The 111,076-nt window shown below is 72.3% G+C and carries 106 protein-coding genes, 5 tRNA genes, 1 pseudogene and 1 riboswitch (2 of these 113 only partly in view); of the genes and pseudogenes, 51 read left to right on the forward strand and 61 right to left on the reverse strand.

Features of this window, described 5'->3' with window-relative positions:
• The 3 genes from EKH77_RS11115 to speB form a co-directional block, all read right to left on the reverse strand.
• A protein-coding gene (locus EKH77_RS11115) for an ABC transporter ATP-binding protein (protein ID WP_126914244.1) crosses the window boundary here: on the reverse strand, positions 1-2,420 show its 5' portion. 1,333 nt of this gene lie to the left of the window's left edge; 2,420 of the gene's 3,753 nt are visible here — the first part of the coding sequence; it begins with the start codon at positions 2,418-2,420; the stop codon falls past the left edge of the window.
• A 165-nt stretch (positions 2,421-2,585) separates the two neighbouring features.
• Positions 2,586-4,694 (reverse strand): potassium-transporting ATPase subunit KdpB, encoded by a 2,109-nt coding sequence (gene kdpB / locus EKH77_RS11120; RefSeq protein ID WP_126914245.1) that lies wholly within the window; start codon positions 4,692-4,694, stop codon positions 2,586-2,588.
• Positions 4,695-4,909: 215 nt separating this feature from the next.
• The gene (gene speB / locus EKH77_RS11125) at positions 4,910-5,881 is read right to left on the reverse strand and encodes an agmatinase (RefSeq protein ID WP_126914246.1); all 972 of its coding nucleotides are present in this window, start codon (positions 5,879-5,881) and stop codon (positions 4,910-4,912) included.
• A 185-nt stretch (positions 5,882-6,066) separates the two neighbouring features.
• Here speB and EKH77_RS11130 point away from each other — a divergent pair, with 185 nt between their 5' ends.
• Positions 6,067-6,855 carry a phosphatase gene (locus EKH77_RS11130; RefSeq protein ID WP_126914247.1) on the forward strand — a complete coding sequence of 263 codons (789 nt, stop codon included), beginning with the start codon at positions 6,067-6,069 and terminating at the stop codon, positions 6,853-6,855.
• On the opposite strand, the gene EKH77_RS11135 is transcribed toward EKH77_RS11130, so the two are convergent.
• On the reverse strand, positions 6,852-7,487 hold the full coding sequence (locus tag EKH77_RS11135) for a TetR/AcrR family transcriptional regulator (RefSeq protein WP_126914248.1): 636 nt from the start codon (positions 7,485-7,487) through the stop codon (positions 6,852-6,854). The genes EKH77_RS11130 and EKH77_RS11135 overlap by 4 nt on opposite strands.
• Before the next feature lie 130 nt (positions 7,488-7,617).
• On the opposite strand from EKH77_RS11135, the gene EKH77_RS11140 reads away from it, so the two are divergent.
• Entirely contained in the window at positions 7,618-8,325 is a 708-nt protein-coding gene (locus EKH77_RS11140) for a hypothetical protein (RefSeq protein ID WP_240667309.1), read from the forward strand.
• A gap of 60 nt (positions 8,326-8,385) precedes the next feature.
• Positions 8,386-9,819, forward strand: a complete 1,434-nt coding sequence (locus tag EKH77_RS11145; protein ID WP_126914250.1) for a serine hydrolase domain-containing protein — start codon at positions 8,386-8,388, stop codon at positions 9,817-9,819.
• Positions 9,820-9,863: 44 nt separating this feature from the next.
• Here EKH77_RS11145 and EKH77_RS11150 read toward each other — a convergent pair whose 3' ends face one another.
• From EKH77_RS11150 to EKH77_RS11165, 4 genes are all read right to left on the reverse strand, one after another.
• Positions 9,864-10,106: a hypothetical protein gene (locus EKH77_RS11150; protein ID WP_126914251.1), complete on the reverse strand. Its 243-nt coding sequence runs from the start codon at positions 10,104-10,106 to the stop codon at positions 9,864-9,866.
• Between the two features lie 61 nt (positions 10,107-10,167).
• Positions 10,168-11,073, reverse strand: a complete 906-nt coding sequence (gene tesB, locus EKH77_RS11155; RefSeq protein ID WP_126914252.1) for an acyl-CoA thioesterase II — start codon at positions 11,071-11,073, stop codon at positions 10,168-10,170.
• 44 nt (positions 11,074-11,117) lie between these two features.
• Positions 11,118-12,275 carry an acyl-CoA dehydrogenase family protein gene (locus EKH77_RS11160; RefSeq protein ID WP_126914253.1) on the reverse strand — a complete coding sequence of 386 codons (1,158 nt, stop codon included), beginning with the start codon at positions 12,273-12,275 and terminating at the stop codon, positions 11,118-11,120.
• A gap of 126 nt (positions 12,276-12,401) precedes the next feature.
• On the reverse strand, positions 12,402-13,022 hold the full coding sequence (locus EKH77_RS11165) for an SACE_7040 family transcriptional regulator (protein WP_430980987.1): 621 nt from the start codon (positions 13,020-13,022) through the stop codon (positions 12,402-12,404).
• Between the two features lie 89 nt (positions 13,023-13,111).
• Between EKH77_RS11165 and EKH77_RS11170 the strand changes: the two genes are divergently transcribed.
• The 7 genes from EKH77_RS11170 to glmS all read left to right on the forward strand — a co-directional run bounded on the left by EKH77_RS11170 (position 13,112) and on the right by glmS (position 22,230).
• Positions 13,112-14,743 carry a carboxyl transferase domain-containing protein gene (locus EKH77_RS11170; RefSeq protein ID WP_126914254.1) on the forward strand — a complete coding sequence of 544 codons (1,632 nt, stop codon included), beginning with the start codon at positions 13,112-13,114 and terminating at the stop codon, positions 14,741-14,743.
• Between the two features lie 8 nt (positions 14,744-14,751).
• Complete coding sequence (locus EKH77_RS11175; protein WP_126914255.1) at positions 14,752-16,842, forward strand: acetyl/propionyl/methylcrotonyl-CoA carboxylase subunit alpha; 2,091 nt, start codon at positions 14,752-14,754, stop codon at positions 16,840-16,842.
• Positions 16,839-17,777: a hydroxymethylglutaryl-CoA lyase gene (locus EKH77_RS11180; RefSeq protein ID WP_126914256.1), complete on the forward strand. Its 939-nt coding sequence runs from the start codon at positions 16,839-16,841 to the stop codon at positions 17,775-17,777. The genes EKH77_RS11175 and EKH77_RS11180 overlap by 4 nt, the downstream gene beginning before the upstream one ends.
• A 9-nt stretch (positions 17,778-17,786) precedes the next feature.
• The gene (locus tag EKH77_RS11185) at positions 17,787-18,950 is read left to right on the forward strand and encodes an acyl-CoA dehydrogenase family protein (protein WP_126918007.1); all 1,164 of its coding nucleotides are present in this window, start codon (positions 17,787-17,789) and stop codon (positions 18,948-18,950) included.
• Positions 18,951-19,036: 86 nt separating this feature from the next.
• The gene (locus EKH77_RS11190; RefSeq protein WP_126914257.1) at positions 19,037-19,975 is read left to right on the forward strand and encodes a DUF4429 domain-containing protein; all 939 of its coding nucleotides are present in this window, start codon (positions 19,037-19,039) and stop codon (positions 19,973-19,975) included.
• Between the two features lie 86 nt (positions 19,976-20,061).
• Positions 20,062-20,337, forward strand: coding sequence for a hypothetical protein (locus EKH77_RS11195; RefSeq protein WP_126914258.1), 276 nt, complete (start codon positions 20,062-20,064; stop codon positions 20,335-20,337).
• 72 nt (positions 20,338-20,409) lie between these two features.
• Positions 20,410-22,230, forward strand: coding sequence for a glutamine--fructose-6-phosphate transaminase (isomerizing) (gene glmS / locus EKH77_RS11200; RefSeq protein ID WP_126914259.1), 1,821 nt, complete (start codon positions 20,410-20,412; stop codon positions 22,228-22,230).
• 405 nt (positions 22,231-22,635) lie between these two features.
• Here glmS and EKH77_RS11205 read toward each other — a convergent pair whose 3' ends face one another.
• Positions 22,636-23,157 (reverse strand): universal stress protein, encoded by a 522-nt coding sequence (locus EKH77_RS11205; protein WP_126918008.1) that lies wholly within the window; start codon positions 23,155-23,157, stop codon positions 22,636-22,638.
• A 336-nt stretch (positions 23,158-23,493) separates the two neighbouring features.
• Between EKH77_RS11205 and EKH77_RS11210 the strand changes: the two genes are divergently transcribed.
• The 9 genes from EKH77_RS11210 to EKH77_RS11250 all read left to right on the forward strand — a co-directional run bounded on the left by EKH77_RS11210 (position 23,494) and on the right by EKH77_RS11250 (position 31,260).
• The gene (locus tag EKH77_RS11210; RefSeq protein WP_126914260.1) at positions 23,494-23,826 is read left to right on the forward strand and encodes a hypothetical protein; all 333 of its coding nucleotides are present in this window, start codon (positions 23,494-23,496) and stop codon (positions 23,824-23,826) included.
• Between the two features lie 367 nt (positions 23,827-24,193).
• Complete coding sequence (locus EKH77_RS11215; RefSeq protein WP_126914261.1) at positions 24,194-25,531, forward strand: helix-turn-helix domain-containing protein; 1,338 nt, start codon at positions 24,194-24,196, stop codon at positions 25,529-25,531.
• A 5-nt stretch (positions 25,532-25,536) separates the two neighbouring features.
• Entirely contained in the window at positions 25,537-26,142 is a 606-nt protein-coding gene (gene orn / locus EKH77_RS11220) for an oligoribonuclease (protein ID WP_126914262.1), read from the forward strand.
• 107 nt (positions 26,143-26,249) lie between these two features.
• Positions 26,250-26,322: transfer RNA gene (locus EKH77_RS11225), tRNA-His, on the forward strand.
• A 148-nt stretch (positions 26,323-26,470) separates the two neighbouring features.
• Entirely contained in the window at positions 26,471-26,677 is a 207-nt protein-coding gene (locus EKH77_RS11230; RefSeq protein ID WP_126914263.1) for a cold-shock protein, read from the forward strand.
• Between the two features lie 71 nt (positions 26,678-26,748).
• On the forward strand, positions 26,749-27,999 hold the full coding sequence (locus tag EKH77_RS11235; protein ID WP_126918009.1) for an ABC transporter substrate-binding protein: 1,251 nt from the start codon (positions 26,749-26,751) through the stop codon (positions 27,997-27,999).
• Complete coding sequence (locus EKH77_RS11240) at positions 27,996-28,973, forward strand: carbohydrate ABC transporter permease (RefSeq protein WP_126914264.1); 978 nt, start codon at positions 27,996-27,998, stop codon at positions 28,971-28,973. Before EKH77_RS11235 ends, EKH77_RS11240 begins: the two co-directional genes overlap by 4 nt.
• A gap of 9 nt (positions 28,974-28,982) precedes the next feature.
• Positions 28,983-29,831, forward strand: a complete 849-nt coding sequence (locus EKH77_RS11245; RefSeq protein WP_126914265.1) for a carbohydrate ABC transporter permease — start codon at positions 28,983-28,985, stop codon at positions 29,829-29,831.
• Between the two features lie 40 nt (positions 29,832-29,871).
• Positions 29,872-31,260: a GH1 family beta-glucosidase gene (locus tag EKH77_RS11250; protein WP_126914266.1), complete on the forward strand. Its 1,389-nt coding sequence runs from the start codon at positions 29,872-29,874 to the stop codon at positions 31,258-31,260.
• A 21-nt stretch (positions 31,261-31,281) separates the two neighbouring features.
• On the opposite strand, the gene EKH77_RS11255 is transcribed toward EKH77_RS11250, so the two are convergent.
• Both EKH77_RS11255 and EKH77_RS11260 read right to left on the reverse strand, forming a co-directional pair.
• Positions 31,282-32,151, reverse strand: coding sequence for a spermidine synthase (locus EKH77_RS11255; RefSeq protein WP_126914267.1), 870 nt, complete (start codon positions 32,149-32,151; stop codon positions 31,282-31,284).
• Positions 32,152-32,287: 136 nt separating this feature from the next.
• Complete coding sequence (locus EKH77_RS11260) at positions 32,288-32,746, reverse strand: hypothetical protein (RefSeq protein ID WP_397613125.1); 459 nt, start codon at positions 32,744-32,746, stop codon at positions 32,288-32,290.
• Between the two features lie 283 nt (positions 32,747-33,029).
• Between EKH77_RS11260 and EKH77_RS11265 the strand changes: the two genes are divergently transcribed.
• Positions 33,030-34,406: a tetratricopeptide repeat protein gene (locus EKH77_RS11265; protein WP_126914269.1), complete on the forward strand. Its 1,377-nt coding sequence runs from the start codon at positions 33,030-33,032 to the stop codon at positions 34,404-34,406.
• 28 nt (positions 34,407-34,434) lie between these two features.
• Here the strand turns inward: EKH77_RS11265 and EKH77_RS11270 are convergent, their stop codons facing one another.
• On the reverse strand, positions 34,435-35,028 hold the full coding sequence (locus EKH77_RS11270) for a histidine phosphatase family protein (RefSeq protein ID WP_126914270.1): 594 nt from the start codon (positions 35,026-35,028) through the stop codon (positions 34,435-34,437).
• Positions 35,029-35,304: 276 nt separating this feature from the next.
• Between EKH77_RS11270 and EKH77_RS11275 the strand changes: the two genes are divergently transcribed.
• From EKH77_RS11275 to EKH77_RS11305, 7 genes are all read left to right on the forward strand, one after another.
• Positions 35,305-36,279 carry a phosphatase PAP2 family protein gene (locus EKH77_RS11275; RefSeq protein ID WP_240667310.1) on the forward strand — a complete coding sequence of 325 codons (975 nt, stop codon included), beginning with the start codon at positions 35,305-35,307 and terminating at the stop codon, positions 36,277-36,279.
• The gene (locus EKH77_RS11280) at positions 36,200-37,408 is read left to right on the forward strand and encodes a hypothetical protein (protein ID WP_240667311.1); all 1,209 of its coding nucleotides are present in this window, start codon (positions 36,200-36,202) and stop codon (positions 37,406-37,408) included. The genes EKH77_RS11275 and EKH77_RS11280 overlap by 80 nt, the downstream gene beginning before the upstream one ends.
• A gap of 136 nt (positions 37,409-37,544) precedes the next feature.
• Entirely contained in the window at positions 37,545-39,149 is a 1,605-nt protein-coding gene (locus EKH77_RS11285; RefSeq protein WP_126914272.1) for a hypothetical protein, read from the forward strand.
• The gene (locus tag EKH77_RS11290) at positions 39,146-40,498 is read left to right on the forward strand and encodes an AAA domain-containing protein (protein ID WP_126914273.1); all 1,353 of its coding nucleotides are present in this window, start codon (positions 39,146-39,148) and stop codon (positions 40,496-40,498) included. The genes EKH77_RS11285 and EKH77_RS11290 overlap by 4 nt, the downstream gene beginning before the upstream one ends.
• 174 nt (positions 40,499-40,672) lie before the next feature.
• Entirely contained in the window at positions 40,673-41,041 is a 369-nt protein-coding gene (locus EKH77_RS11295; protein WP_126914274.1) for a hypothetical protein, read from the forward strand.
• A gap of 145 nt (positions 41,042-41,186) precedes the next feature.
• Positions 41,187-41,822 (forward strand): bifunctional DNA primase/polymerase, encoded by a 636-nt coding sequence (locus EKH77_RS11300; protein ID WP_126914275.1) that lies wholly within the window; start codon positions 41,187-41,189, stop codon positions 41,820-41,822.
• A 56-nt stretch (positions 41,823-41,878) separates the two neighbouring features.
• A tRNA-Lys gene (locus EKH77_RS11305) sits at positions 41,879-41,952 on the forward strand.
• 60 nt (positions 41,953-42,012) lie between these two features.
• On the opposite strand, the gene EKH77_RS11310 is transcribed toward EKH77_RS11305, so the two are convergent.
• Positions 42,013-43,242: a M6 family metalloprotease domain-containing protein gene (locus tag EKH77_RS11310; RefSeq protein ID WP_126918011.1), complete on the reverse strand. Its 1,230-nt coding sequence runs from the start codon at positions 43,240-43,242 to the stop codon at positions 42,013-42,015.
• A 418-nt stretch (positions 43,243-43,660) separates the two neighbouring features.
• On the opposite strand from EKH77_RS11310, the gene EKH77_RS11315 reads away from it, so the two are divergent.
• Positions 43,661-45,550 carry a putative bifunctional diguanylate cyclase/phosphodiesterase gene (locus EKH77_RS11315; protein ID WP_126914276.1) on the forward strand — a complete coding sequence of 630 codons (1,890 nt, stop codon included), beginning with the start codon at positions 43,661-43,663 and terminating at the stop codon, positions 45,548-45,550.
• Between the two features lie 196 nt (positions 45,551-45,746).
• Here EKH77_RS11315 and EKH77_RS11320 read toward each other — a convergent pair whose 3' ends face one another.
• Complete coding sequence (locus EKH77_RS11320; protein ID WP_126914277.1) at positions 45,747-46,853, reverse strand: LLM class flavin-dependent oxidoreductase; 1,107 nt, start codon at positions 46,851-46,853, stop codon at positions 45,747-45,749.
• 257 nt (positions 46,854-47,110) lie between these two features.
• Between EKH77_RS11320 and EKH77_RS11325 the strand changes: the two genes are divergently transcribed.
• From EKH77_RS11325 to EKH77_RS11350, 6 genes are all read left to right on the forward strand, one after another.
• Complete coding sequence (locus EKH77_RS11325) at positions 47,111-47,869, forward strand: IclR family transcriptional regulator (protein ID WP_126914278.1); 759 nt, start codon at positions 47,111-47,113, stop codon at positions 47,867-47,869.
• Positions 47,870-47,959: 90 nt separating this feature from the next.
• Positions 47,960-48,033, forward strand: a tRNA-Lys gene (locus tag EKH77_RS11330).
• Positions 48,034-48,170: 137 nt separating this feature from the next.
• Complete coding sequence (locus tag EKH77_RS11335; protein WP_206279841.1) at positions 48,171-48,617, forward strand: hypothetical protein; 447 nt, start codon at positions 48,171-48,173, stop codon at positions 48,615-48,617.
• A 122-nt stretch (positions 48,618-48,739) separates the two neighbouring features.
• On the forward strand, positions 48,740-49,141 hold the full coding sequence (locus EKH77_RS11340; RefSeq protein WP_126914279.1) for a hypothetical protein: 402 nt from the start codon (positions 48,740-48,742) through the stop codon (positions 49,139-49,141).
• 76 nt (positions 49,142-49,217) lie between these two features.
• Positions 49,218-49,982: a DsbA family protein gene (locus EKH77_RS11345; RefSeq protein ID WP_126914280.1), complete on the forward strand. Its 765-nt coding sequence runs from the start codon at positions 49,218-49,220 to the stop codon at positions 49,980-49,982.
• On the forward strand, positions 49,979-50,839 hold the full coding sequence (locus tag EKH77_RS11350) for a cytochrome c biogenesis CcdA family protein (RefSeq protein ID WP_126914281.1): 861 nt from the start codon (positions 49,979-49,981) through the stop codon (positions 50,837-50,839). The genes EKH77_RS11345 and EKH77_RS11350 overlap by 4 nt, the downstream gene beginning before the upstream one ends.
• A gap of 64 nt (positions 50,840-50,903) precedes the next feature.
• Here the strand turns inward: EKH77_RS11350 and EKH77_RS11355 are convergent, their stop codons facing one another.
• Together EKH77_RS11355 and EKH77_RS11360 are read right to left on the reverse strand one after the other, a co-directional pair.
• Positions 50,904-51,494 (reverse strand): lytic polysaccharide monooxygenase auxiliary activity family 9 protein, encoded by a 591-nt coding sequence (locus tag EKH77_RS11355; RefSeq protein WP_126914282.1) that lies wholly within the window; start codon positions 51,492-51,494, stop codon positions 50,904-50,906.
• A gap of 116 nt (positions 51,495-51,610) precedes the next feature.
• Entirely contained in the window at positions 51,611-52,429 is an 819-nt protein-coding gene (locus EKH77_RS11360) for a C40 family peptidase (RefSeq protein WP_126914283.1), read from the reverse strand.
• Positions 52,430-52,602: 173 nt separating this feature from the next.
• On the opposite strand from EKH77_RS11360, the gene EKH77_RS11365 reads away from it, so the two are divergent.
• The 3 genes from EKH77_RS11365 to EKH77_RS11375 all read left to right on the forward strand — a co-directional run bounded on the left by EKH77_RS11365 (position 52,603) and on the right by EKH77_RS11375 (position 56,859).
• Positions 52,603-52,676, forward strand: a tRNA-Lys gene (locus EKH77_RS11365).
• Between the two features lie 344 nt (positions 52,677-53,020).
• Entirely contained in the window at positions 53,021-54,868 is a 1,848-nt protein-coding gene (locus EKH77_RS11370) for a glycosyltransferase family 2 protein (RefSeq protein WP_126914284.1), read from the forward strand.
• A complete protein-coding gene (locus EKH77_RS11375) occupies positions 54,865-56,859 on the forward strand; it encodes a kelch motif-containing protein (protein ID WP_126914285.1) in 1,995 nt (664 codons plus the stop codon). Before EKH77_RS11370 ends, EKH77_RS11375 begins: the two co-directional genes overlap by 4 nt.
• Before the next feature lie 4 nt (positions 56,860-56,863).
• Here EKH77_RS11375 and EKH77_RS11380 read toward each other — a convergent pair whose 3' ends face one another.
• The 13 genes from EKH77_RS11380 to EKH77_RS11440 all read right to left on the reverse strand — a co-directional run bounded on the left by EKH77_RS11380 (position 56,864) and on the right by EKH77_RS11440 (position 69,334).
• Complete coding sequence (locus tag EKH77_RS11380; protein ID WP_126914286.1) at positions 56,864-57,919, reverse strand: glycoside hydrolase family 6 protein; 1,056 nt, start codon at positions 57,917-57,919, stop codon at positions 56,864-56,866.
• A 175-nt stretch (positions 57,920-58,094) separates the two neighbouring features.
• The gene (locus EKH77_RS11385; RefSeq protein WP_126914287.1) at positions 58,095-58,784 is read right to left on the reverse strand and encodes a class F sortase; all 690 of its coding nucleotides are present in this window, start codon (positions 58,782-58,784) and stop codon (positions 58,095-58,097) included.
• A 25-nt stretch (positions 58,785-58,809) separates the two neighbouring features.
• Complete coding sequence (locus EKH77_RS11390) at positions 58,810-59,445, reverse strand: hypothetical protein (protein WP_126914288.1); 636 nt, start codon at positions 59,443-59,445, stop codon at positions 58,810-58,812.
• 142 nt (positions 59,446-59,587) lie between these two features.
• Positions 59,588-60,367: an HAD-IIA family hydrolase gene (locus tag EKH77_RS11395; protein ID WP_126914289.1), complete on the reverse strand. Its 780-nt coding sequence runs from the start codon at positions 60,365-60,367 to the stop codon at positions 59,588-59,590.
• Positions 60,368-60,489: 122 nt separating this feature from the next.
• The gene (locus EKH77_RS11400; protein ID WP_126914290.1) at positions 60,490-61,539 is read right to left on the reverse strand and encodes a 2-aminoethylphosphonate ABC transporter substrate-binding protein; all 1,050 of its coding nucleotides are present in this window, start codon (positions 61,537-61,539) and stop codon (positions 60,490-60,492) included.
• A 28-nt stretch (positions 61,540-61,567) separates the two neighbouring features.
• Complete coding sequence (locus EKH77_RS11405) at positions 61,568-62,374, reverse strand: ABC transporter permease (protein ID WP_126914291.1); 807 nt, start codon at positions 62,372-62,374, stop codon at positions 61,568-61,570.
• On the reverse strand, positions 62,361-63,200 hold the full coding sequence (locus EKH77_RS11410) for a 2-aminoethylphosphonate ABC transporter permease subunit (protein WP_126914292.1): 840 nt from the start codon (positions 63,198-63,200) through the stop codon (positions 62,361-62,363). Before EKH77_RS11410 ends, EKH77_RS11405 begins: the two co-directional genes overlap by 14 nt.
• 207 nt (positions 63,201-63,407) lie before the next feature.
• On the reverse strand, positions 63,408-64,460 hold the full coding sequence (locus tag EKH77_RS11415) for an ABC transporter ATP-binding protein (RefSeq protein ID WP_126914293.1): 1,053 nt from the start codon (positions 64,458-64,460) through the stop codon (positions 63,408-63,410).
• Entirely contained in the window at positions 64,457-65,182 is a 726-nt protein-coding gene (locus EKH77_RS11420; protein WP_126914294.1) for a phosphonatase-like hydrolase, read from the reverse strand. Before EKH77_RS11420 ends, EKH77_RS11415 begins: the two co-directional genes overlap by 4 nt.
• Before the next feature lie 14 nt (positions 65,183-65,196).
• A complete protein-coding gene (locus tag EKH77_RS11425; protein ID WP_126914295.1) occupies positions 65,197-66,318 on the reverse strand; it encodes a TIGR03364 family FAD-dependent oxidoreductase in 1,122 nt (373 codons plus the stop codon).
• A 111-nt stretch (positions 66,319-66,429) separates the two neighbouring features.
• A complete protein-coding gene (locus EKH77_RS11430; RefSeq protein WP_126918013.1) occupies positions 66,430-67,185 on the reverse strand; it encodes a GntR family transcriptional regulator in 756 nt (251 codons plus the stop codon).
• 85 nt (positions 67,186-67,270) lie between these two features.
• A complete protein-coding gene (locus tag EKH77_RS11435) occupies positions 67,271-68,086 on the reverse strand; it encodes a hypothetical protein (RefSeq protein ID WP_126914296.1) in 816 nt (271 codons plus the stop codon).
• A 141-nt stretch (positions 68,087-68,227) separates the two neighbouring features.
• Positions 68,228-69,334 carry an ROK family transcriptional regulator gene (locus EKH77_RS11440; protein WP_126914297.1) on the reverse strand — a complete coding sequence of 369 codons (1,107 nt, stop codon included), beginning with the start codon at positions 69,332-69,334 and terminating at the stop codon, positions 68,228-68,230.
• Between the two features lie 48 nt (positions 69,335-69,382).
• Between EKH77_RS11440 and EKH77_RS11445 the strand changes: the two genes are divergently transcribed.
• A complete protein-coding gene (locus EKH77_RS11445; protein ID WP_126914298.1) occupies positions 69,383-70,483 on the forward strand; it encodes a Gfo/Idh/MocA family oxidoreductase in 1,101 nt (366 codons plus the stop codon).
• A gap of 68 nt (positions 70,484-70,551) precedes the next feature.
• On the opposite strand, the gene EKH77_RS11450 is transcribed toward EKH77_RS11445, so the two are convergent.
• Entirely contained in the window at positions 70,552-71,478 is a 927-nt protein-coding gene (locus EKH77_RS11450; RefSeq protein WP_126914299.1) for a phosphotransferase, read from the reverse strand.
• A gap of 98 nt (positions 71,479-71,576) precedes the next feature.
• Between EKH77_RS11450 and EKH77_RS11455 the strand changes: the two genes are divergently transcribed.
• Together EKH77_RS11455 and bla are read left to right on the forward strand one after the other, a co-directional pair.
• Positions 71,577-72,218 carry a pyridoxamine 5'-phosphate oxidase family protein gene (locus EKH77_RS11455; RefSeq protein WP_126914300.1) on the forward strand — a complete coding sequence of 214 codons (642 nt, stop codon included), beginning with the start codon at positions 71,577-71,579 and terminating at the stop codon, positions 72,216-72,218.
• A 118-nt stretch (positions 72,219-72,336) separates the two neighbouring features.
• Positions 72,337-73,257, forward strand: coding sequence for a class A beta-lactamase (gene bla / locus EKH77_RS11460; RefSeq protein ID WP_430980988.1), 921 nt, complete (start codon positions 72,337-72,339; stop codon positions 73,255-73,257).
• A 10-nt stretch (positions 73,258-73,267) separates the two neighbouring features.
• Here bla and EKH77_RS11465 read toward each other — a convergent pair whose 3' ends face one another.
• Positions 73,268-74,224, reverse strand: coding sequence for a GlxA family transcriptional regulator (locus EKH77_RS11465; RefSeq protein ID WP_126914301.1), 957 nt, complete (start codon positions 74,222-74,224; stop codon positions 73,268-73,270).
• 87 nt (positions 74,225-74,311) lie between these two features.
• Between EKH77_RS11465 and EKH77_RS11470 the strand changes: the two genes are divergently transcribed.
• Complete coding sequence (locus EKH77_RS11470; protein WP_206280013.1) at positions 74,312-75,244, forward strand: NADP-dependent oxidoreductase; 933 nt, start codon at positions 74,312-74,314, stop codon at positions 75,242-75,244.
• Positions 75,245-75,255: 11 nt separating this feature from the next.
• Here EKH77_RS11470 and EKH77_RS11475 read toward each other — a convergent pair whose 3' ends face one another.
• From EKH77_RS11475 to EKH77_RS11510, 8 genes are all read right to left on the reverse strand, one after another.
• Entirely contained in the window at positions 75,256-75,789 is a 534-nt protein-coding gene (locus EKH77_RS11475; RefSeq protein WP_126914303.1) for a class I SAM-dependent methyltransferase, read from the reverse strand.
• Positions 75,790-75,860: 71 nt separating this feature from the next.
• Positions 75,861-77,243, reverse strand: coding sequence for a choice-of-anchor A family protein (locus EKH77_RS11480; RefSeq protein WP_164737784.1), 1,383 nt, complete (start codon positions 77,241-77,243; stop codon positions 75,861-75,863).
• A gap of 97 nt (positions 77,244-77,340) precedes the next feature.
• The gene (locus EKH77_RS11485) at positions 77,341-78,213 is read right to left on the reverse strand and encodes a fumarylacetoacetate hydrolase family protein (protein WP_126914305.1); all 873 of its coding nucleotides are present in this window, start codon (positions 78,211-78,213) and stop codon (positions 77,341-77,343) included.
• Positions 78,214-78,296: 83 nt separating this feature from the next.
• Positions 78,297-79,076 carry a YidC/Oxa1 family membrane protein insertase gene (locus tag EKH77_RS11490; RefSeq protein WP_126914306.1) on the reverse strand — a complete coding sequence of 260 codons (780 nt, stop codon included), beginning with the start codon at positions 79,074-79,076 and terminating at the stop codon, positions 78,297-78,299.
• A 118-nt stretch (positions 79,077-79,194) separates the two neighbouring features.
• Positions 79,195-79,506 carry a DUF6412 domain-containing protein gene (locus tag EKH77_RS11495; RefSeq protein WP_411950881.1) on the reverse strand — a complete coding sequence of 104 codons (312 nt, stop codon included), beginning with the start codon at positions 79,504-79,506 and terminating at the stop codon, positions 79,195-79,197.
• A gap of 71 nt (positions 79,507-79,577) precedes the next feature.
• Positions 79,578-81,125 carry a sodium:solute symporter family protein gene (locus EKH77_RS11500; RefSeq protein WP_126914307.1) on the reverse strand — a complete coding sequence of 516 codons (1,548 nt, stop codon included), beginning with the start codon at positions 81,123-81,125 and terminating at the stop codon, positions 79,578-79,580.
• The gene (locus EKH77_RS11505; protein ID WP_126914308.1) at positions 81,122-81,322 is read right to left on the reverse strand and encodes a DUF3311 domain-containing protein; all 201 of its coding nucleotides are present in this window, start codon (positions 81,320-81,322) and stop codon (positions 81,122-81,124) included. Before EKH77_RS11505 ends, EKH77_RS11500 begins: the two co-directional genes overlap by 4 nt.
• Positions 81,323-81,403: 81 nt before the next feature.
• The gene (locus EKH77_RS11510; RefSeq protein ID WP_126914309.1) at positions 81,404-82,753 is read right to left on the reverse strand and encodes a DUF445 domain-containing protein; all 1,350 of its coding nucleotides are present in this window, start codon (positions 82,751-82,753) and stop codon (positions 81,404-81,406) included.
• Between the two features lie 138 nt (positions 82,754-82,891).
• On the opposite strand from EKH77_RS11510, the gene EKH77_RS11515 reads away from it, so the two are divergent.
• Positions 82,892-84,214 (forward strand): SGNH/GDSL hydrolase family protein, encoded by a 1,323-nt coding sequence (locus EKH77_RS11515; protein WP_206279842.1) that lies wholly within the window; start codon positions 82,892-82,894, stop codon positions 84,212-84,214.
• 15 nt (positions 84,215-84,229) lie between these two features.
• Here EKH77_RS11515 and EKH77_RS11520 read toward each other — a convergent pair whose 3' ends face one another.
• The 4 genes from EKH77_RS11520 to EKH77_RS11535 all read right to left on the reverse strand — a co-directional run bounded on the left by EKH77_RS11520 (position 84,230) and on the right by EKH77_RS11535 (position 87,591).
• On the reverse strand, positions 84,230-84,913 hold the full coding sequence (locus tag EKH77_RS11520; protein ID WP_126914310.1) for a DUF1707 SHOCT-like domain-containing protein: 684 nt from the start codon (positions 84,911-84,913) through the stop codon (positions 84,230-84,232).
• Between the two features lie 68 nt (positions 84,914-84,981).
• Positions 84,982-85,947: an ABC transporter ATP-binding protein gene (locus tag EKH77_RS11525; RefSeq protein WP_126914311.1), complete on the reverse strand. Its 966-nt coding sequence runs from the start codon at positions 85,945-85,947 to the stop codon at positions 84,982-84,984.
• Between the two features lie 8 nt (positions 85,948-85,955).
• Positions 85,956-86,720 (reverse strand): ABC transporter permease, encoded by a 765-nt coding sequence (locus tag EKH77_RS11530; RefSeq protein WP_126918017.1) that lies wholly within the window; start codon positions 86,718-86,720, stop codon positions 85,956-85,958.
• Between the two features lie 70 nt (positions 86,721-86,790).
• On the reverse strand, positions 86,791-87,591 hold the full coding sequence (locus EKH77_RS11535) for an ABC transporter permease (protein ID WP_126918018.1): 801 nt from the start codon (positions 87,589-87,591) through the stop codon (positions 86,791-86,793).
• A 324-nt stretch (positions 87,592-87,915) separates the two neighbouring features.
• Here EKH77_RS11535 and EKH77_RS11540 point away from each other — a divergent pair.
• Positions 87,916-90,236 (forward strand): annotated as a pseudogene (locus tag EKH77_RS11540) (transglycosylase domain-containing protein).
• A 20-nt stretch (positions 90,237-90,256) separates the two neighbouring features.
• Here the strand turns inward: EKH77_RS11540 and EKH77_RS11545 are convergent.
• The 3 genes from EKH77_RS11545 to EKH77_RS11555 all read right to left on the reverse strand — a co-directional run bounded on the left by EKH77_RS11545 (position 90,257) and on the right by EKH77_RS11555 (position 91,421).
• Positions 90,257-90,577: a DMT family transporter gene (locus EKH77_RS11545; RefSeq protein ID WP_126914312.1), complete on the reverse strand. Its 321-nt coding sequence runs from the start codon at positions 90,575-90,577 to the stop codon at positions 90,257-90,259.
• 32 nt (positions 90,578-90,609) lie between these two features.
• Positions 90,610-90,675: riboswitch (guanidine-III (ykkC-III) riboswitch) on the reverse strand.
• The gene (locus EKH77_RS11550; RefSeq protein WP_048831771.1) at positions 90,673-90,975 is read right to left on the reverse strand and encodes a GroES family chaperonin; all 303 of its coding nucleotides are present in this window, start codon (positions 90,973-90,975) and stop codon (positions 90,673-90,675) included. It overlaps the preceding riboswitch by 3 nt.
• 128 nt (positions 90,976-91,103) lie before the next feature.
• Complete coding sequence (locus EKH77_RS11555; RefSeq protein WP_126914313.1) at positions 91,104-91,421, reverse strand: DUF3618 domain-containing protein; 318 nt, start codon at positions 91,419-91,421, stop codon at positions 91,104-91,106.
• A 149-nt stretch (positions 91,422-91,570) separates the two neighbouring features.
• Here EKH77_RS11555 and bcp point away from each other — a divergent pair, with 149 nt between their 5' ends.
• Complete coding sequence (bcp, locus tag EKH77_RS11560) at positions 91,571-92,038, forward strand: thioredoxin-dependent thiol peroxidase (RefSeq protein ID WP_126914314.1); 468 nt, start codon at positions 91,571-91,573, stop codon at positions 92,036-92,038.
• Here bcp and EKH77_RS34320 read toward each other — a convergent pair.
• Positions 92,019-93,311: a sensor histidine kinase gene (locus tag EKH77_RS34320; protein WP_126918019.1), complete on the reverse strand. Its 1,293-nt coding sequence runs from the start codon at positions 93,309-93,311 to the stop codon at positions 92,019-92,021. The two genes, bcp and EKH77_RS34320, sit on opposite strands and share 20 nt — an antisense overlap.
• Positions 93,311-93,835, reverse strand: coding sequence for a hypothetical protein (locus EKH77_RS11570; RefSeq protein ID WP_126914315.1), 525 nt, complete (start codon positions 93,833-93,835; stop codon positions 93,311-93,313). The genes EKH77_RS34320 and EKH77_RS11570 overlap by 1 nt, the downstream gene beginning before the upstream one ends.
• A 300-nt stretch (positions 93,836-94,135) precedes the next feature.
• Between EKH77_RS11570 and EKH77_RS11575 the strand changes: the two genes are divergently transcribed.
• The 3 genes from EKH77_RS11575 to EKH77_RS11585 all read left to right on the forward strand — a co-directional run bounded on the left by EKH77_RS11575 (position 94,136) and on the right by EKH77_RS11585 (position 95,719).
• Positions 94,136-94,765, forward strand: coding sequence for an HNH endonuclease (locus tag EKH77_RS11575; RefSeq protein ID WP_126914316.1), 630 nt, complete (start codon positions 94,136-94,138; stop codon positions 94,763-94,765).
• Positions 94,766-95,025: 260 nt separating this feature from the next.
• On the forward strand, positions 95,026-95,682 hold the full coding sequence (locus EKH77_RS11580) for an HNH endonuclease (RefSeq protein WP_240667727.1): 657 nt from the start codon (positions 95,026-95,028) through the stop codon (positions 95,680-95,682).
• Positions 95,644-95,719, forward strand: a tRNA-Leu gene (locus EKH77_RS11585). The genes EKH77_RS11580 and EKH77_RS11585 overlap by 39 nt, the downstream gene beginning before the upstream one ends.
• A 52-nt stretch (positions 95,720-95,771) precedes the next feature.
• Here the strand turns inward: EKH77_RS11585 and rdgB are convergent.
• The 3 genes from rdgB to EKH77_RS11600 all read right to left on the reverse strand — a co-directional run bounded on the left by rdgB (position 95,772) and on the right by EKH77_RS11600 (position 97,483).
• Positions 95,772-96,374, reverse strand: a complete 603-nt coding sequence (gene rdgB / locus EKH77_RS11590) for an RdgB/HAM1 family non-canonical purine NTP pyrophosphatase (RefSeq protein WP_126914317.1) — start codon at positions 96,372-96,374, stop codon at positions 95,772-95,774.
• A gap of 51 nt (positions 96,375-96,425) precedes the next feature.
• The gene (gene rph / locus EKH77_RS11595) at positions 96,426-97,157 is read right to left on the reverse strand and encodes a ribonuclease PH (RefSeq protein WP_126914318.1); all 732 of its coding nucleotides are present in this window, start codon (positions 97,155-97,157) and stop codon (positions 96,426-96,428) included.
• Between the two features lie 92 nt (positions 97,158-97,249).
• On the reverse strand, positions 97,250-97,483 hold the full coding sequence (locus tag EKH77_RS11600) for a glucose PTS transporter subunit EIIB (protein ID WP_126914319.1): 234 nt from the start codon (positions 97,481-97,483) through the stop codon (positions 97,250-97,252).
• A gap of 192 nt (positions 97,484-97,675) precedes the next feature.
• Here EKH77_RS11600 and EKH77_RS11605 point away from each other — a divergent pair, with 192 nt between their 5' ends.
• Together EKH77_RS11605 and EKH77_RS11610 are read left to right on the forward strand one after the other, a co-directional pair.
• Complete coding sequence (locus tag EKH77_RS11605) at positions 97,676-98,986, forward strand: PTS transporter subunit EIIC (RefSeq protein ID WP_126914320.1); 1,311 nt, start codon at positions 97,676-97,678, stop codon at positions 98,984-98,986.
• Positions 98,987-99,312: 326 nt separating this feature from the next.
• Positions 99,313-100,509 carry a PTS transporter subunit EIIC gene (locus EKH77_RS11610; protein ID WP_206280015.1) on the forward strand — a complete coding sequence of 399 codons (1,197 nt, stop codon included), beginning with the start codon at positions 99,313-99,315 and terminating at the stop codon, positions 100,507-100,509.
• Positions 100,510-100,586: 77 nt separating this feature from the next.
• Here EKH77_RS11610 and EKH77_RS11615 read toward each other — a convergent pair whose 3' ends face one another.
• The 8 genes from EKH77_RS11615 to clpS form a co-directional block, all read right to left on the reverse strand.
• Complete coding sequence (locus EKH77_RS11615) at positions 100,587-101,339, reverse strand: MBL fold metallo-hydrolase (RefSeq protein WP_126914322.1); 753 nt, start codon at positions 101,337-101,339, stop codon at positions 100,587-100,589.
• Between the two features lie 401 nt (positions 101,340-101,740).
• Positions 101,741-101,860 (reverse strand): transposase, encoded by a 120-nt coding sequence (locus EKH77_RS34745; protein ID WP_126914323.1) that lies wholly within the window; start codon positions 101,858-101,860, stop codon positions 101,741-101,743.
• Positions 101,861-101,981: 121 nt separating this feature from the next.
• Positions 101,982-102,932, reverse strand: a complete 951-nt coding sequence (locus tag EKH77_RS11625; RefSeq protein WP_126914324.1) for a PLP-dependent cysteine synthase family protein — start codon at positions 102,930-102,932, stop codon at positions 101,982-101,984.
• Between the two features lie 17 nt (positions 102,933-102,949).
• The gene (locus tag EKH77_RS11630; protein ID WP_126914325.1) at positions 102,950-103,231 is read right to left on the reverse strand and encodes a MoaD/ThiS family protein; all 282 of its coding nucleotides are present in this window, start codon (positions 103,229-103,231) and stop codon (positions 102,950-102,952) included.
• A gap of 137 nt (positions 103,232-103,368) precedes the next feature.
• The gene (locus EKH77_RS11635; protein ID WP_126914326.1) at positions 103,369-103,791 is read right to left on the reverse strand and encodes a Mov34/MPN/PAD-1 family protein; all 423 of its coding nucleotides are present in this window, start codon (positions 103,789-103,791) and stop codon (positions 103,369-103,371) included.
• Between the two features lie 91 nt (positions 103,792-103,882).
• Entirely contained in the window at positions 103,883-105,331 is a 1,449-nt protein-coding gene (locus EKH77_RS11640; protein ID WP_126914327.1) for an amino acid permease, read from the reverse strand.
• Positions 105,332-105,652: 321 nt separating this feature from the next.
• Entirely contained in the window at positions 105,653-106,246 is a 594-nt protein-coding gene (locus EKH77_RS11645) for a DUF2017 domain-containing protein (protein WP_126914328.1), read from the reverse strand.
• The gene (gene clpS, locus EKH77_RS11650) at positions 106,246-106,557 is read right to left on the reverse strand and encodes an ATP-dependent Clp protease adapter ClpS (RefSeq protein ID WP_126914329.1); all 312 of its coding nucleotides are present in this window, start codon (positions 106,555-106,557) and stop codon (positions 106,246-106,248) included. The genes EKH77_RS11645 and clpS overlap by 1 nt, the downstream gene beginning before the upstream one ends.
• Before the next feature lie 132 nt (positions 106,558-106,689).
• Between clpS and EKH77_RS11655 the strand changes: the two genes are divergently transcribed.
• Complete coding sequence (locus tag EKH77_RS11655; RefSeq protein ID WP_126914330.1) at positions 106,690-108,018, forward strand: nicotinate phosphoribosyltransferase; 1,329 nt, start codon at positions 106,690-106,692, stop codon at positions 108,016-108,018.
• Positions 108,019-108,126: 108 nt separating this feature from the next.
• The gene (locus EKH77_RS11660) at positions 108,127-108,720 is read left to right on the forward strand and encodes an isochorismatase family protein (RefSeq protein WP_126914331.1); all 594 of its coding nucleotides are present in this window, start codon (positions 108,127-108,129) and stop codon (positions 108,718-108,720) included.
• 64 nt (positions 108,721-108,784) lie between these two features.
• Here the strand turns inward: EKH77_RS11660 and EKH77_RS11665 are convergent, their stop codons facing one another.
• Both EKH77_RS11665 and EKH77_RS11670 read right to left on the reverse strand, forming a co-directional pair.
• On the reverse strand, positions 108,785-109,120 hold the full coding sequence (locus EKH77_RS11665; RefSeq protein WP_126914332.1) for a hypothetical protein: 336 nt from the start codon (positions 109,118-109,120) through the stop codon (positions 108,785-108,787).
• A 116-nt stretch (positions 109,121-109,236) separates the two neighbouring features.
• Positions 109,237-111,076, reverse strand: partial view of an immune inhibitor A domain-containing protein gene (locus EKH77_RS11670; protein ID WP_240667313.1) — the 3' portion only. It continues 581 nt past the right edge of the window; only the last 1,840 of its 2,421 coding nucleotides appear in the window; its start codon lies off the right edge, out of view — the gene reads right to left on this strand; its stop codon occupies positions 109,237-109,239.

Here is a 111,076-nt window from a genome sequence, read left to right on the forward strand (position 1 = left end):
ACCAGACCGGTCTGGAGGAACGACGACAGGGCGTCGACGTCCGTCGTCATCCGCGTCATGATCTTGCCGGTGAGCTCGCGCTCGTAGTAGTCGAGCCCGAGCCGCTGGAGCTGGGCGAAGATCTTCACGCGCAGGGCGTAGAGGACGCGCTCGCCCGTGCGTCCCGTCATCCGGGTCTCGCCGACCTGCGCCGCCCACTGTCCGAGGACGACGAGCAGGGCGAGCCCCGAGGCCGCCCAGACGGCGCCGAGCGCCAGGCGCTGGACGCCCTGGTCGATGCCGTGCCGGATCAGGACGGGCAGCAGCAGGCCCGCGAGCGCGTCGACGGCCACCAGCAGCAGGCTCACCGCCAGCGGCCCGCCGAAGCCGCGCAGCAGCTGCCGCAGGCCGTACGACTCCTCGACCCGGGCGGCGTGCTCCTCGTCGACGTCCGGGGTGTCGTCGGCCGGGGGCAGCGCCGCCACCCTGGCGAGCAGCTCCGGCGTCGCGGGCATCCCGGCGAGCGCGCCGTGCTCCCGCGCGGGGTCGTCGGCGGCCTTGCGGACCCACAGGTGCGGGGTGACGCCGTCGACGGCACGACGCTGTCCGTCGACGGCCGTGACGGGCTCGACGAGCCCGGTGGCGAGCGCCTCGCCGCCGAAGGCGGGCACGGCGCCCGCCGGGTCGTGCGGGACGCCCGCGAGCTCGTCGGGGTCCGTCAGCAGCTCGCGGTAGCGCGCGCAGCGCGCCTGCAGCTCCTCGGCCGTGCCCACGTCGACGAGGCGGCCGCCGTCCAGGACCGCGATGCGGTCGGCCAGCGCGAGGGTCGAGGCCCGGTGGGCGATCAGCAGGGTCGTACGGCCCGCCATGACGCCGCGCAGGGCCTCGTGGATCTCGTGCTCCACCCGGGCGTCGACCGCCGAGGTCGCGTCGTCCAGGAGCAGCAGCCGGGGGTCGGTGAGGATGGCCCGGGCCAGCGCGACGCGCTGGCGCTGGCCGCCGGAGAGGGTGAGGCCCTGCTCGCCGACCTTGGTGGCGTATCCGTCGGGCAGCGCGGAGATGAAGCCGTCCGCCTGGGCGGCCCGGGCGGCGGTCCGGATCTGCTCGTCCGTGGCGTCGGGCACGCCGTAGGCGATGTTGTCGCGGATGCTGTCGGAGAACAGGAAGCTGTCCTCCGGCACGAGCCCGATGGCGGCGCGCAGCGAGGACAGCGTCAGCTCGCGGACGTCCTGCCCGCCGACGCGCACGGCGCCGCCGGTGACGTCGTAGAAGCGCGGCAGGAGCAGCGCGAGGGTGGACTTGCCACTGCCGGAGGCGCCGACGACGGCGACGGTCTCGCCGGGCTCGACGCGCAGGGTGACGCCGTCGAGGACCGGGCGGCGGGGGTCGTAGCCGAAGGTGACGTCGTCGAACTCGACGGTGGCGGGGGCGTCCGCGGGCAGCTCGCGGGCGTCGGGGCGCTCCTGGACCGCCGGCTCGGTGTCGATGAGCTCCAGGACGCGCTCCACGCCGGCGCGGGCCTGCTGGCCGACCGTGAGGACCATGGTGAGCATCCGCACCGGGCCCACCAGCTGGGCGAGGTAGGTGGAGAAGGCGACGAAGGTGCCGAGGGTGACCTGGCCGCGGGTGGCCATCCAGCCGCCGAGGGCGAGCATGGCGACCTGGCCGAGGGCGGGCACGGCCTGCAGGGCCGGGGAGTAGCGGGAGTTCAGCCGGACGGCGCGCATCCGCCCGGCGAAGAGCCGGTGGCCGACCTCGCGGAGCTTGCCGGCCTCCTGGGCCTCCTGGCCGAAGCCCTTGACGACGCGGACGCCCGTGACGGCGCCGTCCACGACGCCGGCGACGGCGGCGGCCTGGCCCTGGGCGTACCAGGTGGCGGGGAAGACCTTGGCGCGGCTGCGCCGGGCGATGTACCAGAGGGCGGGGGCGACGGCGAGCGCGACGACGGTCAGCAGCGGGGAGAGGGCGACCATCACGATGAGCGAGATGACGAAGAGGAGGATGTTGCCGATCATCATCGGCAGCATGAACAGCAGGCTCTGGACGAGCTGGAGGTCGCTGGTGGCCCGGCCGACGACCTGCCCGGTGGAGAGCTCGTCCTGCCGTTTGCCGTCGAGGCGGGCGATCGCCGCGTGCATCTCGGTCCGCAGGTCGTGCTGGACGTCGAGGGCGAGGCGTCCGCCGTAGTAGCGGCGGACGTAGGTGAGGCCGTAGACCACCACCGCGGCGACGACCAGCAGGGTCGCCCAGGGGGCGAGGGGGCGCTGATGGCTGCCTATGACGTCGTCGATGATGAGCTTGGGTATGAGGGGGACGAGCGCCATGACGGCCATCCCGGCGAGGGAGGAACCGAGCGCCAGCAGCACCGCTCCGCGGTAGCGCCAGCAGTACCCCGTGAGCCGCCTGGCCCAGCCCTGTCCGGTCGTGTCCGTCGCGGCCACCCGAGACCTCCGCTGTCTCCCGCTCCCTGTTCTGACGGAAGGCCCCAACGCTCTGGGCTGCGGATTTCATCCCGCCGCAATGAAACGGGGACGTTTTCGGGCGCCCGGAGGGGGCGCGCGGCGTCGTTTACCGCGCGCCCTTCGCCCGGGTACGGCGTATGCCCGTCACATGCCGGGGACGAACTGGAGCAGCAGATCGATGAGCTTGATGCCGAGGAACGGGGCGACGAGCCCGCCCAGGCCGTAGACGCCGAGATTGCGGCGGAGGAGCGCGTGGGCGGACGAGGGGGCGTAGCGGACTCCGCGCAGGGCGAGCGGGATGAGGGCGACGATGACGAGCGCGTTGAAGATGATCGCGGAGGCGATGGCGGAGGTCGGGCTGTGGAGGCCCATGACGTTGAGTTTCTCCAGGCCCTGGTAGCCGGCCACGCCGCCGAACATGGCGGGGACGATCGCGAAGTACTTGGCGACGTCGTTGCAGATGGAGAAGGTGGTGAGCGCGCCTCGGGTGATCAGGAGCTGTTTGCCGACCTCGACGATCTCGATGAGCTTGGTGGGGTCGGAGTCCAGGTCGACCATGTTCCCGGCCTCCTTGGCGGCGGAGGTGCCGCTGTTCATGGCCACGCCGACGTCGGCCTGGGCCAGGGCGGGGGCGTCGTTGGTGCCGTCGCCGGTCATGGCGACGAGGTTGCCGCCCGCCTGCTCGGCCCGGATGCGGGCCAGCTTGTCCTCGGGTGTGGCCTCGGCGATGAAGTCGTCGACGCCGGCCTCGGCGGCGATGGCCTTGGCGGTGCGCGGGTTGTCGCCGGTCACCATGACGGTCTTGATGCCCATGGCGCGGAGTTCGGCGAATCTCCGGCCGATTCCGGGTTTGACGACGTCCTTCAAATGAACGGCGCCCAGCACCCGGATGCCGTCCGGGTCCTCGACCGCGACCAGCAGGGGGGTGCCGCCTTCCGCCGCGATGGAGTCGGCGATCCAGTGGGCCTCCTCGGGCACGTGCCCGCCGCGCCGGGCGACCCAGTCGGCGACCGCGCGCCCGGCGCCCTTGCGGATGCGGCAGAAGTCCCCGTCGAAGGAGAAGTCCACCCCGCTCATCCGCGTCTGCGCGGAGAAGGGCACGAACCGGCCGTGGGTGAAGTCGGCGCTGTGGTGGCGGATCCCGTGCCGTTCGGCGAGTTCGACGATGGAGCGGCCTTCGGGGGTCTCGTCGGCGAGCGAGGAGAGCTGGGCGGCGTCGGCGAGGAGGTCGTGGGCGATGCCCTTGACGGGGACGAAGGCGGTGGCCCGCCGGTTGCCGTGGGTGATGGTGCCGGTCTTGTCCAGCAGCAGGGTGCTGACGTCGCCCGCCGCCTCGACGGCCCGGCCCGACAGCGCGATGACGTTGCGCTGGACGAGGCGGTCCATGCCGGCGATGCCGATGGCGGAGAGCAGCGCGCCGATGGTCGTGGGGATCAGGGTGACGAGCAGGGCGACGAGCACGGTGATGCTCTGCGGGGCGCCCGACCAGCTCGCCATGGGCTGGAGCGAGACCACCGCCAGGATGAAGATCACGGTGAGCGAGGCGAGCAGGATGTTGAGCGCCAGCTCGTTGGGGGTCTTCTGCCGGCTGGTGCCCTCGACCAGGGCGATCATGCGGTCGAGGAAGGTGTTGCCGGCGCGGGAGGTGATCCGTACGACGATCCGGTCGGAGAGCACCGTGGTGCCGCCGGTGACGCCGGCCCGGTCGCCGCCCGCCGCGCGGATCACCGGCGCGGACTCGCCGGTGATCGCCGACTCGTCCACGGCCGCGACGCCGTCGACGACCTCGCCGTCACCCGGCACGAGCTCGCCGGCCTCGACGACCACGAAGTCGTAGGGCCGCAGTTCGGCGGCCGGAACCCGCTCCTCCTCCCAGTCCCGGCGGTCCATGCTCACCTTCCAGGTGCGCAGCCGCCGGGCCGTGGTGGTGCTCCGGGTGCGCCGCAGCGACTCGGCCTGGGCCTTGCCCCGGCCCTCGGCGACGGCCTCGGCGAGGTTGGCGAAGACGACGGTGAGCCAGAGCCAGACGCTGATCAGCCAGGTGAAGACGGACGGGTCGAGGACGGCGGAGAGCGTGGTGAGGACGGAACCGGTCTCGACGACGAACAGCACGGGGTGCCGGACCATCACCCGGGGGTGGAGCTTGCGGACGGCGTCCGGGAGACAGGCGACGAGCTGCTTGGGGTCGACGAGACCGCCGGCGACGCGGCGGTGGCGGTTCCGGGCGATTCGTCCGGGGGCGCGGTACAGCATCAGCGGAGTGGCCTTCGACGGGTCGGCGAGGTGGAACGATCACCTCACCCAACCGTCCGGGCACACACCGTGGCCGTTCCCTTACGCGCCTTTGTCACGCCCCGGCCCGGGACTTACGCGGTTTTGACGCCCCTGCCCCACCCTTTCACCGTTTCTTGTCCTCGAACGCCGGACGGGCTGACAAAAAGTCAGCCCGTCCGGCGTTCGAGAACGGATCAGCCGCGGGCGGCGGCGATCTGCCGCGACATGATCGTCGTCAGCTCGTACGCCGCGTGCGACGCCGCGACCGAGGTGATCTCGGCGTGGTCGTAGGCCGGGGCGACCTCCACGAGGTCGGCGGAGACCAGGTTGCAGGAGGACAGCCCGCGGATGATCTCCAGCAGCTCGCGGGAGGTCAGGCCGCCCGCCTCCGGCGTGCCGGTGCCGGGCGCGTGGGCCGGGTCCAGGACGTCGATGTCGATGGAGATGTACAGCGGGCGGTCGCCGACGCGCTGGCGCAGCTGGTCGGCGATCTCGTCGACGCCGCGGCGCATGACGTCCGCCGAGGTGACGATGCCGAAGCCCATCTTCTCGTCGTCGGTCAGGTCCTTCTTGCCGTACAGCGGGCCGCGCGTGCCGACGTGGGAGAGCGCGGAGGTGTCGAGGATGCCCTCCTCGACGGCCCGGCGGAACGGCGTGCCGTGGGTGTACTCGGCGCCGAAGTAGGTGTCCCAGGTGTCCAGGTGGGCGTCGAAGTGCAGCAGGGCGACGGGGCCGTGCTTCTTGGCCACGGAGCGCAGCAGCGGCAGTGCGATGGTGTGGTCGCCGCCGAGGGTCATCATGCGGGCGCCGGTGCCCAGGAGGTCGTCGGCCGCGGCCTCGATGGTCTCGACGGCCTCATCGATGTTGAACGGGTTCGCGGCGATGTCACCGGCGTCCGCGACCTGCGCGAGGGCGAAGGGCGAGGCGTCCTGGGCCGGGTTGTACGGGCGCAGCAGGCGCGAGGCCTCGCGGATGGCGTTGCCGCCGAAGCGGGCGCCCGGCCGGTAGGAGACGCCGGTGTCGAAGGGCACGCCGACGACGGCGACGTCGGTGGTGCCGACCTCGTCGAGGCGGGGCAGCCGGGCGAAGGTGGCGGGGCCGGCGTAGCGCGGGATGCGGGAGGAGTCGACGGGTCCGCGCGGTTCACGGGGGGCGGGGGTGCTCATGCGGGGGGCCTCTCGGATCACGGACGGGGCGCCGACGGGTCACGTTCGCGTCAACGTCGGAGCGGACGGTCTGGACGTACCCGAGGGTAGGCAGGGAGGCGGATTCCGCACATGTACGGAACTGAAGGTCCGGCCTCTGCATATGGACACGGCGTCCATCGCGCATCCCGGGGGAGAATGAGCCCATGCCGATACCACCCAGCCCCGCCGAACTGATCGATCACCTCGTCCGTACGCGTATCGCGGGGAATGTCGCCACCCCCCGCGAGAACAACCTCGATCACTACCGCAGGCTCGCCCAGGGCGACCGGCACTACTGGTTCGGGCTGGAGTTCGGCGACCGCTGGACGGACGAGCAGGACGTGCTGGCGGTCATGGCGGAGCGCTGCGGCGTCAGCGACGACCTCGAGCACCGGGTGGGCCAGGACACGATCGACCCCCGGCTGACCGTGGCCGCGCTGGAGCGGATGGCCGCGTTCCTGCGGAAGGCGGCGGAGGGGCGGCAGCGGGTGCTGTTCGCCACCGGCCACCCGGGCGGGCTGCTGGACGTCCACCGCACGACGGCGGCCGCGCTGCGGGCGGCGGGCTGCGAGATCGTCTCCATCCCGAGCGGGCTGCGCGCGGACGAGGGCTCGGTGTACCAGGTCGCCGACGTGGCCGTCTTCGAGCGCGGGGCGACGCTCTGGCACACCCACTCCCCCGCGCCCATGGCCGCGATCCTGGACGGGCTGCGGCAGGCGGGCCGCCCGCTGCCGGACCTGGTCGTCGCCGACCACGGCTGGGCGGGCTGCGCGGCGGGGCAGGGCATCGACGCGGTGGGCTTCGCGGACTGCAACGACCCGGCGCTGTTCCTCGCCGAGGCGGAGGGCACGCTCCAGGTGGCGGTGCCGCTGGACGACCACGTCGCCGACCCGCGCTTCTACGAGCCGATGACGGCGTATCTGCTGGGTGCGGCGGGGCTGGGGCAGGGCTAGGCGCCGGCCGGCTCGATCAGCGTCGCGATCCCGGCGCAGAGCATCCGTACGCTCCGGAGGAACTTCTCCTCCTGGTCGTAGGCGGCCGCGGCGACCAGTGTCAGGGGGAAACGCTCGGGAAGGCCGGCGACGTCCTCCTCGGTGACGGGGAGGGCGGGCGGCTCGCTCTGTTCCTGGAGCACGTAGCCGGTGACATGGCTGAGCAGGGTGTCGGCGGCGACGATGAGGTGTTCGTCGGGCACACCGGCGTCGCTCAGGGTGCGCAGCAGCCGCTCCATCAGCGACAGCGCTCCGCCGCTGAGCATCTTCGGGCTGTCGGCGAACATGATCGCGCCGCCCGCGTGCCGCCGGATGCTCCGCCGCAGCGTCACGGCCTGGGCCTCGATCCCGGCCTGCCAGCCCGCCCCCTCGGGCAGCGCGGCCAGCGCGGCGCTGCCCGCGTCGTAGGCCTGCCGGGCGACCCGGTCGGCCATCAGCTGGAGCAGCGCGCTCTTGCTGGGCACGTGGTAGTAGAGGCTCCCGGCGTGGGCGCCGAGGCGCTCCGCCACCTGTCGCATGGACAACCCGTGATAGCCGGACTCGGCGAAGACGGCCATGCCCGCGTCGATGATCCGGTCTGCGGTCAGCTTCATGGGGATCACCCTAGCCGCAATTTTCAAACAGTGTTTGAAACTGGCCGTCTCCCCGGCTAATGTCGTGTCCAGCACAAGCATTCGGCACGTTCGAGGGGGGCTGGTGGCGATGGGCGCGATGCTGTTCAACGTGACCACTGCGGCACTGATGGTTCTGATGCTCAACGGAGGCCTGGCCCTCGTCGGGCAGGACACCGTGGGCCGGCGCCGGATCCCCTGGGCCGCGGTCGGCCTGACCGCGATCGCGCTCGCCGGAGTCGTGACACAGCTCTGCTGGTCGGGGGCGATGGACGCCTTCGACAGCGACCCGAGCAAGTCGGGCTGGTGGCGCGTGGTCACCTCCGTCTTCATGCAGAACGGCGGGTTCCTCGGCGGGGCGTGGAACATCGCCACCCTCGCCGTCATCGCCGCCCTCGCGGAGTGGTTCTGGGGCGGGCCCCTGATGGTGGGCCTGTTCGCCGCGGGCATCCTGCTGCCGGAGCACATCGACGCGCTCTTCGGCCAGACCGGCGGCAGCACCGATCCCCGGAACTTCGCGGGGAGTTCGGGAGCGACGTACTTCCTCGCCGCGACCCTGGCCGCCGCCCTCCTGCTGCGCGGCCGTGAGCGCAAGGACGTGCTCCTCGCGATCGCCGCGCCCGTGCTCGGCCTGGGCATGTGGCTCGCCCAGTCCAACGGGCACGGCATGGTGACGGTGTACGGCTTCGTCCTCGGCCTCCTGGTCCGCACCCTGGGCGGCCGTCTGATCCACCCCGACCGCGACCTCCGGCGGCCCCCGCGGACGACCATGGCCGCGCTGGCCGGGTTCGCCGGCAGGCGGCCGCGGCAGGCCGACTAGTCACGGACGACCATTCACGTGCCCTGTCACATCACTTGACCACCACTGGGGGAAAGCCGCATGTCCGAGAACGCGCACCTTGAAGTGCCGAAGCCCTTCGACACCGCCCGCTGGCAGGCCCGGCTCGACGAGCTCCTGGCCGCCCACCACGTCCCCGGCGCCGCCCTGGCCGTACTCGCCGACGGCGAGATCCACGAGCTGGCGAGCGGCATCCTCCACACCGGGACCGGCGTCGAGACGACCACGGACTCGGTCTTCCAGATCGGCTCGGTCAGCAAGGGCTACACCGCCGCGCTCGCGGTGCTGCTCGCCGACACCGGAAAGCTCGACCTGGACGCGCCCGTCGTGGACGTCCTGCCGGACTTCGCCGTCGCCGACGCGGAGGCGTCCCGTACGGTCACACCGCGCCAGCTGCTCAACCACACCAGCGGCATCGAGGGCGACCACGTCAACGACACGGGCCGCGGCGACGACTGCCTGGCCCGCTATGTCGAAAGCGCGCGGAACGTCGGCATGACCAACCCGCCGGGCGCCACCATGTCGTACTCCAGCACCGGCTACAACGTCCTCGGCCGGATCGTCGAGGTCGTCACCGGCAAGACCTGGGACGAGGCGCTCAAGGAGCTGCTTCTCGACCCGCTCGGGCTCGACCACACCATGACCCTTCCCGAGGAAGTGCTGCGCTTCCGCGCGGCGATGGGGCACATGGGCGAGCCCGGCGAGGTCCCGGTCCCCACCCCGCTGTGGAACATGCTGCCCCGCTCCGCCGGTCCCTACGGCGGGATCAGCGCCACCGCCGCCGACGTGGTGCGGTTCGCCCGGCTGTTCGTCGACGGCGGCACGGCACCGGACGGGACGCGGGTGCTCTCGTCCGCCGCCGTGGAGGCCATGCTGAACCGCGAGGTCGCGATGCCCGACGAGTGGTTCCTCGGCGCCCACTGGGGCCTGGGCTGGGGGCTGTTCGAGTGGGACGGCGCGCGCGGCTTCGGCCATGACGGCAGCACGTTCGGGCAGCTCGCCTATCTGCGCGCCATCCCCGAGAAGGGCCTCGCCGTGGCCCTCCTGACCAACGGCGGCAGCGCCGCGCCCAAGGTCTACGAGACGCTCTGCCGCGAACTGACCGCCGAACTCGCCGGGATCTCCATGCCGGCGTTCGGGCCGCCCGAGGAGCCTCCGGCGGTGGACACGGTCCCGTTCACCGGCACGTACAAGCGCGAGGGTTTCCTCATGACCATCGCGGACCGCCCCTCCGGCGAAGGCGCCCCCGGTGAAGGCGTCCTCCGGCTGACGTACGAGGGCGCCGACGGCTTGGCGGGCACCTTCGACCCCCTCGTCTGGAATCTGACGCCGGTCTCGGACACCCCGGCGCGGACGGTCTTCGCCGGCCGCCGCAACGAGAAGGACGGCTGGATCCCGGTGGTCTTCTACGCGCTGGCCGACGGCAGCCGCTACGTCCACTTCGGCGTACGCGCCACGGCGAGGTCCACGGCCTGACGGCCGAAGCCCACGGCCTGACGGCGGGCGCGGACCGGCGCGGACTAGGTCCGGGGCCGGGGCCCGCCGTTCCAGCCGCGGACGACCAGCCAGGAGCCGCCGTAGAGCACGGCGGCCTCCGCGGCCCGCAGGGCGAGCCCCGCCATCAGCCGGTACGCGCCGGTGCGGTCGACGATGTGGGTGTGCCAGACGAACAGCAGCACCGCGCCGACACCGATGACGAGGACGCCCACGGCCATCAGGAGCGCCCGTACGACCTTGGGCATGGGTGTGTTCGTGCGCGGCATGAGGTCCCCCGGTGGATCGCTCGCGGATCGGTCTCACGAGGGTAAAGGGCGGGTCATCCGCCTATCGACCGCGCGGGACGCGTATCAGCCCCTCCTGAATCACCGATACCGCCAGCCGCCCGTCCGCGGTGAAGATCCGCCCCCTCGCCAGGCCCCGGCCGCCCTGGGAGGTGGGGCTCTCCTGGTCGTAGAGCAGCCACTCGTCGGCGCGGAAGGGGCGGTGGAACCACATGGCGTGGTCGAGGCTCGCGCCGACGACGTCGCCGATGGCCCAGCCGCCGCGCCCGTGGGCGAGCAGCACCGAGTCCAGGAGCGTCATGTCGGAGACGTACGTGGCCAGGCAGATGTGCAGCAGCGGGTCGTCCGCCAGTTTGCCGTTCGTCCGGAACCAAACCTGCGACTTGGGCTCACGCGGCTCGCCCACGCGGGCGAACGTCGGCTCCTCCGCGTAGCGCAGATCGACCGCCCCGCGCGCCTCCAGGATGCGCTCGACGACGTCCTGGCCGCCCAGGTGACGGGCGTAGTGCGGCAGCATCTCGGCGGCCGTGGGGAGGGTCAGCGGGTCCGGTGCCGACGGCATCGGCTCCTGGTGCTCCAGGCCCTCCTCGTGCGTCTGGAAGGACGCGGAGAGGTGGAAGATCGGCTGCCCGTGCTGGACGGCGACGACGCGGCGGGTGGTGAAGGAGTAGCCGTCGCGGATGCGGTCGACCGTGTAGACGATGGGCACCGCCGGGTCGCCGGGGCGCAGGAAGTAGGAGTGCAGGGAGTGCGCGTGCCGGTCGGCCGGGACGGTGCGTCCGGCGGCGACCAGCGCCTGCGCGGCGACCTGGCCGCCGAAGACGCGCGGCACGAGGACTGGCTGGGAGGTGGTGCCGCGGAAGATGTCCTCCTCGATCCGCTCGAGGTCGAGCAGGCCGAGGAGTTCGTCGAGGGGGGTGGGGGGCTCGGTGGTGAGGGGTTCGTTCATGTGCCGGTGGTCCTTAACGGGTGTCCGTGCTGTCGCGGCGGGCCCTACAGGCCCATCGACTTGGCGATGATCGAGCGCATGACCTCGCTCGTGCCGCCGTAGATGCGGGTGACGCGGGTGTCCGCGTACAGGCGGGCGATGGGGTACTCCATCATGTAGCCGTAACCGCCGTGGAGCTGCAGGCACTTGTCGACGACGACGGCCGCCCGCTCGGTGGTGAAGAGCTTGGCCGAGGCGGCGTCGGCGGCGGTCAGCTCGCCCGCGTCGTGCGCCTCCAGGGCCCGGTCCACGACCGCCTGCATCGCGTCCACCTCGGAGCGGCAGTCGGCCAGGACGAACTTGGTGTTCTGGAACGAGGCCACCGACCGCCCGAAGACCGTGCGGTCGCGGACGTACTCCGTGGCGAACCCGACGGCGGCGGCCGCCTGGGCGTACGCGCCGACGGCGATGCCGAGCCGCTCCTGCGGGAGGTTGTGGGTGAGGTAGCCGAAGGCCGCGCCCTCCTCGCCGAGGAGGTCCGTGACGGGCACCTTGACGTCGGTGAAGGAGAGTTCGGCGGTGTCGGAGACCTTCAGGCCGAGCTTCTCCAGCGTGCGGCCGACGGCGTAGCCCTCCGAGGAGGTGTCCACGACGAGGAGGGAGATGCCGCCGCGCCGGTCCTCGGCGGTGGCCGGGGCCGTACGGGCGCAGACGAGCACCCGGTCGGCCTGGACGCCACCGGTGATGAAGGTCTTGGCGCCGTTGAGGACGTAGTGGGTGCCGTCCTCGGAGAGCCGGGCGGTGGTCCGCATCCCCGCCAGGTCGGAGCCGGTACCGGGTTCGGTCATGGCGATGGCGGTCATCAGCTCGCCGGAGACGAAGCCGGGCAGCCAGCGCCGCTTCTGCTCCTCGGTGCCGTACGTGAGGAGGTAGGGCAGGCAGAGGGCGGTGTGGGCGCCGGCGGCGCCGAAGCTGACGCCCGCACGCGCGCACTCCTCGGTGACGACGGCCTGGAACTTGAACGAGCGCTGGCCCGCGCCGCCGTACTCCTCGGGGACCTCGATGCCGAAGACGCCGAGCTCGCCGAGCCTCTTGTAGAACGCGCGGGGGACGGCTCCCGCGGCGCGCCACTCGTCGTAATGCGGCACCACCTCGGCGGCGATGACGTCGCGGATCGTCCGCCGGAACGCCTCGTGGTCCTCGGTGAAGACAGTGCGTCGCACAGCGGCCTCCCCGCTCGGGCTGTGGCAGCGCTCGCCGTGGCGGCGCTCGCTGTATAAGCGTTGCTGTATAAGCGCTTGCTCAGCGGAAGCTACCGGCCGGTCACCAAGGCTGTCCAGATGTGCTCGTCAGCCCGCCAGGGAGCCGAGCGCGCCGAGCGCCAGGCGGCGCAGCAGCGCGGCCATGGCCGTGCGGGCGGGGAGTGCGCCGGGGCGGCCGAGGTGGGGGGTGGAGTTGAGCAGGCCGAAGACAGCGTGGACGGCGGCCCGGACCTCGACCTCCAGGGTGCCGGGGTGGAGCCGGCGGACGACGTCGACCCACAGCTCCACGTACTGGCGCTGGAGCGAGCGCACCAGCTTGCGGTCGCTGTCGCGGAGCTGGCCGAGCTCCCGGTCGTGGAGGATGATCAGCGCCCGGTCGTCCAGGGCGAAGTCGATGTGGCCGTCGATGAGCGAGTCCAGCACCTCGGCGGGGGCCGCGCCCGCCTCGGCGGCCTCGGCGACGCGCCGCCGGCCGCCCGTGAGGAGCCGCCCGCTGATGCCCACCAGCAGCTCGGCGAGCATCGCGTCCTTGCCGGCGAAGTGGCGGTAGAGCCCGGGGCCGCTGATGCCGACCGCCGCCCCTATCTCGTCCACGCCGACGCCGTGGAAGCCGCGCTCGGCGAAGAGCCGGGCGGCCTCCCGCAGGATCTGCTCGCGGCGGGAGAGGGGGGCCGGGGCCTGCCGGTGGGTGCTCACAGCGTCTTTCACGAAGGTAATTCTAGACAGCGGGCGTTAATGGTCGTTAACCTGAAGGCACTGTGTTAACGCTCATTAACCGAGCAAGGGAGCTCGAGTCCATGCAGCAGGCACCGGTGCTGGGGAGCGCCGCCGATCCGGCGTCCGACGCCTGGCGGGCCAACGAGGCCGCCCATCGCGAGCTGACGGCGGAGTTGCGCGGCAGGCTCGCCACCGCGCGGCTGGGCGGCGGCGAGAAGGCCCGCGCGCGGCACACCGCGCGCGGGAAGCTGCTGCCGCGCGACCGCGTCGACGCCCTGCTCGACCCCGGCTCGCCCTTCCTCGAGATCGCCCCGCTGGCCGCCGAGGGGATGTACGGCGGGGCCGCCCCGGCCGCGGGCGTGATCGCGGGCATCGGCCGGGTCTCCGGCCGCGAGACGGTGATCGTCGCCAATGACGCCACGGTCAAGGGCGGCACGTACTACCCGATGACCGTCAAGAAGCATCTGCGCGCCCAGGAGATCGCCCTGGAGAACAGGCTCCCGTGCCTGTATCTGGTCGACTCCGGCGGCGCCTTCCTGCCCATGCAGGACGAGGTCTTCCCCGACCGCGAGCACTTCGGCCGGATCTTCTACAACCAGGCGCGGATGTCCGGCGCCGGCATCCCGCAGATCGCGGCGGTCCTCGGCTCCTGCACGGCCGGCGGCGCCTACGTCCCGGCGATGAGCGACGAGGCCGTGATCGTGCGCGGCCAGGGCACGATCTTCCTGGGCGGCCCGCCGCTGGTGAAGGCCGCGACGGGCGAGGTCGTCACCGCCGAGGAGCTGGGCGGCGGCGAGGTCCACTCGAAGGTCTCGGGCGTCACCGACCACCTCGCCGAGAACGACGAGCACGCCCTGCGCATCGTCCGCACGATCGTCTCGACGCTCCCCGAGCGCGGCGCGCCGCCGTGGCCGGTGGAGCCCGTCGAGGAGCCCAAGGCCGACCCGGCGGGCCTCTACGGCGCGGTCCCTGTGGACTCCCGCACCCCGTACGACGTCCGCGAGGTCATCGCCCGGATCGTCGACGGCTCGCGCTTCGCCGAGTTCAAGGCGGAGTTCGGGCAGACGCTGGTGACGGGCTTCGCCCGGATCCACGGCCACCCGGTGGGCATCGTCGCCAACAACGGCATCCTCTTCTCCGAATCCGCCCAGAAGGGCGCCCACTTCATCGAGCTGTGCGACCAGCGCGGCATTCCGCTGCTCTTCCTCCAGAACATCTCCGGCTTCATGGTGGGCCGGCAGTACGAGGCGGGCGGCATCGCCAAGCACGGCGCCAAGATGGTCACGGCCGTCGCCTGCACCCGCGTCCCGAAGCTCACGGTCGTCATAGGCGGCTCGTACGGCGCGGGCAACTACTCCATGTGCGGCCGGGCGTACTCCCCCCGCTTCCTGTGGATGTGGCCCAACGCGAAGATCTCGGTGATGGGCGGCGAGCAGGCGGCGTCCGTGCTCGCCACGGTCAAGCGCGACCAGCTGGAGGCGCGCGGCGAGGAGTGGAGCGCGGAGGACGAGGAGTCCTTCCGGGCGCCGGTCCGCGAGCAGTACGACACCCAGGGCAACGCCTACTACGCGACCGCCCGGCTGTGGGACGACGGAGTCATCGACCCCCTGGAGACCCGGCAGGTGCTGGGCCTGGCCCTGACCGCCTGTGCCAACGCCCCGCTTCCCGCCAGGGACGGCGCGGCGCCCGGCTACGGCGTCTTCCGGATGTGAGGCGGAGCATGTTCGAGACAGTCCTTGTCGCCAACCGGGGCGAGATCGCCGTACGCGTCATCCGTACGCTGCGCGCGCTCGGCATCCGGTCCGTCGCCGTCTTCAGCGACGCCGACGCCGACGCCCGGCACGTCCGCGAGGCCGACACCGCCGTGCGCATCGGCCCGGCGGCCGCCACGGAGAGCTATCTGTCCGTGGAGCGCCTGCTGGACGCCGCCGCCCGCACCGGCGCGCAGGCCGTCCACCCCGGCTACGGCTTCCTCGCGGAGAACGCCGCCTTCGCCCGCGCCTGCGCGGACGCGGGGCTCGTCTTCATCGGCCCGCCCGCCGGGGCGATCGAGCTGATGGGCGACAAGATCCGGGCGAAGGAGACGGTCCGGGCGGCGGGCGTGCCCGTCGTGCCGGGCTCGACGGGCAGCGGCCTGACGGACGCCGAACTGGCCGACGCGGCCCACGAGATCGGGATGCCGGTCCTGCTGAAGCCGTCCGCGGGCGGCGGCGGCAAGGGCATGCGGCTGGTGCGCGACGCGGCTCTGCTCGGCGAGGAGATCGCCGCCGCGCGGCGCGAGGCACGCGGGTCCTTCGGCGACGACACCCTGCTCGTGGAGCGCTGGATCGACCGCCCCCGGCACATCGAGATCCAGGTGCTGGCCGACGGCCACGGCGGCGTCGTCCACCTGGGCGAGCGCGAGTGCTCCCTCCAGCGCCGCCACCAGAAGATCATCGAGGAGGCCCCCAGCGTCCTGCTGGACGAGGCCACGCGCGCCGCGATGGGCGAGGCCGCCGCGCAGGCCGCGCGCTCCTGCGGCTACACGGGCGCCGGGACGGTCGAGTTCATCGTCCCGGGCGGTGACCCGTCCTCGTACTACTTCATGGAGATGAACACCCGCCTCCAGGTCGAGCACCCGGTCACGGAGCTGATCACCGGGCTGGACCTGGTGGAGTGGCAGATCCGGGTCGCGGCCGGCGAGCGGCTGGGCTTCGTCCAGGAGGACGTGACGCTCACTGGGCACGCGGTGGAGGCGCGCGTCTGCGCCGAGACCGCCCGGGTGAGCGGCGACCGCGTCGACTTCCTGCCCTCGGCGGGCACGGTCCTGGCCCTGAGCGAGCCGTCGGGCGAGGGGATCCGGGTGGACTCCGGGCTCGTGGCGGGCGTGGAGGTCGGCACGTCGTACGACCCGATGCTCGCGAAGATCGTCGCCCACGGCCCGGACCGGGCCACGGCCCTCCGCCGCCTGCGGGCCGCCCTCGCGGAGACGGTCGTCCTGGGCGTGGACACGAACGTGGGCTTCCTGCGGCGGCTGCTGGCGCACCCTTCCGTCGTCTCGGGCGACCTCGACACGGGGCTCGTCGACCGGGACGCGGCGACGCTCGTCCCGGCGGAGGTGCCGGAGGAGGTGTACGTGGCGGGCGGGTTGCTGGCGCAGGCGGAGTTGATCCCCGATCCCGCCCCTTCCCGAAACGGGGGGCAGGCCCCCCGGCCCCCGGCCGGGTGGGTGGACCCCTTCTCGGTCCCGAGCGCCTGGCGCCTCGGCGGCGAAGCCGCCTGGACGGCCCACCACTTCCGCGCCCCGGGCCACGCCCCGGTGACGGTCCGCGTGCGCGACACCGCAGCGGGCACGGAATTCCTGCTGAGCGACGAGGCCGCGACTCCCCGCAGCGCGAGGCTGCTGCCCTCCCGGAGGCCCGGGGAACAGGCCACCGTCGAGCTCGACGGCACCACCCGCGCCCTCGCCCTCGCCCACACCGCCGACGGCGGAACGTGGCTCGCCCACCAGGGCGACACCTGGCACCTCGTGCCGTACGACCCCGTCCTCGCCGCACTCACCGGCGGCGCCGCCGGGGACCACGCCGGCACGCTCACCGCCCCCATGCCCGGCACGGTCACCGTCGTCAAGGCGGCCGTGGGGGACGAGGTCGAGGCCGGTCAGAGCCTCCTCGTCGTCGAGGCGATGAAGATGGAACACGTCATCGCCGCCCCCCACGCCGGCACCGTCACCGAGCTCGACGTGACGCCCGGCAGCACCGTGGCGATGGACCAGGTCCTGGCCGTCGTCACCCCGGTCGTCACCCCGGCCGCGCCCGTGGAGGAGTCATGATCGACGGACTGCCCATGGCCTTCCCCGACCCCGCCCTCCCCACCCGGGTGCGGATCCACGAGGTCGGCGCCCGCGACGGACTGCAGAACGAGAAGACGATCGTCCCGACCGAGGTCAAGGCGGAGTTCATCCGCCGGCTGGCCGCCGCCGGCCTGGACACCGTCGAGGCGACGAGCTTCGTCCACCCCAAGTGGGTGCCCCAGCTCGCCGACGCCGAGGAGCTGCTGCCGCTGCTCGACGGCGTCCCCGCCCGGCTCCCCGTGCTGGTGCCCAACCGGCGCGGGCTCGACCGCGCCCTCGCCCTCGGCGCCCGGGAGATCGCCGTCTTCGGCAGCGCCACCGAGTCCTTCGCCCGGGCCAATCTCAACCGCTCCGTCGACGAGTCGCTGGAGATGTTCGCCCCCGTCGTGGCGACGGCCCGGGAGGCGGGACTGCGGGTGCGCGGCTATCTCTCCATGTGCTTCGGCGACCCCTGGGAGGGGGCCGTCCCCCTGGAGCGGACGGTCCGCGTCAGCCGCCGCCTCCTCGACCTGGGCTGTGACGAGCTGAGCCTCGGCGACACCATCGGCGTCGCCACGCCCGGCCATGTCACGGCGCTGCTCACCGCTCTCCACGAGGCGGGCGTGCCGGTCGACCGGCTCGCCGTGCACTTCCACGACACCTACGGGCAGGCGCTCGCCAACACCCTCGCCGCCCTCCGCTGCGGCGTGACCACGGTCGACGCCTCCGCCGGCGGGCTCGGCGGCTGCCCGTACGCCAAGAGCGCCACCGGAAATCTCGCCACCGAAGACCTCGTGTGGATGCTCGACGGCCTCGGCATCGCCACCGGGGTCGATCTCGGCCGTCTCACCGCCACCAGCGTCTGGATGGCCGGCCACCTGGGCCGACCCAGCCCGTCCCGCACCGTCCGTGCCCTCTCCCACCAGGAGCCCTGAGCCATGTCGCTGGACCACCGCCTCTCCCCCGAGCACGAGGAACTCCGCCGCACCGTCGAGGAGTTCGCCCACGAGGTCGTCGCCCCGAAGATCGGCGACTTCTACGAGCGCCATGAGTTCCCGTACGAGATCGTGCGGGAGATGGGCCGCATGGGCCTGTTCGGGCTGCCGTTCCCCGAGGAGTACGGCGGCATGGGCGGGGACTATCTGGCCCTCGGGCTGGTCCTGGAGGAGCTCGCCCGGGTGGACTCCTCCGTGGCGATCACCCTGGAGGCCGGGGTCTCGCTGGGCGCGATGCCCATCTTCCGCTTCGGCACCGAGGAGCAGAAGCGCGAGTGGCTGCCGAAGCTCTGCTCCGGCGAGATGCTGGGCGCCTTCGGCCTGACGGAGCCCGACGGCGGCTCCGACGCCGGGGCCACCCGCACTACGGCCCGTCTCGACGAGACGACCGACGAATGGGTGATCAACGGCACCAAGTGCTTCATCACCAACTCCGGCACCGACATCACCGGCCTGGTCACCGTCACCGCCGTCACCGGCCACGCCGAGAACGGCAAGCCGCTGATCTCCTCGATCATCGTGCCGTCCGGCACCCCCGGCTTCACCGTCGCCGCCCCCTACTCCAAGGTCGGCTGGAACGCCTCGGACACCCGGGAGCTGTCCTTCTCCGACGTCCGGGTGCCCGCCGCCAACCTGCTGGGCGAACAGGGCCGCGGCTACGCCCAGTTCCTGCGGATACTGGACGAGGGCCGGATCGCGATCTCCGCGCTGGCCACCGGGCTAGCCCAGGGCTGCGTCGACGAGTCCGTCGTATACGCCCGCACCCGGGAGGCCTTCGGCCGGCCGATCGGCGCCAACCAGGCCATCCAGTTCAAGATCGCCGACATGGAGATGCGGGCCCACACGGCCCGGATCGCCTGGCGCGACGCCGCGTCCCGGCTGGTCCACGGCGAGCCGTTCAAGAAGGAGGCGGCGCTGGCCAAGCTCTACTCCTCCGAGATCGCGGTCACCAACGCCCGCGAGGCCACCCAGATCCACGGCGGCTACGGCTTCATGAACGAGTACCCCGTGGCCCGGATGTGGCGGGACTCCAAGATCCTGGAGATCGGCGAGGGCACCAGCGAGGTGCAGCGGATGCTCATCGCCCGCGAGCTGGGCCTGCCCAGCGCCTGACGCCCGCCCCCGGCGCCCGGCGCCCGCCCCTGTCACGCCCCCGCTCCCCGCCCCGCGCCCCCGGCCCACCTGCGAGAATTCCGTCCATGGCAGAGATCCTCCAGAAGGACGGGACATGGACCTTCGACGGCGACACGATACGCATCGTGCCGGGCCGGGAGCGGGGAGTGCATCCGCTGCGCCAGACCCTGGGTGAGCTCGCCGTTCCGCTGGGCGCGGTGGCGGGCGTCGCCTTCGAGCCGGCCCGCAAGGGCGGGCGGCTCCGGCTGCGGCTGCGCGACGGGTCCGACCCGCTGACCCAGGCCGCCCGCGGCCGGCTTCCGGAGGCGGCGGATCCGTACCAGCTCGCGGTCGAGCAGGACCGTACGGGCGTCGCGGAGTACTTCGTGGACGAGGTGCGCCACGCCCTGCTGCTGGAGCAGCTGCCGGACGGCCCCACGGACCGCTATCTGCTGCCGGGGCCGGCCGTGCCGCTGTCGGTGAGCGCCGGGGACGGCACCGCCTCCTTCGACGGCGAGCGGGTCCGCCTGGAGTGGAACTGGACCACCGCCGAGGGAAAGAAGTCCGCGGGGACGCGCGTCCTGCCCGTCACCGACATCGCCACGGTGGAGTGGCAGCCCTCCGCCGGCCTGGAGAACGGCTACCTCCGCTTCACCGTCCCCCAGGCGCCCACGAACGCGCCGCCCAAGCACGACCCGCACGCCATCGAGCTCTTCGGCTTCAAGAAGGACCCGCTGATGGCGCTGGTGGCCGCCGCCGTGACCGCCCGGCTGCCGCATCCCTCCGCCGCCGGAGCCGCGCGGTCCGCCGTCGCGTCGCCGGGCGCACCGGCCCTCGGCTTCTCGAAGGCCCTGGAGGGCGCGCCCCCGGCAGCGCCCGCCGCCCCGGAGCGGGGCGAGCCCGCCCCCGACGATCACGACGTCCTGCTGCGCCGGCTGCGCGAGCTGGGTGAGCTGCGTCACGCGGGAATCCTCACGGACGAGGAGTTCGCCGCAGCGAAACAGGCCGTCCTGCGTCGTTTCTGACCTTTTTCCCGCTCCACACCCCACCCTCCTGCCCGAAATCGGGCAGGATTCTTGCGAAACGCTCGCCTTGCCCTCACTATCGACGGGTGCTCGAACGCCGCATGTCCCATGACGACCTGGTCGACCACCTGGTGCGCAGCACGCCGCTACAGCGCGGCGAGGCCGCCCGGGTGGTGCTGGACGTGCTGGCGTACTTCGACGAGACGGCCGAGGTATTCGTGCGCCGCCGCCACCGCGAGCTCCAGTCCGGCGGACTGAACAACGCGGAGATCTTCGAGCGCATCGCGGCGGAGCTGCCGCACCGCGCGGTGGCGCCACCCGAGCTCTCACTGCGGCAGCTGCGCCGCATCGTCTACGGCTGAGCCGCCGGGACGCCACCGAGTGCCGCCGTAGAACCGGGCACCACGAACGCTTTACCCCTGGGAGGGTCACCTATGTGTGGAATCGTCGGATACATCGGCAAGCGTGATGTCGCGCCGCTGCTGCTCGAGGGTCTCCAGCGCCTGGAGTACCGGGGCTACGACTCCGCCGGCATCGCCCTGCACGCCGGCGGCAAGACCGGCGGCCTGAAGTCCGCCAAGGCCAAGGGCCGCGTCCGCGAGCTCGAGTCCCGGCTGCCCAAGCGCTTCAACGGCACCACCGGCATCGCCCACACCCGCTGGGCCACCCACGGCGCGCCGAACGACGTCAACGCCCACCCCCACCTCGACGCCGAGGAGAAGGTGGCCGTCGTCCACAACGGCATCATCGACAACGCCGCCGAGCTGCGCACCCGCCTGACCGCCGACGGCTTCACCTTCGTGTCCGACACCGACACCGAGGTCCTCGCCCACCTCATCGCCCGTTCCGAGGCCGGCACGCTGGAGGAGAAGGTCCGCGAGGCCGTCAAGCACATCGAGGGCACGTACGGCATCGCCGTCCTCCACGCCGACTTCCCGGACCGCATCGTCGTCGCCCGCAACGGCTCCCCCGTGGTCCTGGGCATAGGCGAGAAGGAGATGTTCGTCTCCTCCGACGTCGCCGCGCTGGTCGCCCACACCCGCCAGGTCGTCACCCTCGACGACGGCGAGATGGCCACCCTCAAGGCGGACGACTACCGCACGTACACCACCGAGGGCTCCCGCACCTCCGCCCAGCCGACCACCGTCGAGTGGGAGGCCGAGTCGTACGACATGGGCGGCCACGACACGTACATGCACAAGGAGATCCACGAGCAGGCCGACGCCGTGGACCGCGCGCTGCGCGGCCGCATCGACGACCGCTTCTCCACCGTGCACCTCGGCGGCCTCAACCTGGACGCCCGTGACGCCCGCGCCGTGCGCCGGGTGAAGATCCTCGGCTGTGGCACCTCGTACCACGCCGGCCAGATCGGCGCCCAGATGATCGAGGAGCTGGCCCGCATCCCCGCGGACGCCGAGCCGGCCTCCGAGTTCCGCTACCGCAACCCGGTCGTCGACCCCGACACCCTCTACATCGCGGTGTCCCAGTCCGGTGAGACCTACGACGTGCTCGCCGCCGTCCAGGAGCTCAAGCGCAAGGGCGCCCGCGTCCTGGGCCTGGTCAACGTGGTCGGCTCGGCGATCGCCCGCGAGACCGACGGTGGCATCTACGTCCACGCCGGCCCCGAGGTCTGCGTCGTCTCCACCAAGTGCTTCACCAACATGGTGGTCTCCTTCGGCCTCCTCGCCCTCCACCTGGGCCGCACCCGCGACCTGTCCGTCGCCGACGGCAAGCGGATCATCGAGGGCCTGCGCAAGCTGCCCGGCCAGATCGAGGAGATCCTCGCCAACGAGGCGCAGATCGAGGAGCTGGCCAAGGAGTACGCCGAGGCCAAGTCGATGATGTTCATCGGCCGTGTCCGCGGCTACCCGGTGGCCCGCGAGGCCTCGCTGAAGCTCAAGGAGGTCTCGTACATCCACGCCGAGGCCTACCCGGCCTCCGAGCTGAAGCACGGCCCGCTGGCCCTGATCGAGCCCGCCATGCCGACCGTCGCGATCGTGCCGGACGACGAGCTGCTGGAGAAGAACCGCGCCGCGCTCGAGGAGATCAAGGCCCGCAGCGGCCGCATCCTCGCCGTCGCCCACCGGGAGCAGGAGAAGGCCGACCACACGATCGTCGTGCCGAAGAACGAGGACGAGCTGGACGCCATCCTCATGGGCATCCCGCTCCAGCTCTTCGCGTACTACACGGCGAAGGCCATGGGCCGCGACATCGACAAGCCGCGCAACCTGGCGAAGTCCGTCACCGTCGAGTAGTCCGGCCCCGGGCCCGCCCGGCCGCTTCGGCCGCGGGCCCCACGAGACCTCTCGGACCTGTCCGCACCTGTCCGCGACAGGTACGAGAGAACGGCCCTCCCCACGCGTGCCACCACGCGCGCGGGGAGGGCCGCCTCCTTTCGCGCCGGCGTCGCCCTCACACCGGCGGTGATGCCACCGGCCCCGGGAACCGTCACCTCCCGTCCGGCGGCACGCCCTGGGACGTACTGCCGGAGTTGTACCCATGCGGGATGCCGTCGGCACCTCTACGCGCGAGTAGATTCCGGGGGAAGTCAAGGGATCGGCGGGACTGTTTCCCTACGGCTTCCCTACGGCGCGAGGTGATTGACGTTCCGCCAGGTTCCGTCGCCCACGTGGGCGCTCAAGGAGCACCCACGGGATCACCTACGGGATGACGACGACCGGCCGCTGCGCCCGGCGCGCCAGCCGGCCCGCCACGGAACCGAAGATCCGGCCGACCAGACCGTGAGTGGAGCCCACCACGATGGCGTCGGCGGCATACTCGCGCCCGACTTCTTCGAGTTCGTGACAGATGTCCCCGCCGCGCTCCACCAGGATCCAGGGGACCTCGGAGAGATGGTCGGCGCAGGCCAGCTCCAGGCCCAGGACCTCGGTGCGGTGATCGGGGACGTCCACGAAGACCGGCGGCTCGCAGCCCGCCCAGACGGTCGTCGGCAGCCGGTTGGCCACATGGACGATGATCAGTCCCGAGCCCGAGCGCCGGGCCATACCGATTGCATACGCAAGCGCTCGCTCGCTCGACATGGAACCGTCGAAGCCCACCACGACGCCGTGCCGGAACGCCGGATCGCAGGAATGACGTGTTTCTTCCGCCGCTTCGGGATTCGCCGCCTGATCGGCGATCCGCTTGCGGTCCGCGGGTTCGGAGAATTCGTGACCGGCCATCGGTGTCTCGGCGAAGGAAGCCTCTGGTCGAGGGATCGGCGGTGGACTGGTTGGAGTTGTCGAGGGGCGCGCCCACTGATGGATCTTGGACGGCCAAATCCGTCCGGGATTCATCTTTTCAAGTGCTTACCCCCCAGGGTACGGCGACAGTCGCTGCCTGCCCAGAGGCCGCCCGCCGGGCCGGCGGCCCCGTGGGCGGTTCCCCGGAGCATGCACGAGCGCGGCGCGTAGCGCAATGGCCCGGGCTCACACCCCCTGCTACCCACTCCCCAGTGACCCACGCCCCCGACCGGCCGTTGTTAGTACCGCCAGCAGCCGCCAGCAGGGAGCCGTTCCGTGCCCGGAACCCATGATTTCGCCCGCGAGGAGACGCCCGAGGGCCCGTCCCCCGATCCGGTGAGCGATGTGGTCCGCTGGGCGGCCTTCAGCTGTGCCCTGGTCCCGGTCGTCCTGCTGATGTGCGGTCAGTCCTTCGGCGGCGCGGCCGGTACGGCCGCCGGTCTGGTGGCACTCACCTGCGTCTGCCACGCACTCCTGCGCCAGTCCGAGCGCACCGCCGCCAAGGTGTCCGCGGAGCAGGCGTCCCCGCACCGGGGCCGGCACGGCCGGACGGGCGCGGGGAGCCATCGCGGAGCCCGCCGCCAGGGGTCCGGTAGCCCCGCCGACTGACCTCCTCGCACGCCTGCGCCCATATGTTTTCAGCCAACTTGGGTCCGAACTTCACACCTCGGCCTGAACCCCTCCCATCAGCCGGTCGACCAGCAAGGAAAGAACCGCTGAGGGCGGTTGCCGACTGAGGAGTGTGGGCAGGGGCGAGAGGCGTACTTTTCACCGGAGCCTGCAAGTGCAACGCTTCGTGATCGAACGCTTCACGCCAAGTTGTCATGTCGATTTAGAGGCGGGTGGTGAACTGGTCACCGCGTCTCCAAGCGACGCAGTAGATTCGATCTTGGCCATGACCGGCGGGGGAACCGTTCAGGACCGAGGGGAAACGTGCAGGACCGAGAGGACTCGACCGCCGAGGGGGCTTAGCGCCATGAGCCAGGACTCCACGACCGTACCGGAGACCGCGCGCAAGCTCTCCGGACGCCGCCGCCGGGAGATCGTCGCCGTGCTGCTTTTCAGCGGCGGCCCCATCTTCGAAAGCTCCATCCCGCTTTCCGTGTTCGGCATCGACCGGCAGGACGCGGGAGTCCCCCGCTACCGATTGCTGGTGTGCGCGGGCGAAGATGTGCCATTGCGAACGACCGGCGGCCTGGAATTGACCGCACCGTACGGCCTGGAGGCACTCTCCAGGGCCGGGACCGTCGTCGTACCGGCCTGGCGGTCGATCACCCAACCGCCGCCCGCCGCCGCGCTCGACGCGCTCCGCCGTGCCCATGAGGAGGGCGCCCGCATCGTCGGGCTGTGCACCGGGGCCTTCGTACTGGCCGCCGCGGGCCTGCTCGACGGCAGGCCCGCCACCACCCACTGGATGTACGCGCCCACGCTCGCGAAGCGCTATCCGTCGGTCCATGTGGACCCCCGGGAGCTCTTCGTGGACGACGGCGACGTACTGACGTCCGCGGGCACCGCGGCGGGCATCGATCTGTGCCTGCACATCGTCCGCACCGACCACGGCGCCGACGCCGCGGGGGCCCTGGCCCGCCGGCTCGTCGTGCCGCCCCGCCGCGCCGGCGGGCAGGAGCGCTACCTCGACAGGTCTTTACCCGAGGAGATCGGCGCCGACCCGCTGGCCGAGGTCGTCGCCTGGGCGCTGGAGCACCTCCACGAGCAGTTCGACGTGGAGACCCTGGCCGCCCGCGCGTACATGAGCCGTCGCACCTTCGACCGGCGGTTCCGCTCGCTCACCGGGAGCGCCCCGCTGCAGTGGCTGATCACTCAGCGGGTGCTCCAGGCCCAGCGGCTCCTGGAGACCTCGGACTACTCCGTGGACGAGGTCGCCGGACGCTGCGGCTTCCGCTCGCCCGTGGCCCTGCGCGGCCACTTCCGCCGGCAGCTGGGGTCCTCCCCCGCCGCCTACCGGGCCGCCTACCGGGCGCGCCGGCCGCAGGGCGGTCCGGTGGACCGGTCGGAGCGGGGCGAGCGGCCGGAGCGCGCGGAGCGCGGCGACCGGTTCGACCGGCCGGATCCGCTGGATCCCCGGCCGGGGGAGCCGTCGCTGATGGCGATGCGCCGTGCGGCGATGCCCGCCCACGCGATGACGGGCGCGCCCCTGGGCGCTCCCCCGCCACCGGGTGGACACAGCGGACATATCTCTCACTCGCCGGGGCATGGCGGCGGGCACGGGCTGGGTCCGGGAGATCCGGGGAAGCCGGATACGGACCTCTACGCTCCGCGCCTGCCCGGACAGCGGGAACGCCCCGTAGGGTGAGACGTATGAACGATCGCATGGTGTGGATCGACTGCGAGATGACCGGGCTCTCGCTGTCGTCCGACGCGCTCATCGAGGTGGCCGCCCTGGTCACCGACTCTGAGCTGAACATCCTCGGGGACGGCGTGGACATCGTCATCCGCCCGCCCGCCGAGGCCCTCGCCACCATGCCCGAGGTCGTGCGCGAGATGCACACGGCCTCCGGGCTGCTGGCGGAGCTGGACGGCGGGACCACGCTCGAGGACGCCGAGCGGCAGGTCCTCGCGTACATCCGCGAGCACGTCCCGGAGCCGGGCAAGGCCCCGCTGTGCGGAAACTCGGTCGGCACCGACCGCGGTTTCCTGCTGCGGGACATGCCCGCGCTCGAGGGCCATCTGCACTACCGGATCGTGGACGTGTCCTCGGTGAAGGAGCTGGCCCGCCGCTGGTTCCCGCGCGCCTACTTCGGCAGCCCCAAGAAGAACGGCAACCACCGGGCGCTGTCGGACATCCGCGAGTCGATCGCCGAGCTCCGCTACTACCGCGAGGCGATCTTCGTCCCCCAGCCCGGACCGGACTCCGACACGGCGAAGGCCATCGCGGCCAAGCACGTCCTGTCCGCTCAGGCATAGTGACGTAGCTCGCTCCCGGCACGGCGAAAGCTGGGAGCGAGCACCCCTCAAGACCCTGTAGACTTCTTCTCGGCCGGTGGGAAACACGGAAACAAACGCCGGACGTGGTGGGTATAGCTCAGCTGGTAGAGCACCTGGTTGTGGTCCAGGATGTCGCGGGTTCGAGTCCCGTTACTCACCCTGATCGGGAAGAGCCCGGTCCGCTTCAAGCGGACCGGGCTCTTTTCGTTTTGTAGTCCTCAGGGGTGACGCAGGGGGCGGTCGGGGGACTTCTGCCCTCCATCCGGGCAAAGCTGAGATGCCGGTACCGGACGAAGGGTCATGACCGATGGCAACAGGCACAGTGAAGTGGTTCAACGCCGAAAAGGGATTCGGCTTCATCTCACAGGACGACGGAGGCCCGGACGTGTTCGTCCACTTCTCCGCCGTCCAGGGAACTGGCTTCAAGGAACTCCACGAGGGTGACAAGGTCGAGTACGACGTCACCCAGGGACAGAAGGGGCCGCAGGCGGAGAACGTCACCGTCATCCAGTGACCGCCTGGTCGAGCGGGCCCTACCGACGCCGCGCCCTGCTGTTCGTGGTCGCCGCCGCCCTGGTCCTCGGCATGAGCCTGCTCGACGGCTGTGCCAAGGACGGAGACGACGGGGACAGCAGGGGCGCCCGGCGCACCACGATCACCGTCGGCACCTTCGGTGTCTTCGGCTACAAGCAGGCCGGCCTCTACACGGAGTACGAACGGCTCCACCCGGGCGTCACGATCAAGGAATCCGTGATCGACCGGAACGAGGCCTACTACCCCCAGCTCCTCACCCACCTCGCGGCGGGCAGCGGCCTCGCCGACATCCAGGCCATGGAGGTGGCCAACGTCCATGAGCTGGCCACCGCCCGGGGCGACCTCTTCGAGGACCTCTCCCGCGCCAAGGGTGTCCACCGGGGCGACTGGCTCTCCTGGAAGTGGGCGCAGGCCACCACCCCCGACGGCCGGACCATCGGCCTCGGCACGGACATCGGGCCGATCGCCGTCTGTTACCGGAAGGATCTCTTCCAGCGGGCGGGGCTCCCCACGGACCGGGAGGCGGTCGGCAGGCTGTGGGCCGGGGACTGGCGGCGCTATCTGGAGGCCGGCCGGGCCTACCGGCGCCGGGCCCCGGCGGGCACGGTCTTCACCGACTCGGCGGCCGGCCTCTACAACGCCGCCGTGCACGGCTACCCCGAGCGCTACTACGACCGCGAGGGCCGTCCCCGCTACCGGAACGGCCCCGCCGTCCGCGCCTCCTGGGACCTGGCGACGCGGGCCGCCCGGGACGGGCTGACGGCCCGGCTCAAACAGTTCGAGAAGCCCTGGGACCAGGCGTACGCCAACGGCCGCTTCGCCACCGTCGCCTGCCCGCCCTGGATGCTCGGCTACATCAAGGAGAAGTCGGGCCCGGCGGGCCGGGGCCAGTGGGACGTGGCCGCCGCGCCCCGTCCGGCCAACTGGGGCGGCTCCTTCATCGGCGTGCCCAGGGCCGCCCGGCACCGGGCCGCCGCGATCGAGCTCGCCGTCTGGCTGACGGCCCCCGCCCAGCAGGCCAAGCTGTTCGAACGGCAGGCGGGCATCCCCTCCACCCCGGCCTCTTACGCCATGCCGGAGGTCAGGGACGCCCGCAACCCCTACTTCGGCGACGCGCCCATCGGAAGGATCTTCACGGAGGCCGCCCGGCACGTCCCGACGCTGTTCTTCGGGCCGCGCGAGCAGCAGATCGGGCTCGCGTTCACCGAGGTCGGCATCCCCCAGGTCGAACAGCAGGGCAGATCGCCCCGGGACGGCTGGCGGGCGGCACAGCGGGAGATCGAGAACGCGGTGGACGAATGACCGCGACGACCCCCGTCGTCGAGGGCGCGGCCACCGCCCCCGGGTCCCGGCCGCGCGGCCGGGACCGCCCGCGCGGCCGCCTCCACCGCTGGGACCTCCGCTACAGCCCCTACGCGTTCGTCGCCCCGTTCTTCCTCTCCTTCGCCGCGTTCGGCCTCTTCCCCCTCCTCTACACCGGGTGGACCTCGCTGCACCGCGTCGAGCTGACCTCCCCCGAACACATGGAGTGGGCGGGCCTCCACAATTACGCCCGGCTGCTCGGCAACGACTTCTTCTGGAACGCGCTGCGCAACACCTTCACCATCGGTGTCCTGTCGACCGTGCCGCAGCTGCTGATGGCGCTGGGCCTGGCGCACCTCCTCCACTACCGGCTGCGCGCCGCCACCTTCTGGCGGGTCGCGCTGCTGACCCCGTACGCCACCTCCGTCGCCGCCGCCACGCTCGTCTTCGTCGTCCTCTACGGGCGGGACTACGGGATGGTGAACTGGGCGCTGGAGGCGGCGGGCGTCGGCCCGGTCGACTGGCAGAACGGCACCTGGAGCTCGCGGTGCGCGGTCTCCTCGATCGTGATCTGGCGGTGGACGGGCTACAACGCGCTGATCTACCTGGCCGCCATGCAGGCCGTGCCGGACGAGCTCTACGAGTCGGCGGCACTCGACGGCGCCTCGCGGGCGCGGCAGTTCCTCCACATCACCGTGCCGGCGCTGCGGCCGACGATCCTCTTCACCGTCGTCGTCTCCACCATCGGGGCGACCCAGCTCTTCGGCGAGCCCCTGCTGTTCGGCGGGGCGGGCGGCCAGAAGGGCGGCGCCTCGCACCAGTTCCAGACCCTGGGGCTCTACCTCTACGAGCAGGGCTGGTTCAACTACCACCTCGGGCGCGCCTCGGCCGTCGCCTGGACGATGTTCCTGCTCCTGCTGCTGATCGCCGCCGTGAACGCGCTCCTCGCGCGGTGGCTGGGGAAGGACCGGTGAGAGGGCGACGTGTCCACCGGCATCGGTACCGGTATCGGGCGACGGCCGCGCGCGGGGCCCGTGGCCTACACCGTCCTGACGCTCTTCACCGCCGGCTCGCTCCTCCCGCTCGTGTGGACGGCGATGGCCGCCTCCGGCGACAGCGCCCGGCTGGCGCACACCCCGCCCCCGCTGTGGTTCGGCGGCAGGCTGTTCACCAACCTCGGCACGGCGTGGACCGACGCCCGGCTGGGCCTCGCCCTCGCCAACACCACGCTCGTCGCGGGGACGGCGGCCCTGGGCACGGTGCTCTTCTGCACGATCGCCGGCTTCGCCTTCGCCAAGCTGCGGTTCCGCTTCCGGCGGGCGCTGCTCCTGCTGACCGTCGGCACGATGATGGTGCCGCCGCAGCTGAGCGTCGTCCCCCTCTTCATGATCGTGGCGCGGCTGGGGTGGACCGACCAGTTGCGGGCCGTCGTCCTGCCCGCGCTGGTGAGCGCCTTCGGGGTGTTCTTCATGCGGCAGTACCTGATCGAGGCGCTGCCCGACGAGCTGATCGAGGCGGCCCGCGTGGACGGGGCGAGCAGCCTGCGCGTGGTGTGGCACGTCGTCCTCCCCGTCGCCAGGCCGGCGATGGCCGTGCTGGGGATGCTCTCCTTCGTCCAGGCGTGGAACGACTTCTTCTGGCCCGTCATCGCGCTGACCCAGGAGAACCCGACCGTGCAGGTGGCCCTCACCGGGCTCGGCCGGGGCTACGTCCCCGACCAGGCCGTGGTGATGGCCGGGGCGCTGCTGGGCACGCTGCCGCTGCTGCTGGCCTTCACGCTCTTCGGCCGGCAGATCGTCGGCGGCATCATGCGCGGCGCGCTCAAGGGCTGACTCCCCCACCGTTTCCCCCTCTCCTTCCGGAGCGTGCGACATGACCGTGGACTTCCCGCCCGGCTTCCTCTTCGGCGCCGCGACCGCCGCCTACCAGGTCGAGGGCGCGGCCGGCGAGGACGGCCGCACCCCCTCCATCTGGGACACCTTCTCCCGTACGCCGGGCCGGGTACTCGGCGGCGACACCGGGGACACGGCGACGGACCACTACCACCGCCGCGCCGAGGACGTCCGCCTCATGGCGGAGCTGGGCCTGGGCGCGTACCGCTTCTCCGTCTCCTGGCCCCGGGTCCAGCCCACCGGACGCGGCCCGGCCTCGCCGCGCGGCCTCGACTTCTACCGGGCGCTCGTCGACGACCTCCTCGACCACGGCGTCCAGCCCATGCTGACGCTCTATCACTGGGACCTCCCGCAGGAGCTGGAGGACGCGGGCGGCTGGCCCGAGCGCGACACCGCCCACCGCTTCGCCGACTACGCCCGGCTCGTCGGCGAGGCGCTCGGCGACCGCGTCGAGCTGTGGACCACCCTCAACGAGCCCTGGTGCAGCGCCTTCCTGGGCTACGCGGCCGGGGTGCACGCTCCGGGCCGCACGGACGACGAGGCCGCGCTGCGGGCCGCGCACCACCTCAACCTGGCGCACGGCCTCGGCGCACGGGCGCTGCGCGCCGTGCTGCCCTCGCGGGCCCGGCTGTCGGTGGCGCTCAACCCCGCCGCCGTACGGGCCCGTACGCCCTCGCCCGCCGATCAGGACGCGGCGCGGCGCGTGGACGCGCTGGCCACCCGTATCTTCACCGGGCCCATGCTGCGCGGGGCGTACCCCGAGGACCTTCTCGCCGACACGGCGGCCATCACGGACTGGTCGTTCGTACGCGGCGACGACACGGACGTCATCCGGCACCCCCTCGACGCGCTGGGCATCAACTACTACTCGCCCACAGTCGTATCAGCCGCCACTGACAATCCCCCGGCGCCCGGCCAGGGCGAGCCCTCCCCCTGGCCGGGCGCCGGGGGTGTGGCCTTCCACCGGCCGCCGGGCAAGCTCACCGCGATGGACTGGGCCGTCGACCCCACCGGCCTGTACGACCTGCTGACGCGCTTCACCCGTGAGGTCCCCGGGCTGCCGCTGATCGTCACCGAGAACGGCGCCGCCTACGACGACAAGCCGGGCGCCGACGGCGCCGTCGACGACCCCGAGCGGATCGCCTATCTGCACGCCCATCTGGAGGCTGTACTGCGGGCCCTCGGCGAGGGCGCGGACGTCCGGGGCTACTTCCTCTGGTCGCTGCTGGACAACTTCGAGTGGGCGTACGGCTACAGCAAGCGGTTCGGCGCGGTGTACGTGGACTACGCCACCCAGGCCCGCACGCCCAAGTCCAGCGCGCGGTGGTACGCGCGGGTGGCGCGGACGGGGCGACTGCCCATCGATTGAACGCCCATCAGTCGACGTCCATCACTCGAAGACGGAGGGCGGTGGGGCGGGCGAGGGACGGGCGCTCGCGTCGGTGACGGGCTCGGCGCCACCGGTGAAGTCGAGGAGCGCGCGGCCGTGTTCGACCCGTCCCTGGTGGGGGTCGGTGGCGGCCCGGCGGGTCAGCTCGGCGATGGGCAGCTCGTGGTCGGAGGCCAGCAGCACGGCGTTGCCGAAGCGCCGGCCGCGCAGCACCGCCGGGTCGGCGGTGAGACACAGCTCGGGGAAGACGGTGCGGACCGTCGCTATCTGGGCCTTGAGGTGGGCGAGGGGCGGGCCGTCGGCGAGATTGGCCGCGTAGTGGCCGCCGGGGCGCAGGGCGCGCCGGACGTCGGTGATGAATTCCGTGCTGGTGAGGTGGGCGGGGGTACGGGCGCCGCTGAAGACGTCGGCGATGATCAGGTCCGCCCAGCCGTCGGGGATCCTGGCGAGCCCCTCCCGGGCGTCGGTGCCGCGCACCCGTATGCGCCAGCTCGGCTCCAGCGGCAGCTCGGCCCGTATGAACTGGACCAGGGGCGCGTCTATCTCGACGATCTGCTGGGTGGAGCGGGGCCGGGTGGCGGCGATGTACCGGGCGAGGGTGAAGGCGCCGCCGCCCAGGTGGACGGCCTGGAGGGGTTTGCCGGGCGGTGCGACGAGGTCGACGATGTGGCCGAGCCGCCGCTGGTAGGAGAAGTCCAGATGGGCGGGGTCGTCCAGGTCGACGTGGGACTGCGGGGCCCCGTCGATCAGCAGGGTGCGGCCGCGCGGCCGGTCGCGGTCGGGGACGAGCTCCGCGAGACCGCCCGCCACCCGCACGGATATCGGTTCGGCGGCGCGTCCGCGCCCCTGCTTCTGCTTGCCCTTCGCCACCCCTCCAGTATCGCCGGTGCGGTTCGGCAGCGCCCCGAAGGGGGGCGGGGCCGTGACACACCATGCGGCTCCGCCGCGCGGGCGCGACCAGCCACGACGCACCCGCAGGTGATGTATCGGGCTTCCAGCGGAGCGCTCAGCGGCAGCGGTCGACGGCCTCGATGGTGCGGGCGGCCTCGCCGAGGGCGGCGCGGAGCACGGCGGGGTCGGTGGCGGAGGCGTAGGCGGCGTCGGGGGCGACGAGCCAGCCCGTGCCGTTGACGGGGGGCTCGGCAGCGCTCGTCCGCAGGCCGCGGCCGTAGGTCTGGGTGCAGGCGCTGCCGGGCAGGTCCCAGCCGTCGGCCGTGCCGGGCGGAACGAGGAAGCCGAGGGTGTCGCAGTCGCCGTCGTGGAGGACGGGGCCCACTCCGTCGCGCAGCCGCAGGATGTCGACGGCCTCCAGGCCCTGGCGCGCGGGGACCGTGACGAGGTCGCAGGGGTGCGCCTCGGCGCCGTCGCCACCGGCCTGCGGCGGGTACGGGGACGTGCTGTGGTCCTGGAACGGCCGCCGCAGGGCCGTCGTCCGCGAGCCGCCGATGTCCACTCCGGCCTCCACCACGGGAAACCCCTCCTCACGCCGTGCCCGAGTCCGCGTCGGGATCCACGCCGAGCGCGCTCGCGCTCTTCGGGTTCAACGCGTGGACGCGTCAACGGCTACGGCGCCATGCCGCCGCAAAGGATGGCAGTTCATGGCGGATGGCAGGTGGGATATCCGTTTTGTAGTCAAACCGGATGTAGTGGAATCACCGCAGCCGGTACGGTCATCACGCCACACGGCAAGCACAGCCGCCCGCCTCGCGGGTTGCCCTCGGGGCGGCTCGCCAGGAGAGGGTCCGGCCATGGCGTCGCCCCACGCGTCCTCGTCACCCCGTCCCAACCTCGCGTTCCGGCAGTTGCGCGGCCCGCGTTCACCAGGGGAATTCGCGGCCGCCGTGCGTCGTGCGGCCCGGGAGATCGGCGAACACGTCTCGTGCGACGCGCGCTACATCGGGCGTGTGGAGTCCGGGGAGATCCGCTGCCCCAACTACGCCTACGAGCGAGTGTTCCGGCACATGTTCCCCGGCCGCGAGCCGGCGGACATGGGCTTCGCACCCCGCGAGTCCGTGCGTGGCAGGGGGGCGCGCAAGAAGGGCTCCGCGCCGCCCGGTTCATCCGAGAGCCCCGCCGAAAGCCGTACCTCCTCCGGTGCGGCGGAGAGCTCCACCGAGAGCAGCGAGGAGAGCGACGTGTTGCGTCGCGCGTTCATGACCTCCGGCACGGCCGCCGTGGCCGCCGCGTCCCTGGGCACCGGCCCCCGGGCGCACCGGCGCCACGCGGGGGAGGCCGAGGCCGCCGCCGTCGAACAGGCGGTGCGGCACATCCGGCTGCTCGACGACCGGCACGGCGCGGACGGGCTCTACCGGCGCGCCGCGCGTCCCCTGAAGGCGGCCTACGGGCTGCTGGACGCGGAGACCAGACGGCGGTCGGTGGCCGACCGGCTGCACTCCGGCGCGGGCGAACTGGCGATCTCCGTGGGCTGGCTGGCGCACGACTCCGGCCGGTTCGCGGACGCCCGTTCCCACTACGCCGAGGCCCTGGCCACCGCCCGCGTGGCCGGGGACCCGGCGCTGGAGGCGCACGCCTTCTGCAACATGGCCTTCCTCGCCCGGGACGCGGCCCGCCCCCGCGAGGCGATCCGCGCCGCGCAGGCCGCGCAGCGGGCGGGGCGGCGGCTGGGGTCGGCGCGGCTGATGTCCCTGCTGGCCCTGCGGGAGGCGGGCGGCTGGGCGCGGCTGGGCGACCGGCAGGCGACCGAGGAGGCGCTGGGGCGGGCCCGGACGCTCTTCGGGCGCGGGGCGGCCGAGGCCGACCCGGAGTGGATGACCTTCTTCGGCGAGGCGGAGCTGGAGGGCCTGGAGGCCCAGTGCTGGTCCGCCCTGGGCGACTGGCGGCGCGCGGCGGACCACGCGGAGCGCGCGGTCGCGCTCCAGGACCCGCACTTCGCCCGGAACATCGCGCTCTACACCGCGCAACTGGCGGGCGACCTGGCCCGGGGCGGCTCCCCGGACGCGGCGGCCGTGGCCGGGGGGAAGGCGCTGGGGCTGCTGGAGCAGGTCCAGTCGGCCCGCATCAGGACGATGCTGGCGTCGACGGCCCGTATGTTGCGCCGTCACGCCTCAAACCCGGCGGTGTCGGGTTTCCTGAGCCGACATGAGGCGGCCGTGCGGCCCGCGTGAGGGGGTGCGCCGCCCTTTCACCGAGCCGTCAGGCGAGGTGGCCCGTGTCGTTCCAGCGCTCGATCGCCGGCGCGCCGTACGCCCAGCCCAGGATGGACAGGGAGGTCGGGTCGAGGCGGATGCGGGAGCCGAAGAAGATGTCCTCGCCCATCCATCGCGCGGCGATCGTCCGCAGGATGTGGCCGTGGGCGAAGACGAGCACGTCGCGGTCGGCCGAGCGGGCCCACTCCACGACCTCGTCCGCCCGGGCGGCGACCTCCGCCCGGGTCTCGCCCTCGGGGACGCCGTCGCGCCAGATCAGCCAGTCGGGGCGGCCCGCCTTGATCTCGGCGGGGGTCATGCCCTCGTAGGCGCCGTAGTCCCACTCCATGAGCGCGTCCCACTCGGCGGCCCGGCCACCGAAGCCGGCCAGCTCGCAGGTCTCCTTGGCGCGGACGAGGGGGCTCGTCCGGACCTCCACGTCCGGCAGGTCGTCCCAGGGGGCGCGGTGCAGCCGCTCACCCAGCAGCTTGGCGCCGCGCCGCCCCTCGTCGAGGAGGGGAATGTCCGTGCGGCCGGTGTGCTTGCCGGACAGCGACCACTCCGTCTGTCCGTGCCGGGCCAGCAGGATGCGCGGTGCCATGGGGAGAGTCCTTACGAGGTGCGTGCGGTGATCTGCGTGCGGTGATCGTCGGCCCGGGTGAAAGGCGTGAAGTCGGTCACCCCGGGAACGGGTGTGAGTTTCGCTCCCATCATCACTCACTTCACCAACGGGCAACCCTCCGGCCATTCCCGGCGTCTCCAACCCCGCACCTCGGGGTTCGGGTGGACTCACGGGGCGGTGTGCGAGAGATGTGGCGTACGCCGTACGGTTGCATATCGCGCTTATTGGCCGCCTGAACACATGGAGAGCGTCCGGATGTACACCGCACCACTGGGGAAGCGGCCGCGCTGGTGGACCGAACTGCCACTCATCGCCGTGGTGTACGGGCTCTACTCGGCCGGGCGGCTGCTGGTAAGAGGCGACGTGCAGTCGGCCGTGGATCACGGCGTCGCGATACTCGATCTTGAAAAAACGTTCCGAATAAACATCGAGCACTCGCTCAACCGGCTGTTCACCGATCACTCGGCGATCGGCATACCCGCCGACTTCGCCTACGCCGCCCTCCACTACCTCCTCACCCCCGCGCTCCTGGTCTGGCTCTTCAGGCGACGCCCCGACCACTACCGCCGGATGCGCACCTGGCTGATGATCTCCACCCTCATCGGCCTCATCGGTTTCACCCTCCTGCCCACCTGCCCGCCCCGCCTCCTCGACCCGTCCTTCGGCTTCGTCGACACGATGCGGCAGTACTCCGAGTACGGCTGGTGGGGCGGCGACGCCAGCGCCCCCCGCGGCCTGGGCGGGCTCACCAACCAGTACGCGGCCATGCCGAGCCTCCACGTGGGCTGGGCGCTGTGGTGCGGCGTCGTGCTGTGGGCGCAGGGCCGCACGATCTGGACCAAGATCGCGGGTGTCGCCTATCCGCTGCTGATCACCCTCGTGGTGATGGGCACCGCCAACCACTACCTCCTCGACGCCGTCGCCGGCGCCGCCGTGATGGGCGCGGGCTTCCTCCTCGCCCGCCCGGCGCTGCGGCTCGCCGAACGGATCCGCGCCCGCCTCGTCCCGACGGCACCCCCCGTACCTGCGGAAACGGCCGTGGCAGCGGCGAATGTCAGTGCCGGGTGCGAGACTTCGGCGGGTACAGCGGGTACTGCGCCGTCCCGGGTTCGCCCGGGGGCGCCGGAGAGACTTCGCGAGGCGGACGCCAGTGACCAGATCCCCCGACAGCCGGCCCGGGGCAGGGCCGGGGACAGCCGCACCGACGGCGCTGCGACAGCGGCTCGCTGAGCTGCGCGGCCCCTCCGTCGCGCCCGTCCCGCTCGACGCCCGCGCGCTCGCGGCGCTCGCCGCGAACCCCGGCTGTCACCGCCGCGCCCTGCTCGACGGGGCGGGGGTGGACAAGGCGGCGCTGGCACGGGCCGTGGGGGCGCCGGTGACGTTCGGGCAGTCGCAGTTCGCCTTCGTGCGCGGCCATTCCTTCGAGGCCCGCGTCAAGTCCGACGGCGGCGCGGAGCTCGTCCGCCTGCTCCACGATCGGCTGGCCGACGGCTCCCCCGCGCCCGGCCCGGACTCCGTGGACACGCCGGATCTCTCCGCCGCCGGGCTCCAGGGCCGTACGGCGCGCACGGCCCTCGCCCTGCGCGAGGCGACCGCCGCCGGGCGGTGGGCCGTGCTGGACCACCCCCTGCTGGCGCTCACCGTCGCCGGGACGCCGGCGTATCTGGAGCCGGACGCGATCGTCGTCCATCCCGACGGCGGCTGGACGGTCGTCGAGATCAAGTCCTTCGCGATGATCGACGGTTCCGCCGACGCGGCGAAGGTCGGCGCGGCAGCCCGGCAGGCGGCGGTGTACGCGCTGGCGCTCGAGGCCGTGGCCGAGCGGGTGGCGGAGGGCGCGGCGGCGGTGCGCGAGCAGGCCCTGCTGGTCTGCCCGAAGGACTTCTCCAACCTGCCGGCCGCCGCCCTCGTCGACCTCCGCAAGCCGCTGGCCACCACGCGCCGCCAGCTGGAGCGGCTGACGGGCGTGGCGGAGATCGCCGCCGGGCTCCCGGAGGGCACGACCTTCGATCTGTCCGGCGACGGCCGCACCCCGACCCGGCCCGCCGGCGAGCTGGCCGAGGCCCTGGACGCGGTCGCGGCGGCGTACGCGCCGGAGTGCCTCGCGGCGTGCGAGCTGGCCTTCCACTGCCGGGCACGGGCCCGCGCGGCGGACTCCGTCCAGACCCTGGGGCGCGGCGTCCGCGCGGAGCTCGGTGGCCTGACCACCGTCGCGTCCGTCCTCGCGGCGGCGGCGGGCGAGGCCGGCTCCCCCGACGACCCGGCGGTCGCGGCCCTCCGCCGCGCGTCCGCGCTCCACGCGGAGGCGCTGGCGCTCGCCTCGGCCGACGAGGGCGCCCTGGCGGGGGCGGGCCGATGAGCCGGCGGCCCTGGCGAACGGATCGGCCGATGCCGGCTGGGCACCGCCGGACAGCGCGGCGCGGGCGGAGCGCCGTCGCGGCGGAAAACCCGCCTGACCCCGCACGTCCCTCCACGCCTCTCCGGAAGGAGTCCGCATGTCGCTGATCAGCACCCTCGCGCGGATGGAAGCCGTGCGGGACGGGCGGGCGCGGCCGGTTGTCACCGTGCGGCACCGGCATGTCGCCGAGCGGCCGTGTGTGTTCGTGCCGTTGACGACCGCCGGTGAGGCCGGCGCGCCGCTCGGGGCGATGGTGGGGACGGAGCGGGACGCGCCCCGGCTGCTGTTCGTGGCGCAGCCGCGCGACAGGGATCTGCGGTCCGCGTTCCTCGCCGAGCTCGCCGACGCGCTGCTGCCGTACCTGGAGGAGTTCGGCGACGCCGTCGAGCTCGAGCAGCGCAAGGAGACCGATCCCGGCACCGGGAAGAAGGTGCCGGTCGAGGTCGAGCTGTGCGCGGACGCCCCGCAGCTGCTGGTGCCGAGCGCGGCGGGCGTGGAGTACGTCCGGCTGCTCGGCCGGTCCACGCGCTTCCGCCGCACCGCCGAGCAGGACCCCGACGCGCCCCACCCCGCGCCGCCGCGCGTGCCGATGCTGGGGCGCTGGCTGACGCACTTCGGGGAGCGCGCCCGGGTGCCCGGATCGTCGCTGCTGCTGGCGATGACGCAGGTGCTGGGCCGGCACTGGGCGACGGGCCAGAGCGCCCTGGAGGACCAGCACCTCGGTTCCCTGCTGGCCTGGATCGACCCGCCGCGGGACGTGCCGGGCCCGGAGGCCGCGCTGCGCGCGGAGCTGGCGCGCGGGCCGGACGGACTGCTGGTCCACCCGCCCGCCGGCCCGGCCACGGACCCGGTCTTCGACAACAAGCGGCTGGCCCCCGCCGTCGCCCGCTACGACCGGGCCCGCGCTGCCGTCCTGGAGGCGTCGGCGCACCGGTTCGCGCCCGCGCGGGCGGAGCTGGCCGCCGCCGAGAGCGAGGTCCGCGAGCTGCTGGCGACGCAGTTGCGCCCCACCTGGGACGCCGTCTGGCACGGCGTCGACCTGCTGCGGACGCTCCCGGAGGGCGCGCGGGTCGCCGAGCGCTGGAAGCGCGACCGCTGGTCGTACACCGCGCACCGCGACCGCGTCCGCGCCGGGGAGCCGCCGCAGCCGCGGCGGGACGACGCGGTCACGGCCGCGCGCAAGCTCGCCGCCCGCGAGAGCGCGCAGGCGCAGCTCGACGCCCAGGAGGCGCTGGACGACCCGCTGGTGATGGCGGGCCGGCGGCTGGCCGGGGAGGCGTTCGCGGGGGAGGTCGCCGAGGTGGTGATGGAGTACACCGAGGCCAAGGTGCCGAGGCCACGGCCCCTCGTGACCGTCCGCACCGCCGACGCCCCGCTTCTCGCGGCCGGCGTCGCGCTCCACCGCGCCCTGCCGGACGGCAGGTCGCAGAGCGCCGAATTCGTGGCGCACGACCCCGGCGGCCCCGGCGGCCCCGGTGCTCTTACCGTGCGGCTGACCGGCGGCATGGGGCGCGGCAAGGTGCCCGACGCGGGTTCCGTGCCCGAGGTGGGCGACCGGGTGTGCTGGACGCTGTTCGAGCACGCGCCCCGGGGCGGCCCCGAGCTGCCCGACCCCGAGCGGACGCCCTGGACCCATGGCGGCCCGCCCGCCGAGGGCCCGGCCGAGGCTCCCGACCCGGTGACCGCGGAGGATCTGCTGTGACCGTTCCTCTGGCGCGCGAGCGCGCCTTCGACCCCGCCGCGGCGGCCAAGGCGGCCACGGACGCGATCCTGCGCGACACGCTGCACGGCCCGCACCGCGGTGTCGTGGTGGACTCGCCGCCCGGCGCGGGCAAGTCGACGCTGGTGGTGCGGGCGGCCCGGGAGCTGGCCGCCGCCGGCCGGCCGCTGATGGTCGTCGCCCAGACCAACGCCCAGGTCGACGACCTGGTGCTGCGGCTGGCCGAGCAGGACCCCGGGCTGCCGGTGGGCCGGCTGCACAGCAATGACCGCCACCCCTACGACCCGGCGCTCGACGCGCTCGACTCGGTCGTGACCTCCGCGAAGGCGGCGGACCTGGCCGGGCTGGACGTGGTGATCTCCACGGCGGCGAAGTGGGCGCACACCAAGGTGGCCGAGCCCTGGGGGCACGCGATCGTCGACGAGGCGTACCAGATGCGCTCGGACGCGCTCCTGGCGGTGGCGGGGCTGTTCGAGCGGGCGCTGTTCGTGGGCGACCCGGGCCAGCTGGATCCGTTCAGCGTGGTGGGGGCGGAGCAGTGGGCGGGGCTGTCGTACGACCCGTCGGCGAGCGCGGTGAGCACGCTGCTCGCCCACAATCCGGGGCTGCCGCAGCACCGGCTGCCGGTGTCGTGGCGGCTGCCGGCGTCGGCGGCGCCGCTGGTGTCGGCGGCCTTCTATCCGTACACCCCGTTCCGCAGCGGCACGGACCACGGCGACCGGCTGCTGTCCTTCGGCGTGCCCTCCGACGGCTCGGGCCCGGACCGGGTGCTGGACGAGGCGGCCGAGTCGGGCTGGGGCCTGCTGGAGCTGCCCGCGCGGCACACGCCGCGCACGGACCCGGAGGCGGTGGGCGCGGTGGCGCTGGTCGTCCGCCGGATGCTGGACCGGGGCGGGGCCGTGACCGGCGAGCGCTCGCCGGAACCGGCGCCGCTGACCGCGGACCGGATCGCGGTGGGCACGGCCCACCGCGACCAGGCCGCGGCCGTCCGGGCGGCCCTTGCGGAACAGGGGGTGACCGGGGTGACAGTGGATACGGCGAACCGGCTCCAGGGCCGTGAGTTCGACGTGACGGTCGTGCTCCACCCGCTGTCGGGGCGCCCGGACGCGACGGCGTTCCACCTGGAGACGGGCCGCCTGTGCGTGCTGGCCTCACGGCACCGGCACGCGTGCGTCGTGGTGAGCCGGGCCGGCGTCGACCGCCTGCTGGACGAGCACCCGTCGACGGAGCCGGTACGGCTGGGGGTGACGGTGAAGTTCCCGGACGGCTGGGAGGCGAATCACGCGGTGTGGGCGCATCTGGCCGAGCATCGCGTCCCGTGGCGGCCGTGAGCCGGGGCCCGGCCGGGAGCTCGTTCGGCGCCCGTCCAGTCGGTGCCTTTCAGGCGTGTTCAGCGGCGTGTCGGGCGTTGTGGGGCGCGGGGGCGCGGCCCGGGGCGGGGCGGGGGCGCACTTGCGCGCGGCAGGACAATGGATGACGGTGCAGACGATTCTGGAGGTATGTACATGTGCGAGCCGAAGCAGGCTCCCGGTGGGCCGGGCAGTGAGGGCCCGCGCCGCCTGAAGCCCGCGCAGCTGCTCTTCGAGCCACCCGAGGCCGTCGCCGACCCCGAGCACTTCTTCGATCTCGAATCGATCGAGGACCCGCGTGAGCTGCTGGCCCGCTCCACCGAGCTGGCCCTGGCGTTCCGCGCGGCAGCGGACCGGGCGACGGAGTTCCAGGCGGTGGCGGCGGCTCAGCTCGCCGATCCCCGGCGCTTCGACAGACTGCCGACGGCGGTGATCGCCGAGCGGGCAGAGTGGAGCGAGGACTACACGAAGAAGATGGTCGAGTTCGGCCGTGACCTGCTGCGCGGCAGCAGCCAGGCCGACTGACCCGGCCCACGGCCGGACGGCCCATGGTCCTCGATCATGGGCCGTTGGCATATGCGGCGCACAAAGTAGCGCACCGTCACCGCCCCTGTCCCGGTTTCCCGGAACTACCCCGGACGGCCCCCCGTCCTGGCTGGAGCATGGGGCCATGAGCTCCCGGCCGTACGACCCGCGCCCCGCCCGCCACCGGCCCACGCCCGTCCCCTCGCCCGCACCCTCCCCCGCTCCCGCGCCCTCCGCCTCCTGGGCGCCGCCCGCCCCCGCGTACGTCACCCTGGCCGGGGCCGACTGGCTCGCGTCCGCCGCCAGAGTGCCGCACGAGGTGCACGCCCTGTGGGCGGACGACCCGATGGCGCCGGTCGTGCTCCCCTGCGGCACGGTGTTCGACGTGATCGACGCCCCGGCCCTCTTCGGCCGCCGGATACTGGCCCGGCTGTGGTCGCCCGGCGGCCCCGGCTCCGGACCGGTGGCGGCCCACCGCGGCAGGCTGCTGCTGTTCGCGGCGCCCGGCACGGCCCAGCGGCTGCCCGCGCTGCTGGCCTGGGAGGAGTGGGGCCGCCGGGACCGCACGGCTCCCCCGCTGCTCTGCTACGGCACGGGCGACGCCGTGACCGTCCCCCCGCTCTACCCGTCACCCGAGGGGAGCGAGCCCACGCCGGCCGTCGCCCGCTGGCTGATCGCCCCGGAGGTGCGCCACCCCCGGCTGCCGGGCGCCGACGCCCTGCTCTGGGCCTGCGTCCGGGCCGCCCGGGCGACGACCCTACCCATCACCATGGGGGGCTGAAACATACGGATTTTCTTTCCACCGGATCGGGGTGCTAAAGTCTTCCACGTCAGCAGGCGCCGCTAGCTCAGTTGGTTAGAGCAGCTGACTCTTAATCAGCGGGTCCGGGGTTCGAGTCCCTGGCGGCGCACAGACGGTCGAAGGCCCTCACCACATGGTGAGGGCCTTCGACGTATAACCGGACCGAGTCTCAGCCCCGGGTCACCCGGACCGTCCACGCCCCGGTCGCCAGGTGTCCGCGCGCCTCCACCCGCACCCCGTCCGCCTCCAGGGCCTCCCCCGCCCCCAGCGGCGCGTCCGCCAGCGGCGGGTAGACGGACTCGCCCCAGCAGGCGTGGCCGCCCGGATGCCCGTCCAGCACCTGGATGGGCCCGCCGCCCGAGGCGGTGTCGCTGCGCACCCGGTAGACGAGGACGCCCTCGGTGCAGGTGGCCGAGTCATTGCCGGTGGCGCTGCGCGCCTCGACGACGATCGCGCTGGTCACCCCGGTACGGACCACCACCATGCGGGCGCGGGCGTCCGCGCCCGGGCGCATGGGGGACTCCAGCGGCTGAAGGGTGTGCACCGTGGTGCCCGGCCCGCTGACGCAGTCGACCTGGCGGGGGGCGAGCCAGCCCAGCTTCCACTTGTGCCAGCCGAAGGGCTCCGAGGCGAGCCCGAACTGGCTGCCCATGATGTCCCAGTCGCCCACGTGGGTGTCCCAGTCGCCCTTGCCGTCGGTCGGCCGGTGGTAGAGGTCGGGCAGGTCCAGGACGTGACCGGTCTCGTGCGCGAGGACATTGCGGTCCGGCGGATGGTGCTCGAAGACCGTGACCACCCGGCGCAGCTCGGTGCCGTCGACGGAGATGGGCTCCTCGAGGTTGACGACCTTGGTCGCGTCGGAGTCGACGCCGGGGGCGTCGGGGTCGGCGACCAGATAGACGAGGTTGTAGCGCCGGAAGTCGACCTCCTTGTCGACGGCGGCGATGGCGTCCCGCAGATAGGCGGAGCGCTGTTCCCCGTCCCAGTCGCGCTGTATGTGGTAGTCGCCCGAGGGCCGGGGCATCCGGAACCACTTCTTCAGCGGGTGGACGCGCAGGGCGAACCGGCCGTAGGAGGCCCGCTCGAAGAAGCGCGAGGTGCCGGGGAAGTGGTCGGCGGCGAGCCGGTCGGGGGTGACGAAGGGCTTGGAGTCCGGGAAGGACAGGAAGACCATCACGGCGTCGAGCCGCCCGACGGGCCGGGGGTAGTCCTGATTCCAGGTGTCGAGGCCCTCGGAGTGGTGGGCCTGACTGCGGGGCAGCGCGCAGGGGCCGCCGGGCCCCGTGGCGTGGGCCGGCGCGGCGACCACGGTCGTGGCGATCGCGCACAGGCAGGTGAGCACCGCGCCGAAGCGGCGCAGCCGGGACCGCTCCGCGCGTCGCGGCCGGTCCACTCCCATGGGTGTCAGCGGACGCACCACGTCGACCTCCGGGGACGGAATCGGGAGACCTCACCCACCCTCTTGTTATTTGCGGTGTTATGCCCCGTTTCACTACCCCAGTCGAGTGACTAAGCCGACTTCTGGGTACATCACACTCAGTCACTGACGGTCAATCGACTAGACGCAACCATCCAGCCTCAGGCGTGAGTGTGCGCGGACGCGCATGGACGGACAGAAACGGTCGGACCCAAGCCGACGGCTCCACCCCTCGCGGCCGGGCCGCTGGAACGGTCCCTGCGCGGGCTCTATGCTCGCCACACTTCCAGCACGGAATCCCCCTACAGGCGGTGATTTGCCGCCTTTTCCACCACGCGTACGAGACGTACGACTCCCCGCACGGGCCCCGTGCGGAACCACTGTCACGCGGGAGCGAGCGTTGAGCGGAACACTCGACGGCCACGGCGGTCCGCCCGACCCCACGCCGCCAGTCGTCACGCAACGTCATGCCACGTCGGATGGCGCCTCGAACGTTTCGGATGCCACGCCGGACGATTTCCGCGCCGCCTTCCGGGCCGCACAGCTCGGCATGGCCGTCGTCGGCCGCGACGGCCTCGTACGCACCGCCAACGCCGCCCTGGGCGTGCTGCTGGGCACCGATCCCGACCTGCTGCGGGACTCCTCCGCCGCCGAACTCGCCGGGCTGCGCGAGGACCCCCGCGCGTGGAGCGCCTATCGCGAGGTCCTGCTCGGCCGCCGCGACCGGCTGAACTGCACCCGCCGGCTCAGACGGCCCGGCGGCCGGGAGGTGTGGGCCGAGGTGACCGTCACCGCGCTGCCGGAGACCCGCGATGCCCTGCTGTCGGTCTCCGACATCACCGACCGGCGCGATCTGCGGGCCCGGCTGCGGCATCTGCGGATGCACGACCCGGTGACCGGGCTGCCCAACCGGAGCCTGTTCTTCGAACGCCTGGCCGCCGCCCTGGCGGCCGCCATGCCCCGCCCGGAGGGCGTACCGCCCCCGGACGCCCTGCCGTACCCCGACGCCAGACCGCACCCGGACGCCCTGCCCCACCCCGAGGGCCCACCGGGCGGCGACCGGCGCCGCGGCGGGCGGATCGGGCTCTGCTACCTCGACCTCGACGGGTTCAAGGCGGTCAACGACACCCTCGGCCACCGGGCCGGGGATCTGCTGCTGGGCGCGGTCGCCCGGCGGCTGACGGAGTGCGCGGCCCCGGACGGGCATCTGGTGGCCCGGCTGGGCGGCGACGAGTTCGCGCTGCTGGTCGAGGAGTCCGCGGGCACCGAGCAGCTGGTCGATCTCGCCGCGGCCGTTCAGGCGGCGCTCACCCGCCCGTTCGAGGTGGCGGGGCAGCGACTGGCGGTGTCGGCGAGCATCGGCGTCGTCGAGCGCCCGGCCGCGGGGACGCACGCGACGGAGCTGATGCAGGCCGCGGACACCACGCTCTACTGGGCCAAGGCCGACGGCAAGGCCCGCTGGACGCTCTTCGACCCCGAGCGCAACGCCCACCGGATGACCCGGCAGGCGCTGTCCAACACCCTGCGGCCGGCCGTGGAGCGGGGGGAGTTCGTCCTCCAGTACCAGCCGCTCGTGGGGCTCGGCGACGGTGTCGTACGGGGGGTGGAGGCGCTGGTGCGCTGGCGGCACCCGCAGTACGGGACGCTCGCGCCGAATCGGTTCATCGGACTGGCCGAGGAGACCGGCGCCATCGTGCCGCTCGGCCGCTGGATCCTCGCGACCGCGTGCCGCCAGGCGCGCCGCTGGCAGCTCGACCACCCCGGCGAACCGCTCGTGGTCAGCGTCAATGTGGCGGTGCGTCAGGTATGGGACTCCGACCTGGTCGCGGACGTCGCCGGGATCCTCGCCGAGACGGGGCTGCCGGCGCGGCTGCTCCAGCTGGAGCTCACCGAGTCGGCGGTGATGGGCTCGGCCGGCCGGCCGCTCCAGCAGCTCCAGGCGCTGCGCGACATGGGCGTCGCCATCGCCATCGACGACTTCGGCACCGGCTACTCCAACCTCGCCTACCTCAGCCGGCTGCCCGTCTCCACCCTCAAGCTCGACGGCTCCTTCGTCCACGGCTTCCGGGCCGAGGAGCACCCCAACCCCGCCGACGAGACGATCGTCGAGGCACTGGTGCAACTGGCCCACCGCCTGGGGCTCACGGTGACGGCGGAGTGCGTGGAGAGCGCGGAGCAGGCGGAACGGCTGGGGCGGATCGGCTGCGACACCGGCCAGGGCTGGTTCTACTCCCGCCCCGTGCCGGCGGACCGGATCTCGGCGCTCCTCAACACGGGCGTACGTCCGTGAGCCCAGGGGCTTCGCCGCCCCGGGGTCCCGGCGGGCGCGGGTGGTCGGGGGCGGGGTGGGGCGGACGGGCCCTTACGGGGCTGACCTCTTCGCGGTGCCTGCCACTTCGGTACGGGTCGCCCCGTCCTTGGCCCCAGCGGCGAAGAGCTCTTCACGCCCCTACCAGGGCCCGTCCGCCCCACCCCGCCCCCTCACGTCACTGCCCGGAGGCTCCGGGGAAGCCGTACGCGTCGGCTATCAGCTCGTAGCTGCGCAGCCGCGTCTCCGGGGTGTGGGTGTTGGCCGTGATCATCAGCTCGTCCACGCCCGTGCGCTTCGCCAGCGCGTCGAGGCCCTCGCGTACCTCGTCCGGTGTGCCGAAGACCACGTTTCGCAGCCAGTCGGCGACGAACTCCTGCTCGGCGAGGCCGAGTGCGGTGGACTCCGCCTCCTCCGGCGACGGGACCAGGCCCGGCCGGCCGGTGCGCAGGCGGAGCATCGCCATCGCGCCGGTGAGGACCTGGCGGCGGGCCTCCTTGGGGTCGTCGGCGGCGAGCGCCTGGACGCCGATCTTGGCGTACGGGCGGTCGAGGACGGCGGAGGGCCGGAAGGACTCGCGGTAGAGCTCCAGCGCGGGGAGCGTGTGGGCCGACGAGAAGTGGTGGGCGAAGGAGAACGGCAGGCCGAGCAGCCCGGCCAGGCGGGCGCTGAAGCCGGAGGAGCCCAGCAGCCAGACCGAGGGCCGGTCGGCGCGCTGCACCCCGCCCGGCACCCGCCCCTGGATGGGTCCGGGGACGGCGTGGATCCGGGCGAAGCGGTGGCCGTCGGGGAAGTCGTCGTCCAGGAAGCGGGTCAGTTCGGCCAGTTGCTGGGGGAAGTCGTCCGCGCCCTCCGCGAGCCGGTCCTGACGGCGCAGCGCCGCCGCGGTGGCGCCGTCCGTGCCGGGCGCGCGCCCCAGTCCCAGATCAACGCGCCCCGGCGCGAGGGCCTCCAGCGTGCCGAACTGCTCGGCGATCACCAACGGCGCGTGGTTGGGCAGCATCACTCCGCCCGAGCCGAGGCGGATGCGCTCGGTGTGGGCGGCGAGGTGGGCCAGGATGACGGCCGGGGAGGAGCTGGCGACACCGGGCATGGAGTGGTGCTCCGCGACCCAGAAGCGGTGGTAGCCGCGCCGCTCGGCGAGCCGGGCCATCTCGACCGTCGCGGTCAGGGCCTGCCGCGCCGTCCGGCCGCTGCCGACGGTCGCGAGATCCAGTACGGACAGGGCAACGGGCGCGCTGCCGAGGGGTTTCGCCCGGATGATGTCGTCCTGCACGTCGGCCACGGTGGCCCGCCTCCCTGGTTGACTGCCTCGGTCCGGAGCGCTCGCGGCGCTCCGACCAGCAGCAACCGGAGAATATCTCCGCTTATTCCGCGGGACGCGGCCCGATCGTCCCGGGACACCGGCATATGCCAAGGTCGGGGCGGGCAGGAACAGGAAACGACCGTCGCCGCGATTCTCGCCAACTCCCTCTCCCGGCGGTCGGTTTCGCCGTTACCGTGGAGGGTGGTACACCCGCAAGTAACCACAAGGGGGAGACCGTGGCGCTCAGCCCCGAGCCGACCGCTCCGCTCTACTCGGCGCAGTGCGCGCTGCGCGTGCTGGAGACGGTCGCCAAATACGCCGGCGGCGTCAGCCAGGCCCAGATCGCCCGCGAGACGGGGCTGCCCCTGGGGCGGCTCGCCCACCTGCTGGCGATGCTCCACCGTGAGGAGTACGTGGAGCTGACCGGCGACGGCGGCTACGTCACCGGCACCTCGCTGCTCCTGCTGAGCACGGGCGGCGACCGCACGGCCGCCCTGGAGCGCAAGCTCCAGCACTCGCTGTCCACGCTGCGCGACACGGTGGGCGCCGCCGTCTACCTCAGCACCTACATCGACGGCGAGATCCGGATCACGCAGTACGCGGACGGACCGCGCACCCCGAAGGTCCACGAGTGGGTCGACTTCCGCTCCGCCGCCCACGCGACGGCGCTCGGGAAGTGCCTGCTCACCCAGCTCGACCACGACGACCGGCGCGACCACCTCGCCCGGCACCAGACCGCCCGGCTCACCTCCAAGACGATCACCAACCAGCGGATCCTCTTCAGCAAGCTGGACGCCCAGCCCTCGACCGTCCCCGTTCTCGATCTCCAGGAGTACGCCGTGGGCACGGTCTGCGCGGCCGTCCCGATGTCCGCCGGGCGCTCGGTGGGCTCGCTGGCGCTCTCGCTCCCGGTCAGCCACGCCCACCGGCTGCGCGAGGCCGCGGACGCCCTGAACCGGCACGCGGCGCCGATGCTGATCTCCCTGGCCCTCTAGTCTCCCCAGCCCTCCAGGGGCGGCAGGGACCGGTGTGACCAGTGGTTCGGAGCACCTCCGGACATCGGGTAGAGTTCTCTCTGTCAGCAGGCGCCGCTAGCTCAGTTGGTTAGAGCAGCTGACTCTTAATCAGCGGGTCCGGGGTTCGAGTCCCTGGCGGCGCACAGACGATCGAAGGCCCTCACCACACGGTGAGGGCCTTCGATGCGTGTCGCGGCCGGACGGCCGATGACTTATGTCATCGGCGGCCGGTGATGGACGGATCTGCCCGCGCGCCGCCCGCCCCGGAAGACTTCTTCCCATGACGACCGCGACCAGCACCGCCGCCGAAGCGACCACCACCGCGACGGTCACCGGAACCCCCGAGGAGATCAAGCCGCTCCCCACCTGGTTCTTCTGCTTCGAGGGTCTGATGTCGGCCGCGTACGACCTGTTCAAGGCGTACCCGCAGAGCCTGTGGGTGCTCGGCGCCCTCGGCCTGGCGAACCTCGTCGCCTCGCTGACCGTGCTGCGCCCCCGGCTGAGGCTGGCCAAGCGGCTGTGGCGCGGCAAGGGCACCCGCAGGATCGCCCTCACCCTGGTCGCCCTGCGCCTCGGCAGCCATCTGCTGCTCGGCCTGGCGGGCCTGGCCGTCACCGGCATCGCGGGCCACCTCGGCTTCGCCGTCGTGATGGCCGCCACCACCGTCTTCCTCCTCTGGTTCGGCCAGCGCACCGCCCTGCGCGCCATCGCCGCCGACCGGGCGTGACCCGGGCGCGCGGTCGCGGGCGGGCGGACGGCCCGTAGCGACGGCCCGTAGCATGGAAGGCCGTCCCGGCACCGGATCCCGGGGCGCGCCGACGACGGGCAGGAAAAAGGAGGAGAGGGCACGTGCCGCAGCACCGCCGCCCGACGGCAGCCGCAGCGCTGCTGCTCCTCCTCGCGGTCCTCTTCGGCCCGGTCGTCTGCGGCGCCGGCTCGGCCGCGTACGCGACGGGCAGCGGCTCCGTCGCGGCCGTCTCCGCGCGGGCACCGCACCCCGCCGCCCCGGTCGCCCCCGAGCTCCGGACCGGCACCGCCGTCAAGGACACCGGCGGCAGCTGCCGTCAGCAGGACACGCCCCTCAAGGGCGCCGAGACCGCCGTCCCGCACACCCAGGCCGACCCGCTCGGCGCCCCCGCCACCGCCCGCACGACGCTCCCCCGCGCCCGGGCCCCGCAGGTCACCGCCCCCAGGGCACCGCCCGTGGCGGCGGCCGACCGCGCCGAGCTGCTCCCCGTCCTACGGATCTAGACCGCCCCACCACGGCCCGCGCCGGGCCGTGCTCCGGCACACCCAGATTCCGTACGACCCAGGGAGTCCCCTCCTCATGTCCGCACGTCCCGCACGCCTCTCCTCGCCCTCCCGCCGCCTGGCGGCCATCGGCGCGGTCCTCGCCCTCGTCGTGGCGGTCGTCGCCGCCGGCATCGCCATCGCCAAGAACACGGGCGGCTCCGGCAAGGACAAGCCCGCCGCCGGCGCCGGGCCGTCCTTCGACCCCAACCAGGCCACCTACGACAAGCTGGAGCAGGCCACCAGCCGCCGCAAGGACGGCGACCCGCTCGCGCTCGGCAAGGCCGACGCCCCCGTCGTGCTGGTCGAGTACGCCGACTACCAGTGCTCCTACTGCGGCCGCTTCACCCGGGAGACCCAGCCCGAGCTGGTCAAGAAGTACGTCGACGCGGGCGTCCTGCGCGTCGAGTTCCGCAACTTCCCGATCTTCGGCAAGGACTCCGAGCGCGCCGCCCGCGCCTCCTGGGCCGCCGGCCGGCAGGGCCGTTTCTGGCAGTTCCACGACGAGGTCTTCGCCAAGCTCCGCAAGGGCGACGCGCTCGCCGAGGACAAGCTCGTCGACATGGCCGGCAAGGCCGGTGTGAAGGACCTCGACACGTTCCGCGCCGACCTGTCCAGCGCCGAGTCCGAGGCCGCGGTCAAGAAGGACCAGGAGGAGGGCTACTCCCTCGGCGTGCAGAGCACCCCGTCCTTCCTCGTCGGCGGCCGGCCGCTCGCGGGCGCCCAGCCGATGAAGGAGTTCGAGGCCGCCATCGCCCAGGCGAAGGCGGTCAAGGAGGCCGCCGGGAAGTCGGGCAAGTGACCGACATCGGCTACCTCGCCGCCTTCCTCGGCGGCGTCCTCGCCCTGGTCAGCCCGTGCAGCGCGCTGCTGCTGCCCGCGTTCTTCGCCTACTCCCTGGCGAGCCCCACCCGGCTCCTCGCCCGCACCGGCGTCTTCTACCTGGGCCTCGCCACCACGCTCGTCCCCCTCGGGGCCGCCTCCACCGCCGCCAGCCGGCTCTTCAACGGCCACCGCGAGCTGCTGATCACCGTCGGCGGCTGGGTGGTGATCGCCCTGGGCGCGGCCCAGATCGTCGGTCTCGGCTTCGCCTCGAAGAAGGCCCAGGCCGCGGCGGGCCGGATCACTCCGCGCACGGCCGCCTCGACCTTCCTCCTGGGCTGCGTCTACGGGCTGGCCGGCTTCTGCGCCGGACCGATCCTCGGCGCGGTGCTGACCGTGACGGCCGTGGACGGCGATCCCCTCCACGGGGCGTCGATGCTCGCCGTCTACGCACTGGGCATGGCCCTGCCGCTGTTCGTGCTGGCCCTGCTCTGGGACCGCTTCGCGCTGGGCCGGCGGCGCTGGCTGCGCGGGCGGGAGCTGCGCCTGGGCCGGCTGCGGCTGCACACCACCTCGCTGGTGTCCGGCCTGTTCTTCATCGCCATCGGGGTGCTCTTCCTCGGCTGGGGCGGGACGACCGGGCTGCCGGGGCTCGTCGACGCCGAGCAGGAGTTCCGGCTGGAGGAGCTGGTCTCCCGGGTGGGCGGCGCGGTGCCGGACTACGCGCTGCTGGCAGCGCTCGCCCTGGTGGCGGCGGGCGCGCTGGCGTGGTTCGCGCTGCGACGCCCGGCCGACGAGACCCCTTCCGGCGGACCGGACGGCACCGACGGCTCGTAGGCCGCGGTGCCGCCGTGGGGTGCCCGTCCGACGGGCACCCCACGGCGGGCCTCTCGGGAACCGGTCAGAACTGGACGTCGGAACAGGCGTAGAACGCGTTGCCCGTGTCGGCGACGGTCCAGACGGCGAGAATCAGCTGCTTGCCGCTCTTCCCCGCCGGGAGCGTGCCCCGGTGGGTGACCGTGGCGTCGGGGATCCGGCCGCCGTAGGGGACGGTCAGGAACGGCTGGGGTTCGAGATCCGCTCTGCTGAGCGGCCGGCTCGGGTCGTAGTGGTCGTTGGTGATGTAGTAGCGGAAGTCCGTGGTGGCGTGGCGGGCCGTCAGCTTCCAGCGGAAGCCGTAGTCCTGTCCCGCCGTGACCTTGGTGGCCGGCCATTCCCCGCCGCGCGGGTCGTCGAGCTCCGCGAAGCGGCTGTTGCCGCCGGCGCAGAGGGTGCCGTCGGACGGGCCGTGGGACGGGAAGCCCTTGGGGCCCTCGACGGACTGGGGCTCCCACTGGATCTCGCCGCAGTCGCTTACCGCGCCCTGGGCACAGAACACCTGACGGCTGGTGGGTGCGTCGGTGTAGCCGTGGCTGTTGGCGCTTCCGGTGGAGACGAGGGAGATACAGGCGACGCTCAGGCCGATGATCGCCGCACTGATCCTTTTGCGCATACGTCACTCCTCGAGAACGTGGGGGGTTCTGTGAGCCGAGTGGATTGCGGTCTAGACCAAGAGCGACGCTAGTACCGGTCGACGGTCATGTCCAGGCCAAAATTGCGGTCTTGACGTCACCGTCGGTCGCACCGCTCCTCGTCGCCCGTACAGGTGACCGGCGATCCGGACTCCTCGTCCCAGTGCGGCCCGTCACGGTCGGGTGACTCGATCCGGCCGTACATGCGCGCGTCGAAGTACGCGAGGCTGGAGATCCGCACCCGGGTCCCCGGGCGGGCCGCCTCGACATAGCGCCCGCCGCCCAGGTAGATCGCGACGTGGTGCACCCCGGAGGCCCGGCCGTCGCTGGACCAGAAGACGAGATCGCCACGGCTGAGGGCGGAGCGCGGGACGCGCCGGGTGGCGCGGTACTGGTCGGCCGCCAGCCGGGGCAGCCGGACGCCCGCCCGCCGGTACGCCTCCTGGACGAGCCCGGAACAGTCCCAGCGGTGGGGCCCGGCACCGCCGTAGGCGTAGGGGTCACCCAGATGGCCCAGCGCGAAGGCGATGGCGGGCTCCAGCCCGCGGATCCTGGCGCTCTCGCCGCTCCCACCGCCCCCGCCACCCTGATCGGCGATGCCGTCGCCGTCGACCGCGGTCGTGTCGTCGGCGTCCGCGTCGGCCAGGGCCTCGGGGGGCACCTCGGCGGGCAGGTCCTCGGGCGCGGTCTCGGGCGGGCCGCCGTCCGGGTCGTCGACGGCCACGATCACGGGGTCCGGGGTGGGGTCGGGCCGCTCGGTGGCGAGGGCGAGCGTGCCCGTACCGGCCAGCAGCGCCGCCCCGACGGTCGCCAGCAGTGCCCGGCACCCGGGGCGCCGGGGACGTCCGGGGCGCCTGGGGCGTCGGTGGCCGGGATGTCGGTGCCGGCCGCGCCCGGCGGGTATCTCCTCGGGCATCTCCCCGCCGCCTTTCCCTCGGTTCCGCTCGGCACAGCTTCTCAGCGACGGAGGAGAACCGCATGTCGCACGACAGTCACCCTCCGTAATAAATATCGCCTGATTTTCGGGCATAGCGGTCTCGATGGTCGAAGCCACCCCCGAACGTCGGGTAGAGTCTTCTCTGTCAGCAGGCGCCGCTAGCTCAGTTGGTTAGAGCAGCTGACTCTTAATCAGCGGGTCCGGGGTTCGAGTCCCTGGCGGCGCACGCGAGACTCAGGGCTCCTCACCATCGGTGGGGAGCCCTGAGTCATTCTCTGTTCGATGCGAACATCTACACGCATCACCGATGACCGCTTCCGCAACATTCGTAAGCATCTTCGTTCGACGTACCGCTTTGCCCGGTAAACACCTTGTTTCACCCTTGCGATCATGATGCGCGGTCCGAGATCCTAAAGCGCACGGCTTCACCCAATGTCACGTCGCCAACGGGTAGTTGGGTGGCGCCCGCAGGGAGCCGGCACGGGGCATGCCCGCGCGCGGCCAGGGGGGCCGGGGGGCCCGCGAAACGGCACACACACGCAGTGAGCATGCGTGCGGGGGGAATGACACATGACGTCCACGCCTGCCGACGCCCGGCAGCAGCCCTACGACCCAGCGGTGACGGCGCGCCCGCGCCTTCCGGCCCCGGCCGGCGCGGACGATCCGGTACCGGCGCCCCACCCGCCCAGACGCGCGTCGCCACGCAGCCGCGAGCCCCTCCCCCGCTTCGACTACGAGCACTACAGCCGGCTCGCCGGCCCGCTGAGCCCGCCGCCGGAGGGCCCCGGCCCGTACCGGGTGCGCTATCGCAGCCTCCTCGCCGACGAGCCGCACCGCGTCCAGGCGGCGCTGCTGCTCGGCGCGGCGCCCGTGGTCTCGCTCGGCCTGCTGATCTGGCTGATGCAGCCCGCCCACTGGACGCAGCGGGAGCACGGCACACCGCTGATGCGCGCCCTCGACACGGTGATGCTCGTGTCGATCGGGCTGATCGAGCTGTTCCGCACGCTGAACGTGACGTCCAACGCCCACGCCACCCTCGTCGCCCGCGACCCGATACCGGTCGTCCCCGAGACCGGCACCAGGGTGGCCTTCCTGACCTCCTTCGTGCCGGGCAAGGAGCCCCTGGAGATGGTCACCAGGACCCTGGAGGCGGCCGTCAAGGTCCGCCACCGGGGGCCCGTGCACGTCTGGCTGCTGGACGAGGGCGACGACCCCGAGGTCAAGGCCGTCTGCGAGCGCCTGGGCGTCCGGCACTTCTCCCGCAAGGGCGTGGCGAAGTGGAACCAGCCGAAGGGCCCCCACCGCGCGCGCACCAAGCACGGCAATTACAACGCCTGGCTCGACGCCCACGGCGACGACTACGACTTCTTCGCGTCCGTCGACACCGATCACGTCCCGCTGCCCAACTTCCTCGAACGGATGCTCGGCTATTTCCGCGACCCGGACATCGCCTTCGTCGTCGGCCCCCAGGTCTACGGAAACTACGAGGCGGCGGTCACCAAGGCGGCGGAGAGCCAGCAGTTCCTCTTCCACGCGCTGATCCAGCGCGCCGGGAACCGCTACGGCTCACCCATGTTCGTGGGCACCAACAACGCCGTGCGGATCAGCGCCCTCAAGGGCATCGGAGGCCTCTACGACTCGATCACCGAGGACATGGCCACCGGATTCGAGCTCCACCGCCACCGCAATCCGGGGACGGGCCGGAAATGGCGCTCGGTCTACACCCCGGACGTCCTCGCCGTGGGAGAGGGCCCGAACGCCTGGACGGACTTCTTCACCCAGCAGCTGCGCTGGTCCCGGGGCACTTACGAGACCATCATCAAGCAGTACTGGAAGGGCCCCTTCACCCTGTCGCCGGGGAAGTTCCTCAATTACACCCTGATGGTCATCTATTATCCGATGACGGCGATCAACTGGATGCTCGGGGCGCTGAGTTGCGCGCTCTTCCTGGGGCTCGGCGCCTCCGGGATCTCGATCAATTCCGAGATCTGGATGATGCTCTACAGCGACGCGGCGGCCCTCCAGATCGGCCTCTACATCTGGAACCGCCGGCACAATGTCTCCCCCCATGAGCCCGAGGGCTCGGGCGGCCTCGCGGGCATGGTGATGTCCGCGCTCTCCGCGCCGATCTACGCCCGCTCGCTGACGGACGCGGTGCTGCGCCGCAAGAGCTCCTTCGTGGTGACCCCCAAGGGCGATTCGGCCAGCCCCGACACCCTCTTCGGCACCTTCCGGATCCACCTGTTCTTCCTGCTCGTCTTCGGGGGGTCGCTGGTGGCCTCCTTCGTCTTCGGCCACACCCATGTGGCCATGCGCACCTGGGCGTCGCTCGCCCTCGCGGTCACCGTGGCGCCGATCGTCGCGTGGTCGTGGACGCTGTACCGCGCCAAGCATCCCGAGGGAGCCCGTCAGCGATGAGATTCCAACCGAGCCGCCGCACCCGGCGCACGGCGGCGGGCGCGACGGTCGTGTGCGCCCTGGCGGGAATGAACGGCCCGGCGCTCTGGGACTACACCGCCGCCCGGTATCACACGTACACGATCAACCAGCCCGCCTACAAGGCGCGGAACGGCCACTGGGACGTCGTGGACGTCCCCCCGGAATACCGCATCAACACCATCCACGCCGCCCTGCTGCACACCGGCAAGGTGCTCCTCGTGGCCGGCTCCGGTAACAACGCCGCGAATTTCAAGGCCAAGTCCTTCCGCACGGTCCTGTGGGACCCGCGCAAGAACACCTTCAAGAACATCCCCACGCCCAAGGACCTGTTCTGCGCCGGCCACACCCAGCTCCCCGACGGCAGACTCCTGGTGGCGGGCGGCACCCAGCGCTACGAGAAGCTCAACGGCGACGTCACCAAGGCCGGTGGCCTGATGATCGTCCACAATGAGAACCCGGACAAGCCGATGACCTTCCCGGCGGGCACCCGCTTCACGGGCAAGGCCAACCACAAGACCTTCGAGTCCAAGGACGCCGTCCTCGTACCGCGCGCCACCAAGACCGGCGAGGGCGACAAGGTCAAGGTCACGGCCAGTACCGCCCGCGTCTATGTGGAGGCCCTGGAGAAGGGCCCCGAATTCGAGACGGGGGCCACCGACAACTACCGGATCGACGGCCTCTCCGGCGTCGACGCGCAGAACAACTACGGCATCGCCAACAAGCTCTCCTTCGACAAGAAGGATTTCCAGGGCATCAAGGACTCCTTCGAATTCGACCCCGTGGCCGAGCGCTACATCACGGTCGACCCGATGCACGAGGCCCGCTGGTACCCCACTCTGACCACGCTCCAGGACGGCAGGGTGCTCTCGGTCTCCGGGCTGGACGAGATCGGCCAGGTCGTCCCCGGGAAGAACGAGATCTACGACCCGAAGACCAAGAAGTGGACGTACCTCCCCCAGGAGCGGTTCTTCCCCACCTACCCGGCCCTCTTCCTCGCCGACAAGGGAAAGATCTTCTACACCGGCTCCAACGCGGGCTACGGACCGGCCGACAAGGGCCGCACCCCGGGCCTGTGGGACCTGGAGAGCAACTCCTTCACCGAGGTCCCCGGCATCAGCGACCCGGACGTCCTGGAGACGTCGATGTCCGTGCTGCTGCCGCCCGCCCAGGAGCAGCGCTTCATGGTCCTCGGCGGCGGCGGGGTGGGCGAGGACCGCAAGTCCACGGCCAAGACCCGCATCGTGGACCTGCGCGAGGACAAGCCCCGCTTCCACGACGGCCCCGACCTCTACGCCGAGGTCCGCTACCCCAGCAGTGTCATCCTCCCCGACGACACCGTGCTGACCACCAATGGCTCGGGCGACTACCGGGGGCGCAGCCAGTCCAACGTCCTGCGGGCCGAGCTCTACGACCCGGGGGCCAACTCCACCCGTGGCGTCGCCGATCCGCTGGTGGGCCGCAACTACCACTCCGGTGCGCTGCTGCTGCCCGACGGCCGGGTGATGACCTTCGGCTCCGACTCGCTGTTCGGCGACAAGGACAACACCAGGCCCGGTACGTTCCAGCAGCAGATCGACCTCTACACCCCGCCGTACCTCTTCCGCGACGAGCGCCCGGCGTTCAAGGACACCGGCCCCCGGACCGTCGGGCTGGGCGAGCGGACCTCGTACCGCACCAGCGACCCGAAGGCGATCTCCCGGGCGCGGCTGATCCGGCCGGGGTCCTTCACCCATGTCACCAACATCGAGCAGCGCTCGATCGCGGTGGATCTGGCCAGATCGGCCGACGGCGTGACCGTGACGATCCCCGGGGACCCGTCCCTGGTGCCGCCCGGCTGGTACATGCTGGATCTGGTCGACGAGAAGGGCACCCCGTCCGAGGCGGTGTGGATCAAGGTCCCGGTGGCGGAGAAGCCTTCCGGGCCCTCCGGGGAGCAGGAGAAGCCCTCCGGGGAGCAGGGGGAGGGATGAGTGCTCAGCGGGTGTTGCGGGCCAGCTCCAGGGCGTAGGTCTCCCACCACTGGCCGGCGTCCGGGCCGCCCTTGCAGGCGCCGTCCGACTCCCCCGGGCGTTTGACCCACAGATAGGCGTCCACCAGCGCGTCCCCGGTCCGGGTGGTCGGGGGGGCGCCGAGGGCGCGGCCGGAGGGGTTGCACCAGGTCTTCTCGTGGTCGCCGCCGGAGAGCGGGCCGTTGCCGTTGCGGCTGGTGTCGATGACGAAGTGCTTGCCGCCCAGCAGCTCGGAGATCCGGTGACCGTACTCCTTGCTGTCCTGGGTGGTCTGGAAGTTGGAGACGTTGAGGGCGAAGCCGTCGGCCTGGTCGATGCCCGCGCGGCGCAGCGGTTCGGCCATGCGGCCGGCGGGCGTCACCCAGCTGGGATTGCCCGCGTCCAGGTAGACCTTGGTCCTCGGGAGGGCCTTGAGCCTGCCGACGGCCTCCTTGAGCAGCGCGTAGCGCTCCTCGTGGAACTGCTGGGGGGTGCAGCCGTCCTCCATGTGCGGCAGGGCGTCGGGTTCGAGGATGACGGTCGCCTTGCGGTCGCCGATGCCCGCGGCGGCCTTGTCCAGCCAGGCCCGGTAGGCGTCGCCGTCGGAGGCGCCGCCCTGGGAGTACTGGCCGCAGTCGCGGTGCGGGATGTTGTAGAGGACGAGCAGCGCGTCGCGATCGACGGCCGTGGCGGCCTCGGTGAAGCCCCGGGTCTGGGAGTCCGGGTCGTCGGCGCCCACCCATTCGGCGACGGGCTGGCCGGCGATCTTCGCGATCAGCGCGGCGTCCTCGGCCTTGCCGGCCTTGCCGAGCCGGACGGCCTCCCGGGCGGCGGTGCCGTCGGGGTTGACCCAGTAGGGGGAGGTGGACTTGGGGAGCTGGGAGGGGGCCTGGACGGCGAGGGCGTCCTTCCGGGGGGCGCCGGACTCGTCCGAGGAGCCGCAGCCCGTGGCCGCCAGGAGCAGGAGCACCCCCGCCGCCGTTCCCGTCCGCGCCCATGCCCTGCGGCCCCGGCGCGCGCGGCCGGAGTAACTGCGGTACATCCACTCCCCCTTGGGTGTACTGCCTGTGGAGGTGATTGACGGAAGTGCCGTCCCCATGCTGGCACAGACGTGCCCACGCCCGGGGGCAGTCATGCCACGACACGTGGGGGGTCGCTCTGTCGGGCGACCCGGCCGGCGGGCGCCCGGGCGCGGGGGCGGAGCGCCCGCCGGGGGCTCAGGCCGCACGGCCGGATCCATTGGCGGCGGCCTCGGTCGCGCCGGTCAGATAGGCGGAGACGACGACGTTGGCACTGTAGGAGCGCCGGTCGCGGTCGTAGTAGCCGCCGCAGGTGATCAGGCGCAGTTCGGCGCGGTCCTTGACGTGGGGTCCGTAGGCGCGGGCGGCGTCGAAGCGTTCCTTGGTGAAGACGGAGACGTCCTCAACGGTGAACCGGGCGACCGAGCCGTCGGCGCGGGTGACGTCGACCTCGGTACCGCGCCGGATGCCGCCGAGGCCGTAGAAGACGGCCGGCGCGTGGTCGGTGTCGAGGTGGCCGACGAGGACGGCCGCGCCGGGGCTGCCCGGCTGGGGCCCGTCCTGGTACCAGGCGACGGCGCCGGGCCGGGCGTACGGGGGCGGGGCGACGGCGCCCTGGGGGGTCAGGCCGTGGTCCTCGACGGGGGCGTGGACGTTCATGGCCTTGATGGTCAGGCCGCGTGGGGCGCTGCCGGCCAAGGGCCGGTGGGCGGGGGGCAGCGCGGGGTCGGCGGGCCGGCCGACGGCGGCCACGTCGCCGGTGGTGGGGGCGGTCGCCATGGGCACCTCGGTGATGTCGCGTCCCCACAGCCACAGCGCCACCAGCAGGGCGGCCCAGGCCGTGCCGGTGAGCAGCCGGCCGGTGCCTCCGGGGCGGTCCTCGTCCATGGCGGTCGTCCGTCCTCCGGCCGGGTCAGCGCCGGGCCGCGGTGGTGCGCCGCCGGTGCCAGATCAGCGCGCCGGCGATGGCCGCGGTGGTGCCCGCGAGGACGAGGCCGGCGGTGTCGGGCGGTTCCACGGCGGCCGCGTGGGTGGTGCTGCCGCCGCCTCCGGCGGGGACGGGGGCGACGGGCGAGGAGTGGCCGAGCCGGTGGTCGCGGCCGGTGAGGGCGGCGTGGTCGTCGTGGTCGGCGAGGGAGCCGGCGGCCGGGTGGTCGGCGTCGGGGTGGTCGCCGCGGCGGGCGTCGGAGCCGTCGGTGACGACGGTCAGCCTGCCCTCGGCCGTGTGCTCCGTCCCGTCGCAGCTGACCCGGACCGGGTAGGTCCCGGGGCGGACGGCCTCGCGAATGGTGGCCTCGGCGAACAGCCCGGCCGAGTCCTTGGCGAGCTTGGCGTCGGAGACGAACGCCTCGGAGGTGGCGGTCCCGCGGTCGCCGGCGCAGCCGGAGACTCTCAGCTGCACCTCGGCCCCGGGCCGGCTGGTGACGGGGGTGAGCTCCATGGTCCCGGACATGGTGACGGGCCCGTCGTTGGCGTCGGCGGCGCCCGCGCCGGCGACGAGGGCCGCCGCCGTCAGGGCCCCGCAGAGGGCGGAGCGGACTGCATCCATAGTGAACCTCCTGGTACTCCCGAAGTTCACCCGGCGATGTCCGTGGACGCATCCGCTCCGTAGCCGTATTGCTCCATTTGACGATCATCCAAGCCGGTCGGGTCAGCGCGGGCCCGGCCGGACGCCGGACGGGGGCGAGGCGTCAGATCAGCTCGACGAGGTCCGCGATGGAGTCCACGACCCTGGACGGGCGGAACGGGTGGAGGTCGACCTCCTCGGCGCGGGTGAGCCCGGTGAGCACCAGGAAGGTCTCCATGCCGGCCTCCAGGCCCGCCAGGATGTCGGTGTCCATCCGGTCGCCGATCATGGCGCTGGTCTCGGAGTGGGCGCCGATGGCGTTGAGGCCGGCCCGCATCATCAGGGGGTTGGGCTTGCCGACGAAGTAGGGCTCGCGGCCGGTGGCCTTGGTGATGAGCGCGGCGACCGATCCGGTGGCGGGCAGCGCTCCCTCGGCGGAGGGGCCGGTCTCGTCGGGGTTGGTGGCGATGAACCGGGCGCCGTTGTTGATCAGGCGGATGGCCTTGGTGAGCGCCTCGAAGCTGTAGGTGCGGGTCTCGCCGAGCACCACGTAGTCGGGGTCGGCGTCGGTGAGGACGTAGCCGATGTCGTGGAGGGCGGTGGTCAGGCCGGCCTCGCCGATGACGTAGGCGGTGCCGCCCGGCCGCTGGTCGTCCAGGAACTGGGCGGTGGCCAGGGCGGACGTCCAGATGTTGGGGACGGGCACGTCCAGCCCGATCCGCTTCAGCCGGGCGTGGAGGTCGCGGGCGGTGTAGATCGAGTTGTTGGTGAGCACCAGGAAGGGCTTGCCGGACTCCCGTAGCCGGGCGATGAAGGCGTCGGCCCCGGGAACCGGGATGCCCTCGTGCATGAGGACGCCGTCCATGTCGGTGAGCCAGGACTCGATCGGCTTGCGTTCTGCCACTGCGGACTCCTGCCGTGCTGTGCACCTGCCGTGCCGTGCCCGTCGCGGGGACGCGTCCGGGACGCCGGGACGACACCGCTCGTGCGTCGCCCCGACACCTCCAGCCTAATCAGTCGCCCTGATCAGCTGCCGGTGGCCGCCTTCCAGGCACCGACGTAGGAGGGCAGGTTCCTGTCGATATCCGCCCAGTCGGGGCGGAATACCTCGACGCCCTTCATGAGATTGGCGAGGGAGGTGGCGCTGAGATCGGTGGCCTTCACATCCGTGCGGGAGGAGAAACCGCCGCCCACGCCGGAGACCGCCTTCTGGACGGGTTCGGTGAGGAGGTAGTCCAGGAATTTCCTGGCGTTCTCGCCGTGCGGGGCGTCCTTCACCAGTCCGGCCGCGTAGGGCAGGGCGAGGGTGGTGGGCTTTCCGTCGTCGCCGGCCGGGAAGAAGATTCCCTGGTTCGGCATGGACTTCATGTTGGCGAAGTTCATCTGGACGTCGCCGTTGGCCACCAGGAGTTCGCCCTTGTCGACCTTGGGGGCGAGCTGGCCGGTCGACTTCGAGGGACCGACGTTGTTGGCCTGCAGGTCCTTGAGGAAGGCCATGGCCTTGTCCTTGCCGCCCAGGTCGTGCATGGCCTTGATCAGGACGGCGGTGCCGTCGCCCGCGACACCGGGCGTGGAGTACTGGAGCCTGCCCTTGAACCTCGGGTCGAGGAGGTCCTTCCAGGTCTTCGGCGGAGTACCTTTCAGCTCCTTCGAGTTGTAGATGAAACAGAGGTAATTGTTGGCGATCGAGGTCCATTTGCCGTTCGGGCCCTTGTCACCGACGGCGACGTTCTCGGAGCCCTTGGGTGCGTAAGCCTCCAACAAACCTTTGCCGTCGGCCTGCTGGATGAAGGGCGGCAGGGTGACGACCACGTCGGCCTTGGTGTTGGACTTCTCCCGGTCCAGGCGCTGGACGAGCTCCCCGGAGCCGCCCTCGACGTAGTTGACCTTGATTCCGGTCTCCTTGCGGAAGTCCGCGAAGACCTTGTCGTAGAAGCCGGATCCGTCCTCGGCCTTGAGGCCGTCGGCGCTGTAGACGGTGATTTCCTTGGCGTTCCCGGCGGCGGAGGTACCGCAGCCGGCGAGGAGCACGCCGCCGAGGCACAGGAAGGGCAGGAAGCGGAGGGGACGGGGCATGGTGTGCCGGAACTCCTTCGGTGGTGGGCTAGCGGTAGGAGGCCCTCGTACGGATCCGGGAGACCGCGGTCAGGACGATCAGCGTCGTGCCCATGAGGACGACGGCGAGCGCGGCGCCCGAGAACAGCGACCCCCGGTCGGTGGCGGCGAAGACCTTGACCGGCAGGGGCAGCCAGTCCGGCGGGTAGAGCATCATCGTGGCGCTCAGCTCGCCCATGGACAGGGCGAAGCAGAGCCCGGCGGCGGCCGACAGCGACGGCAGCAGCAGGGGCAGCTTGACCCGCCGCAGCACGTGCGCCGGGCTCGCGCCCAGACTGGCCGCGGCCTGCTCGTACGCGGGATCCAGCCGGCTCAGCGCGGCGGTCACGGACTGGTGGGCGAAGGCCGTCACCAGCACGGCGTGGGCGAGGACGACGATCGTGGGCGTGCCGTTGAGGAGCAGCGGCGGCCGGGAGAAGGCGACGAGGAGCGAGAGGCCCACGACCACGGACGGCACGGCGACCGGCAGCATGAACAGCCCGTCGACGGCCCGGGCCGTCCGGCGGGCCCGGGTGCGCAGCGCCTGGACGGCGAGGGCGGACCAGGTGCCGGCGGTGAGGGCCAGCGCGCTCGCCGCGAGGGCGGTCAGCAGGCTGGTGACCAGGGCGTCGAGCGCGTCGCCGCGGGCGGCGTCCCGGTAGTGCGCGAGGGTCGCGCCGGAGGGGAGCGCGCCGCTCCAGCCGGTGGCGAAGGAGGCCGCGACGATCACCAGGAACGGCAGCGCGAAGACGGGCAGGAAGACCGCGGTGAAGGCGGCCCACACTGCCCACCGGGCGGGGCGGCTATGCACGAGCACGTCGGACTCCGTTGAGGGAGGTGATGAACCGGTAGAGCCCGTAGAGGGCCACCGAGAGGGCGATGTTCACGACCGCGACGACGCAGGCGCCCGGGTAGTCGCCGTCGAGGATCGCCTTGCCGTAGACGAGCGTGGGCAGGGTCGTCACGCCCTTGGCGCCGGTGAAGAGGACGATCCCGAACTCGTTGAGGCACATCACCAGCACCAGCGAGCCGCCCGCCGCGAGCGACGGCAGCGCCTCGGGCAGGATCACCCGCCGCACGATCCGGGGCGCGGTGGCCCCGAGCGAGGCGGCGGCCTCCAGCTGCGCGGTCTCCACCTGGGAGAAGGCGGCGAGGAGGGGGCGCATCACGAACGGCGTGAAGTAGGTGACCTCCGCGAGGAGTACGCCCCAGGGGGTGTGGAGGAAGCCGAACGGCCCGTGGGCGGCGCCGGTCGCCCCGGTCCACAGGCCGTTGGCCATGCCGGCGGTGCCGTAGACGAAGAGCAGGGCGAGGGTGATCAGGAAGGACGGGAAGGAGAGGAAGACGTCGACGAAGCGGCTCAGCGCCTTTCCGCCCGGGAAGGGGACGAAGGCGATGACCAGCGCGAGCGCGAAGCCGAGGACGACGGCGCCGAGGGTGGCGCCGACGGCGATGAGGACGGTGTTGACGAGGGCGTCACGGAACGCGGCCTGCGCGAGGACGTCGCCGTAGGCGGACGGCGAGAACCCGCCGCCGTCCGGGGAGAGGGACTGCCGGACGACCAGGGCGAGGGGGTAGAGGAAGACGAGGCCGAGGACGGCGACGGGCGGGAGGGCGAGGGCCCAGGCGGCCTTGTTCGGCACCGCCGGGCTGCGACGGGGTGGTTGCTCGCCGTGGCGGCGGGGGGAGATTCCCCCATCCCGCCCCTTCCCGGAACCGGGGGCAAGCCCCCGGCCCCCCGGGGCGGGGGTCCGGCCCCGCCCGGCACGGGCGACTCGCCCCCGGGGGGTCTGGGGGCTTGCCTCTCAGGAAACGGGAAGGGGCGGGATTGGGGCTCCCCTCCTCCGAGCTCAGCCACGTGCCACCCCCGCGGGCAGGAGCACCGCATCCTCCCCCGCGAAGTGCAGCGAAACCTCCGCGCCCGGCGCCGGCGGCTCGCGCAGTTCGCGGACATCGGCCTTCACCCGGTGCCCGGCCACGTCCACGTGCAGCCGGTGCGTGGCGCCGCGCCACTGGACGTCGGTGACCGTGCCGCGCAGGGTGTTGGGGCCGGCGCCGAGGGCGAGCAGGTGCGGTCGTACGCACAGCGTGGCCGAGGCACCGGGGGCGGCGTTCCCGGCCGGGTTAACGTCCAGCCGCGTGCCCGCGAAATCCGCGCCGCCCTCCCTGACGGTGACGGGCAGCAGGTTCGCGTCGCCGACGAAGGACGCCGTGAACTCGGTGCGCGGGCGGCGGTAGAGGTCGTGCGGGGTGCCGCAGTCCTGGAGGCGGGCGCTGTCCATGACGGCGACGCGGTCGGCGAGGGTGAGCGCCTCGACCTGGTCGTGGGTGACGTACAGCATGGAGACGTCGGGCAGTTCGCGGTGGAGCCGGGCGAGTTCGGCGAGCATGCCGGAGCGCAGTTGTGCGTCGAGCGCGGAGAGCGGTTCGTCGAGGAGGAGCACGTTGGGCCGGACGGCCAGCGCGCGGGCGATGGCGACGCGCTGCTGCTGTCCGCCGGACAGTTCGCGCGGGTAGCGCTTGGCGTAGGCGGTCATGCCGGTCATCTCCAGCGCCTCGGCGACGCGGGCGGCGATCCCGGCGCGGGGCGCCTTGCGGGCCTTGAGGCCGAAGGCGACGTTGGCGTCGACGCGCATGTGCGGGAAGAGGGCGTACTGCTGGACCACCATGCCGACGCCGCGCCGGTGCGGGGGCAGCGCGGTGACGTCCCGGTCGCCGATGAGGACCCGTCCGGAGGCCGGCTGGACGAACCCGGCGACCGCCCGCAGCGCGGTGGTCTTGCCGGAGCCGGAGGGGCCGAGGAGCGCCATGACCTCGCCGGGTCCGACGGTGAGGTCGAGCGCGTCGAGGACGACCGTCCCGCCGTAGGCGACCGTCACGTTCTCAAACGTGATTCCGCTCATCGATCGCCTGCCACGGCGGCGGTGCGCTCGTACGCGGCGATGACGTCGGGGAGTTCGGCGACCGACCCCAGGACGTGGGTGGCGCCGGCGGCGCGCAGGGCGGGCTCGTCGTGGGCGCCGGTGAGGACGCCGGCCGCGAGGGCGGCGCCCGAGCGGCGGGCGCTGCGCATGTCGTACGAGGTGTCGCCCGCGACGGCGATGCCCTGGACGGAGTCGGCGGCGTGGGTGCGCAGCAGGGCCGTGAGGACCATGTCGGGGTACGGCCGGCCGCGGCCGCCGGCGTCGGCGGGGCAGAGGGTGAGGTCGGCGAGGCCGGTCCAGCCGAGGGCGGCGAGGATGGCGTCCTGGGTGACGCGGGCGAAGCCGGTGGTGAGGACGACGGCCCGGCCCTCGGCGCGCAGCCGTTCGACGGTCTCGCGGGCGCCGGGGACCGGCGCGACGTGCCCGTCGTCGACGAGCCGTCCGTAGGCGGTCTCGAAGGCGGCGTTGGCGCGCCGGGCCCGTTCCTCGTCGCCGCCGAAGAGGTGGCGGAAGACGGAGATCTTCGACTCGCCCATCGTGGCGCGGACGTAGGCCAGTTGTCCGGCGTGCTCGGGGGTGCCGGGTTCGACGCCGAGGGCGCGGGCGGCGGTGTCGAAGGCGCGCTCGACGAGGCCGTCGTCGGTGACGGTCGTGCCGGCCATGTCCAGGACGACCAGGCCGATCCGCTCGTTCTCTCGCATCTCTCTCACCTCTCTCACCACTCCAGGGCGTCGGCGGTGGTCTCGGCGATCGCCGGGGAGCAGGTCATGCCGCGGCCGCCGGGGCCGGTGACCAGCCAGACGCCGTCGCGCACCCGCTCGCGGTGGACGACGCGGGTGGTGTCCACGCACTGCGCGTACACCCCCGCCCAGCGGTGCCGGATCTTCGGCAGGGGCCGGCCGAGGAGGGCTTCGGCTACGGCGGTCAGGTGCTCGTAGGGGTCCTCGACGACGTCGAAGGAGAAGGGTTCGGCGTATTCGTGGGTGTCGCCGATGGTCAGGCCGCCGTCGGCGCGCTGGACCATGAGCAGCTGCATCCTGTGCTCCGCCGCCACCGGGGGCTGGGGCTTCGCCGCCGCCATGGCGTCGAGGCCGGCGCCGGCGTAGGCGGGGTAGTAGCGGAAGCTGTCGGCGTCGGCGACGGAGGTGGTGAGCTTCTCGCCCAGTGGCGCGGTCTGCATCATCTGGAGCCGCACCCGGCGGACGGGGAGGTCGGCCACGAGCTCGCGGACGAGGCCGCCCAGCCAGGCGCCCGTGCACAGGACGACCGCGTCGCCCGTGTGGAGTTCGCCGTGGTCGTCGCGGACGGCGCGCTCGCCGACGACCTCGCGGACCTCGCGGCCGCCGAGGAAGGTGTAGCGGCCGGAGGCGAGGAGGGCGTCCTTGAGGGCGCGTTGGGCGGTGCGGGGTTCGACGGCCGCGTCGCGCTCGCACCACAGGGCGCCGAGGAGGTCGCCGCGCAGGGCGGGGTTGAGGGCGCGGGCCTCGTCGGGGGTGAGCAGTGCGAAGCCGCGGGCGGCGGCGTCGGGGCGGGCCAGGGCGGCGCGGGCGACGGCCAGTTCGGTCTCGTCGGTGACGGCCGTCAGGGATCCGTTGGCGCGGAAGCCGAGGGCGGGGACGGCTGCGCCGATCTCCTCCCACAGCTCCCGGGCGCGCAGGGCGGTCGTCAGCTCCTCGCCGGCCGCCCGGCCGCTGACCCAGACCAGGCCGAAGTTGCGGACGGAGGCGCCCCGGGCCTCGGCCTCCCGCTCGATGTGCACGACCTCGTGGCCGCGCTGGACTGCCTGCCAGGCGTGCATGGTTCCCAGCACGCCCGCTCCGACGACTATGACTCGCATGAGTCGAACGGTCGTCGGACGCGGTGTCGCCGGGGCGGCCGTGCGGCGACGCGGCGGTGAACGAGCCGCCAAACTTGGCCTAGACCCGTTATCGTTCCGTTACCTACCCGCTCAGCCCTCGCCCCGCAGGTGCGTCGTGAACGAGAACCGGTCCCCCCGGTACAGCGACCGCACCCGCTCCAGCGGGCGGCCTTCCGTGTCGCGCGAGACCCGGTGGATCAGCAGCATGGGCAGCGCGGGCGGCGTGCCGATCAGCAGCGCCTCGCGCGGGGTGGCCAGCACGGTCTCCAGGCGCTCGTCCGCGTCGCCGAAGGAGATGCCGAGCCGCTCGCGCAGATATCCGTAGAAGGACGAGTCCGGGGCGAACTCCGTGTCCAGCGACGGCACTCGCGCCACCGCCACGTACGTGCTCTCCAGCCCCACCCGTTCATCATCCGCGAGCAGGACGCGCTCCATGTGCCAGACGGGCTCCCCCGCCGCCACCCCGAGGTCGGGGGCGAGGCCCTCCGGGCAGGAGAGCCGGTCCAGGCCGATCAGGGCACGGCCGGGGCGGCGGCCCTGGCGGCGTACGCCCTCGGTGTAGCTGGCCAGGGACAGCGGCTGCTCCAGCTTGGGCCCCGCGACGACCGTGCCACGCCCCATGCGGCGCAGCCGCCCCTCCAGCAGCAGCTCGCGCAGGGCCTGTCGTACGGTCTCGCGCGAGACCTCGAAGCGCGTCGCGAGCTCGCGCTCGGTAGGCAGCGTGCCGCCCTCGCCCAGCTCGTCGAGGAGCGCGGCCACGCGTGTCTTGACGGCGTAGTACTTGGGGATCCGGCCGTGTTCGGGGATCCCCGCCCGGATGGCGGCGCCGGGCCGCTGACCTGCCATGTCGTGGTGGTGCGTGTGCGTGTTGTCCACGGCGCGATCCTCGCACCCGCAGGTGAAGCCCCGGCGTCGACGGGGTCGGCCGGCGTCAGCGGTTCAGCCGCCGCGCCCCGACGACCAGTGCCGTCCCGGCGATCAGCAGGGCGAGGGCGGCCGCGCCGACGGCGAACACGGGCCGTTCGTCACCGGTGTCGGCCAGGCCGGGCGGTTCGAGGTGGGCGGCGGCGTCGGGCCGCGAGGGAGAGGCGGCGGCCGAGGGCGTCGCGGCCCCGCCGTCGGCCCCCGCGGCTCCGACAGCGAACGTGTAGTCGCCCGACTCCCCCACCCACGCGCCGTCGCCGCCGCGCTTCTGCACGGCCGTGACGTTGACGGTGACCGGCCCCTCGGGGGCATCGCCCGCGAAGCCCAGCCGCAGGGGCACGGTGACCGAGCCGTGGGCGGGCACGGTGAAACCGGGGAAGGCGGGCGCCTCGCCGCCGGGGGCCGGTGAACCGCCGTCCAGGACACCGACGTTCTCCGCCTCGTCGGTCCGCTCGAACCGCACGGGCAGCCAGCGGCCGTCCCCCGGGTCCTGGAAGTCCAGGTGGAAGTCGGCGGGTTCGAGGGCCCGCCCCCGGTCGGCGAGGACCGCGACGGGATGGATGGCCCGGCACTCGGTGCCGGTGGCGTTGCGCAGCTCCAGCCGCCAGATGCGCGGGGTGCCGCCGCGCTCGTACCCGGCGGGGCCGCCGGCGATCCGCGACGTGATCGGGAACTCGGTGCTGTGCGGGTCGCCGCACTGCTGCCGCCCCGGGTCGGCGGGCGGCCGCGCCGCGCCGACGGCGCCGAGCGCGAGCACGGCGGCGCAGGCGAGCAACGCGCGGCGGGGGGCGGAGCGGGACGACGACGTGGGTGGCCTGTTCATCGAGGACCTTTGCGGCTGGGGGCTCCGGTCGTCCGCAACCTCCCACGGTCCCCGCCGCCGGGGGCGCGCGGCACGGCCCCGTACGGCCGACCGGGCGTCAAACGCCGCCCGATGAGCCGACAGTCGTTTGATCCGGTCGGGTCACTCGGCCGGGCGGGTGAGCGCCCCGGACGCCGGCGCGCGGACCGCGCGGACCGCGCCGAAGAGCGGCGCGAGGACGAGTTCCGCCGCGCCCTCGACCACGGCGCGCTCCCCGCCGGGGGCGACGGCCACGGGCACGGACGCCGGGAGTTCGGCGCGTACGCCCCGGACGTACCGGTCGGGGTCGGCCAGCACGGTCCGGCCGCCGAGCAGCACGCGGTCGATGTCCAGGAGCTGCACGAGGTTGGCGGCGCCGACGCCGAGCAGGCGCGCGGCGAGGGGGGTGTCGCCGTCGGCGACGGCCCGCAGGCACAGCGCTTCCAGGCAGCCGCGCCTGCCGCAGGGGCACGGCGGCCCGTCGAGCCGCAGCACCTGGTGCCCGAACTCCCCGGCGCCGGTCCGGGCGCCCCGGTGCACCTCGCCGCCGAGCACGAGTCCGGCGCCCAGGCCGGTGCCGAGGTGGAGGTAGGCGAAGGAGCCCGGCTCGCGCGGGGCGGACCGCAAGAGGCCGAGCGCGGCGGCGTTGGTGTCCTTGTCGAGGACGACGGGCAGGCCGACCCGCTCGGCCAGCGCGTCCCGCAACGGAAAGCCGCTCCACTGCGGGAAACCGGTGACGTCCCGCAGGACACCCCCCACATGATCGAGCGGCCCGGGCGCGGCGACCCCGACGCCGAGGACTCCTCCGCCCTCCACCAGCGCCCGCACCTCCCCCGCCACCGCACCGACCAAGGTTTCCGCTGTCGCGCCGGCCGCCAGCGCCACCGTGTGCGCCGCCACAACGGCCCCCGCCAGATCCGCGACCGCGACCGTCACCGCGTCCCGCTCCACGTGAACCCCCACCGCCCGCCCCGCCCCCGGCACCAGCCGCAGGGCCGTCGCGGGCTTGCCGCCCGTGGAGAGCCGCCGGCCGGCCTCGGCCGCGAGGCCCTCCGCCCGCAGCCGGGCCGTGATCTTGCTGACGGCCTGGGGCGTCAGCCCCGACCGCGCCGCCAGCTCCGCGCGGCTCGCGCCGCCCTCGCCCGCGTCGCGCAGCAGCCCGAGGACGACGGCGGCGTTGTGATCGCGCAGGGCGGCGAGGTTGGCTCCAAGATTGCTCACAGAGCCCATTCTCCCCTCCACTTGCGCTTACGCAACAGCGTTGCCAAAGTGGTGGGCATGGACACCGCCGACACCGCCCCCCTGCGTGCCCCCTTCCGCGTCGGCCTGATCGGCTACGGCCTCGCGGGCTCCGTCTTCCACGCCCCGCTCATCGCCGCCACCGACGGGCTCACCCTCGACACGGTGGTCACCGCCAACCCCGAGCGACAGCGCCAGGCCGCCGCCGAGCACCCCCAGGTGCGGACCGCCGCCACCGCCGAGGAGCTCCTGGGCCGTGCCGGCGATCTCGACCTGGTCGTCATCGCCTCCCCCAACCGCACCCACGTCCCGCTCGCGCGGGCCGCGCTCGAGGCCGGGCTGCCGGTGGTCGTGGACAAGCCGCTGGCCGCGACCGCCGCCGAGGCGGAGGAGCTGGCCGCGCTGGCGGAAGGGCGCGGGCTGCTGCTCAGCGCGTTCCAGAACCGCCGCTGGGACAACGACTTCCGTACCGTCGCCAAGCTGGTCGAGGGCGGCGCGCTCGGCAAGGTGCAGCGCTTCGAGTCCCGCTTCGAGCGCTGGCGGCCCCGCCCCAAGGGCGGCTGGCGGGAGTCCGGCGACCCCGCCGAGATCGGCGGCATCCTCTACGACCTGGGCAGCCACCTCGTCGACCAGGCCCTGACCCTCTTCGGCCCGGCCGTCACGGTCTACGCCGAGTCGGACGTGCGCCGGGCGGGCGCGGAGGCCGACGACGACACGTTCATCGCCATCGGCCACGCCTCCGGCGTCCGCTCCCACCTGTGGATGAGCGCCACCGCCGCCCAGCTCGGCCCGCGCTTCCGGGTGCTGGGCGACACGGCCGGCTATGTGAAGTACGGCCTCGACCCGCAGGAGGGCGCGCTCCGCGAGGGGCTGCGGCCGGGCACGGCGGCCTCCTGGGGCGTCGAGGCGGAGTCCTCCTGGGGCCGGCTGGGCGCCGGCGAGTCCCCGCTGACGGGCGGCGGCGAACCCGTGCCGACACTGCCGGGCGACTACCCCGCGTACTACGCCGCGATCGCCGAAGCGCTGCGCACGGGCGGCCTGCCGCCGGTGACGGCCCGGGAGGCGGCGGCCGCGCTGCGGGTGCTGGAGGCGGCGAAGACCTCCGCCGCCGAGGCCCGTACGGTCACGCTGTCGGACTGAAGCACGCTCAGACTGAGCAACTCAGACTGAGCAACTCAGACTGAAGCAACTCAGACTGAAGCACGCTGTCAGACCGAACGGCCGGCGGACAGCGGGGCCCGGTCGCGCCAGCGCGCGACGGCGGGCTCCAGCATCGCGCCCATCTCCGGCATCAGCGGTACGAACGCCAGCGCCCCCACCACCTGGAGCAGCCGCGCGCCCTCCATGACCTCCAGGAGGGCGGGGTCCACGGGCCCGCCGCCGGCGCGCTCGTACGCCTCGATCCCCTGCGGGCCGACGAGGGTCAGGTCCCACTCGACGGGGCCATGGGTGACGTCCTCGAAGTCGCTGAAGAGCCGGCGCCCGCCGGTGACGCGCAGCATGTTGTACGCCGGGGAGTCGCCGTGCAGCGGCTGGAGGCGGGCGCCGGGGAAGTGCGCGGGGAGGTCCGCGACCAGCGCTTCGAGCGCGGCGTACTCGCTCTCGGCCCGGTCCAGGTCCGCCGCGGTGAGGCCGTCCGGGCGGCGCTTGCCCAGCTCGTCCAGGAGGGGGCGCAGGCCCGGTACGAGCGGGGAGAGCACGGGCAGTTCACCGGGGTAGCCGGCCAGGAGGGCGTGCAACTCGGCCGCGTTCCCGGTCTGTTCGACGAACCGTTCCTGGAGGTCCTCGTCGGCGGCGGGCTTCTCCTCGCTGACGAACTCCCAGAACGTCAGCGACGTCCCGTCGGTCACGACCGGCTCGCGCGGCACGAGGGGGCTGGGCCGGACGACGGGGGCGCCGGTGTCCGCCAGCCAGCCCGCGACGGCGAGTTCGCGGCGCTGCTTGCGCTCCAGCTCCTCGGCGCCGGCGAAACCGAGGGACGGCACCCGCACCACGACGGGCTCGGGCGCGAGGTGCACCAGCACGTTGAACACGTCGTGCAACACGCGGGGTTCGCGGGCGTGGAGCCCCAGCCGGCGTCCGGCCCGGGTCGCGATGTCCACGGCGCGTTCGGCGCGTTCACTGAGGTTCGTCATGCGGATGATCTTTCCGTCCGGGTGAGGTCCTGTCGAAGAGTTTTCCCTGGATCTAAGCTCGACACAGCATGATCCAGCCCACCGGGGAGGACTTACCCATGGATACCGCTGAGACAGTCACCGGCATAACCGAGATCACCTCGCCCGAGGAACTGCGCGAACTGCTCGGCGAGCCCACGGCGGCGGCGCGCGACAAGGTCCGTACGCGGCTGCACGACCTGGACAAGGAGTGGCTGGCCCTGTCCCCGTTCTGCCTCGTGGCGACGGCGGCGGCCGACGGCACCTGCGACGTCTCGCCGAAGGGCGACCCGGACGGCCTCGCGCTCGTCCTCGACGACACCACCGTCGTCGTCCCCGAACGCCCCGGCAACCGCCGCGCCGACGGCTTCTTCAACGTCCTGAGCAACCCTCACGTCGGGCTGATCTTCTTCATTCCCGGGCGCGGGGACACGCTCCGCGTCAACGGCCGCGCGCGGATCGTGCGCGACGCGCCCTTCTTCGACGAGATGGTGGTCAAGGGGCACCGCCCCCAACTGGCGCTCCTGGTCGAGATCGAGGAGGTCTTCCACCACTGCTCGAAGGCGTTCCTGCGGTCCTCCCTCTGGAAGCCGGAGACGTGGCGGCCCGAGGGGGTGACCTCGCGCGCGGGGATCGCCAAGCGCCTGGAGCGCCCCGAGGCGTCGCTGGAGGAACTGGAGCGCTACTACGGCCCCCGGTACGCGGACCACCTCTACGGCTGACCGGCGCCCTGGGCACTTTCCAGCCGTTTGACCGGATCGCTCAAGAAGCGGAACCGATGCCCCCTTTCGCCGCGTCGTGAGTGATGTTCTGGCCGCAACTGGAGAGGAAATTGAGACGTTGGAGACCACAGGGGCACACCCGTCGCGCCGCGCCATGCTGGCCCTCGGCACCGGAGCCGCGCTGGCCGCCACGCTGACCACGGGCGGAAGCGCCGTGGCGGCCACGCCGCGGCGCGAGGACGAGATCACCCGGCGGCTGGGCCAGTGGGAACGGGAGCACTCCGTCCGGATCGGCGTGTACGCGCGCGACACGGCCACCGGCCGGACCGTCGAGTACGGCGCGGACGACGCGTTCCCGATGTGCTCGGTGTTCAAGACCCTCGCCGCGGCGGCCGTCCTGCGCCAGGACCGGCACGGCGAACTCCTCGGCAAGCGCATCCACTACACGGAGCAGTTCCTCAAGGACTCGGGCTACGCCGACTCCACCAAGAATCCGGAGAACCTCGCCAACGGCATGACCGTCGCGGAACTGTGCGCCGCCGCCGTGAGCGAGAGCGACAACGCCGCCGCGAACCTGCTCCTCCGCGAGCTGGGCGGCCCGACCGCGATCACCCGCTTCTGCCGCTCCCTCGGCGACGACACGACCCGCCTCGACCGCTGGGAGCCCCAGCTCAACTCCGCCGAGCCGGACCGCGAGACCGACATCACCACCCCCGGCGCCATCGGCCGGACCTACGAGCGCCTCGTCCTCGGCCACGCGCTCACCGGCCCGGACCGCGAGCGGCTGACCGGCTGGCTGATCGCCAACACCACCAACAAGCAGCGCTTCGGCAAGGGCCTGCCGGGCTGGACCCTCGCCGACAAGACCGGCGGCGGCTCGGACTACGGCGTCGCCAACGACGTCGGCGTCGTCTGGCCCCCGCACCGCCGCCGGCCCATCGTCCTCGCGGTCCTGACCACGGCCCTCAGCGCCACCGCCCCGACGAACAACGCGCTGGTCGCCGACATCGCGGCACTCGTGGGGCCCTCCCTGGTCTGAGGCCGGCCCCTCACGCCCGGAACGTCCTGCGGTACGCACCCGGTGAGACGCCGATCGCCGCGTGGAGGTGCTGGCGCAGGGTCGTGTCCGTGCCGAAGCCGACGCGTTCGGCGACGCGGGTCACCGGGAGGTCGCTGCTCTCCAGGAGGTGGCGGGCCAGGTCGACGCGTTGCTGGGTGAGCCACTGGCCCGGGCTGAGGCCGACCTCGGCGCGGAAGTGGCGGGTGAAGGTGCGTCGGCTCATACCCGCGTGCCGGGCCAGGTCGGTGAGCTGGAGGGGCTCGTGGAGGCGGTCGAGGGCCCAGGCGCGGGTGGCGGACGTGCCGGTGTCGGCGCTGTGCGGCACCGGGCGCTCCACGTACTGGGCCTGGCCGCCCTCCCGCTGCGGCGGGACGACGCAGCGGCGGGCCACGTGGTTGGCGACGCCGCTGCCGTGGTCGCGGCGGACGAGGTGGAGGATCAGGTCGATGCCCGCCGCCGCCCCCGCCGAGGTCAGGACGCGGCCGGCGTCCACGAACAGCACGTCGGGTTCCAAGGCGACGTGCGGGTACAGCCGCTGGAAGCGGTCGGCGTGGCACCAGTGCGTGGCCGCTCCCTTGCCGTCCAGCAGGCCCGCCGCCGCCAGGACGTAGGTGCTGAGGCAGATCCCGACGATCCTGGTGCCGGGCCGGATCACGGCCAGGGCCTCGGCGACGGGGGCGGGCAGCGCGGCGCTGTCGACGATCTCGGCGAACGTCTCGGACGCGGGGATCACCACGGTGTCGGCCGTGGCCAGCACCGACGCGTCGTGCTCGACGCTGATCGAGAAGTCGGCGCCCGTGCGGACCGGGCCGCCGTCCGGCGAGCAGGTCAGCACCTCGTAGAGGTGCCGTCCCTCCGCGTCGACGGCCACGCCGAACAGGCGCGACGCCAGGCTCAGCTCGAACGGGATGACGCCGTCCAGCGCCAGGACCACCACACGATGCATGGCCCGATTCTTGCATGTCATGGCCTCCGGGCCACTGTCGATCACGTTCCGGGCCGATGAATCCTTACGTCCATGAGCAAGAGCACGATGAAGGCGATCAGCCAGGACACCTACGGCGGCCCCGAGGTCGTCCACCTGATCGAGACAGAGCGCCCGGTCCCCGGCCCCTCCGAGGTCCTCGTCCGCGTCCACGCGGCGGGCATGAACCCCACCGACTGGAAGCACCGGCAGGGCTCCGGCTTCCTCGACCGGCTCCCGATGGTGCTGGGCTGGGACGTCTCCGGCGTCGTCGAGGCCGTCGGGACCGGCGTCACGCTGCACGAGCCCGGGGACGAGGTGTTCGGCATGCTCCCCTACCCCTACGGCGTGGGGTCGTTCGCCGAGTACGTCGTCGCCCCGGCCCGCGCGCTGGTGCGCAAGCCGGAGGGCGTCGACCACGTCCAGGCGGGCGCCATGCCGCTGGCCGCCCTGACCGCCTGGCAGGTGCTCGTGGACACGGCGGACGTCCGGCCCGGGCAGCGCGTGCTGATCCACGCCGCCGCCGGTGGCGTGGGCCACCTCGCCGTGCAGATCGCCAAGGCGCGGGGCGCGTATGTGATCGGTACGGCCAGCGCCCCCAAGCACGCGTTCCTGCGCGAGCTCGGCGCGGACGAGACGATCGACTACCGGAACCAGGACTTCACCGAGATCGACCCCGTCGACCTGGTCTTCGACACCATCGGCGGTGACACGGCCGACCGCTCCTTGGACGTCCTCAAGCCCGGCGGGCAGCTGATCAACATCGCCATCCTGTCCTACGCCGAGGACCTTCCGGAGCGGGCCGCCGCCCGGGGCGTGCGGTTCCGCCCCCTGCTCGTGGAGGCCGACCAGGAGGGCATGCGGTCCATCGCGGACCTCATGCGCGCGGGCAGGCTGAAGGCGGCCGTCGAGGCCGTCTTCCCGCTGGAGCAGGCCGCGAAGGGGCACGCGCTGGGCGACACCAACCGGGTCACCGGGAAGGTCGTCCTCACCATTCCGTGACCGGGCGCGCCTCAGTGTCTGCGGTAGGCCAGGCGCAGGTTCTGGCCGCCGCGCCTGGCCCGCCGCAGATCGAAGGCGTCGGTGTCGCCGAGGGCGGCCACGTGGCCCCGCCGGAGCACAGGGCGCCAGAGGAAGAGCACGAGCTGTCCGTCCGGGCGCAGGACCCGGGCGGCCTCGGCCAGCGCCGCCGCCGGGTCGGACATCTCCTCCAGGCTGTAGCTGTAGAGCAGCGCGTCGAGAGCGCCGGAGGCGAAGGGCAGGGCCAGTCCGTCGCCGCTGACGTGGACGGTCGTCGCGCCCGGGCCCGTCCGGCGGTGGGCGCGGGGGTCGTGGGCGGCCGGGTCGAGCGCGACCAGCAGGCCGCCGGGCCCGAGGTGGGCGGCGAGGGCGGGCGTGTAGTACCCGCCGCCGCTGCCGATCTCGGCGCAGCGCATGCCCGGTCGGGCCGCGATCCAGCGCACGTCGCGGCGCGGGTCGTCGCCGAGGATCCGGCGGGCGAGGCGGAGGCTGACGACGGGGTAGCAGCCGCTGGGGGTGCGGGGCATGGGGAGACCTTTCCGCGCGAGACCGCGAGACTTTTCCGCGCGAGACCTTTCCGCGTGGGTGTCCGCCGTCCTCACTCCACCACCCTCATCCGGGTCCGGAAGAGGACGACGAGGGCGAGCCCGGCGCCGGCGGCGACGAGAGCGGTGCCCGCCGCCATGTACGCGCCCATCGGCGGCCCGGTGCGGGCCAGTTCGTGGCCGTCGCCGGCGACCTGGGCTCCCGGCGTGTCCGGGGCGGCGGACCAGGAGGCGCCGGGGGCCCCGGCGAGTCCGGCCGGGCCGACGGCCGGGGCGGCGGGGCCGCTGGGCATCGGCAGGGGCAGGGGCTCGCCGGAGTCGGCCGGGTCGGCGGGCACGGTGGTGCCGCAGTCGGGGAGGGAGCCGTCGAAGGGGTAGGCGTGGAGGGCCTGGCCGACCGCGCCCGCGCCGGACTCGTGGATGAGCGAACCGGCCGTGAAGAACCGTCCGTTGACGCCCGCCATGGTGACCCGCGTGACGCTGGCGCGCCGGCCGACGAGCACGGTGCCGTCCAGCTGGCCGGCGCCGGTGAGGCGGACCTCCTTCGCGTCGGGGAAGTTCCACAGCAGCCGCTCGCGCCGCACGCCGGCGAGCCTGCCGGAGGACGTGTTGACGGCCCGGGTCGTGCCGCCCTCGGGGTTGGTGACGTTGACGAGCACGGTCGCCCCGTCCGGGACGGCGCGGAACAGGAGCTCCTGCGCGCCGCCGCCGGGCGCGACCAGGTCGAAGGGGGCGTTGAAGACCTGGAGGCGGGAGCGGCCGTCGCCGGTGAAGACCGTGGCGGCGCCCAGGTTGACGGCCGTGCCGGTGCTCCGGCGGGCCACGCCCCGGTCGTAGGCGTAGCAGCCGCTGGCGGAGGTCACCTCCTCGCGCAGGGGCGCGTAGAGGGCGACGGCGCCCACGTCGCGCACGGCCTTGGGGCTGACCGTCCCGGTGTGGACGCTCCCGGCGTACGCCACGGTCCCGCTGACCGCGCCCTCCTCGGCGACGAGCCGCTGCCCGGCGGCCACCTTGAGGTCGCCGCCGATCCGCAGGAACGGCGAGCCGTTCTCCGGCGGCACCCGCGAGCCGGTCCCGACGACGCCCACGTTGTAGACGGGCGGGACCCCGGCGGCCTTGGAGACGTCGAAGTCGCCCAGCACGACGATCCGTCCCTCGGCGTCCGCCGCCGCCTGGCGCACGGTGTAGTCGCCGCCGACGAAGATGTTGAGGCCGTTGTCACGGCTGGTGACGGGCCCGTTGTTCGGCTCGGGGTACGCGCCCGGGCACGTCCCCGGGACGCAGGGCCCCGGGCCCGCCACGGGCGCCGAGTCCTCGGGTCCCATCATGCTGAAGGCGCAGGCCAGCAGCGCGCCCCCGATCAGGGACAGCAGGGCCATCACCGAGGCCGCCGGGCGGTTCACCCGGAGCCATCGCACATATTCTTTGTGCTGCATGGGGTGCATATCCGAAAATATGCCTATCTGGGGTGGCGGATCCCCGCAGCACACGCCTCCGTGCCCCCGGACGGCCCAGGAGGCGCGGTGGCCAGGGCTAGGCGTCCTTGAACCGCTGCCGCTGTCGGCCCAGGCCCTCGATCTCCAGCTCCACCACGTCCCCGGCCCGCAGATACGGCTTGGGCTCGGGTCGCGCCAGCGCCACGCCCGCCGGGGTGCCGGTGTTGACGACGTCGCCGGGATGGAGCGTCATGTACTGACTCAGGTGACGCACCAGATGAGCCACCGGAAAGATCTGCTCCGCCGTGCTGGAGTCCTGCATCAGCCTGCCGTTGACCCACAGGCGCATCCTCAGCGCCTGTGGGTCGGGTATCTCATCGGCCGTCACCAGCCAGGGGCCCAGCGGGTTGAACGTCTCGTAGTTCTTGCCCTTGCCCCACGCGTTGCCCCACTGGCCGCCGTTGCGCCCGTTCTGGTACGCGCGCTCGGAGACGTCGTGGGAGAGGACGTAGCCCGCGACCGCCGCCAGCGCCTCCTCGTCCGTCCGCAGATAGCGCGCGGTACGGCCGATGACGACGCCCAGCTCGATCTCCCAGTCCGTCTTCACGCTGTCGCGCGGCACCAGCACCGTGTCGTCCGGGCCGACGACCGTGTCGGGCGCCTTGAGGAAGACCACCGGCTCGGCCGGTGTCGCCACCCGGGACTGGACGACGAGATCGCGGTAGTTGACCCCGATGCCCACGATCTTGCCGATCCGGGTCAGGGGCGGGCCGGTGCGCAGCCCGGCCGGGTCGAGGACGGGCAGTATCCGGGCCCCGACGGCCGCCCGGATGTGGGCGAGGGCCGCGGGGTCGGCGAGCAGCGCCCCGTCCACGTCCGTCACCAGGGGCGACAGGTCGCGCAGCGTCCCGTCCTCTTCCAGCAGCGCCGGGCGCTCGGCCCCGGCGGGCCCGACCCTCAGCAGTCTCATCGCCACACCCCCACATGATCGAACAGGACCGGAGGCTCTCTCCACAAGCCCCCTTTCGGCCCCTGGCCCTCTTCCCCGGATGGCTAGGCGGCGGACGGCCGCGCCTTCGGGCCCCGCTCCGCCGCCGCCTCGCGCGGCGTGCGCAGCGGCTGGAGCAGCGCCCGCTCGACCGCCGTCCACGTGGTGGTCGTCGCCAGGTACAGCCCGGCCGCCAGAGGGACCACCCCGGCCGTGACCAGCGTGCCGAACGACAGCAGCGGCAGCACCTTCGCCATCGCCGCCATCCCCGGCACCTGCTCGTCGCCCGCGACCGGCGCGGGCAGCGCGGCGGCGGCCTTGCGGTTGCGGACGTACGTCCACGTGGCCACGGCCGCGATCAGCGCGAACAGCCCCAGGTAGACGAGCCCCTGGGCGCCGAACACTCCGCCGTGGCCCAGCGCGCCCGTCCAGCGGCCGCCGAGCGGGGCGCCCAGCAGGGTGTGCTCCAGCAGATCGCCGCCGTCGCCGGTGGAGAACAGGTGGTACATGACGTAGAAGACCGGGAGCTGGGCGAGCGTCGGCAGGCAGCCGGACAGCGGCGACGCCCCGGTCTCCGCGTACAGCTTGGCCCCCTCCTCGCGCAGCCGCTCGGGGTCCTTGCCGTGCTTGCGCTTGAGCTCGGCCAGCCGGGGCGCGAGCTCGGCGCGGGTGCGCTCGCCCCGGGCCGCCGACCGGGCGAGCGGGAGCAGCGCGAGCCGTACGCAGCAGGTGAGGACCACGATCGCGGCGGCCGTGGCCGAACCCCCGAAGAGCGGTTCGACCGCGTCCGCGAGATGGGTGAGAAGCGAACCGAGAGTTGAGAACAGCGGTGAGAGGAAAGACATGGCGAGTGAGCCCTCCACGGGGTCCCGTCGTGACCGAACGAAGCCAAAAGAGGCGAGGAATCCGGTGTGACGAGCCGCGCGGGCACCCCCACGGGCGGAAGAGCCGGGGTGGGCGCGCCTACGCGGCCGTCGGGACGGGACGGCCGGGCGCCCGGGGCCGTCGACGGCCGCGGGCATCGGGATCGCGCTGGGCGAGGAACGCCGTCCGCAGCTCACGGTCCCGTATCGCCGTGCGTATCCGGGTGGGGGTGAGCGGGCCGGACGCGCGGGCGGCGACGGCGGCCAGCAGCAGCGCCGCGGTGGCCACCACAGAGGCGGCCACGGCGACGGCGACCGAGGCCATCAGGCCGCTCAGCCCGCTCTGCGCCAGCCACAGTTCGGCGAGCAGGAAGAGGAGCATGCCGACGTGCGTACGGAAGACGACGTTCACCACAGCTCCCCCCTGCCGACCAAGTCTCACGATCAGGCGAACACCTGATCACATCTCAACTGACGTCGATACTAGCCCCTGCCACTGACAACGCCACCGGCCGGTGCGTCGTCCCGCTCCGGATCGCGGCCCGGGTCCCGGGCCAGGACCTCGTCGTCGGGCCGCGCCGCCTCGGCCGGTCCCGGTCGCGGCCCCCACCACGAGACGGCCAGCGCCACCAGCACGTTCGCCACGAGCGCCAAGGCGCCCGCGTTCACCCCCCACACCGGGTCGTGCTTGGTGAAGACCAGCGCGCACACCAGCGTGGCACCCACCACGAGTCCGCTCAGGGCGCCCCACAGCGTCAGCCTCCGCCACATCAGCCCCAGCAGGATCATGGGGACGAGCTGGGCCATGCCCTCGTAGGAGATGAGCGACAGCCGCACCAGCGTGTTGGGCGCGGTGTACGTGAGCAGCAGCGCCAGCGCGCCCGCCCCGACCACCACGATCCGCGCCGCCGCGGTCTGCCGCTCCGGGCGCTCCGCGAGCCGGGGGATCGCCCCCAGCACGCTCCGGCCCCACATCGTGCCGATGACCAGCATGAACACGGCCATCGGGACGATCGACGAGAGCGCCCCGGCCACCCCGATCACCCCGACCGCCCACGCCGGCAGCGAGTCGACCACCAGCTTGAACAGCGCCAGGTTCGAACCCGCGCCAGTGAGCCCGGGCACCACGAAGATCGCCGCCATGCCCAGCAGCATCGGCACGAACAGCAGCACGTTGTAGAAGGGCAGCAGTATCGCGTTGCGCCGCAGGGCGTCGGCGTTACGGGCGCCCAGATAACCCGCCACGGTCGTCGGGAAGATGACGACCGTCAGGGAGTTGAGGAAGCTGGTGGTGACGAACCAGCCCCCGCCCATGCCGCTCCCGCCGTGCCCGGAGAACGTCAGCCAGGCCGGCTTCTCCGCCACCATCCGGTCCAGGAAGGGTCCGTAGCCGCCGAAGTAGTGCAGCGGGACGTACACGGCGAGGAAGCCGAGGGTGCCGATGACCAGGACGTCCTTGAGCACGGACACCCACGCGCTGCCGCGCAGGCCGCTCACGACCACGAAAGTGGTGGTGACGGCGAAGGCGATGAAGTAGGCCCAGTTCAGGCTGATCGCGCCGTACGAGATCGTCGAGACGACGACCCCCATCCCGGTGATCTGGAGCTGGATGTACGGCAGCAGGCACACCGTCGCCAGGACCGCCACCAGCGCGCCCACCCACGGGCGGCCGTAGCGGTGGGCCACCATGTCCGTGATGCTGACGAGCCCGTGGCGGCGGGCGTAGGCCCACAGCGTCGGGCCGACGACGTAGCCGATGGCGTAGCCGCAGGACAGGTAGGCGACGACGTAGAGGACGGGCGCGCCGTAGTTGTAGCCCCAGCCCGCCGCGCCGAGGTAGCTGAAGCTGGTGTAGCCCTCGCCCGCCATCAGCACCCAGATGAAGACCGTGCCCAGGCTGCGGCCGCCCACCGACCACTCGGTGAGCCCGCCGCCGCGGCCGTGCCCCCGGACGGCCAGCAGGCCGAGGGCGACGGTCAGGAGCATGAAGACGCCGAAGATCGCCGAGGCGACGGCGGCGTTCCCGCTCATGCCCGCCCCCGCGCGCGGTCGCCGCGCCAGGCGAGGAAGACGGCGACGGGCGTGAGGAGGGTGGCCAGGAGCAGCCAGAAGAAGAGGAAGGGCAGGCCCAGGACGGTGGGCCGGACGCGGTCCACGAGGGGCAGGGCGGCCAGGTAGAGCACGTAGGGCGCCAGGAGCCACAGGAGATGGGGACGTTTCTTCAACACGCCCCCGACCCTAGGGGGTGGGGGCTCACATGCCAGGGTGCGCGCCCCGGGGCGTGCGTCCCAGGGCTCGCGTCCCGGGGCTCACGCCCCCAGCAGCCGGGACGCCGTGTAGATCAGCAGGCCCGCCAGGGCGCCCACCACCGTGCCGTTGATGCGGATGAACTGGAGGTCCCGGCCGATGTGGGCCTCGATCTTGCGGGAGGTCTGCTCCGCGTCCCAGCCCGCCACCGTCTCCGTGATCAGGGCGGTGATCTCGTCCCGATAGGTCGTCACCACATAGACGGCCGCGTCCTCCAGCCAGCCGTCGACCTTCCGGCGCAGCCGCTCGTCCTCCGTCATCCGGGCGCCCAGCGAGAGGATCGAGGCGCGGGTGCGCAGCCGCAGCTCGCTGCGCTCGTCCTCGGCGGCGGCGACGATCATCGCGCGGACCGAGGACCAGACCGAGGCGATCACGTCCTGGACCTCGCCGCGCCCCAGCACCTCGGACTTCAGCCGCTCCACCCGGGCCCGGGTGTCCTCGTCGGACTGGAGGTCGCGGGCGAAGTCCGTCAGGAAGCGGTCGACCGCGCCGCGCGCCGGGTGGTCCGGCATGTCGCGCATCTCCGTGACGAAGCGCAGCAGCTCCTTGTAGACGCGTTCGCCGACCTTGCGGTCGACGAAGCGCGGCGTCCAGCCGGGGGCGCCGCCCGTGACGGCGGACATGACGGAGTCGCTGTGGGTGACGAGCCAGTCGTGGGCCCGTACGCACACCAGGTCGACGACCCGGTGGTGACCGCCGTCGGCGACGACCTTCTCCAGGGTCGCGCCGATGCCGGGGGCGATCTCCACGGCGTCCGCGCGCCGGGTGATGGCCTCGCCGACGACCGCCTGGACGTCGGAGTCGCGCAGCACGGTCAGGGCGCCGCGCAGGGCCGTGGCCAGCTCGGCGGTGACCCGGTCGGCGTGCGCGGGATCGGACAGCCAGGCACCGAGCCGGGAGCCGATGCCGACGGCCCGCAGCCGCATCCGCACCACGCCGCCGGACAGGAAGTTCTCGCCGACGAACTCGCCCAGGCTCTGCCCCAGCTGGTCCTTCTTCGTGGGGATGATCGCGGTGTGGGGAATGGGCAGGCCCATGGGCCTCCGGAAGAGCGCGGTGACCGCGAACCAGTCGGCCAGCGCGCCGACCATGCCGGCCTCGGCGGCCGCCGCCACGTACCCGGCCCAGCCGCCCGCCCCGCCGGCCTGCGCCCACTTCGCGAGGGCGTACACCAGGGCCACGGTCAGCAGCAGCCCCGTCGCGAGGGCCTTCATCCGGCGCACGCCGCGCCGTTTCTCCTCGTCGGCCGCGCTGTAGGTGAATCCGGCCGCCGGTTCGGGCAGCATCACTCCATCGGCGGCATTCGCGCCGCCCCCGGCGGCAGCCGGCTCCTCTTCATGGAACCGTTTCATCCGCACCACCCGTTCCGACTGTCCTCGCTGTGCATTGTCCCTACCCGACGTACTCGGGGAACGGACGAAGAGTTCCCCGCGTCGTTCCCCGCGTCCGGCCGTCGCCCGCCGTCGATGTGTCCCCGGGAGTTGTCCGCGATGAACGGTCCGCCCCTGTCCCGTGGCGCGGCCCACACCCTGCTGGCCGCGCTGCTGGCCCTGGTCGTGGCCGCCTCCGTGGCGATATTCACCGGCGTGGGCGGGGCGGACGGCCCGGCCGGCCAGGCGCTGCGGTCCCCGCGCCCGGCCGCGCCGGCCGCCGCCGGGCGCTGGATCGGCGCCTGGTCGGCGTCCCCGGCCGCCGCCGAGCCGGGCACGGAGCGCGGCTATCCCGGCCGCTCCATCCGCAACGTCGTGCACACCACGCTCGGCGGCGGCATGGCCCGCGTCCAGCTCTCCAACCTCTTCGGCGGCGCCCCGCTGACCGTCGACCACGCCTCGCTCGCCCTCGCCGCGACCCCCGGCGGCCCGGCGGCCGCGCCGGACGGCATGCGGGAACTGACCTTCGGCGGGGAGCGGTCGGTGACCGTCCCGGCCGGGCGGGCGACCTACAGCGACCCCGTCCGCCTCGTCGTCACCGCCCCCACCGACCTGCTGATCAGCACCTACGTCTCCCGCCCGGCCGGCCCCGTGACGATCCACCCGCACGCCCGGCAGATCTCCTACCTCGCCGCCGGCGACCGGACGCAGGACGCGGGCGGCGCCGCGTTCACCGCGAAGAGCCTGTACTGGCGCTATGTGACCGCCGTCGACGTCTGGACCACCGAGGCCACGGGCGCGGTGGTGGCCCTCGGCGACTCCATCACCGACGGCGTCTCCGCCACCATCGGCGCCGACCACCGCTGGACCGACTACCTCGCCGACCGGCTGCGCACCGAGCACGGCGCCCCGCGCCTGGGCGTCCTCAACGAGGGCATCAGCGGCAATCGCGTCCTCCTCGGCGGAATGGGCTCCTCCGCCGTGAACAATCCCAGCGCCCTGGACCGCTTCGACCGCGACGTGCTCTCCCGTACGGGCGTGCGCGCCGTCGTCGTCGAGCTCGGCGTCAACGACATCCTGCGCCTCCCCCGCCAGACCGATTCCGCGCGCATCGCGGCGGGCCTGCGGACGCTGGTCGAGCGGGCGCACGAGCGCGGGCTGCGGGTGACGGGCGCGACGCTGTCGCCCTTCGGCGGGCGGACGGGCACCGGGCCGGACCAGGAGCTCGTCCGGCGGGGGCTCAACGCCGAGATCCGCTCGGGGCGCGTCTTCGACGACGTCGTCGACTTCGACCGGGTGCTGCGCGACCCGGCCGACCCGCAGCGGCTCCTCCCGGTGTACGACTGCGGGGACCACCTCCACCCGAACGACGCCGGTTATCTGGTGATGGCCCGGGCGCTGGACCTCGGCGTGCTCAAGGGGGAGGTCAGGGCGGCGCTGTGACCTCCCGGACGGCTGCTACCCGAGGCTCTTGCCCTCGCCGTGCCGGCGGTCGTCCCACTCCAGCCGCTTCCGCTCGCGCAGCCGTTCCCGTTCGGCCCGGGTCGCCTTGCGCTCGACCCCGACGCCGCCCCACAGCGCCAGGCCGGTGATCCGCACCTTGGGAGAGCCGGGCGTGCCGGCCCCGGTCGCCCTGTCCCCGAAGCCGCCCATGATGCCGATGCCGCGCACCTCCACGTCGAGGTCCGGGGGCACGACGACGGCCATGCCGCCCATGAGGGCGAAGCACCGGATGACGACCTCGCGGTCCTCGAAGCGGGCCTCGCGCAGGTCGATCTTCCCGCCGCCCCACATGGTGAAGGCGGTGAAGCGCCGCCCCACGGTCCAGCCGCCCGCCCGGCTGAAGCCGCCCCAGATCGCCATCGCCCAGGTGGACGTGGCGGACCCGCCCACGCGCTCGGCCCAGCCGCCCCCGCCCGCCGGCACCGGCGCGACGGCCGCCCGCCCGGCGTCCGGGGCCACCGGCAGATCCCGCACCAGCGGCGTCAGCTCGGCGTGGGTACGGGCCTTGTAGGCGGCGTCCAGGCGCTCCTCGAACTCCTCCATGGTCAGCCGGCCCTCGGCGACGGCCTCGCGCAGGACCTCGGCGATCCGTTCGCGCTCCGCGTCGGAGGCCCGCATCTCAGGAAGTTCGCTCATCATGGCGGACAGATTAGATGCCCCGGGCGGATGACCACAGCGCGCGTGCGGCCACCGGCCGCCCGCGCCCGCTACAGCGCGGAGCGATCCGCGTACATCGTGGCGATGACCTGCTCGATGTCCGGTTCCCGCACCGACAGGTCCACCAGCGGATAGCGCTCGGCCACCGCCGCCACGACCGGCGCCGCGCTGTGGGTGGCGGCGAACGCCAGCCACTGGCGCGGCCCCTCGACCCGCACCACCCGGGCCCCGGGGACGCCCGTGATGGGCGGGAACTCCCGCTCCAGGTCGACGACGAGCGTCCGCTCGCTCTCACCCTTCGCGTGGAGGCCGTCCAGCCCGCCGTCGTAGACCAGCCGGCCGTGGTCGATGACCATCACCCGCTTGCACAGCTGCTCGATGTCGGTCAGGTCATGGGTCGTCAGCAGCACCGTCATCCCGCGCTCGGCGTTCACATCCCGCAGGAACTCCCGCACCTTGGCCTTGCTCACCACGTCCAGCCCGATGGTCGGCTCGTCGAGGTAGAGCACCTCGGGGTCGTGGAGCAGGGCCGCCGCGATGTCCCCGCGCATCCGCTGCCCCAGCGACAGCTGCCGCACCGGCACGTCCAGCAGCTCCCCGAGGTCCAGGAGCTCCACACAGCGCTCCAGATTGGCCCGGTAACGGGCGTCGGGAACGCGGTACATGCGGCGCACCAGGCCGTAGGAATCCCGCAGCGGCAGGTCCCACCACAGCGTGGTGCGCTGCCCGAAGACGACCCCGATCCGGCGCGCCAGCCGCGAGCGGTCCCGGGAGGGGTCGATGCCCGCGACCCGCAGCCGGCCCGCGCTGGGCGTCAGGATGCCCGTCAGCATCTTGATCGTGGTGGACTTGCCCGCGCCGTTCGGCCCGATGTAGCCGACCATCTCCCCGCGCGGGACGCGGAAGCCGATGCCGTCCACCGCGCGCACCTGATGCCGCTCCCGCCGCAGGAGCCCCGCCCGGCGGCGTACGTCGAAGACCTTCTCGACGCCTTCCAGAAGGATCAGATCATCCATCGCGTCCGTCAACTCCCCGTACTCCGATAGCCCCTGAGCCCCACCCGCCAGGCCAGCCCCGCAATCACCCAGCACACCAGCGCCACCAGCGGCGACGCGAAGTCCACCCAGCCCGGCAGCCCCAGCGGATCGTCCCGCCCCAGCACCCTCAGCGCCGGCAGCCAGTTGACGAAGGCCAGCGGCACCACGAACGTCACCCCGCGCACCAGGTCCCTGGCGAACACCGACGGCGGGTACTGCAGCAGCGTCGTCCCGCCGTAGGTGAACGCGTTCTGCACCTCGGCCGCGTCGACCGCCCGGAACTGGAACGCCGCGCCCGCCACGAACAGCGCCCCGAAGATCACCGCACCGCTCACCAGCATCACCGGCACGAGCAGCACCGTCACCGGCGTCCACGCCACGTCCAGCCGCGACAGCGACCACCCCAGCAACAGCCCGCCCTGCGTCACCCGGCCCAGCCGGCGCAGCGCGAACTGATCGGCGGCCACCTGTGCCAGAACCGGCGCGGGGCGCGTCAGCAGCGTGTCCATCGTCCCGTCGCGCACCCGCCGCCCGACCCGGTCCAGATTGCCCAGGACGAGATCCGCGAGCCCGAAGGACGTGCTCGTCGTGCCGTAGAGGAAGGCCACTTCCGGCAGCGTGAACCCGCCGAGCGCGTCGATGTGGGAGAACATGAACGCGATCGCGACGAAGTCCAGGGCCGTCGCCGCGAAGTTGCCGACCGTCATCATCACGAACGACACGCGGTACGCCATCGTCGAGCGCACCCACATCCGCACGACGAGCCCATAGGCGCGCACCCCGTCCCGGGCGTGGGAGAGCCCCCGCGCGTACGCCCCCGCCTCAGCCACCCTGGACCACCACCTTCCGGGTGGCCGCCGTCTGGAGCGCCCGCCCCGCCAGCAGCAGCGCCACCGCCCACGCCGCCTGGAACCCCAGCGCCGCCGCCAGCCCCGCGCCGGTCCGCCGCTCCAGCAGGACGTCCACCGGCACCTGCAGCATCGCCGACCACGGCAGCACCCGCGCGACCTCGCCGAAGACGCCCGGGAAGACGTTGAGCGGCAGCAGCGTCCCGGAGAAGAACATGCTCAGCAGGGCGAACGCCATGTTGACCCCCGCCCCGTCCAGCAGCCAGAAGGCGCACAGCCCCACCAGATACCGCAGCCCGAAGCTCACCAGCAGCCCCAGGAGCACCGACAGCAGAAAGGCCGCCCAGGTCAAGGACAGGCCCGGCAACGCCAGTTCGAAGCACAGCGCACCCACGGCCAGCGGGACCACGCCCCGCCCCAGCAGCTGGAAGAAGGCCCGGCCCAGGTCGCTCGCCAGCCACCACAGCTGGAGATCGGCCGGCCGGTAGAGGTCCACGGCGATGTCCCCGGAACGGATCCGCTCCTGCAACTCCTCCTGGAACCCCCCGCCGATCAGGCACGCGGCGCCCAGCAGCGCCTGGCTCGTCCACACGAACGTCAGCGCCTGCTCCCGGCCGTAACCGCCCAGGTGGGGACGCTCGTTCCACAGCGCGATGTAGGTGTACGCGAGGATGAAGCCGAAGACGGTGTTGGTGAACACCCCGGCGGCCGTGGCCACCCGGTAGGTGGCGTGCCGCCGGAAGCCGCTGACCGCGACCGCCGCGTACAACCGCATCCTGCCGACCCCCCGCTCGTTGAACCCGGTTGAACGTCGCCGCATGTCCCCGATCCGGGTCCGGACGCTTCGGGCCGCCGCACCCCGAAGCGCAGGAGCCTAGCCGCACACCACGTCCAGGAACCACGGATTTTCACTCCATGGAGTGGTCGGACTGGCCCGAACGGCCCTTCCGGGCCTCCCAACGGTGCGCTGGGCCCTTCCGCCGGAACGCATGATGCGACAGTGTCCTCCGGGGCGTACGACGCAGTCCGGACCCGCCCGAGACGACACCCCTCCGCCGAGGCGGCACAACCCCGGCGGCGGCCGAGGAGTCCCTAAGACATGAGCGACGAGCAGTCACAGCGGCGTCCCGCCGGACGCGGCCACGCGCCGCCGGGCTGGGCCCCCAGGGGCCCGGCGCACGGCGCGCCGCCCGCCGGACCGCCCGCCGGGCCGGGCGACGGCCCCGGCAGGAACGGCCGGCCCGCGCGCCCCCGCCGGACGGGCTGGCGCCGGCTCGTACCCACCTGGCGGATGATCCTCGGCGGCTTCCTGCTGATCGTGCTGATCATCGTCGGCGGCCTGATCGCCGGCTACATGCTCGTGAACATCCCCCGGCCAACAAGGCCGCCACCGCCGAGAGCAACGTCTTCCTCTACTCCGACGGCTCCCAGCTCGCCCGCGACGGCGAGGTCAACCGCGAGAGCGTGCCGCTCAGCAAGGTCCCCAGAAACGTCCAGCACGCCGTCCTCGCCGCCGAGGACCGCGACTACTACTCCGAGTCCGCCGTCAACCCCGAGGCCATGCTGCGCGCCGCCTGGAACACCGTCACCGGCAAGGGCAAGCAGTCCGGCTCCACCATCACCCAGCAGTACGTCAAGAACTACTACCTGGGCCAGGAACAGACCATCAGCCGCAAGGTGAAGGAATTCTTCATCGCCATCAAGCTGGACCGCGAGGAGAGTAAGAACGACATCCTCGAGGGCTACCTCAACACCAGCTACTTCGGGCGCAACGCCTACGGCATCCAGGCCGCCTCCCAGGCGTACTACAGCAAGGACTCGGACAAACTCACCACCGCCGAGGGCGCCTACCTGGCCACCCTCCTCAACGCCCCCAGCGCCTACGACGTCGGCGCCCACCCCGAGAACAGACCGCGTGCCGAGGCCCGTTGGCGCTACGTCCTCGACGGCATGGTCAAGAAGAAGTGGCTCAGCCCCGCCGAGCGGGCCGCGACCACCTTCCCCACCCCCGGCAAGACCAAGCCCCGCCTGAGCATGTCCGGCCAGCGCGGCTACCTCGTCGAGGCCGTCAAGGACTACCTCACCAGCAACAAGATCGTCGACGAGAACACCCTCGCCACCGGCGGCTACCGCATCACCACCACCATCGAGAAGAAGAAGCAGGACGCCTTCGTCGCCGCCGTCCGCGACCAGCTGATGAGCGAACTCAGCGACACCCGCAAGGTCGACCGCTACGTCCGCGCCGGCGGCGCCTCCATCGACCCCAAGACCGGCAAGGTCGTCGCCCTCTACGGCGGCATCGACTACACCAAGCAGTACGTCAACAACGCCACCCGCCGCGACTACCAGGTCGGCTCCACCTTCAAGCCGTTCGTCTTCACCTCGGCCGTCGACAACCACGCCACCACCCTCGCCGGCCAGACGATCACGCCGAACACCGTCTACGACGGCACCAACAAGCGCCCCGTACAGGGTCCGAACGGCCCCGTCGGCTACGCCCCCGAGAACGAGGACGGCTACTCCTACCCCCACGTCACCGTCACCCGGGCCACCGACCTGTCCGTCAACGCCGTCTACGCGCAGATGGCGCAGGACGTCGGCCCCGGCAAGGTCAAGGACACCGCCGTCGCCCTCGGCGTCCCCGAGAAGACCCCCGACCTCACCGCCACGCCCTCCATCGCCCTGGGCCCCGCCACCGCCAGCGTCCTGGACATGACCCAGGCCTACGCGACCCTCGCCAACCACGGCCGGCACGGCCCCTACACGCTCGTCGAGAAGATCTCCAAGGGCGGCGAGGAGGTCCAGCTCCCGGACGGCGAGGACACCCGGCAGGCCGTCTCCCGCGAGGCCGCCGACACCACCACGTCCATCCTCCAGAGCGTCGTGGAGGCCGGCACCGGGCGCCGCGCCCAGTCGGCGGGCCGCCCGGCGGCCGGCAAGACGGGCACGGCCGAGGAGGACAAGGCCGCCTGGTTCGCCGGCTACACCCCCGACCTCGCCACCGTCGTCGCCGTGATGGGCCAGGACCCCGACACCGGCGACCAGAAGCCGCTCTACGGCGCCACGGGCGAGGACCGCGTCAACGGCGGCGGCTACCCGGCGCAGATCTGGGGCGCCTATACCGCGCAGGCCCTGGAGGGCACCGAGGCCACCGACTTCGACCTGGAGCTCGAGAACGGCGCGACCCCGCCGACGCTGGAGCCCGAGCCGACCACCGCGCCCCCGTCGACCACCGGCCCGCCGTCCCCGGCCCCGCCGACCGGCCCGCCGACGATCCCGGTGCCCACCCTGCCGCCGACGATCCCGGTACCCCCGCCGACCCCGCCGGGCTTCCCGACCCCGCCCGGCCCGCCGACCTTCGGCCCACCGGGCGAGGGCAAGTCGGACCGCCACGGCGACCTACTGGGGTACGAGTACTGAGAGTGAGCGAGCAGGGCCCGTCAGTGGCCGGAGGTCGCCTTCAAACCGACCACGGCCACCAGCAACAAACAAATGAAGAAGATCCGGGCGGCGGTCGCCGGCTCACCCAGCACCAGCATGCCGAGCACCGCCGCCCCGGCCGCGCCGATGCCGACCCAGACGCCGTACGCCGTGCCGATGGGCAGCGTCCGCGCGGCCTGTGACAGCAGCAGCATGCTCGCGACGATGCCCGCGACCGTGAACACGCTCGGCCACAGCCGCGTGAAACCCTCGGTGTACTTCATGCCGATCGACCAGCCGACCTCGAGCAGACCGGCGACAGCGAGCAGGACCCATGCCATGACGGCACCTCCGGTGAAAACGACTCTCCAGGGGTGCGTCGTCTTGTCCTGACCCGGTACGGCGCGTCTCGTCGGGTTGCCTACGAGCGTAGCAACTACAGATACAGCCCCGTGGAGTCCTCGGACCCCTCCAGCCGCTCCGCCGCCACCGCGTGGAGATCCCGCTCGCGCATCAGCACATAGGCGACCCCACGGACCTCGACCTCGGCACGGTCCTCCGGGTCGTACAGCACCCGGTCGCCCGGCTCCACCGTACGCACGCTCTGCCCGACCGCGACGACCTCGGCCCAGGCCAGCCGGCGGCCCACCGCCGCCGTCGCCGGAATGACGATCCCGCCGGTGGACCGGCGCTCGCCCTCGGGAATGTCCGTCCGGACCAGAACCCGGTCGTGGAGCATCCGAATGGGCAGCTTGTCGTGGGTGGTATTCGTACTCACGCCAAGACCGTACCCGCCCGAAGGCCGCACCGAGGCCACTGGGCGGTCATCCGGCCCGAACCGGCCACTCCGGCGGCCTTCCGGCGGCGCTAGCGCTTGCGGGACGGCTTCGACACCAGCAGACCGATCACACCCACGGCCACCAACGCCACCGGAACGATCCGCTCCAGACGCGGCTCGCCCTCCTCGGTGACAAAACGGGAGCGCACCTCGGAGACGACCCGGTTGGCCGCCACACAGGCCCGGCCCGCCACATGGTCCACCTTCGAGGTCACCTTCGCCCGGGCGTCCCCGATGATCGTGCTCGGGTGCATCCGCACCCCGATCTCGTCGAGCACAACGGCGAGCTCCTGCCGCCGGCGGTCGATGTCCGCCTCGATCTGCGCAGGGGTCCTGGCTTCCGCCACCGCGCTGCCTCCGTCCCGTCGATGTCGATAAGAATGATGAAGAGTGATGACTACAGTCTGTCAGCTCCCCGGGGCCACCGCCCCGCGGCACCCCCGAACCGTGACCTGGCTACCCTCGGGACCATAACCACCATCTGTCGAGGAGAGCCATGAGCGAGCGCCTTACGACCGGCGACACCGCCCCCGCCTTCACCCTGCCCGACGCGGACGGCAAGCAGGTGTCGCTCGCCGACCACAAGGGCCGCAAGGTCATCGTCTACTTCTACCCCGCCGCACTCACCCCCGGCTGCACCAAGCAGGCCTGCGACTTCACCGACAACCTCGACTTCCTCGCCGGCCACGGCTACGACGTCATCGGGATCTCCCCCGACAAGCCGGAGAAGCTCGCCAAGTTCCGCGAGAAGGAGAACCTGCGCGTCACCCTCCTCGGCGACCCCGACAAGGAGGTCCTCACGGCCTACGGGGCGTTCGGCGAGAAGAAGCTCTACGGCAAGACCGTCACCGGCGTCATCCGCTCCACCGTCATCATCGACGAGGACGGCAAGGTCGAACGGGCCCTCTACAACGTCAAGGCCACCGGCCACGTCGCCAAGGTCATCAAGGACCTGGGGCTGTAGCCCCCGGCGCCAGCGCGCCCCGGCACACCGGACGATCGCCCTCCGGCACGTCCTCGGCCTCCGGCAGGTCGAGGACGGCCTGGGCGCCACCACCCGGCGCCGAACCGAACGCCAGCCGGGCACCCAGCACCGCCGCCTGCCCCACCGCGATCGTCAGCCCCAGGCCGTGCCCCGTGCCCCGCTCCGGCGCGGCCGTACGGAACCGGCGCGGCCCCTGATCCACCAGACCCGGCGGAAAACCGTCCCCGTGGTCCCGGATCACGATCCGCGTCCCGTCCACGGTGATCTCGATCGGCGGCCGGCCGTGCTTGGCCGCGTTGGCCAGGATGTTCACCAGGATCCGCTCCACCCGACGGGCGTCCGTCGCCACGATCCGGCCCTCGCCGACCACCTCGACCGCCACGTCGTCCACACCCCGCTGGCCACGCGCCCGCTTCACGATCCCGCGCACCAACGACGGCAGCTCCACCGCGTCCAGCTGCGCGCTCTCCACCCCCGCGTCCAGCCGCGAGACCTCCAGCAGATCCTCCACCAGCGCCCGCATCGTCTGCGCCCGCTCCTGCACCATCTCCACCGCCCGCGGATGCGGCAACAACTCCGCCGACGCCACCAGCCCCGCCACCGGCGTCCGCAACTCATGCGCCACATCCGCCGTGAACTGCCGCTCCGCCGACACCCGCGCCGCCAACGACGTCGCCATCTGATGCACCGACCGGCCCAGCTCCGCGACCTCGTCCCGGCCACCACCGCCCAGCGCCCCCGCGTCCAGGGTCTCCCCCGCCGCGATCCGCCGCGCCGCCGCCGCGCTCAACCGCAACCGCCGCGACAACCCCTGCGCCACGAACCACGCCACCACGGCCATCAACGCCACCGTCGCGGCACCCGCCACCACCAGCGCCTTGTCCAGCGCCCGCTGCAACGGATCACGCGCCGGGTACGACGCCGAGATCGACAGCACCCGGTCCCCGGCCACCCCCGTCGCCGCCCACACCCGCGGATCCTCACCACCGCTGATGTACGTACCCGACTGACCCCGCGCCACCGCCTGCGACAACGTGAACGGCAACGTCGAATCGTCCAGCTGCGCCCCCAGCGCCAGCGTCCCGTCCCGCTGATAGATCTGCAGCGCCGAACTCAGCAGCCCGTCCTGATACGCCTTCGCCTGCCGGTCCCGCTCCAGCCCCGAGATGTGGTGCACGGCCACACCCAGGACCACCACGGCCAGCGCGGTGACGAAAGAGATCGCGAACGCGATCCGCCCACGAATACCCATCACGCGATCGGGAGCACCTCTCGGTGCTCACCGGAAGGGGTGGCACCCGTATAAACGACCTCCAGCGCCGTGAACGCCACCGAACCGTCGACCTCCTTCGGCCCGTACAGCCGCAGCTTCGCCTGGAACGACTTCGCCGCCGCCCCCGACGCCCCGCCCGACACCTGCACCACACCGCTGCCGTTCGCACCGTCCTCCGTATAGGCGTCCCAGCGGATACCACTGGCCACCCGGCCCGACGTCGAACAGTCCAGCGTGATGATCGTCGGCTCCTGCACCGGCTCGCCCATCCCGCAGTCCCGCACCCCCGGCAACTCCCGCGCCGCCGAATCCTCGGCCTCCACCTGCGAGCCCTCGGCCCCCGACCGCTGCGCCGCCGCGGTCTTCGGCGCCTCGTCCACCATGCTCGCCCGGTCCGTGGCGCTCTCCAGCCACACCCCACCCGTCACCAGCACGGCCACCCCCACCAGGATCGCCACCACGCTGCGCCAACCCGCCCAGCGGGCCACGGTGCGGTCGGTCATCGGGCTCTCTTCCTCACTCACAGGCGGCTGTTCGTCCACGGGCCTGTCCCCTTCCCCGCTCTGACTGACGGAGAAATGCGCCCGCGCGTTCCCTTCGGGCCGTACGGACGTGTGTGGGGTGATCGGTCACGTAACCGATCCGGCTCTCGTGCGTTACTCCATCCGAGGCCGCCGGTCGGTGGCCGTACCCAGGGACGCAACCGTCCGAGTCACAGCCCTCGCGGCTCGCTCGACGGGAACGGGGTACGGCCTTCGGCCGTGCCCTTTTCCCGCCGGGAGCCACGGGGTGGGGAGGGAACCATGCCGGTCAGGTACACGTACGAGCTGCTCGTCGAGGCGGCGCGGGCCACGACGTCGTACGACGATGCGGTGCGCTGGTGCGGCGGGACGGCCACACCGGGGAGCCGGACGTACATCCGCGGCAAGATGGCGGAGGCGGGCGTCGACACCTCGCACTTCACCACAGGCCGGGTGCGCCACACCGAGGAGAGGCTGCGCGAAGTCGTCATGCTGTCCAACAGCGTGGCAGAGGTCGTCCGCCGCATTGGCATCAACCCGGTGGGCGGCAACCAGGCCCACATCGGGCGGCGGATCGCCGCGCTCGGCATCGACACGTCGCATTTCGTCGCGGCACGCCCGGCGAGGCGCCCGAAGGTACCCACGGAGAGCCGACTCGTTCTGGGTACACCAGCCGACGGCAGAATCCCTGGGGAGCGGCTACGCAAAGCGCTGCTGAGGGCAGGCGTTCCGGAACGGTGTGCGGAATGCGACACCGGCACGACGTGGAATGGCAAGCCGCTGCGCCTGGAGGTCGATCACATCAACGGCGAGTGGTGGGACAACCGGCCGGGAAACCTTCAGCTGCTCTGCCCCAACTGCCATTCCGTCACCGACACATATCGCGGACGCAAGCGCCGGGCGGCGGCATGAGCCGCGTCCGTTACTCGCGCGACCTATTGCAGCGCACTGCTGCTGTCTCCAGCAGCCTCGTCGACATGATGCGCAGGCTTGACACTCCTCTCAGCAGCGGACCCCGCAGGTACCTCCGCGATCGACTGGCGCACTACGGTGTCGAGACGTCCCACTTCGTCGACGAGCCGCTGCCCGAACGTGAGCGCCGGTCCTATCCCAGAGAGGTCTTGGAGGAGGCCGCCGCACACAGTCACTGTGTGCGGCAGATGCTCGAGTACATGGGCGTACCTCCGTACGACAGCTCGTACAGCCACATCTGGAGGAAACTGGAGGCGTTCGGGATCGACACATCCCACTTCCAGGGCAGGCGCGGCAATGGCCAGAGGCCTCTGATCCCGCGTAGCGATCTGGAGGCGGCTGTCGCCAAGTCGTACAGCCTCGCAGGGGTGCTGCGCGCGCTGGGACGGCCCAACGGCGGATCCGCTCGGATCCTCGTCAAACGAAGCATTGCCGCGCACGGGGTATCCACAGACCACTTCGTCGGCCAGGGCCACCAGCTCGGGCGTGCCTCTCGTAACCGGAAAGCCGCGACTGAGATTCTCCGGCGCCTGGAGGCAGGATCGCCCCGCACCCGCACGATTCTGCTGCGACGGGCGCTGGATGAGAGCGGGGTGGCCCACACATGTCAGGAGTGCGGCATTGGCGATACCTGGCGCGGCAAGCGGTTGGTGCTGGAGATAGACCACATCAACGGCGACCGGCTGGACAACAGAATCAAGAATCTGCGGTACTTGTGCCCGTCCTGCCACAGCCAGACGAGCACGTTCTCGACCCGGTCCATCCGCCTGTCGATCTCGTCGCAACCACGGAACGGGACCCAGTACAGTAGGCGCGACGGGCCCGTACCCCAGCTGGCCAAGAGGGCGCCGGTTTAGGTCCGGTGTGTCGTGGGTTCGAGTCCCACCGGGCCCACAGGCATAGACGAGCCGCCGCCTTGGAATCCAAGGCGGCGGCTCTCGCCGTCTCACCCCAAAAGCTCCCGCACCACCGGCACCAGCCCCCGGAACGCCTCCCCCCGGTGGCTGATCGCGTTCTTCTCCTCCGCCGTCAGCTCCGCGCACGTGCGGGTCTCGCCCAGCGGCTGGAGGATCGGGTCGTAGCCGAAGCCGCCCGTGCCCGCCGGCTCGTGGCGGAGCGTGCCCTCCAGGCGGCCCTCGACGACGCGCTCGGTGCCGTCCGGCAGGGCGAGCGCCGCCGCGCAGGCGAAGTGGGCGCCGCGGTGCTCCTCCGCGATGTCGGAGAGCTGGGCCAGGAGCAGGTCCAGGTTGGCCTTGTCGTCACCGTGGCGGCCCGCCCAGCGGGCGGAGAAGATGCCGGGGGCACCGTTGAGGACGTCGACGCAGAGGCCGGAGTCGTCGGCGACGGCGGGGTGGCCGGTGGCCTGGGCCAGGGCGTGGGCCTTGAGGAGGGCGTTCTCGGCGAAGGTGACGCCGGTCTCCTTGACGTCCGGGATCTCGGGGTAGGCGTCGGCGCCGACGAGTTCGACGTCGAGGCCGGCGCCGGCGAGGATCGCGCGGAGCTCGGTGACCTTGTTGGCGTTGCGGGTGGCGAGGATCAGGCGCTTCATGGTGCCGATTATCCCGGGGGCTCCGGCGATGCCCCGGGCGGCCGGGCCCGCTTACAGCGTGCGGGCCAGGGCCTCGCGCTGGGCCGCGTCGAGCGAGGCGCAGCCGGCGACGGCGAGGTCGAGGATGCTGTTGAGTTCGTCGCGGTCGAAGGGCTGGGCCTCGGCGGTGCCCTGGACCTCGACGAAGCGGCCGTCGCCGGTGCAGACGACGTTCATGTCGGTCTCGGCGCGGACGTCCTCCTCGTAGCAGAGGTCGAGGAGGGGGACGCCGTCGACGATGCCGACGCTGACGGCGGAGACGGTGCCGGTGAGCGGCTTGCGGCCGTGCTTGATGATCTTCTTGCCCTGGGCCCAGGTGATGGCGTCGGCCAGCGCCACGTACGCGCCGGTGATGGCGGCGGTGCGGGTGCCGCCGTCGGCCTGGAGGACGTCGCAGTCGAGGACGATGGTGTTCTCGCCGAGGGCCTTGAAGTCGATGACGGCGCGCAGGGAGCGGCCGATGAGGCGGGAGATCTCGTGGGTGCGGCCGCCGATCTTGCCGCGGACGGATTCGCGGTCACCTCGGGTGTTGGTGGAGCGGGGCAGCATCGCGTATTCGGCGGTGACCCAGCCCTCGCCGGAGCCCTTGCGCCAGCGCGGGACGCCTTCGGTGACGCTGGCGGTGCAGAAGACCTTGGTGTCGCCGAAGGAGACGAGGACGGAGCCTTCGGCGTGCTTGCTCCAGCCGCGCTGGATGGTCACGGGGCGGAGCTGGTCGGGGGTACGGCCGTCGATGCGAGACATGGTGGTGAGCCTATCCGCAACGGCAGAGGGCCCTGTTCCGGTTGAGGGAGCAACCGGAAACAGGGCCCTCGGGGGAGAGCGCGTGGCTCAGCTCACATCATGTCTTCGATGTCGGCGGCGATCGGGTCGGCGTCGGTGCCGATGACGACCTGGATGGCGGTGCCCATCTTGACGACGCCGTGGGCGCCGGCGGCCTTGAGCGCGGCCTCGTCGACGAGCTCGGGGTCGATGACCTCGGTGCGGAGACGGGTGATGCAGCCCTCGATCTCCTCGATGTTCTCGATGCCGCCGAGGCCGGCGACGATCTTCTCAGCCTTGCTGGCCATGTGCACTCCTGGTTGTCTCGGCCCCTCGGCGATCTCGCCGACCGGCTTTCACACGGTATTCCACGTATAGCCCAACTATGCGGGCGTATGTCCGCCATCTCACGAAAGATGGCGACCACCCGGGACTGCGTTCCGGGGGCCTCACCGCCCATAAGTGGTCTACACCAGTATGCCAGCAGCCGGAGGACGCAGATGAGTTCGGTCGCCGCGGCGGCGCCCCGGAAGAAGTGGTCGCACGGGCTGTTCCAGGGGCTGCAGAAGATGGGCCGCAGCCTCCAGTTGCCCATCGCGGTGCTGCCGGCGGCCGGCATCCTCAACCGGCTCGGCCAGCCGGACGTCTTCGGCAAGGACGGCCTGGGGTGGACGGACGTCGCCAAGGTGATGGCCGGGGCGGGCGGGGCGCTGCTGGACTCCTCGCTCGGGCTGCCGCTGCTCTTCGCGGTGGGTGTGGCGATCGGGATGGCGAAGAAGGCGGACGGTTCGACGGCGCTGGCGGCGGTGACGGGCTTCCTCGTCTACTACGCGGTGGTGCACCAGTTCCCGGAGACGTGCCCGGGCGGGGGCCGGTTCACGGGGCTGGGGCTGCTGAGCGGGGTGTGCGTGGGGACGGCCGGGCCGGCGGGCCCGGCGACGTACCAGAACCCGGGGGTGTTCGGCGGGATCGTGATGGGGCTGCTGGCGGCGTGGTTCTGGCAGCGTTTTCACCGGGTGCGGCTGGTGGACTGGCTGGGGTTCTTCAACGGCCGCCGGCTGGTGCCGATCATCATGGCGTTCGTGGCGATCGTCTTCGCCGCGCTGTGTCTGTGGATCTGGCCGCCGGTGGGGCGCGGTCTGACGAGCTTCAGCCAGTGGCTGTCGGATCTGGGCTCGTGGGGTGCGGGCATCTTCGGTGTGGCCAACCGGGCTCTGCTGGTGATCGGCCTGCATCAGTTCCTGAACGTGTTCGTCTGGTTCCAGTTCGGTTCATTCACCAAGCCGGACGGCACGGTGGTGCACGGCGACATCAACCGCTTCCTGGCGGGCGACCCGCACGCGGGCCAGTTCACCTCGGGCTTCTTCCCGATCATGATGTTCGCGCTGCCGGCGGCGGCCCTGGCGATCACCCACTGCGCCCGGCCGCACCACCGCAAGGTGGTGGGCGGCATGATGCTGTCGGTGGGCCTGACGTCGCTGGTCACGGGCATCACCGAACCGATCGAGTACTCGTTCCTCTTTATCGCGCCGGCGCTCTACGTGGTCCACGCGGTGCTGACGGGCGTCTCGATGGCGGTCACCTGGGGGCTGGGGGTGCACGACGGCTTCAGCTTCTCGGCGGGCCTGATCGACTACGTCATCAACTGGGGACTGGCGACCAAGCCGTGGCTGATCATCCCGATCGGGCTGTGTTTCGCCGTCGTCTATTACGCGGTCTTCCGGTTCGCCATCACCTTCTTCGACCTGCCGACGCCGGGCCGCGAGCCGGAGGAAGTGGCGGAGCGGATCGAGAAGGACAACGTCGGGTAACCCCGCGTTAATCAACGTCCCGTAAGGGTGGCGTGACGCAGCGCTGAGCGCTCACGCCACCCTTACGTCTGTGGTCCAGGCCACCTGGAACGATGGATTCCTTTATGCCCGACTCACGTGCTACAACAGGTCTAAACCAGTAGTGGTGTAGACCAAATCGCGGGCCGTCCCCCTTCCCCCCGAGCGCCCGCCTCACCTGGAGGAATCCGATGAGTACGGCAGCCAAGGCGGCGAAGAAGGCGCCTGGAAAGGCCGGGAAGGCCGAGAAGGCTGAAAAGCCCGAAAAGGCCGCACCGGAGCAGAAGAAGAAGTTCGGCGCCGGCGCCATGGCGATCGCCCAGCGTATCGGTCGCAGCCTGATGCTGCCGGTGGCCGTCCTGCCGGCCGCCGCGCTGCTGGTGCGCCTGGGCAACGACGACATGCTCGGCCGGAAGTCGTTCCCCGAGTTCATCATCAAGATCGCCGGTTATATGTCGGCCGGCGGCAACGCGCTGCTGAGCAACATGGCGCTGCTCTTCGCCGTCGGTGTCGCCATCGGCTTCGCGAAGAAGTCGGACGGCTCCACCGCCCTGGCCGCCGTCACCGGCTACCTGGTCTTCCAGAAGGTGCTGGCCACCTTCACCGACGGCAACCTGCCCAAGGTCGCCACGGTGGTCGACAACAAGATCGTGATGGTGGAGAAGCCCGTCGACGCCGGTGTGCTCGGCGGCATCGTCATGGGTCTGGTCGTGGCCCTGCTCTTCCAGCGCTACAGCCGCAAGAAGCTGCCTGACTGGCTGGGCTTCTTCGGCGGCCGCCGCCTCGTCCCGATCCTCTCGGCCTTCGCCGGTCTGCTCATCGGCATCGTCTTCGGCCTCATCTGGCCGGTCCTCGGCGCGGGTCTCCACAACTTCGGCGAGTGGCTGGTGGGCTCCGGCGCCGTGGGCGCGGGCATCTTCGGTGTCGCCAACCGTGCCCTGATCCCGGTCGGCATGCACCACCTGCTGAACTCCTTCCCCTGGCTGCAGGCCGGCGAGTTCCACGGCAAGAACGGCGACATCGCCCGCTTCCTCGCCGGCGACCCGAACGCCGGACAGTTCATGACCGGCTTCTTCCCGATCATGATGTTCGCCCTCCCGGCAGCCTGCCTGGCGATCGTCCACTGCGCCCGCCCGGAGAACCGCAAGGTCGTCGGCGGCATGATGACCTCGCTCGCGCTCACCGCGTTCGTCACCGGCGTGACCGAGCCGATCGAGTTCACCTTCATGTTCGTCGCCCCGGTCCTCTACGCGATCCACGCGGTTCTCACCGGTGTCTCGCTGGCCCTGACCTGGGCGCTCGGCATGAAGGACGGCTTCGGCTTCTCCGCCGGCGCCATCGACTTCGTGCTCAACCTGGGTATCGCCACCAAGCCGTGGCTGCTGGCCCTGGTGGGCCTCGCCTTCGGCGCCCTGTACTACGTGGTGTTCCGCTTCGCGATCACGAAGTTCAACCTCCCGACCCCGGGCCGCGAGCCCGAGGCCCAGCTCGAGGACGTCAAGTGACGATCTGACGAGCGCTCGTCACGAAGCCCCCGGAACTGTCAGGTGTTCCGGGGGCTTCGGCGTATCACCGACGGGGATCAGAGCTCGTACACCGCCCCCGCGTGCGCCAGCTCCGCCGGGCCGTCGTAGACCGAGCGCGCGTCGCGGAGGTTGGCGAGGGGGTCCGTCCACGGCGGGATGTGGGTGAGGACCAGCCGGCCCGCCCCGGCGCCGGCGGCGACCTCGCCCGCCTCCCGGCCGTTGAGGTGGAGGTCGGGGATGTCCTCCTTGCCGTGGGTGAAGGACGCCTCGCACAGCAGCAGGTCCGTGCCCCGGGCCAGCTCGCGGAGGGCCTCGCAGGGGCCGGTGTCGCCCGAGTACACCAGCGACGTGCCGTCGTGCTCGACCCGGAAGGCGTACGCCTCCACGGGGTGGCTCACCCGGGCCGTGCGGATGGTCAGCGGGCCCAGGGTGAACGTTCCCGGGTTGAAGGTCCGGAAGTCGAAGACCTCGCTCATGCACGCCTCGTCGGGGACGTCCCCGTACGCGGTGACCAGTCGCCGCTCGGTGTCCGCGGGGCCGTACACCGGGATGGCGTCGGCCCGGCCGCCCTCGTGGCGGTAGTAGCGGGCGACGAAGTAGCCGCACATGTCGATGAAGTGATCGGGGTGCAGATGCGACAGGAGCACGGCGTCGAGGTCGTAGAGACCGATGTGGCGTTGCAGCTCGCCGAGGGCGCCATTGCCCATGTCGAGGAGGATCCGATAGCCGTCGGCCTCCACCAGATAGCTCGAGCAGGCCGATTCCGTGGACGGGAACGAGCCCGAGCATCCGACGACGGTGAGCTTCATGCGGGCCTGAACCTCCGTGGGCCGGTTACGGGGGGCCATGCGGTGCAGTCGAGGGTAAGGCGAGAGAACGGGCCGTGACTCCTCCAGGACGGTGCGTGTGGGCGGAATCACCAGGACGGACGTGGGGAGGGACGTGGAGACGGAAGCGGGTCGCGCCGGTGGCGCCCGCACGCGCCAGGGCCCCGGCCGCGCTTGCCGGTGAGGCGCGATCGGGGCCCTGCGAACGAGAAGAAACGAAAGGAACGGAGAACGGGCGGCGGACGGGCTACAGCGGCGGCCGGTGCGCCTCGGCGCGGTCCAGCGTGTCCATGAAGCGCTGGAAGCGCTCGGCCGACTCCTTGCTGCCGGCCGTCACCGTGAACACCTCCGGCGTCATGAACGCCGCCAGCCGCTCACGCGTCTCAGGGGCGAGCGCATCCCAGGCCGCTCGATCCAGCCGTGACTGCGCCGCAGCTTCCGCACTGCCAGTTTCCATTGTTGAGTTGCCTCATGTCCGAAGATCCACATGCGGGACAGTTCATGCGCGTCTCCTACGTGATGATGTCAGCCGCTTCCCAACATCGGTAGTGCAAGTTCACCCGTGCACAGTTCTGTTTTTTACGGACCGGCGCGTTCGGACGGCGCGTTGGGGCGGAACCGGGGTCAGGCCCAGAGCTGGCCGTGGAGGGTCTCGACGGCCTCTTCCGTGGTGGGGGCGGTGTAGACGCCCGTGGACAGGTACTTCCAGCCGCCGTCGGCGACGATGAAGACGATGTCGGCCCGCTCCCCCGCCCGTACGGCCTTCCGGGCGACGCCCAGCGCGGCGTGGAGGACCGCGCCGGTGGAGATGCCCGCGAAGATTCCCTCCTCCGTGAGGAGTTCGCGAGTGCGGCGGACGGCGTCCTCGGAGCCCACGGAGAAGCGGGTGGTGAGGACGGAGGCGTCGTAGAGCTCGGGCACGAAGCCCTCGTCGAGGTTGCGAAGGCCGTAGACGAGGTCGTCGTAGCGCGGCTCGGCGGCGACGACCGCCACGTCCGGCTTGTGCTCGCGCAGATAGCGGCCGACGCCCATCAGGGTGCCGGTGGTGCCGAGCCCGGCGACGAAGTGGGTGATCTCCGGGAGGTCGGCGAGGATCTCGGGGCCGGTGGTCGCGTAGTGGGCGCCGGCGTTGTCGGGGTTGCCGTACTGGTAGAGCATCACCCAGTCGGGATGCTGCTCGGCCAGCTCCTTGGCCATGCGCACGGCCGTGTTGGAGCCCCCGGCGGCGGGCGAGGGGATGATCTCGGCGCCCCACATGGCGAGCAGCGAGCGGCGCTCCTCGCTGGTGTTCTCCGGCATCACGCACACCATGCGGTAGCCCTTGAGCTTGGCCGCCATGGCGAGGGAGATGCCGGTGTTGCCGGAGGTGGGCTCGAGGATGACGCAGCCGGGGGTGAGCCGGCCGGCCTTCTCCGCCTGCTCGATCATGTGGAGGGCGGGGCGGTCCTTGACCGAGCCGGTGGGGTTGCGGTCCTCCAGCTTGGCCCAGACGCGGACGTCCTCGGCCGGGGACAGGCGCGGCAGGCGGACGAGCGGGGTGTTGCCCACCGCGGCCAGGGGGCTGTCGTAGCGCATGAAGGACGCGCCGCCGATCAGACCGCGCCGCCGGCCACGGCCGGGAGAATCGTCACGCTGTCGCCGTCGCCGAGCTCGGTGGCGATGCCGCTGATGAAGCGGACGTCCTCGTCGTTGAGGTAGACGTTGACGAAGCGGCGGAGCTCGCCCTTGTCGTCGACGAGGCGCTCCCGGATGCCCGCGTGCCGGGTCTCGAGGTCCTTGAAGAGCTCGTCGAGCGTGGCGCCGCTGCCCTCGACGGCCTTCTGGCCGTCCGTGTAGGTGCGGAGGATGGTCGGGATGCGGACCTCGATGGCCATGGGGTGCTCCTGTCGGAGTGCGGAGAGGTGCCTGGTTCCAGTGGGAGAACGGTGGGCGCATCGTATCGATTCCCCGTGCGCCAGCCGTATGTTCGTCCCGGCATGCGGGATGTGCCGTCTCGGGTACCGGTACCCGCTCAGTACGCCGGGACGACCTTCACGTCCTCCTCGGTGACCTCGCCGTCGACGATGCGGAAGGAGCGGAACTGGAAGGGGCCGGAGCCGTCGGTGTCGGCGGTGGAGACGAGCACGTAGTGGGCGCCGGGCTCGTTGGCGTAGGAGATGTCGGTGCGGGAGGGGTAGGCCTCGGTCGCGGTGTGGGAGTGGTAGATGACGACCGGTTCCTCATCGCGGTCGTCCATCTCGCGGTAGAGCTTGAGCAGGTCGGTCGAGTCGAACTCGTAGAACGTGGGCGAGCGGGCGGCGTTGAGCATGGGGATGAACCGCTCGGGCCGGCCGGCGCCCTCGGGGCCCGCGACCACGCCGCACGCCTCGTCGGGGTGGTCGGCGCGGGCGTGCTCGACGATCCGGTCGTACAGGGCCTGGGTGATGGTCAGCATGCGCGTCAGGATAAGCAGAGAAAAACGAAACAGGCCCCGTACCGAAGGGGTACGGGGCCTGTTCATTCAGGCTTTACGCGGCCGGCAGGCTTTACGCGGCCGGCGTGTAGTCCTTGCGCTCGAACGCCTTGGGGTTGCGCTTCTTGAGCACGATGTAGGACACCCACATGATCGCGGCCCAGCCGGGCGCGCAGTACAGCGAGATCCGCGCGTCCTTGTCGATGCCCATGAGCACGATCACCATGAAGATGAAGGCCAGGGCGAACAGGCTGGTCCAGGGGGCGCCCGGGGCCTTGAGCTCGGACTGGGGCAGCTCGCCGCGGTCCGCCTTGCGGCGGTAGCGGAGCTGGGCGACCAGGATCATGATCCAGGCCCACATACCGGAGATGGTCGCGAAGGAGACGACGTAGTCGAACGCCTTGCCCGGCCACTGGTAGTTGATCCAGACGCCGACGAGCATCAGCGCGGCGGAGAAGGTCGTGCCGCGGAAGGGCAGGCCCTTCTTGGACAGCTGGCCGAAGAACTTCGGGCCCTGGCCGTTGAGGGACAGGTCGCGGAGCATGCGGCCGGTGGAGTACATGCCGGAGTTGCAGGACGACAGCGCTGCGGTGAGCACCACGAAGTTGACGATGCCGGCGCCGGCGGGCAGGCCGATCTTGGCGAAGGCGGCCACGAACGGGCTGACGCCCGGCATGAACTCGGTCCAGGGGACGATCGACAGGATGATGATGAGCGCGCCCAGGTAGAAGACGGCGATGCGCCACGGCACGGTGTTGATGGCCTTGGGCAGGGTCTTCTTGGGGTCGGCGGCCTCGCCCGCCGTGACGCCGACGAGCTCGACGGCCAGGAAGGCGAACATCACGATCTGCAGGGTCATCAGCGTGCCGCCGATGCCCTTGGGGAAGAACCCGCCGTGGTCCCACAGGAGGCTGAAGCTGGCGGTGTCACCGGCATTGGAGAAGCCGAGGGTGATGACACCGACGCCGATCAGGATCATGCCGATGATGGCGGTGACCTTGACCATCGAGAACCAGAACTCCAGCTCGCCGAAGAGCTTTACGGAGATCAGGTTGACGAAGTAGAGAATGACGGTGAAGACCAGCGCCGAAGCCCATTGGGGAATGCCCTTGTTCCAGTACTGGACATAGGCGGCGGCCGCTGTGACCTCGGTGATGCCGGTGACGACCCAGAAGAGCCAGTACGTCCAGCCGGTCACATAACCCCAGAAGGGGCCGAGGAACTCCCGGGCGTAGTCCGAGAAGGAGCCCGAGACCGGGCGGTACATGAGCAGCTCACCGAGCGCTCGCATGATGAAGAAGATGACCAGGCCTGCGATGGCGTAGGCCAGGATGAGGCTGGGTCCGGCCTTGGATATGGCCTTGCCCGCGCCGAGGAACAGACCGGTGCCGATGGCGCCACCAATGGCGATCATCTGAATCTGTCGGTTGCCGAGTCCCCGCTCGTAACCTTCGGAAGCTTCCTGTCCGCTTCCTTCTCCGTCCCGCACTGCGGTGCGGTCCGCGACCTGCTCAGAGGTCATGGTGGTGCGCCTTTCTCCATACCGATCCGGTTGCTCCGGATCGGGTACCGATCCCCCGGATGGAGTCCTGCTAGGTGCCGACGGTCGGCCGGCTCAGCGCCCCCGCCGTGACAGGGGTGGCGTCACGGAGGCAGGTCGGCAAGAAGTATCACGTCTAAAGGCGAGATCAATGTGTCTCTTGTGGCGCATGACACAAATAAATCAGGACAAAAGCAAAGACGGCGGCTTAATTGCCGCCGTCACAGTGACGTGATCGTTATTCGGAATTGAGCGTTCGGTTAACGAACGCCCGAAGAGTACTCCGAATACCGGAAAGTAACTTCACGAAGTGAGCGCCTCCACCAGCGTCTCCTGCAGTCCGCCGAGCCAGAGGTAGGCCATCACCATGGGCTTGCGCGCATCGCTGTCCGGCAGCCGGTAGAGGGCGTCGCCGTCGTCGTCGGCGGTGATCTCCAGCCGGGCCGCGATGGTCAGCCGGAGGTCGTTGAGCGTGCCCAGCCACTGCCGGCAGCCCTCGGCCTCCAGGCGCAGCACGGCGCCCCCCTCGCCGCCGGGGGTGAGGGAGTCCAGCGAGCGGACGACGCCGAGGGCGTCCTGGCGCTTGCGGTCGCGAAGGTCGTTCTCGGTGTAGCGGCGGAATTCGGCCGCGTGGGCGCGTTCCTGGTGGTCCTGCTCGGCGCCGGGGGTGCCGTAGGCGTCCGGGAAGAGGCGGGCCAGGGCGGGGTCGGACGGCGGCTCGCTGGGGCCCTCGGCGAAGAGCCGGGCCAGCGGGTCGGCGGCCTCGGGACCCTCCGCCTCGCCGGGGCCGATCAGCTCCAGGAGCTGGACGGCCAGGCTGCGCAGGATGGAGATCTCGACCTCGTCCAGGGCGACGGCGGCCCCGCCGCCCGCGAGCGGCTCGAAGTGCCCCGCCATCAACGGTCCTGGGAGAGGGTCGCCCAGAGCCCGTAGCCGTGCATCGCCTGCACGTCGCGCTCCATCTCCTCACGGCTGCCGCTGGAGACCGCCGCGCGGCCCTTGTGATGGACGTCGAGCATCAGCCGGTGCGCCTTGTCCTTGGGGTAGCCGAAGTAGGCCTGGAACACATATGTCACATAACTCATGAGGTTCACGGGGTCGTTATGGACCAGCGTCACCCAGGGGACGTCGGGTTCGGCCACAGCGTAGGGCGACTCGCCCGTTTCGGGCCGTTCGATCTCGACCGGTGCAACACTCACGCTTCCCATGCTGCCACTCGTCGTGTCCCCACGCATAAACGCCCCCCTCGCGAGAGGCGCAAACGGCCCTCGTACGAACGGCTTCCGGAACGCCCTCCAGAAATCGTCACTCTGACGAGTACCGGGGTAGCATCTGATCCCATGAACGCTGCGGACCTGAGGCTCCCGGTCGACGTCCCTTCGACGGCCCTCTTCACCGACCGGTACGAGCTCACGATGCTGCAGGGCGCGCTGCGGTCCGGCACGGCGCACCGGCGGTCGGTCTTCGAGGTCTTCACCCGCAGGCTCCCGGAGGGGCGTCGCTACGGCGTCGTGGCGGGCACCGGGCGGGTCCTGGACGCGGTGGAGAACTTCCGTTTCGACAGCGGTGTGCTGGACTTCCTCGCCGACCGGAAGATCGTCGACGAGGCCACCCTCGACTGGCTGGCCGGTTACCGCTTCCGCGGCGACATCTGGGGCTATCCCGAGGGCGAGGTCTACTTCCCGGGCTCCCCGGTGATGCGGGTGGAGGGCACCTTCGCCGAGGCGGTGCTGCTGGAGACCGTGATCCTGTCCATCCTCAACCACGACTCCGCCGTCGCCGCCGCGGCCTCGCGGATGTCGGTGGCGGCGGGCGAGCGGCCGCTGATCGAGATGGGCGCGCGGCGCACCCACGAGCTGGCGGCCGTGGCGGCCGCGCGCGCCGCCTTCGTCGGCGGCTTCACCTCGACCTCGGACCTCGCGGCCGGCTTCCGCTACAACATCCCGACGGTGGGCACCAGCGCCCACGCGTTCACCCTGCTGCACGACAGCGAGCGCGACGCGTTCCGGGCGCAGGTGGACTCCCTGGGCGAGGGCACGACGCTGCTGGTGGACACCTATGACGTGGCCGAGGCCGTCGCCATGGCCGTGGAGATCGCGGGGCCGGGCCTGGGGGCCGTCCGGATCGACTCCGGCGACCTGCTGCTGCTCGCCCACCGGGTGCGCCGGCAGCTGGACGAGCTGGGCGCCAGGGACACGAAGATCATCGTGACCAGCGACCTGGACGAGTACGCCATCGCCTCGCTGGCCGCCGCGCCCGTGGACGCCTACGGCGTGGGCACCCAGCTGGTGACCGGCAGCGGTCACCCGACGTGCTCGATGGTCTACAAGCTGGTCGCCCGGGCGGACGAGGACGGCGCGGACGCGCCGCTGCGGCCGGTGGCGAAGAAGTCGATGGGCGGCAAGGCGTCCGTCGGCGGCCGCAAGTGGGCCGCGCGCCGCCTCGACGCGTACGGGGTGGCGGAGGCCGAGGTCGTGGGGACCGGCGAGGTGCCGGCGGAGCTCGTGGAGCGGCAGCTGCTCGTCCCGCTCGTGCGGGGCGGCGAGACCGTCGCCAGGGAGCCCCTGAGCGCGGCGCGCGACCGGCACGCGGCGGCGCGCGCGGCGCTGCCGATGTCGGCGACGCAGCTGTCGCGCGGCGAGCCGGTGCTGCCGACGGAACACCCCTGACCGGGCGCCCGAGTGCCCCTCCCATTAAGGAACCGGACTCACTACCCTCGGTCACATAAGGCTGATCCGTACAACCGGCCGAGGGCTCCTCGACAGAAGGATCCGCACATGACCCGTGCACTGATCATCGTCGACGTGCAGAACGACTTCTGCGAGGGCGGCAGCCTCGCGGTGGCCGGCGGCGCCGACGTGGCCGCGGCCATAACGGACCTGGTGGGCGAAGCCCCCGCCGGGTACGCGCACGTGGTCGCCTCGCGCGACATGCACATCGATCCGGGCTCCCACTTCTCGGACCGCCCGGACTTCGTCGGCTCCTGGCCCCGGCACTGCGTCGCGGGCACCGAGGGCAGCGGTTTCCACCCCAACCTGGCGCCGGCGATCGCCTCGGGGGCGGTCCAGGCCGTCTTCGACAAGGGCGCCTACGAGGCCGGCTACAGCGCCTTCCAGGGGGCCGACGAGAACGGCGCGGGGCTCGCGGACTGGCTGCGCGGGCGCGGGATCACCGAGGTGGACGTCGTCGGCATCGCCACCGACCACTGCGTACGGGCGACCGCGCTGGACGCCCGGCGGGAGGGGTTCGCCACGCGGGTGCTGCTGGACCTGACGGCGGGGGTCTCGCGGGAGACGACGGACCGCGCCCTGGAGGAGCTCCAGGACGCGGGCGTGGAGCTGAGCGGCAAGCCGGTGGTCCAGGGCGGCTGAGCCGCCGCCTCTCCCGGGCTCCGCCCGGGACCCCGGTCTCAGACGCCGGTCTCGGACGCCGGTCTCAGACGCCGGACGAGCTCGATCGTGCCCTCATCAGCCGGGCTATCGGATGCCAGGACTCCGTGTCGTCGTGGTCGACCGGCTGCCAGACCACTCCGTCGGGATGGTGGAGCACGGCCGTGATCTCGTCGAGGGTGGGCGGCTCCGTGTTGCCGCGCAGGTAGACGGCCCGCAGGCCGAGGTTGCGGAGCCGGGTGAGCGCCCGCTGGCGGTTGACCGCGTGGACCAGCACCCGGACACGGGTGTCCGGTGGGGCCCCGCCGCCGGGCGGGGCGGTCAGGGACAGGGCGACGACCACGCTGCCGTCGGGGAGCCGGGCGTATCCACCGCCTGCCATCAGCCTCTCGTCTCCGTCGAGAGCCAAGCTGTCGATAAGACCATCATGAGAGGCATTCTCAAGCCGGACGGCCGCCGTCCGCCAGGGGACGACGGCCGCCGGTGGCTACCGCTGGGTCACTTGCCGGCCGGGCCGACCTGGACCGTCATCGAGGAACCGGTGAGGGCCTCGTTGAGGATGCGGATCCGGGTGTTGGTGTCCCGGATCTTCACACCGCCGGTGGGGTTCGCCTGGTCGTAGTAGGTGTTCTTGTGGTCGTCGAACACCGGGACGCCCAGCTTGCCCTTGACGCGGGTGGCGACGCCGTTGTTGTGCACGGTGTAGCCGTCGGTCGGGTACCAGCTGAAGGTCGAGTCGTAGGCCTGGAAGCGGTTCTTCATCAGCGAACCGTCCTTCCACTTCTCGGCCGCGGGGTGGGCGTCGATCGGCAGGATGCGGCCCGCGCCCGGGTGGACGCCGACGTTGTTGTCCACCTGCGAGGTGTCCCACTGCCAGATCAGCAGGCCGTTCTGGTACGGGTAGTGCTCGACCCAGCCCGGCTTGGTGTTCCGCCAGCCGAAGTTGTACGGGCCGACCTTGAGGGTGCGGTCGTACGACACGTACTGACGGTTCTCGGCGATGTAGTACTGCGGGTAGTCCTTGCTGAAGGACGCGCCGATGCGCGAGAAGCCCTTCGCCGTCCAGCCGTTGTCACCGTTCTCGGCGCCGTCGGTGAAGACGTTCGCGCCGTCGGCGGTCAGGGCGATGGCGTCGGCGGTGAAGCCCTTGCCGGAGGTGCCGCCGTCGGTGGCGTAGCGGAAGCGCAGGTCGATCTTCTTGCCCGCGTAGGCGTCGAGCGGGAAGGACAGCTTCTTGTACGCGCCGGAGGTACCGGTCAGGGCCGGCTTGTCGCCGCCGTCACGGGTGATCGTCTTGCCGTCGGCCGTGCCGTCGACGGGCGTCCAGTTGGCGCCGCCGTCCGTGGACACCTCGGTGTAGAGGTAGTCGTAGTTCTCCTCGATGTCCCACCAGCCGGACAGGTCCAGGGTGGCCTTGGACTTGCCAGTGAGGTCCACCGGGCGGGAGAGGGTGTTCTTCAGGTCGTCGCCCTGGCCGCTCCACCACTGCGAGGAGCCCTCGGCGGGCTTCACCACGTCGGTGGTGACCTTCTTGTCGGGAAGGCTGACGACGAGCGCCTGCTTGTCCTTGGTGTTGTACTCGGCGACGCCCAGCTTGTGGGTCGACTTCGTCGCGGCCTTGGCCTTGTCGTAGTTGAGCCAGCCGAGCTGGAGCTTGTCCCAGGCGCTCATGTCGCCGGGCAGGTCGCCGATGGTGTCCTTGCCCTCGCCGAGCCAGGAGCCCGAGGACATCAGGGACCAGAAGGCGACGGAGGACTCACCGGTGCCGGTGGTGTCGTACTCGTCGGGGAGGCCCAGGTCGTGGCCGTACTCGTGGGCGAAGACGCCGAGGCCGCCGTTCTCGGGCTGCATGGTGTAGTCGCCGACCCAGACGCCGGTGTCGCCGATCTGGGTGCCGCCCGCCTTGTTGTTCGCGGGGCCGGTCTTGCCCGCGTCGGAGCCGTAGGCGTACCAGCGGTGGGCCCAGATGGCGTCCTTGCCCTGGGCGCCGCCGCCCGCGGACTCGTCCTCGCCGGCGTGGACGATCTGGAAGTGGTCGATGTAACCGTCGGGCTCGTTGAAGTTGCCGTTGTGGTTGTAGTCGTTGCGGTCCCACTGGTCGTACTGGGCGAGGGTCGCCTTGATGTCGGCGTCGCTGCGACCGGCGGCCTTCTGGTCCGAGACCCACTGGTTGACGGCGTCGCGGATCAGGTCCCAGGCACTGGGGCAGTTGGTGGAGCCGCAGTAGTTGGAGCCGTAACGGGCCTCGTTCCACGGGACGCGGACCCAGTCGGTGACCTGGCCGTCGACCGAGTAACGGCCGGACGACTGCTTCTCGTAGTACTTCGACAGGGACTCC

The sequence above is a fragment of the Streptomyces luteoverticillatus genome (assembly GCF_003970715.1).
GTDB classification, from domain to species: Bacteria; Actinomycetota; Actinomycetes; order Streptomycetales; family Streptomycetaceae; genus Streptomyces; species Streptomyces abikoensis.

Excerpts from the sequence above, each read along its gene's own strand:
- kdpB (WP_126914245.1), bottom strand. The coding sequence starts at position 4,694 with ATGCTGTACCGCGCCCCCGGACGAATCGCCCGGAACCGCCACCGCCGC.
- speB (WP_126914246.1), bottom strand. The coding sequence starts at position 5,881 with ATGAGCACCCCCGCCCCCCGTGAACCGCGCGGACCCGTCGACTCCTCC.
- EKH77_RS11130 (WP_126914247.1), top strand. The coding sequence starts at position 6,067 with ATGCCGATACCACCCAGCCCCGCCGAACTGATCGATCACCTCGTCCGT.
- EKH77_RS11135 (WP_126914248.1), bottom strand. The coding sequence starts at position 7,487 with ATGAAGCTGACCGCAGACCGGATCATCGACGCGGGCATGGCCGTCTTC.
- EKH77_RS11145 (WP_126914250.1), top strand. The coding sequence starts at position 8,386 with ATGTCCGAGAACGCGCACCTTGAAGTGCCGAAGCCCTTCGACACCGCC.
- EKH77_RS11150 (WP_126914251.1), bottom strand. The coding sequence starts at position 10,106 with ATGCCGCGCACGAACACACCCATGCCCAAGGTCGTACGGGCGCTCCTG.
- tesB (WP_126914252.1), bottom strand. The coding sequence starts at position 11,073 with ATGAACGAACCCCTCACCACCGAGCCCCCCACCCCCCTCGACGAACTC.
- EKH77_RS11170 (WP_126914254.1), top strand. The coding sequence starts at position 13,112 with ATGCAGCAGGCACCGGTGCTGGGGAGCGCCGCCGATCCGGCGTCCGAC.
- EKH77_RS11175 (WP_126914255.1), top strand. The coding sequence starts at position 14,752 with ATGTTCGAGACAGTCCTTGTCGCCAACCGGGGCGAGATCGCCGTACGC.
- EKH77_RS11180 (WP_126914256.1), top strand. The coding sequence starts at position 16,839 with ATGATCGACGGACTGCCCATGGCCTTCCCCGACCCCGCCCTCCCCACC.
- EKH77_RS11190 (WP_126914257.1), top strand. The coding sequence starts at position 19,037 with ATGGCAGAGATCCTCCAGAAGGACGGGACATGGACCTTCGACGGCGAC.
- glmS (WP_126914259.1), top strand. The coding sequence starts at position 20,410 with ATGTGTGGAATCGTCGGATACATCGGCAAGCGTGATGTCGCGCCGCTG.
- EKH77_RS11205 (WP_126918008.1), bottom strand. The coding sequence starts at position 23,157 with ATGGCCGGTCACGAATTCTCCGAACCCGCGGACCGCAAGCGGATCGCC.
- EKH77_RS11215 (WP_126914261.1), top strand. The coding sequence starts at position 24,194 with ATGAGCCAGGACTCCACGACCGTACCGGAGACCGCGCGCAAGCTCTCC.
- orn (WP_126914262.1), top strand. The coding sequence starts at position 25,537 with ATGAACGATCGCATGGTGTGGATCGACTGCGAGATGACCGGGCTCTCG.
- EKH77_RS11230 (WP_126914263.1), top strand. The coding sequence starts at position 26,471 with ATGGCAACAGGCACAGTGAAGTGGTTCAACGCCGAAAAGGGATTCGGC.
- EKH77_RS11235 (WP_126918009.1), top strand. The coding sequence starts at position 26,749 with ATGAGCCTGCTCGACGGCTGTGCCAAGGACGGAGACGACGGGGACAGC.
- EKH77_RS11240 (WP_126914264.1), top strand. The coding sequence starts at position 27,996 with ATGACCGCGACGACCCCCGTCGTCGAGGGCGCGGCCACCGCCCCCGGG.
- EKH77_RS11250 (WP_126914266.1), top strand. The coding sequence starts at position 29,872 with ATGACCGTGGACTTCCCGCCCGGCTTCCTCTTCGGCGCCGCGACCGCC.
- EKH77_RS11265 (WP_126914269.1), top strand. The coding sequence starts at position 33,030 with ATGGCGTCGCCCCACGCGTCCTCGTCACCCCGTCCCAACCTCGCGTTC.
- EKH77_RS11270 (WP_126914270.1), bottom strand. The coding sequence starts at position 35,028 with ATGGCACCGCGCATCCTGCTGGCCCGGCACGGACAGACGGAGTGGTCG.
- EKH77_RS11275 (WP_240667310.1), top strand. The coding sequence starts at position 35,305 with ATGTACACCGCACCACTGGGGAAGCGGCCGCGCTGGTGGACCGAACTG.
- EKH77_RS11285 (WP_126914272.1), top strand. The coding sequence starts at position 37,545 with ATGTCGCTGATCAGCACCCTCGCGCGGATGGAAGCCGTGCGGGACGGG.
- EKH77_RS11295 (WP_126914274.1), top strand. The coding sequence starts at position 40,673 with ATGTGCGAGCCGAAGCAGGCTCCCGGTGGGCCGGGCAGTGAGGGCCCG.
- EKH77_RS11300 (WP_126914275.1), top strand. The coding sequence starts at position 41,187 with ATGAGCTCCCGGCCGTACGACCCGCGCCCCGCCCGCCACCGGCCCACG.
- EKH77_RS11310 (WP_126918011.1), bottom strand. The coding sequence starts at position 43,242 with ATGGGAGTGGACCGGCCGCGACGCGCGGAGCGGTCCCGGCTGCGCCGC.
- EKH77_RS11335 (WP_206279841.1), top strand. The coding sequence starts at position 48,171 with ATGACGACCGCGACCAGCACCGCCGCCGAAGCGACCACCACCGCGACG.
- EKH77_RS11345 (WP_126914280.1), top strand. The coding sequence starts at position 49,218 with ATGTCCGCACGTCCCGCACGCCTCTCCTCGCCCTCCCGCCGCCTGGCG.
- EKH77_RS11355 (WP_126914282.1), bottom strand. The coding sequence starts at position 51,494 with ATGCGCAAAAGGATCAGTGCGGCGATCATCGGCCTGAGCGTCGCCTGT.
- EKH77_RS11360 (WP_126914283.1), bottom strand. The coding sequence starts at position 52,429 with ATGCCCGAGGAGATACCCGCCGGGCGCGGCCGGCACCGACATCCCGGC.
- EKH77_RS11370 (WP_126914284.1), top strand. The coding sequence starts at position 53,021 with ATGACGTCCACGCCTGCCGACGCCCGGCAGCAGCCCTACGACCCAGCG.
- EKH77_RS11375 (WP_126914285.1), top strand. The coding sequence starts at position 54,865 with ATGAGATTCCAACCGAGCCGCCGCACCCGGCGCACGGCGGCGGGCGCG.
- EKH77_RS11380 (WP_126914286.1), bottom strand. The coding sequence starts at position 57,919 with ATGTACCGCAGTTACTCCGGCCGCGCGCGCCGGGGCCGCAGGGCATGG.
- EKH77_RS11385 (WP_126914287.1), bottom strand. The coding sequence starts at position 58,784 with ATGGACGAGGACCGCCCCGGAGGCACCGGCCGGCTGCTCACCGGCACG.
- EKH77_RS11390 (WP_126914288.1), bottom strand. The coding sequence starts at position 59,445 with ATGGATGCAGTCCGCTCCGCCCTCTGCGGGGCCCTGACGGCGGCGGCC.
- EKH77_RS11400 (WP_126914290.1), bottom strand. The coding sequence starts at position 61,539 with ATGCCCCGTCCCCTCCGCTTCCTGCCCTTCCTGTGCCTCGGCGGCGTG.
- EKH77_RS11415 (WP_126914293.1), bottom strand. The coding sequence starts at position 64,460 with ATGAGCGGAATCACGTTTGAGAACGTGACGGTCGCCTACGGCGGGACG.
- EKH77_RS11420 (WP_126914294.1), bottom strand. The coding sequence starts at position 65,182 with ATGCGAGAGAACGAGCGGATCGGCCTGGTCGTCCTGGACATGGCCGGC.
- EKH77_RS11425 (WP_126914295.1), bottom strand. The coding sequence starts at position 66,318 with ATGCGAGTCATAGTCGTCGGAGCGGGCGTGCTGGGAACCATGCACGCC.
- EKH77_RS11430 (WP_126918013.1), bottom strand. The coding sequence starts at position 67,185 with ATGGCAGGTCAGCGGCCCGGCGCCGCCATCCGGGCGGGGATCCCCGAA.
- EKH77_RS11435 (WP_126914296.1), bottom strand. The coding sequence starts at position 68,086 with ATGAACAGGCCACCCACGTCGTCGTCCCGCTCCGCCCCCCGCCGCGCG.
- EKH77_RS11440 (WP_126914297.1), bottom strand. The coding sequence starts at position 69,334 with ATGGGCTCTGTGAGCAATCTTGGAGCCAACCTCGCCGCCCTGCGCGAT.
- EKH77_RS11445 (WP_126914298.1), top strand. The coding sequence starts at position 69,383 with ATGGACACCGCCGACACCGCCCCCCTGCGTGCCCCCTTCCGCGTCGGC.
- EKH77_RS11450 (WP_126914299.1), bottom strand. The coding sequence starts at position 71,478 with ATGACGAACCTCAGTGAACGCGCCGAACGCGCCGTGGACATCGCGACC.
- EKH77_RS11455 (WP_126914300.1), top strand. The coding sequence starts at position 71,577 with ATGGATACCGCTGAGACAGTCACCGGCATAACCGAGATCACCTCGCCC.
- EKH77_RS11465 (WP_126914301.1), bottom strand. The coding sequence starts at position 74,224 with ATGCATCGTGTGGTGGTCCTGGCGCTGGACGGCGTCATCCCGTTCGAG.
- EKH77_RS11470 (WP_206280013.1), top strand. The coding sequence starts at position 74,312 with ATGAAGGCGATCAGCCAGGACACCTACGGCGGCCCCGAGGTCGTCCAC.
- EKH77_RS11475 (WP_126914303.1), bottom strand. The coding sequence starts at position 75,789 with ATGCCCCGCACCCCCAGCGGCTGCTACCCCGTCGTCAGCCTCCGCCTC.
- EKH77_RS11480 (WP_164737784.1), bottom strand. The coding sequence starts at position 77,243 with ATGCAGCACAAAGAATATGTGCGATGGCTCCGGGTGAACCGCCCGGCG.
- EKH77_RS11485 (WP_126914305.1), bottom strand. The coding sequence starts at position 78,213 with ATGAGACTGCTGAGGGTCGGGCCCGCCGGGGCCGAGCGCCCGGCGCTG.
- EKH77_RS11490 (WP_126914306.1), bottom strand. The coding sequence starts at position 79,076 with ATGTCTTTCCTCTCACCGCTGTTCTCAACTCTCGGTTCGCTTCTCACC.
- EKH77_RS11500 (WP_126914307.1), bottom strand. The coding sequence starts at position 81,125 with ATGAGCGGGAACGCCGCCGTCGCCTCGGCGATCTTCGGCGTCTTCATG.
- EKH77_RS11510 (WP_126914309.1), bottom strand. The coding sequence starts at position 82,753 with ATGAAACGGTTCCATGAAGAGGAGCCGGCTGCCGCCGGGGGCGGCGCG.
- EKH77_RS11515 (WP_206279842.1), top strand. The coding sequence starts at position 82,892 with ATGAACGGTCCGCCCCTGTCCCGTGGCGCGGCCCACACCCTGCTGGCC.
- EKH77_RS11520 (WP_126914310.1), bottom strand. The coding sequence starts at position 84,913 with ATGATGAGCGAACTTCCTGAGATGCGGGCCTCCGACGCGGAGCGCGAA.
- EKH77_RS11525 (WP_126914311.1), bottom strand. The coding sequence starts at position 85,947 with ATGGATGATCTGATCCTTCTGGAAGGCGTCGAGAAGGTCTTCGACGTA.
- EKH77_RS11530 (WP_126918017.1), bottom strand. The coding sequence starts at position 86,720 with ATGTGGGTGCGCTCGACGATGGCGTACCGCGTGTCGTTCGTGATGATG.
- EKH77_RS11535 (WP_126918018.1), bottom strand. The coding sequence starts at position 87,591 with ATGCGGTTGTACGCGGCGGTCGCGGTCAGCGGCTTCCGGCGGCACGCC.
- EKH77_RS11545 (WP_126914312.1), bottom strand. The coding sequence starts at position 90,577 with ATGGCATGGGTCCTGCTCGCTGTCGCCGGTCTGCTCGAGGTCGGCTGG.
- EKH77_RS11550 (WP_048831771.1), bottom strand. The coding sequence starts at position 90,975 with ATGCTCCACGACCGGGTTCTGGTCCGGACGGACATTCCCGAGGGCGAG.
- bcp (WP_126914314.1), top strand. The coding sequence starts at position 91,571 with ATGAGCGAGCGCCTTACGACCGGCGACACCGCCCCCGCCTTCACCCTG.
- EKH77_RS34320 (WP_126918019.1), bottom strand. The coding sequence starts at position 93,311 with ATGGGTATTCGTGGGCGGATCGCGTTCGCGATCTCTTTCGTCACCGCG.
- EKH77_RS11570 (WP_126914315.1), bottom strand. The coding sequence starts at position 93,835 with ATGACCGACCGCACCGTGGCCCGCTGGGCGGGTTGGCGCAGCGTGGTG.
- EKH77_RS11575 (WP_126914316.1), top strand. The coding sequence starts at position 94,136 with ATGCCGGTCAGGTACACGTACGAGCTGCTCGTCGAGGCGGCGCGGGCC.
- EKH77_RS11580 (WP_240667727.1), top strand. The coding sequence starts at position 95,026 with ATGGGCGTACCTCCGTACGACAGCTCGTACAGCCACATCTGGAGGAAA.
- rdgB (WP_126914317.1), bottom strand. The coding sequence starts at position 96,374 with ATGAAGCGCCTGATCCTCGCCACCCGCAACGCCAACAAGGTCACCGAG.
- rph (WP_126914318.1), bottom strand. The coding sequence starts at position 97,157 with ATGTCTCGCATCGACGGCCGTACCCCCGACCAGCTCCGCCCCGTGACC.
- EKH77_RS11600 (WP_126914319.1), bottom strand. The coding sequence starts at position 97,483 with ATGGCCAGCAAGGCTGAGAAGATCGTCGCCGGCCTCGGCGGCATCGAG.
- EKH77_RS11605 (WP_126914320.1), top strand. The coding sequence starts at position 97,676 with ATGAGTTCGGTCGCCGCGGCGGCGCCCCGGAAGAAGTGGTCGCACGGG.
- EKH77_RS11610 (WP_206280015.1), top strand. The coding sequence starts at position 99,313 with ATGGCGATCGCCCAGCGTATCGGTCGCAGCCTGATGCTGCCGGTGGCC.
- EKH77_RS11615 (WP_126914322.1), bottom strand. The coding sequence starts at position 101,339 with ATGAAGCTCACCGTCGTCGGATGCTCGGGCTCGTTCCCGTCCACGGAA.
- EKH77_RS34745 (WP_126914323.1), bottom strand. The coding sequence starts at position 101,860 with ATGAACTGTCCCGCATGTGGATCTTCGGACATGAGGCAACTCAACAAT.
- EKH77_RS11625 (WP_126914324.1), bottom strand. The coding sequence starts at position 102,932 with ATGCGCTACGACAGCCCCCTGGCCGCGGTGGGCAACACCCCGCTCGTC.
- EKH77_RS11630 (WP_126914325.1), bottom strand. The coding sequence starts at position 103,231 with ATGGCCATCGAGGTCCGCATCCCGACCATCCTCCGCACCTACACGGAC.
- EKH77_RS11635 (WP_126914326.1), bottom strand. The coding sequence starts at position 103,791 with ATGCTGACCATCACCCAGGCCCTGTACGACCGGATCGTCGAGCACGCC.
- EKH77_RS11640 (WP_126914327.1), bottom strand. The coding sequence starts at position 105,331 with ATGACCTCTGAGCAGGTCGCGGACCGCACCGCAGTGCGGGACGGAGAA.
- EKH77_RS11645 (WP_126914328.1), bottom strand. The coding sequence starts at position 106,246 with ATGGCGGGGCACTTCGAGCCGCTCGCGGGCGGCGGGGCCGCCGTCGCC.
- clpS (WP_126914329.1), bottom strand. The coding sequence starts at position 106,557 with ATGGGAAGCGTGAGTGTTGCACCGGTCGAGATCGAACGGCCCGAAACG.
- EKH77_RS11655 (WP_126914330.1), top strand. The coding sequence starts at position 106,690 with ATGAACGCTGCGGACCTGAGGCTCCCGGTCGACGTCCCTTCGACGGCC.
- EKH77_RS11660 (WP_126914331.1), top strand. The coding sequence starts at position 108,127 with ATGACCCGTGCACTGATCATCGTCGACGTGCAGAACGACTTCTGCGAG.
- EKH77_RS11665 (WP_126914332.1), bottom strand. The coding sequence starts at position 109,120 with ATGGCAGGCGGTGGATACGCCCGGCTCCCCGACGGCAGCGTGGTCGTC.